Origin of the sequence: Rhodovulum bhavnagarense (genome assembly GCF_004343505.1) — a bacterium.
Lineage (GTDB): Bacteria > Pseudomonadota > Alphaproteobacteria > Rhodobacterales > Rhodobacteraceae > Rhodovulum > Rhodovulum bhavnagarense.
On sequence record NZ_SLXU01000005.1, the window covers coordinates 1 to 110,414 of the forward strand.

Consider the following 110,414-nt stretch of genomic DNA (forward strand, 5'->3'; position numbering starts at 1 on the left):
AAACACTCAGCCCTCGGCTGGAAATCACCCGTGGCCTTCGAACAGAGGGCCGCCTAACATGAGCACCTGACCGGAACAGAACCGGTGCAGGTCCACTGGAGCGCGACCTTGTTGCATTCCTGGCGGGTAACAAACGATTGAGGGCTCTCCACGACCGGCATGAGATTTGAGCACGTGCTCCTCATCGTTCAGCCCGCGAGATGGCCAAGGCGGGGTATCCATGGGCTTTGCGATCTCGACCCCGCCCTGTGCCTGTCCATGGTTGACCAGATCCGACCGCGTCCAATTGTCAACGCATGGTGGCGCCAGTATAGCGGGGGCAAGACGGAAAAGAGTGAGGACCCCCGATGACCGCCACCCGCACCGAGACCGACAGCTTTGGCCCGCTGGAGGTGCCCGCCGACAAGTATTGGGGCGCCCAGACCCAACGCAGCCTGATGAATTTTCCGATCGGATGGGAAAAACAGCCCACAGCCATCGTGCGCGCGCTTGGCGTCGTCAAACAGGCCTGCGCCGAGGCGAACATGAAGCTCGGCACGCTGGACGAGACGCGGGGAAAGGCCATCGTACAGGCGGCCTCCGAGGTGATCGCGGGCCGGTTCGACGAGAATTTCCCGCTGGTCGTCTGGCAGACCGGGTCGGGCACCCAGTCGAACATGAACGCCAACGAGGTGATCGCCAACCGCGCGATCGAGATCCTGGGCGGCACCATCGGGTCAAAAGATCCGGTACACCCGAACGATCATTGTAACATGGGGCAGTCCTCGAACGACACCTTTCCCACCGCGATGCATATCGCCACGGCGATGAGCGTGCGCGACGTGCTGCTGCCGGGGCTAGAAAAGCTGCTCGCAGGGCTGGAGGCGAAGTCCGACGAATTCAAGGACATCATCAAGATCGGCCGCACCCACACCCAGGACGCCACGCCCCTGACGCTGGGGCAGGAATTCTCGGGCTATGCCCAGCAGATCCGGCAGGGGATCACGCGGGTAAACGCGGCAATGCCCGGCATCTACGAACTGGCGCAGGGCGGCACAGCCGTCGGAACCGGGCTGAATACGAAAAAGGGCTGGGGCGAGGCGGTCGCGGCCAACATGGCGCGCATCACCGGCCTGCCCTTCGTCACCGCGCCCAACAAGTTCGAGGCGCTGGCCGCCCATGACGCGATGGTGTTCCTGTCGGGCGCGCTCGCGACGGTGGCGGGGTCGTGCTACAAGATCGCCAACGACATCCGGTTCCTAGGGTCGGGTCCCCGCTCGGGTCTGGGCGAATTGATCCTGCCCGAGAACGAACCGGGCAGTTCCATCATGCCTGGCAAGGTCAATCCCACCCAGGCCGAGGCACTGACCCAGGTCGCCGCCCATGTGATGGGCAATGATGCGGCGATCAAGTTCGCAGGTTCTCAAGGCCATTTCGAGCTGAACGTCTACAACCCGATGATGGCTTACAACCTCTTGCAATCGATCCAGCTTCTAGGGGATGCGGCCGACAGCTTCACCGAACGGATGCTCAACGGCATCAAGGCCAACGAGGCCCGGATCGAGAGGCTGATGACCGAAAGCCTGATGCTGGTCACCGCGCTTGCCCCCGAAATCGGCTATGATAACGCCACCAAGGTCGCCAAGACCGCGCACAAGAACGGCACGACCCTGCGCGAAGAGGCGGTCAACCTGGGCTTCGTGGACGAGGCGACCTTCGACCGTGTGGTCCGCCCCGAGCAGATGATCGGACCCAAGGACTGATGGCCGGCGGCGTCGTCAACCTGCGCGCCGCCCGCAAGGCCCGCGCCCGCGCCGAAAAGCGCGCCAAGGGGGATGAAAACGCCGCCAAGCATGGCCGCACCAAGGCGCAGCGCGCGCGGGAAGAGGCGGATGCCACCCGTGCGCGCAGCCAACTGGATGCGCACAGGCGCGGGAACGAATGAGCGGGCGGCCGGTCAAACGCTCGCTCACCCTGCGCGGGCATCGCACCAGCGTTTCGCTGGAGGATGAGTTCTGGGATGCCTTCCGCGAGATCGCCGAGACGGAAGGCAAGCCGATCAACGCGCTAGCCGCAGAGATCGACGAGGCGCGGGGGATCGAAATGGGGCTGGCCTCGGCGATCCGGCTTTTCGTTTTGCGCCATTTCCGGCGGTAATGCCGCATTAACACGTTTGCGGCAGGATCGGGGCATGACCCGGCTTCCCGATCACATGACGCCCGAGATCTGGATGGGCCAGATCTTTTCATCGAAATCCGCGCGTGAGGGCGGCATCGTCCGCCGCAAGCTGCGCGATGTCGAGCGGCTGATCGGTTGGGAGGCCTTCGAAACCGAACTGCGCCGTCGGGGATATCATGCCATCGAGAATTCCGGGCAGATCGTGATCTTCTGCAACAACGCGCCGGTGCGGGTGGTGTGTTAGGCAGATCTGGGGCGCAAAATTCTTGGGAGAATTTTGCCAAGGCTTTTCGAAAAGTCTTGGCCCAGATCCTAGCGCGGGCGCAGCCTCAGCCAGATCCCGTCTTTAGAACGGACGGTCAGATGCGCCACCGGCACCGGGTCGCACCCCTCCAGCCGTTCGAAGCGGAAGGCCTTGACCAGCATCGCGATGAAAAGCGGCCCCTCGACCATGGCAAAGCCCGCGCCGGAACAAACGCGTGGGCCCTCGGAAAACGGGATGAACGCCTCGCGCAACCCCGACCTGCCGTTTTCAGTCTGGAACCGGTCAGGATCGAACGCATCGGGTCGATCCCAGATCCGTTCATGCCGATGCAAATGCCAAGGGCTTAGAACGATTTGCGCGCCCTTCTCGATGTCGCGGTCACGAAAGCGTTCTTTTTTCGTGGTCTCACGCACCATCATCGGCACAGGTGGGTATAGACGAAGGGCTTCGCGGAATACGTCGCGCACGAATGACAGCTTCTTGAGGTCCGCGAAATCGGGATTGTCAGGAAACTGTGCAACCTCTGCAGCAACCCGATCCTGAATCTCTGGGTAAAGAGCCAAGAGGTATAGTGCCCAGGCCAATGACGAGGCCGAGGTTTCGTGCCCGGCGAGAAAAAAAATCGCCACCTGGTCGACCATCTCTTGCGCGTCAAAGGTCTTGCCCGTCACAGGATCGGCAGTCGTCATGATCTTTGTTGCAAGGTCATCTGGCGCGGTTCCGGCCGCGATTTCTGCCCGGCGCGCCTCGGTCAGTTGCAGGATCAGCCCCCGGATCGCGCGCGCTGTCTTGCGCGTGCGCGCCCGGTGCAGCCTTGGCATCCAGGGTGGCCCCTGAACGAAGGCCGCAAGGTTCAACAAGGGCTGGCTGCGCTGGTAGGCGCGGAACTGGGTAAAGGCGGCGGCGGCAACCTCGTCTTCGATCGGGATGGAAAACAGCGTGCGAAAGATCACGTCGGCGGCGGCATGGCTGGCCTCGGCCTCGATCTCGGTGATACCTTCGTTCAGTCGGTTCACCGCCGCGTGTCCCGCTGCGACCATCGCCGGAAAGGTGTCGCGCAATCGTCCGCCCTCGAATGCCGGGTCGATGATGCGACGCTGGCGCAGCCAGGTCTCGCCATTGGTCAGAAAGACCGAGTCACCCAGAAGCGGGCGCAGACCCGCCCCCACCCGGTCCGACTTTGGAAAATCCATCGGACGTTCGATGAGAACCGTCCTGACCAGGTCAGGCTGGTTGACGAGATAGGACCGAAAGAAAGGCGTGCGAAATTCTGCCATTCTGGCGCGATAAAGCCGGGCCGGCTGTGCCGAGAGGATATCGCGCCGAAACCGGCGGACATAGCCGATCAGCGAAACCTTTTGCGGACGTATCGCGGGCTTGGGCGGCAGGGTCATGGGTACTCCATAGAGGTAAAGCCACTCAGCGGACGGGTGATACGACTTGGCGACGGGGTGCGCCCGGCAAAGCGAGCGGCAAGCGTTTGCGGACCGGCGGTAATGCGGAAATAGTCATAATCCCCGGGAAGGTCGAAGGCGCATAGATACTGGAAATGCAGCCTGAAAAAGCGCCAGCGTAGCGCGCGCCACCGCGTGGGCGACAGCGTCCTGCTAAAGGCCGCCGAAACGATCAGCGGCCATTTCTGGCCTTCGGGCGCGACCCCCGATACCGCCACCGGATCGCATAGCGCAAAGGCACAGCCATCGCCCGGCCCGGTTACATCAACCCAGGCAACCCGGTCCTGCGCGGCCATCAACGCGAGGTCAGCCCTCAGCCGGCGCGCACGCGGCAGGAAACTGATCATCGGCACCACCTGACCTAGCGACAGTAACCCCACCGCCGGACCGTCAGCGGGCAACCGACCTGCGCGGACAAGATCGGCCAGGACGGACACACCCAGATGCGCACCCGAGGAATGCCCCACGATCAGCACCTCGTCGGCCCCACCAGCGGCCGCATCCGCCACCCGCTCGCCGAACTCCCTCAACCGCCGCGCAAGATCTGGGGGATAGGCGCCACCATGGCGCGCCGAATGAGCATAATCATGCATCAGGTAATAGGCAAAGACCTTGTTGTCACGTGACCGGAACCATGTCAGCACGGGCCAGATCGCGACCAGCCCCAGCCAGCCTATGAACGGCACGCCCGTCGCCCCAAGCACCGCGCCAAGACCACGCGCGATCAACAGCGCAAGGCAAAGTTGTGCCAGCAGGAAGACAATCGGATAAAGAGCCGCGATCGTCGGCCCTTTTCGCAGCCGCGCCAGCCTGAAAATGGCGCCGGAACCTATATAGATCGCCGCCGTCCTGAGCAGCTGAAAATAGGTGGCAAGGATAGAACGGCCCATCGAGTCGCGCACCAGATCGGCCCAGATCAGAACCTCGACCTCGGTATCGACCTCCTGCCCTTCTATCCTGGCGTTGACATGCCATCCATAAGGCCCGCCACCGCGCTTGGCACTCAGGGCGATATCATGCCCTGAAACCGCCGATTGCGCGGCGGCCTCCTTGCGATAAAGTTCGCGGTAACGTCGCGGATGAAATGGATCATAACCGGGGATGTAGAACACCCGACGATGCCGCACCCGCTTAGGATCATCTGACATTGCGCCCCCGGTTTCGTCCAGCCGCGGGCAGGTTAGGCCGCTCAGCCAAGCATGGCCAGTGTCGGAAATGTCTCAAGCAGCCAATAGGACAAGACGCTGAACGCCCCGGTGACAAGCGCAAGGCCAACCGCGATCAGCAGGCCGCCCATGACCTTTTCAATCAGGCCCATATGCCGTTTCAGCCGGTTCATGACACCCATCGCGCGCTGGATGAAAATCGCCGCCATCAAGAACGGTATTCCCAGCCCCGCGGCATAGACCGCCAAAAGGATTGTCCCGCGCGCGAGGTTCGCCTCGGATGCGGCAAGTGACAGGATCGCGCCCAGTTGCGGGCCGATGCACGGCGTCCAGCCAAAGGCAAAGGCCAACCCCAGAAGGTAGGCGCCAAGAGCCGACCCCCCCCGGTCGCCCGCGTCAAGCCGCGCCTCTCGATCGAGGATCGGGATACGGAACACCCCAAGAAAATGCAGACCGAACCCGATCACCACCAAACCGGCGATCCGGCCGAAAAGAACCTGGTTCTGCAAGAAGAACGCGCCGAAAGCCGAGGCGGTGAACCCCAGCAACAAGAAGACCGTCGACAACCCCAGCACGAAGAACAGCGCCGAAAACACCGCACGGCGTCTTGCTCCCGAGGCAGAGGTGAGATCGCCCATGGAAATCCCGCCCATATAGGCCAGATAGGGCGGCACGATGGGCAGGACGCAAGGGCTGAGAAAACTCAAGAGCCCCGCAGCCAGCGCCACGAACATACCGGGCAAGAGCCCCGCGTCGATCAACTCGATTCCGAACATCGCCCCTCCTGTCTGGCCCCGGCATAGCCTAGCCGGGACTGTTCGTCACGCGGCCAAGTCTCACAAAACCGTGGACAGGGGGACGCGCCCGCCCTACCCCAGCGCGCATGAACGAGACCATTGAAATCGACGCGCGCGGCCTGCGCTGTCCGCTACCGGTTCTGCGTTTGCAAAAGGCGCTGCGCCAGATAGCGCCCGGCGCAACCGTGCAGCTGATGACGGATGATCCGGTCGCAGTAGTGGATATTCCGCATTTCTGCATCGCGGCCGGGCATATCCTTGTCGAAACACAAGAACACGGTGCGGCGCACGTTTTCATCGTGCGCCGCACCCCCGTGACATTCGCGAAAGACGAGCATCCAGACCGTTAACGGCCCAGCGACCACCAGCCGCGTTTCTTGGGCTTGTCATCGTCCTCATCCGCCGCGGCACTGCCGGCCGGGCTGGGATCGGGTGCAGGCTGTAACCGCGTATCGCTCGCAGGCGCCGGTTCGGGCGCGGGCTGAGGGGCGGCAACAGCTTCGGATGATGCCTCTGGCGCAGGACGAGCTGCCAGGTCGGATTCTGCTTCGGCTTCGGCTATGGGCGCCTCGGCCGGGGCGGAAACGACCTTTTCAGGCTCGTTCTGCAAGTCCGGCGTATCTTGCGCGGAAATTTCAATACCAGGCTCGGCCTCGGCCGGTTCGGCATCGCGAGAAGCAGAATCAGCCTCTTGGACCGTTGCCTCGTCGGTGACTGCCTCCTCACGCGTATCTGCGCCGTTTCCGCTATCGTCGCCCGTGCCCGGTTTCTTTTTCCGACGACTGCGGCGGCGACGTTTCTTTGACTTTGCTCCACCGGATTTATCGGTCTCGCTCTCGGCATCGGCGGCGTCAACGTCTTCTTCCTCGGCAACCGCTTCGGGCAATTCAGACGTGTCGACAGAAATCACCGGCGCGGCCATGTCGGGGACGGGCCGGGTTGCGGTCTTGAAACGCTCGATGTTGAAATCCGGCGGGATCAGGAAGGCATCCGCCTCGATCCGAACCGAGATGCCATAGCGAGCCTCGATCTGCGCGATATGCTCGCGTTTCTGGTTCATCAAGTAATTGGCGATGCTCACTGGCACCTTGACCAACACCTCTTTGGACCGGCCGCGAACGCCCTCTTCCTCGATCTGGCGCAGGATCGACAGTGCCAGACTGTCATCGGAACGGATCAGCCCGGTGCCATGGCAATGTGGACAAGGCTGGGTCGTGGCCTCGATCATGCCGGGGCGCAGGCGCTGGCGCGACATTTCCAAAAGGCCAAAGCCCGAGATGCGCCCGACCTGGATGCGCGCGCGGTCATTTTTCAGCTTTTCTTTGAGGCGCTTCTCGACGGCGGCGTTATTCTTGCGCTCTTCCATGTCGATGAAATCGATGACGATCAGCCCGGCAAGGTCGCGCAGCCGCAACTGGCGCGCCACCTCTTCGGCGGCCTCCAGGTTGGTCTTGAGCGCGGTTTCCTCGATCGAGCCTTCCTTGGTCGCCCGGCCCGAGTTCACGTCGATCGCCACCAGAGCCTCGGTCACGCCGATCACGATGTAGCCGCCCGATTTCAGCTGGACGGTCGGGTTGAACATCGAAGACAGGTAGCTTTCCACCTGGAACCGCGCAAAGAGCGGCATCGCCTCGGTGTAGTGCTTCACGTTCTTGGCATGGGACGGCATGATCATCTTCATGAAGTCCTTGGCCACACGATAACCAGCCTCGCCCTCGACCAGCACCTCGTCGATCTCGCGCGAATAGAGATCGCGGATCGACCGCTTTATCAGGTCGCCTTCCTCGTAGATCGGTGCAGGCGCGATCGATTTCAGCGTCAATTCGCGGATCTGTTCCCAAAGCCGCATCAGGTATTCGTAGTCACGCTTGATCTCGGACTTGGTGCGCTGCGCACCTGCTGTTCGTATGATCAGGCCCGCGCCCTCGGGCACGTCCATCTCTGCCGCGATTTCCTTTAGCTTCTTGCGGTCGGCGGCATTGGTGATCTTGCGCGAAATGCCACCGCCGCGCGCGGTGTTGGGCATCAGGACGCAATAGCGGCCCGCGAGGCTGAGATAGGTGGTCAGCGCAGCGCCCTTGTTGCCGCGCTCTTCCTTGACGACCTGGACCAGCATGATCTGCCGGACCTTGATGACCTCCTGGATCTTGTAGCGACGCGGACGCGGTTTGCGAGGGCGGATTTCCTCGGTCACGTCCTCATCGGCCACCGATTCGATCTGGTCATCGCGTGCTGCCGCGTCTGCGGTGTCCGCGTTTTCGTCCCCGTCCTCATTACCGGACTGGGGCGCTGCATCGGGCCTTTCGCCAACGCCGGCGGGTTCGACCAGTGTCATTCCCTCGGCCTCGTCGACCGTCACGGAATCGTCGCCTGCGCCCAGGTCTACGACATCCATTCCAGCGATACTGACGGATGGATCGCGCGTTTCCACCGGATCGTCACTCTTGGCGGCAGCAGCGATCGTGGTGGGGGGACTATTCTTTGCCGTGTCCTCGTCTTCGGAGATGCCGCCGGTTTCGGTCGGTTCGGAATTATCCGCCTGATCGGCCGCGCCCGCGTCATGGCCAGCGGTGTCCGACGCAATGGCCGCATCCGCGGGCTGCGGCATGTCATCGGTCAAGTCAGGCTGATCCCCCTTGGACGACTCGGGTTTCTTGCGGCTGCGTGAACGCGAGCGAGAGCGTTTCGGCTTTTCCTTTTCCCTCTCGGCCGGCTCCTCTTCTTCAAGCGCTTCGGCATAGGCGCGTTCTTCGGCCAACAGCGCCTCGCGGTCGGCAACCGGGATCTGGTAATAATCGGGATGAATTTCCGAGAACGCCAGGAAACCGTGCCGGTTGCCGCCATACTCGACGAATGCCGCCTGGAGCGAGGGCTCCACGCGGGTGACTTTGGCTAGGTAGATATTGCCGGCGAGCTGGCGTTTGTTGACCGACTCGAAATCGAACTCGTCAACCTTGTTTCCGTCCACCACAACCACGCGGGTCTCTTCCGCATGGGTGGCATCGATAAGCATTTTCTTTGCCATTTCAACTCTTTGCACCACGGCGCGGCGCCCCCTGGCGGGGCGCCGCGCGATCGTGGATGTCTTGCTGGGGCTAGGACGCGCGGGGTAAGGGCGCGGGCGGCGGCCATTGGCCTGCCCCGTCCCTGCCTGTCATGCCTCGCGCTGTCCATCGCGGTTCTTCTCCGATGCCGCGAAAGGTGCGACATCCTCTGGTTTGACCCCGGTAAAGGCCATTACCCACCGGGAATGCGGTTGGCCCTGGGGGCCCGATCGGTCTGTTTCGCAACGGTCCGGACGATCATGCCTCTGGAATGCGCGAAAAACAGCGAATCTCTAATATGCGGGCGCGCCGAATGGCGCGCATGACCACCAGATGACATTAGCGGGGAAGACGCGGCAAATACAATGCTCTTTTTCCTGTTGCAGGAAAATCACAGGTAATCGGATCGCGAGAGCCCGTATTTCGCCATCTTTTCGTTCAGCGTGCGTCGCGGCAGGCACAGCTCTTCCATGACCGCCGCAATTGACCCCTTGTGGCGCCGCATCGTGTTGTCGATCAGCATCCGCTCGAACGCCTCGACATATTCCTTGAGGGGTTTTCCCTCGGTGGTCATCACCGGGCGCGTGGCCTCGTTATCGGCCATCAAAAGGCTGGCGATGGTGCCCGAGCCGCGGCGGTTTTGCAGCACCGCACGTTCGGCGACATTGATAAGCTGGCGCACATTGCCAGGCCAGGGCGCCTGCATCAGCTGCGCGGCCTCTTGCGCGGTTACATCGGGCGCGTCGCAACCGTATTCCTCGGCGAACTGATCCGATAATCGCGTGAACAGCGCCAGTATATCCTCACCCCGGACCCGCAGCGGTGGCAAGGTAATGCGCATCGCCGCCAGGCGATAGAACAGGTCGGGACGCAGCGCATCCTCGACCGTGCGATCCTGTTCTTGCAGATTCGAAACCGCGATGATGCGGGTCTCGGCCGGACTTCCCTGTTCATTGAGAAAGGTCAGCAGGCGGGCCTGAAGCGAGGCCGGCAATGCCTCGATGTCTTCAAGGCAGAGCGTGCCACCGCGGGCTTCCTCGACCGCGGGCAGCGCGCCGCCCTCCTGCGGCGGGCCGAAAAGACGCGCGGCGAGTGCCTCTGGGGCGTGCGCGGCACAGGCGATCTGAACGAACTTGCGCGCCGCACGGGGGCCGACCGCATGCAGCGCATGCGCCACGAGTGTCTTGCCCGTACCGGTTTCCCCGTCAATCAGCACATGGCCATCGGCCTGTCCGAGATCGAGAATATCATCGCGCAACCTCTCCATCATCGGAGAAGACCCGATGAGTTTTTGCACCATTCCCGGACCATTGGCCAACTCGCGGCGCAGCGCGCGATTGTCCAGCGTAAGCCGCCGGGTGCGCGTCGCGCGCTTTGCCAAGTCTGTCATCCGGTCGGGATTGAACGGTTTTTCCAGGAAATCGAAAGCCCCGATACGCATGGCCTCCACCGCCATGGGCACGTCTCCATGGCCGGTGATCATAATCACCGGCAGGCTTGAATCCTGCCCCATCAGACGCTTGAGAAAGGCCATTCCGTCCATACCCGGCATTTTGATGTCGGTCACCACCACGCCGGGGAAATCCGGGCCGATTTCCTTTAGCGCATCCTCGGCACGAGCAAAGGTTGTGGTGTCAAATCCGCTCAGTGCCAGCCACTGGCTGATCGACTGGCGCATGTCCTGCTCGTCATCGACAATCGCGATCTTCATGGATTGTGCCATGTTACGCTGTCTCCGCTTATTGTTATCCCGTGGCTTCCATGTCCTGTTCCAGTATCGGAAGCTGAACCTCGAAGACTGCGCCCCTCTCGCGCGCATTGCGCGCAGTCAGCCTGCCGCCAAGATCGCTTACGATCCCAGAGGAAATCGCCAGGCCTAGCCCCACTCCATCGCCCGGCGCCTTGGTGGTGTAGAACGGCTCGAACAATTGGTCGATATCCTCGATACCCTGGCCATTGTCCCGCACCGTCATGGTCGCGGTCTCGCCCGCCGAAAGGATGATGTCGATCTGCGGGTCGGCAATGTTGCGCGTGGCATCCAGCGCATTGCGCAACAGGTTGATGATGACCTGTTCCAACCGGATGCGGTCGCCCATGACCATGACCGGCTCGCGCGGCAAGGACCGCGTGATCGTGACGCGATGACGTTTTAGCTGAGCCTCCATCATCGACAACGCCCCCGAGACGCAGGCACGCATGTCCATGGGTTCGACCGCATCGCCGCCCTTGCGCGCATAGCTTTTCAATTGTCGCGTGATCGCGCCCATCCGCTCGATCAGGTCGTCGATCCGCTGAAAGGATGACAGCGCCTCTTCGGGACGGCGGCGCTGCACCAATAGCCGCGCCCCGGCCAGGTAGGTCTTCATCGCTGCAAGTGGCTGGTTCAACTCGTGGCTGACAGCGGCCGACATCTCGCCCAAGGCCGCCAGCTTGGAGCTTTGCGCCAGGGTCTGTTCCGCAACCTCGAGATTTTTCTCGGCCCGCTCGCGTTCGGCGATCTCTCGTTGCAATCGAGCGTTGAGTTGACGCAACTCAGCGGTTTCGCGCTGAAACACGACCGAACGCAGCTGGGCCCGGCGCGACAACAGGTAAAAGCTCAACGCGAGAAGGATCGCGAAACCCATGATTTCCAGCGCCAAAACCGCGTTCACCCGGTCGCGGATCGAAACGTAAGAGGTAAACGACGTGATCCGCCAGCCCCGAAAAGGAATGCGCGCGTCGTTACGCATCACCGCTTCGCCCATCAGGTAGGCATCGGGCGGCAGCGTGCCCCAGTCGGTTGTCGCCTGGATCGCGCGGGCAATCGCCGAGGGCGCAGAGCGTGCAACCAGCGCCTCGGCAATGGTCAGACCCCGCCAGCGCGGCTCGGTGGACAGGATGATCTGACCCTCACTGTCGGTCACGAGGATAGCGTCTGAAATGCCGGCCCAGCTTTGTTCGAACTTGGCAAGGTCAACACCTACGACGATGACCCCCAGCTTTTTTCGGTCTGCATTGATCGATCGCGCATAGCTGAACGTGAACCCCCCCGCATCGGTGCGCGAGATCAAGAATACGGTGTCATTTGACCGCTGCGCCTCGACGAACACGCCAGAACTGCGCAGGTTCGCACCGATTTTCGCCCGATCGCTGGCCGCCACCACCCGACCGGCATTATCCAGAAGTTGCAACGAAGCCGCCCCGATCTCGTCGACATAGGAAATCAGACGTTGCGAGCTTTGACTGAAATCGCCCGATCCAAGCGCGCCGATCAGCGTGGGATCGCGTGACAGCAACAAAGGCACCACGGATGCGCGCTGCAACTCGCTGACAACGTTCCCGGAATACAGGGCAAGCCTGACCTGCGCGCGGTTGCGCGTACTTTCGGTGAGCCTTTCGGTCAACCAGTTATTGGTATTCCAGACGGTCGCAACGGCAATCGCGAGCAGCAGGACCAAGGCAAGGCGCGGGGGCCAGCCCCTGCCGGGTGGCCACGCATACCGGACAGGGGATGTACCGCGTCGAACCATGACGCCAAGGTAAGCCCTGGCACTGGCCTGCTCAAGCAGAAGGGCTCAGGCTGGCGTCAAGGCGCCGATCAACGCGCGGAAAAGCGCCGCCCCGTCAGTATTTCCATGTGCCGGTTCCGCGGCGCGTTCCGGGTGGGGCATCAGACCAAGAACACGGCGGTTTTCGCTCAGAATGCCCGCGATATCGGCCACAGAACCGTTGGGGTTGTCGCAATAGCCAAAGGCGATGCGATCCTCGTCCCTGAGTCGTGCAACCAGGTCGTCGGGGGCCACGTAATTGCCGTCATGATGGGCCACGGGAATGGTGATCCGCTGTCCCATCTCATAGCCGCTGGTAAAGATGCTGTTGGTGGTGCTGACCGTCAAGTCAACGGGCTTGCAAACGAATTTCAGGCCCGCGTTGCGCATGAGCGCCCCGGGCAGCAGCCCGGTTTCGGTAAGAACCTGAAAGCCGTTGCATATCCCGAGCGCATAACCGCCGCGATGCACGTGCTCGACCACGGCCCGGCAGATCGGCGAGCGGGCGGCAATCGCCCCGCAGCGCAGGTAATCGCCAAAGGAAAACCCTCCGGGAATGCCAACAACATCCACGCCTTCGGGCAGCGCGCTGTCCTTGTGCCAGACCATGGTGACATCCGCGCCCGCGTTGCGGAAGGCGACGGCAAGATCCCGGTCGCAATTGGAACCGGGAAAAACGAGAACGGCGGCTTTCATCGGGTCACTCCTGCGTCCGGCTCAGCCGATCTCGATGTCGTAGCGTTCGATCACGGTGTTGGCGAGCAGCTTCTCGCACATTTCGCGCACCTTGGCCTCGGCGGCGGCGATGTCGGTCTCGGCAAGATCCAGATCGATCACCTTGCCTTGGCGTACATCGTCCACCCCCTCGAATCCGAGTGCCCCGAGAGCATGGGCCACCGCCTGGCCCTGCGGGTCCAGGACGCCGTCCTTCAGCATGACATGAACGCGGGCTTTCATCGGCGGCGGTCCTTTCAGTTGATCAGCGTGGGCTTGGTGGCATGTGTCACGTTGGAGGGCAAAACCCCCAATCGCCTTGCCACTTCGGTATAGGCATCGGTCAGATTGCCAAGGTCACGGCGAAACACGTCCTTGTCCAGTTTTTGACCTGTCTTGATGTCCCACAGCCGGCAGCTATCGGGCGAAATCTCGTCGGCAACGATCAGGCGCATGAAATCACCCTCCCAGATGCGACCGATCTCGATCTTGAAATCAATCAGCTTGATGCCGACCGCCAGCATCACGCCCGAGAGAAAGTCGTTGACCCGCAGCGCCAGCGCCACGATGTCGTCCAGATCCTGTTGGCTGGCCCAACCAAAGGCGATAACATGTTCCTCGGTGACCAGCGGGTCGCCCAAGGCATCGTCCTTGTAGTAGAACTCGATGATCGGACGCGGCAATTGCGTCCCCTCTTCGATCCCCAGCCTCTTTGACATGCTGCCCGCAGCCACGTTACGCACGACCACCTCTAGAGGGATGATCTCGACCGAGCGGATCAATTGTTCGCGCATGTTGATGCGCTTGATGAAATGGGTCGGAACGCCAATCGTGTTAAGACCGGTCATGAAGAACTCGGACAGGCGGTTGTTCAACACCCCCTTGCCCTCGATCACGTCATGCTTCTCGGCATTGAACGCAGTGGCATCATCCTTGAAATACTGCACCAGCGTGCCGGGCTCCGGCCCCTCATAGAGAATCTTTGCCTTGCCCTCGTAGATCTTCTTGCGCCGTGCCATGGAAACTCCGATCCGGTGCGCGGGGTAGTCCCCGCGCGGTCTGGATGCGCTTTTAGGGCAATGCGCGGGGTGCCGCAAGGCACGTGGGCTGACCCGCTTCCGCGCGCCGGTCCTGCCCTGATCCGAACCGCGCACCATGCCGCGCGCCAAGGATGCATTTAGATGCAACAAGGCTAGGCATGGCGCGCATCTTCCCTTAAATGGCACGGGAAACCGGACTAAAGGAGGGCCAAGGCCGATGACCACCTTCGACGACCGCGAAAACGCGTTCGAAAACAAGTTCGCCCACGACTCTGAACTTCAGTTCAGGGCAGAGGCGCGGCGTAACAAGTTGCTCGGCCTCTGGGCCGCTGACCTGATGGGCATGTCCGAAGAGGCCGCTCTCGATTATGCCAAGCAGGTTGTGAAGGCCGATTTCGAAGAGGTCGGCGACGAGGACGTGTTCCGCAAGGTGGCGGGCGACCTGGGCGACAAGGCCGACGAGACCACGATCCGCAGCAAGATGGCGGAACTGATGGCCCTGGCCAAGGAACAGGTCATGAGCGAATCCTGAGGCGGGCGCCTCGCGACCGGCCTCAAGATCATTATGACGAAAACGCATTTGCGAAGGTGGGTCAGGCATGGCACCCCTTCGCAGTAATGCCGCCCGGCGGTTCGCCGCACCGGGCACTAAAGGAGTTTACAGATGAGCGACGCGCTATCCCGCATGCTGGCCGACCGCGACTGGCTGATGGCCGACGGCGCGACGGGCACCAACCTGTTCAACATGGGACTCAGCTCGGGCGATGCCCCCGAATTGTGGAACGTCGACAAACCCGAAAATATCCGCGCGCTCTATCGCGGCGCGGTAGAGTCGGGCTCTGACATCTTCCTGACCAATTCTTTCGGCGGAAACGCGTCACGTCTGAAACTGCATGACGCTCAAGGCCGGGTGGGCGAACTCAATCGCGTGGCTGCGGAACTTGGCCGAGAGGTCGCCGACAATGCGGGGCGCGAGGTCGTCGTCGCCGGCTCGATGGGACCGACCGGCGAGATCATGGAACCGATGGGCCCCCTATCCTACAGCACCGCGGTCGAGATCTTTCACGAACAGGCCGAGGCCCTCAAAGCGGGCGGCGCGGACGTTCTTTGGGCCGAAACGATCAGCGCCCCGGAGGAATTCAAGGCCGCCGCGGAGGCCGCGAAACTCGCCGGCATGCCCTGGTGCGGCACGATGAGCTTTGACACCGCTGGACGTACCATGATGGGCGTCACCGCAACCGACCTCGCGGAAATGGTCGACAAGTTGCCCTATCCGCCACTGGCATTCGGTGCCAATTGCGGTGTCGGTGCCTCGGACCTGCTCCGTACCGTGCTGGGTTTCGCGGCGGCAGGCACCGAGAGGCCGATCATCGCCAAGGGCAATGCCGGCATTCCCCGGTATGTCGAGGGACATATCCACTACGACGGCACGCCCGAACTGATGGCTGACTATGCCGTTCTGGCTCGCGACTGCGGTGCACGGATCATCGGCGGTTGTTGCGGTACGACGCCTGCCCATCTCAAGGCAATGCGCAGCGCATTGGAAACCCGCCCCGCCGGCCCGCGTCCCAGCCTTGAGGAAATCGCCGACAAGCTGGGCGGCTTTTCCTCGGCCCGGGACGGGACCGGCGACGAGGATGGCGCCCCGGCGCGTCCACGCCGCCGCCGCCGTGGCTGAACGCCAGGTCGCACGCGCAATATGCCATGTCGCACCCGGTAAAGTGACCGGGACGAAAAGGTTCGAAACTTGATCAATCGGGGCGCGAACCACGCGCCCGGTGAAGCGGAGCAAAGCCAAGATGGCCGAGGAAGACGACGACCTGATCCTTGCGGACCTGTCCGATGACGAGCTTGTCCCGCAAATGGGCGACGATTTGTATGACGGCCTCAAGGACGAGGTTGCCGAAGGCGTCAACATCCTGCTGGAACGCGGCTGGACCCCCTACCGTATCCTGACAGAGGCGCTGGTCAGCGGCATGACCGTGGTCGGCAACGATTTCCGTGATGGGATCCTCTTTGTGCCCGAGGTCCTCCAGGCCGCCAACGCGATGAAGGCGGGTATGGCGATCCTGAAACCGCTGCTGGCCGAAACCGGTGCGCCGCGAATGGGCAAGATGGTGATTGGCACCGTCAAGGGCGATATCCACGATATCGGCAAGAACCTCGTCGCCATGATGATGGAGGGCGCCGGTTTTGACGTGATCGACCTGGGTATCAACACGGATGTCGACGAATATCTAGGCGCGCTGGAAAAGGAACAGCCCGATATCCTCGGCATGTCCGCGCTTCTGACCACCACCATGCCCTACATGAAGATCGTGATCGATACGATGGCGGAAAAGGGCATCCGTGATGACTATATCGTTCTGGTGGGCGGCGCGCCCCTGAACGAGGAATTCGGCCGCGCCATCGGTGCGGATGCCTATTGCCGCGATGCCGCGGTCGCCGTGGAAACCGCGAAGGCCTTCGTCGCGCGAAAACATAATCGAATGACGGCAGGCTGATCGCTCTTGGGCGGGGGCCCTACCGGCTCCAGCCCTGGTCGACGAAGGACGAGCCATGCCCTTTCACCGTTTCGCAACGATCGTCACAAGCGTGATTGCGGCGGCTGCGCTGACTGTCATGCTTGCGGCTGCATTGCCCGGTAACGCGGCGGCCCTTCTCCTGCCGCTGAGCCTGGCCGGCGCCGCGCTCCTGCATCTGCTGCCGCGGCGATGATTGTGCCGATTGATGGCCGCCTTGCCCGCAACGGCCTGCCCGCCGCAGGCAATGCTCGTACCCTGGTCATCGCCTGCGGTGCGCTTGCGCATGAAATAACTGCCCTTAAGCGCCTCAACGGCTGGAGCCATCTCGACCTGGCCTGCCTTCCCGCGATCTGGCACAATCACCCCGAGCGGATCGTGCCCGGCGTTGAAGAGGCCGTGAGGCATCATCGTACCGCCTATGACACAGTCCTCGTGGCCTATGGGGATTGCGGCACCGGCGGGAAACTCGCGCAGACCTGCGCAACGCTCGGCGTCGAGATGATCGCGGCCCCCCACTGCTATGCATTTTACGAGGGCGCCGACCGCTTTGCCGCCCATCCCGAAGAAATCGCAGCCTTCTACCTGACCGACTTCCTTGCCCGGCAATTCGACGCCTTCGTCTGGCGCCCGCTCGGGCTCGATCGCTGCCCCGAGCTGGTGCAAAGCTATTTCGGAAATTACGAGAAACTGGTCTACCTCGCCCAAACACGCGATCGCGCGCTTAACGCCCGCGCAAGGGATTGCGCAACGCGCCTTGGATTGACCTACGAACGCCGCCTCACCGGCTACGGCGACCTGCCCGCCTTTCTCGCGCCGCGCGACTGATCTTCTTCTTGGTTCAAATACCCAAAACGAATTTTCGTAGAAAATTCGCACCGATCTGTCATTGCCCGGCCACGCAGGCCGCCGCCTGGTCGCGGATGCGCGCGACCATGGCCCGCACCCCGTTCGACCGCTGCGAGGACAGGTGCTCGTCCAGCCCCAGGCGCGCCAGTTCCTCTCCGGCATCGACCTTCAGCACCTCGGCAACCTCCAGCCCGTCGTAAAGCGCTTGCAAAACCGCGATCAGCCCGCGCACGATCATTGCATCGCTATCGCCCTTGAACCGATAGACCGCCCCGGCCCCCACCCCCTCGATCTCGGGCCTCAGCCAGACCTGGCTCGCGCAGCCCTCCACCTTGGTTGCCGGCACCTTGAAGGCCTCAGTCAGCGGCTCCATGGCGCGACCCAGTTCGATGACATGGCGATAACGGTCTTCCCAATCTTCGAGGAATTCGAAGGTTTCCACGATCTCCTCGAACGCAACACTTGCCATCGGCCAGCCTCCAATCTTGTCCCTTTCCACTTATGCCCCAGCTTGCGAAAGGTCCAGACCGGGCATCAGGCCAGCCTTTTCAAGAGCCTCCGATTGGGCTAGGCCGGTGTGAGACATCCCGGGGAGTCCAAATGCGCGCACCGCTCATCGCCATTCTGACCGCAAGTCTTGCGCTTACTGCCTGTTCGGGCGTGCGCGACTCTCGCCTCAATCCCTTCAACTGGTTCGGACAGGCCCAGGAAACAAGGGCTACAACCGTTACCGCCAGCCCTCAATCCAGCGATCCCCGTCCGCTTGTCGCGCAGGTGAGCGCCGTTGCGGTTGATCGCATCCCCGGCGGCGCGATCCTCAGAGCAACCGGTCTGCCAACGCGGCAGGGCCATTGGGATGCCGGCCTGGTCGCCATTCCCAACGATGAGCCTGGGCTGTCCATCTATGAATTCCGCGCCGCCGCCCCCCTGACGGCAACAGCCGCGGGCACACCACAATCGCGCGAAATCACGGTGGGTCTTTATCTTTCAGACCAGGATCTCGGACCGATCCGCACCATAGTCGTTCGCGGCGCGCAGAATCAGCAGACCGTCCGTCGCTGAGCGGCCCGCCCGCGCAGCGGGCAGGGTCAGAGTGAAACGACCGCCACCGAATTGCCCTTCGCGGCCAGCGCGATCTCGCCCGAACACAACCGCAACGCATCCGCGCCGAAAACCTCGTGGCGCCAGCCCCGCAGGGCGACGACGTCACGTCGTCCTGCGGCAATGGCATCGAGATCCGCCGCATTGGCGATCAGCTTTTGCGCAACGCCTGTCTCTTCGGATTTTGCTTTCAACAACACTCGCAGCAGGTCTGCCAGCGCAGGGTTAACCTGCAACTTGTCAATGTCGCGGTCGGGTTGGGGATAATCCTCGGGCGCGGTATCCTGCGCGGCACCGATCGCGGCGACGATGCCCTCGGCAATCTCGCCTCGCCGCGCCTCGCGCAGCAAAAGCCTTGCGCGCGACAGATCCTCGGGGCCTTGCGGCCTTGTCGAGGCCAGTTCCAGCAATGCGTCATCCTTGAAGACACGGGTCCGCGGAATGTTGCGGGACTGTGCATAAGCCTCGCGAAAGCGGGCCAATTCGCGAACGGCTGCGAGGAACTTGCCCGAATTGGTACGCGTTTTGACCCTTTTCCAGGCCTCAGAGGGGCGCACGATATAGGTTTCGGGATCGGTCAGAACCGCCAGTTCCTCCTCAAGCCATTTCGCACGCCCGGTACGATCCAGCTCGGTGGCAAGATATTCGTAGATGCCGCGCAAATGCGTCACATCGGCCAACGCGTAGGTTTTTTGGGCATCGGTCAGGGGACGGCGCGACCAGTCGGTAAAGCGCGAGGTCTTGTCCAGGTTGGCCTTGACGATCTTTCGCACCAGTGTTTCGTATCCAACCTGTTCGCCGAAGCCGCAGACCATCGCTGCAACCTGCGTGTCGAACAGGGGCTGGGGAAAGACCTTGCCCTCGGTAAAGAAAATCTCCAGGTCCTGCCGCGCGGCGTGGAACACCTTGACGACATTCGCGTTGCGGAAAAGCCGATAAAGCGGCTCCAGCGACAGCTCACCCGCCAGCGGATCAACCAGAACGGCCTCGCCATCCTTCCCCGGAAGCGCCATCTGAACCAGGCAAAGCTTGGCGTAATAGGTCCGTTCGCGCAGGAATTCGGTATCAAGCGTCACATAGGGCGCCTTGGCAGCCATCTCGCAAAAGGCGTCCAGTTCCTCTGTCGTGCTCAGTGTTCTCATGTCTGCCCGTTTCAGTTCCTGCCTGCCGCAAGCCTCCGTGATAAAGAAACGGCATCGCCTTGGAAAGGGGCGTTGACACCGGCGCGACAGCGCGAAAACAGGCCCCGGCGCGGCCGCTTGGGAAGTTCAGACGCCTGGGGAGCGTCGCGCAGACAGGGCCGGGCGCAACCGCGTGCCACAGCCGTTCACGACAGCATGACCGGCGTCCTGTCGCCTGCCGCGTAGCGGCGCAACACCTCGGGATAGAGCCGATGCTCCATGGGCAAGACCCGTTCGGCCAGCGTCCGGGCCGTGTCGCCGGGCAGGATCGGCACCCTCGCCTGTCCCAGCAACGGCCCGCCATCCAGTTCCGCGGTCACCTCGTGCACGCTGCACCCGGCCTGTTCGTCGCCCGCCTCGATCGCGCGGGCATGCGTGTTCAACCCGCGATACTTCGGCAAGAGCGATGGATGGATGTTCAGCATCCGCCCTTGCCACGCCGTCACGAACCCCTCGGTCAGAACACGCATGAAGCCCGCCAGGCAAAGAATATCGGGTTGCGCCCGCTCCAGCTCTTGCTGCAACGCCGCCTCGAAAGCCACGCGATTCTGTCCAAACGGCTTGTGATCGACGACCGCCGTGGGAATCCCCAATGCCGCGGCCCTTTCAAGGCCGCCTGCGCCGGGTACGTTCGAAACCACCAGAACCGGCCTCGCCGGATGATCGCCCACCATGCTTTCGGCCAGCGCCACCATGTTGGAGCCCGACCCCGAGATCAGGATCGCGACGCGCTTCACGACAGGTTCCCGCGATAGCGGATCCCCTGCCCCGGCGCGACCCGGCCGATATCGAACACCGTTTCTCCTTCGGCGCGCAGCAGCCCGGCCAGAGCCTCGGCCCGGTCGGGCGCCACGACCAGCACCATGCCGATGCCGGCATTGAAGGTTTTCAGCATCTCGCCGTGCTCAAGCCCGGCCACTTCCGACATCCAGCCGAACACAAGCGGCAGGTGCCAGGCATCAAGATCGATCTCGGCCCCCAGCCCCTCGGGTAGGACACGGGGCAGGTTCTCGGTCAGCCCTCCGCCGGTGATATGGGCCAGCGCCCGCACCCCGCCAGACCGGATCGCGGCCAAAGCAGGTTTCACGTAAAGCCGCGTGGGCGTCAGCAATGCCGCGCCGAGAGAGCCATCGGCAAAAGGCGCAGGGTTAGACCAGGACAGCCCCGCGCGTTCCACCACCTTGCGCACCAGCGAGTAGCCGTTGGAATGCACCCCATCCGAGGCCAGCCCCAAGAGTACATCGCCCTCGGCCACGCCGGCAGGCAGCTCGGTGCCCCGCTCCATCGCGCCCACGGCGAACCCCGCCAGATCGAAATCGCCATCGCCATACATGCCAGGCATTTCAGCCGTCTCGCCACCGATCAGCGCACAGCCGGCCCGCACACAGCCTTCGGCGATACCCTCGACCACCTGCGCGGCCTCGTCCACGGCCAACTTTCCGGTTGCGAAATAGTCGAGAAAGAACAGCGGCTCTGCCCCCTGGCAAACCAGGTCGTTGACGCACATGGCAACAAGGTCGATTCCCACACCGCCCACCTCGCCCGTATCTATGGCGATGCGCAGCTTCGTGCCGACCCCGTCGGTCGCGGCGACCAGCACCGGATCGGCATAGCCCGCGGCCTTGAGATCGAACAAGGCACCAAACCCTCCGAGACCCGACATCACGCCCGGCCGCGCGGTGCGTTTCGCGGCAGGTTTGATCCGCTCTACCAATGCGTTGCCCGCATCGATATCGACACCCGCTTGCGAATAGGTCAGACCGTTCCTGCGCTCGCTCATCGCCGCCCTCCTGAAATATGGGCCTTGCGTTAGCCGATCCCCCGCCCGCTGTCCACGCCCCCGCTTGACGCCCCGCCCTTCGCGGCCTAGGCAAAGGTCCAGGCGGGCCTGTAGCTCAATGGTTAGAGCAGAGCGCTCATAACGCTTTGGTTGGGGGTTCGAGTCCCTCCGGGCCTACCATATCGAGACACGGCCCTCGGTGGGGTTAGGGTGATTACCAGCCGGGCCGGTCTGGTCGCGCCTGAACATCCGACCACAAAGCGCCGGATCGGCTAACTCCTTTAGAATGATTGGATCGACTTAATTGCCAATCGATTTCGGCGTCCGGTTGTGGTCTGATACTCAAGGTAATTCTTTGGTTTTACGGCACGAATATGTTCGACAGAGATAAGAGCGGGGAAATCCTGAGCACGGCAGAGGCGCGTTCAAGGACGCTCGTGTCGGATCTGCTGGTGATGACCGAGGCGGGCGATCCCGTTCTGAACGACTATTGCGAGGTGATGGCCCGGCTGCGGGGCACGACACATGCCTTCGTTGTACTGATCTATGAATCGCAGTTTTATTTCATCGGCCGTTACGGCTATATCGACGTGCGCTGCTCTATCCCGACAGAATCTCAGCCTGACTGGCGGGGCGAGGCGCAGGTTGAGTACGTGGACCCCGCCGAAGAAATCCCGGGCGGAGAACTCTACCCGGCCGACCTCAGGGCGAACAGCTATGTGCATTTCGCCCCTCTGAAGCTGGATGGCATCCCGGTCGGCATGGTCGGTGTTGCCAACCGCGCGCCGATGACAACGGCGACCCCCGATCAGCGAATCGCATTAGATGTCATGGCGCGGTTGACCGAAACCTATCTGGGCAAGCATCAGACGCTGAAACGCCACACGCAGGAAATTTTCGGCATGTTGCAAGGCGACACCTAGCCGGGCGCGCCGCCTCTGCCTGCGCAATAGGGCCAGCACACCCCCCATTTGAACCACGTTCCATACCGAGTTGACAGGTCTCGGTCCGCTTAAGCGGTATATAAAAGTAATCATTTGTGTGGTTGGTGCGAGGTAAGGACCGTTGGTCGATGATAACAAAAAGATCGTGCGCGAAGTCGACCTGACGTCCGAAAGATCGCTGGCTCTTGTTGCCGACCTGTTGATCATGACCGATACCGGCGAACCGGCGCTCAACATGGCATGTGAACTGATGGCGCGGCTTCGTGGAACGAACCGCGCATTTGTCGTTCTCGTCTATCATTCCGAGGCTTATTTCATCGGGCGCTATGGATATCCCCGTATTTCCTACGCCGTGCCCATAGAGGTGCAACCGAATTGGCGAGGCGATGAGCAGGTCGAGTATCTTGATGTCGACAGGGAAATCGCCGGACGGCAGACATACCCTCAGGACCTTCGTGAAAGCCAATACCTTCATTTCGCCCCGCTCAAGATAGACGGCATTCCGATCGGCATGGTCGGCGTGGCCAATCGTGATCCCCTGCCACCGGCGACGCTCGACCAACGCGTCGCGCTGGATCTTTTATGCAAGCTCGTGGCGGAACGGCTGCATCACCATCGACTGTTGAAACGCCACACTCGCGAACTGTTCGGCCTCCTTCAGGGCGATGCCCCCTGACAGCATGTCCATGCCAAGATTCCGGTCGCTCAAGGCCGAATGAGACGGAAATCGTGCCATAAGCGGTATATTGGACTCTCAAATTCGCCCTCAATACTCCATATAACCACCTGGATGCGGCAGAAAGCACCACTGAAGTCGAACCTGTTCGGGTTAGGTTAGCCGCGTCGCCTACCGAACTTTCCCCGTGGTGTTGGCGGCATCGGGATCGGTTCTTTTTTTACTTTGACACAGTGAAAGCACCCTGAACACCGGTTTCGCGAAACGGCCTGAGGTCAATGGCCTGGCTAACAAAGCGAGCGATACTGTGTCTGAAACGTTTCACCCGGAAATATCGGCGCGGCTACTGGGCGACTCGCAGGCAATGGTCGAGTTGAAGTCAGCCCTGACCCGCCTCGCCACCACGACGGCACCGGTTCTTTTGCGGGGTGAAAGAGGCACCGGCAAACAGAGCGCGGCGCGCGCCCTGCATGCCGCATCCGGTAGAACCGGACCCTTCGTCATCGTCGATTGTTCCGGCATGAGGACCGAGTTTCTCGAACTTGAATTGTTCGGCCAGCATCACTCCAGCCAACGCGGACGTATAGAATGCGCCGCTGGTGGCACCCTGTTTCTGGACGAAATCGGAGCAATGCCTGAAAAGTTGCAAGCGCGCTTATCGCACGTCCTAGAAAAGGGAACCTTCCGTCGCGCCGGCAGCCACCAGGAAATCGCGGTCGATTTCCGCTTCGTCGCCGCGACGCATGAACTTTACGAAACCGCCCTGGCCCACGGTCGTCTCGGGGACGACCTTCTGTTTCGTATGAACCTGCATGAGATCCACATGCCGCGGCTCGTCGAGCGGGCGCATGACATTCGGATGCTCGTACAGTCGATGCTGGAAAACCACGCCCAAAGGCAGTTTGATCAGCCTCGTGGGTCCTTTGACGAGACCGCCCTGGAACTTCTTGCCCGGCAGGAATGGCCGGGCAACCTCGACGACCTCTACAAGGTGGTGTCACGCGCGCTGACGCTTTTTCCCGGCCGCGAGATCGGCGCCGCGCATCTGTTGCAGATCATCGGCCCCGGCAGCCTCGCGCCGGGGGCACAGCCCCGATCCTTGCCCGACGCGCATGTACCGACGCAACATTTCCTGTCGCGCTAGCAACGAGACCGGCAGGTCCGCCAGCGCCGGCTTGCCCCCACGGTTCGTATCGGCCGCATGGGCAGTGTGAACCCCGCCTTGAAAACATTGCAAGAGCTACGTTTTCAAGGTGTTCAGACCCTTTCTTTGGCTGTTGACGGCTGTGACCAAAGGCCGTAGCCTCTGCCGCGTTCATAAGGTCGGCCAGTCCGACAGGGAGAAAAAAACAACGGGAAAAGGGCTGCATTGCGGCCCTTTTTTCGTCGCCCTAAATGGCCTGAATTGCACGCTGACAGCGCTGGCACGCCATGTTAGAGCGGCAGACAGCAATAGCCAGAAAGGGATGGAACCCATGCGCGATCTTCTCAGGCTTGTGACCCTCATGGCCGTGACAGGGTTGGCCTTGCCCGTCGCGGCGCAGGAAACAGCACCCGCGCAAACCGATGAGACCCCGGCCGCCGAGGCGCCCGCCACGCCCGCACAACAGGCCACGCCAGAGGCCCAACCTCCCCAGCCCTATGTCAAGGAAACCTTTCAGGACTGGCGTCTTGTCTGTGTCGCGCTGGCGGAAAACCGCGAAAGCTGCACCATGCAGCAGCTGATGCGCGACGCAGAGGGCAACCCCGTCAGCCAGGTCTCTCTCGCGCCGTTGCCGCCTGCGGCCGCCCCGCGCGCCGCCGCTGTCGAGATCGCAACGCCGCTAGAGACACTGTTGAGCGAGGATCTGCTGATCCGTGTCGATACCAGCGAGGCAAAGCGATATCGCTTTTCCTATTGCACCCCGCAGGCCTGCGTTGCCCGGTTTGCCCTGACTGAGGCCGAAGTCGGCGCCTACAAATCCGGCGGCAAGGCGACGGTGACGATCGTGCCGCTTCTGGCGCCCGATCAGACGGCCTCTGTCACGATGTCGCTGGCAGGCTTTACCGCCGCCTACGAGGCCGTGACGAAAATCCTCGCGCAATAAGCGCCCCAGGCGGGGCCGCGCGACAGCGCGCCCTGCCCTCGCCCCAGATGGTCAGCCTATCCACCGCACAACCGCCCGCCCGCCGCAACGTCGCCGTCCTGGTCATGGCACAGGCCATACTGGGCGCGCAGATGCCGATGATCTTTACGATTGGCGGACTGGCCGGCCAGAGCCTTGCGCCGAATGCCTGCCTCGCGACATTACCGATTTCCATGATCGTATTGGGTTCGATGCTGAGCGCGACCCCGCTTGCGGCCTTCATGCAGAGGTTCGGGCGGCGGGCAGGCTTCTACCTTGGCCTTACGGGGGGGGCTGTCGGTGCCGGGATCGGTGCGCTCGGGCTTTATCTTGGCTCGTTCACGCTTTTCCTTACCGGATCGTTCCTGACCGGCGTCTATCTATCGGCGCAGGGATTCTATCGCTTTGCCGCCGCAGATACCGCCACCGGCGATTTCCAGCCGAAGGCGATTTCCTACGTGATGGCCGGCGGGCTGGCGGCCGCGGTGATCGGTCCGCAACTGGTCAAGGTTACGGCCGAGGCGATGGTGATCCCGTTCCTTGGCACCTATCTCGCGGTGATCGGATTGAACGGGCTGGGCCTTGTTCTCTTTGCCTTTCTCGACATCCCGCGTCCGCCCGCGCGCGACCCGGCCCATCACCAAGGCCGGAGCCGGGGCGAATTGCTGCGCGAACCGACGATCGCCGTGGCGATCATCTGCGCGATGGTGTCCTACGCGCTGATGAACCTCGTGATGACCTCGACACCGTTGGCCGTGGTCGGCTGCGGTTTCGATACCGGAACCGCAGCCGATATCGTCACGGCACATGTTCTGGCCATGTATGTGCCCAGCTTTTTCACCGGGCACCTGATCGCGCGTTTCGGCGACCGGCTTATCGTGGCGACCGGTCTGGGCATCCTGGCACTGGCGGGTGGCGTGGCGCTGATGGGGGTCGAACTGGAACACTTCTTCGTTGCCCTGGTCCTGCTGGGGGTTGGGTGGAATTTCGGTTTCATCGGTGCAACGGCGATGCTGGCGCGCGCCCACTCACCCGAGGAACGCGGACTGGTGCAGGGGGTCAATGACATGATCGTGTTCGGTGGGGTAACTATCGCCTCGCTGGCATCGGGCGGGTTGATGAACTGTTCAGGCGGCACGGCGATCCAGGGCTGGACGGCTGTCAACCTTGCCATGGTCCCGTTTCTCGTTTTGGCAGGCGCTGCGCTGATATGGCTGGCACTGCGCCCCCGCGATATCAGCCAGGCCTAAAACCCAGCCGCTTTGCGTAGCATGTTGCTGGCCACCAGGATGATGAACAGGGCAAACACGCGTTTCAACGGCTTGGGGTCCATCGCATGGGCGAGCCGAACACCCCAGGGCGCCGTGATCAACGTCATCGCAATGATCACCGCAAAGGCCGGAAGGTTCACCGCACCAATGGTATAGGGCGGCTTTCCCTCGGCGGGAATGTCCAAAAGCAGAAAACCGATGACCGAGGGGACGGCGATCAGAACGCCGAACCCCGCCGCGGTCGCCACCGCCCGGTGGATCGGGGTGTTGAAAAGTGTCATTAGCGGCACCCCGAAACTGCCCCCACCAATCCCCATCAGCACAGAAAGAAAGCCCACAACCGGCGAAATCGCCGCGCGGACAATCCCTCCCGGCATCGCGTCGCCCAGCCTCCACCGCGCGCGTCCGAAGGCCAGGTAAAGCCCGACCGTCACGCCCAGCACGCCGAAAATTCCCTGCAACACCACCGAGCGCAGCATGCTCGCCACCAGCACGCCCAGCACCGCGCCGACCGCGATCCCCGGCGCCCAGCCCCGCAGGATCGCCCAATCGACCGCGCCCTTCTTGTTATGCGACAGGACCGACCTCAGCGATGTGACGATGATCGTGGCCAGGGAGGTGGCAAGGCAGATCTGCATCAGCTGCGGGCTGTCATATCCCAGCCCCGAAAAGGCATAGAAAAAGGCAGGAACAAGTATGATGCCACCGCCCACGCCCAATAGTCCAGCGATCACACCCGCCACCGCGCCGATCGACAAAAGCAGCGCCAGCATCATCAGCATCATCGATAGTTCCGGCATTTTGTCTCTCGCCCCCGTTTTGGTCCGTTTAGGACAATTGCCCCTCAAGGACCAGCGGGTTCAGGCGGCGCCGGGCACGGCATCGAGCGCGGCCCCGACAACCTCTAGCCCCGCGCCGGGGCGCGTCGCGCCTTCTGACAGGATACGCCGCCAAGCGCGCGCACCAGGCTGGCCGGCAAAAAGGCCCAGCATATGCCGGGTAACGGAATGCAGCCGCCCGCCCTGGGCCAAATGCCGGGCAATATAGGGGGTCATTTCATCCACAACCTGCCGGGCGCTCTTGACGCCGGGCAAGCCGAAAATCTCTTTATCCGCCTGCAAAAGGATCGCGCCGGGATCGTGATAAGCCGCGCGTCCGATCATCACACCGTCAAGGCCCGCATCCAGATGCGCGCGGGCTTGGGCAAGGGTCTCGATCCCGCCATTCAGGCTGATATGCAGGTCGGGAAAGCTGTTTTTCATCTCGTGTACCAGCGCGTAGTCGAGCGGGGGGATATCGCGGTTTTCCTTGGGACTGAGCCCTTGCAGCCATGCCTTGCGCGCATGAAGGGTAAAGCGGTTGACACCCCCAGCCCGCACCGTTTCGAGAAAGGCGGGCAGAACAGAGCGTGGATCCTGGTCATCGACGCCTATCCGGCATTTCACGGTAACCTCGACACGGCTGGACGCGCGCATTGCCGCGACGCATTCGGCCACAAGCTCGGGGGTTTTCATCAACACCGCGCCAAAGGTGCCCGATTGCACCCGGTCGGAGGGGCAGCCGACGTTCAGATTCACCTCGTCATAGCCCTCGTCGCAACAGATGCGCGTAGCTTCGGCAAGTTCCACCGGGTCTGATCCGCCAAGCTGAACCGCCACCGGATGCTCGGCTGGATCAAAGGCCAAAAGATGCCGAGCCCCCCCCCGCACCAGCGCCGGTGCAGTCACCATCTCGGTATAAAGCAGCGCGCGCGCACTCATGAGCCGGTGAAAATATCGGCAATGCCGGTCGGTCCAGTCCATCATCGGTGCGACGGACAATCTAGCACTTTGCTTTACTTGCATTTTTATTTATCTTCAAAATGTTGACGGCGGATGTTGCTGTGCTGGACTACGCCCCGATATCACCGAATTTATTCTTCTACGAGGGCTCATTGCGCGCATGATAACGGCTTTCACCACCAAGCCCCCGGTGCTTACCGGATTCAGATCACACTAAAGGACCGCTACGCGAGCAAAACGTTCCTGCCCCGTGATGACGCCTATGGTTGGGTCGACCAGAGCTTTGGCAAACGCATCGACGGTCGTATAGCCGATATGTGCGAGGTCGGGAAACCGAAGCGTCGCGGCAATGCTGTCACTCGCATCATGCCAAGGCCGCGCATAGGGAATGGTCTTGCCGATGTTCATCGTACACGATTATTCCGATTACCCCAGGCAGGCGCCACGCTCGTTTCGTTTCGGGCGTTGCTTTCGCCGTCAGCGGAATTTGACTCGAAGCCGGGCATGCCGCCTCTGGACGCGGAGTTCATTTTGCGCTGGACTGCGCCCGACACCAAGGAGAGAGCCGATGGCCACCGTCAAGATCTGGACTGACGAAGACGTAGTCACCAATCCTCGCGTAAGTGCCGTTTTCGATGATATACGCGCGACCCGAGGCACCGATTTCGTCAATAATGTCTGGCGTGCCCTGGCCAATCAACCCGATGTCCTCGAGGCCACCTGGGCGCAGGTCAAGGCGGTGATGGCACAACCGGGGGCCTTGGACCCTCTTGTCAGGGAAATGCTCTACATGGCTGTTTCCATTGCGAATGGCTGTGAGTATTGCGTGCATTCCCATACTGCCTCGGCGCGCGCAAAAGGGATGACAGAGGCAATGTATTCCGATTTGCTGGCTGTGGTTGGGCTGGCTTCACAAACCAATGCCCTGGTGACCGCCTTGCAGGTACCCGTCGATTCAGAGTTCGAGGTCTAGGCCATGGAACACGCGATCATCGCCCGCACGCCGGGCACCGCCGATGTTCTGGAATGGTCTGAAATCGACATACTCCCCCCCGGCCCCGGCGAGGTTCTCGTGCGCCACACCGCCGTGGGGTTGAACTTCATCGATACCTATTTCCGGTCGGGACTCTATCCCTGGCCCAGCCATACGCTGATCCCCGGCGGCGAGGCGGCGGGCGTGATCGAGGCTGTCGGCGCGGGAGTCACAGGGCTGAACCCCGGCGATCGCGTGGCCTATACCACGCCCAACGGCGCCTGTTCGACCGCGCGCGTTCTGCCTGCCGACCGGCTGGTCGCCCTTCCCGGCACGATCCCCGACGAGATCGCCGCCAGCGTGATGCTGAAAGGGCTGACCGCGCATTACCTGATCCATTCAAGCCACGCGGTTCAGCCTGGTCAAACCGTTTTGGTCCACGCCGCGGCAGGGGGTGTCGGGCTGCTGCTCGGACAATGGCTGGCCGCCAAGGGCGTGCGGGCAATCGGCACTGCGGGCGGGCCTGACAAGGTCGCTCTGGCCCTCGCGCATGGCTACGAAACAGTGATCGACTACCGCGCGGACGAGTTCGCGACGCAGGTCTTGCATGCGACCGGGGGCCAGGGCGTCGATTGCGTCTATGACAGCGTCGGGCGCGATACCTGGCGCGGATCGTTGAAATGCCTGCGCAAGCGGGGAATGCTGGTCAGTTTCGGCCAGTCTTCGGGGACGCTGGACGATTTCCGGATGAGTGATCTCGCCACGGGAAGCTTTTCCGCCAACAGGCCGGTACTATTCGATTATATCTCGGATAGCCAAGAGCTTCGCAGCCGTGCAGACGCCCTGTTCAGCGCAATTTCCGAGGGCGTCCTGACGCCCCGGATCGGCCAGAGCTATGCGTTATGCGATACGGCCAAGGCGCACCGCGCGCTAGAGGCCCGCCAGACCACCGGCGCAACCGTCCTGATCCCCTAGAGGGGTATTTTCAATTTCAAATCATCGCGTTGCCAGGGCATCCTCAAGTGTTGCGCGAAGCAGATCCGCAGGGACATCATCGGTGACGAATGCCTCACCGATCCCGCGGGCAAGGATGAAACGCAAGCGTCCGTCCTGTACCTTCTTGTCCTGTGCCATGAGCGCGACAAGCCCCTCGGCATCGGGCAGTTCGCCGGGGATATCGGAAAGGTCGCGCTTCATTCCCATGCCGGCGAGGTGGGCGCGCACGCGACTTGGATCTTCTTGCGCGCACAATCCCATTCGCGCTGACAGGTCAAAGGCAAGGGCACAGCCGATCGCCACACCCTCTCCATGCAGCAGGCGCTCGCCATAACCGGTAGCGGCCTCAAGCGCATGACCGAAGGTATGGCCAAGGTTCAATAGCGCACGATCGCCCTGTTCGGTCTCGTCACGTGTCACGATCGCGGCCTTCATCTCGCAGGACCAGCGCACCGCGCGGGCGCGTGCATCCCGATCACCGCGGGCCAGCGCCGGGCCCTCGCGTTCCAGCCATTCGAAAAACGTCGCATCCCCCAGCAACCCGTATTTCACCACCTCGCCGTATCCGGCCAGGAAATCGCGCGCTGTCAGGGTCTCGAGAACCGCGATATCGACCAGCACCAGGCTGGGCTGGTGAAACGCACCGATCAGGTTCTTGCCCTGCGCCGAATTTATACCGGTCTTGCCCCCGACAGAGCTGTCGACCTGCGCCAACAGCGTCGTGGGCACCTGAACGAAGCGCACGCCCCGGCGCAGGACAGCGGCAGCAAAACCTGCCAGGTCGCCGATCACCCCGCCGCCCAGGGCGACCACGATGTCGCGCCTTTCGATCTTTTGCTCGATCAACCACTCCACCGCGCGGGAAAACTGTGCCCAGCCCTTGGTGGCCTCACCTGCGGGCAGGGCAAGCGCGGGCGCCTCTATCCCTTGCGCCGAAAGGGCCCCGCGAAACCGATCGAGGTGAAGCCCCGCCACCGTTTCATCGGTCAGGATCGCCACGCGCGGCCGGGCAAGCAGGGGGGCGATCTGGGCGCCGGCGTGCTCGATCAGGCCGGCGCCGATGCGGATGTCGTATTCCCGGCCCGGCAGGCCGACATGAACGGTGTCCAGGGGATGTGTCACATGGCCTCCACAACATCGGGGCGGGTCTTTAGAATGGCAAGCACCGCGCCGGCCATCTCGTCGACGGAATAGCGCGGATCGGCTTTCACCGTCAGGTCGGCCAAGGCGTAGAAAGGGCGGCGCTGGTTGTACAGGTTGCGCAACGTCGCGTAGGGATCGGCGGTGTGCAGCAGGGGGCGACTGTCCTTGTGGCGGACCCGCGCCCACAAGAGATCGAGATCGGCATCAAGCCAGATCGCCACCCCGTTGCGCGAAATCTCGCGGCGGTTGGTTTCCGACATGAACGCGCCGCCACCGGTGGAAAGAACCGCCGGCCGCCCCTGCAAAAGTCGGGCGATCACTTGCGATTCCTTCTGTCGAAAGAACGACTCGCCGTCGCGTTCAAAGATTTCGGCGATCGACATGTTGGCTGCCTTGACGATCTCTTCGTCCGAGTCGAGGAAAGGCGCGTTCAGCTTGCGGGCAAGCGCCGTGCCCACCGCCGTCTTTCCCGCCCCCATCAGGCCGACCAACGCTATCGTCTTTTTAAGCCGCAAGCCCAATTGGGCGACCTCCTGCCAGTCTCGATCCTGTGACACACATAGGCGTGAACTCCGACCGAATGCCAGTTATAATACCGGGTAACAAGCCTGGGGCAGACAGCAAGGGCCGAGCAGAATGATACGACTTATCAAGATCCTGTTTTTTTTCGTGCTCCTGGGGTTCCTGGGGCTGGTGGGCTATGCCTATCTGGGTGATCTCGATCCGAACCAGTCCGAACGGACCCAGACCATGACCCTTGATGTCAACTAGCCTGCGGCCCTCGCGCATCGGGGCATGCATCCGGGGTATTGCCCTTTTTCTGGCAGCCGCGCCCGGCGCGGCGAGGGCCGAGGCACCGCTTTCCGCAATAGACTGGCTTTCGGAATCGGTTGCCGCGCCCGGCGTGGTGACGCCGGGCCCGGCCCTGATCCCGCCGGGCACGCTTGCGCCCATCACGGTCATCCCGCTGGGCCGGACCAGCCCCGATGCGGTGGGTATCCTGCCGGCCAGGCTGACCGGGCTGGCAAGCAACCTATGGGGGCCGGGGGACCCCTCCACCATTGCAGGCGCCATCAGGGCAGAGCGGGTGGACACCCTGCCCGCCATCCAGGCGCTGATGCTCAAGATCCTGCTGGCGGAACTTGACCCGCCCACCGGGTCCGGTGGCGAGGGACAGATTCTTTTGGCGCGGCTTGACAAGCTGTTGGACCTCGGAGCGCTCGATCAGGCGCAGGCGTTGGTCGAACGGGCCGGTCCGACCGATCCCGCGCTTTTCCGCCGCTGGTTCGACATCGCGCTTCTGACTGGGCAGGAAGACCGCGCTTGCGCCGCGATGCGCGCGACGCCCGGCATCGCACCGACCTTTCCCGCCAGGATTTTCTGCCTTGCGCGGGGGGGCGATTGGAATGCCGCCGCCTTGACGCTTGAAACCGCCCGCGCGCTTGGTTTCGTAAGCGATGAAGAGGACGCGCTGTTGGCCCGTTTCCTTGATCCCGACCTTGCCGAAGGGGCAGAGCCATTGCCAGCCCCGACCCGCCCCAGCCCGCTGATCTACCGCATGCGCGAGGCAATCGGCGAACCCTTGCCCAGCGCGACGCTGCCGCTGGCCTTCGCGCGCGCCGACCTGCGCCGCACCGCCGGATGGAAGGCGCGTATCGCAGCGGCCGAGCGGCTGGCACGAACCGGGGTGTTGACGCCAAACCAGCTTTTGGGGGTGTGGACCGAGCGCAAACCGGCTGCCTCGGGCGGCCTTTGGGAGCGTGTGGCCGCCCTTCAGGCGTTCGACGTGGCCATGTTGTCGGGCAAGCCGGGATCGGTGGCGCGCGCCCTGCCCCGAGCCTGGGCCGAAATGCAGAAAGCCAGGCTGGAAGTCCCTTTTGCAGAGCTTTACGGCCCGCGCCTGTCACAACTCGCTCTCGATGGCGAGGCCGGTGCGCTGGCGTTCCGGGTCGGACTCTTGAGCAGCGACTACGAGGCCGTCGCCCGCGCGCATGCCCCCGCAAATGCGCAAGAGGCGTTCCTGGTCGGGCTTGCCCTGGACGCGATAGGCGCGGCCTCGACCGACGACGCGCTGGCCGCGGCTCTCAGGGACGGGTTTGCAGATCGCCCCCTGCCCCGCGCGCAGGAAAGACTCATCCGCGAGGGACGGCAAGGCGAGGCAGTGTTGGCTGCCATAGACCTGATCACCGACGGGGCGCGGGGCGATATCGCGGATATCAGCCGGGCATTGGCCGTTCTGCGGCATCTGGGGTTGAAGGACAGTGCCCGCCAAAGCGCTTTGCAACTCATGCTGCTGGAGCGACGGGGGTGACGGACGCCGATCGCTGGATCTCGGTTTTTCTTGACGCGCAAGCCGCCGAACGGAACGCGGCCAGGAATACAAGCCTGGCCTATGCCCGGGACCTCGCGGATTTCGCGGGCTGGCTGACTGCGCGCGGGGGCACGATGGATCAGGTCGAAGAGGCCGCGATAATCGACTACCTCGTCGCCTGCGAAACGGACGGGCTGGCCCAGAGCACCCGTGCCCGCAGGCTGTCGGCCATCAAACAGCTTTTCCGTTTCGCCTACGAGGAAGGATGGCGCACAGATAACCCCGCGCTGCGGATCAAGGGACCGGGCCGGACGAGGCGCCTGCCCGGAACGCTGAGCCATGACGAGGTCGACCGCCTATTGGCCGCTGCCGAGGCATGCCCGCGTGATCGGCTCCGCAATACCTGCCTGATGCAACTGCTTTACGCGACCGGAATGCGGGTCAGCGAACTGGTCACGCTGCCCGCCGCCGCCGCGCGGGGCGATCCGCGGATGTTGCTGATCCGTGGCAAGGGCGGCAAGGAACGGTTTGTGCCGCTGTCGCCGCCCGCGCGCGCCGCGCTTGGCGCCTGGTTGGCGCGGCGCGATGAGGCCGAGGATCTCGCCCGTGCCCAAGGCAGGCCGGCCAGCCGGTTCCTCTTTCCATCGCGTGGCAAGGGGGGGCACCTGACGCGCCACCGCTTTTACGGCCTGATAAAGGAGTTGGCCATCGCGGGCGGCGTGGACCCGGCGCGGGTGACCCCACACACGCTGCGCCACGCCTTTGCGACGCACCTGCTGGCCGGGGGCGCGGATTTGCGCGCGATCCAGACGATGCTTGGCCATGCGGACCTGTCGACAACCGAGATCTATACCCACGTCCTGGACGAGCGCCTGCGAAAACTGGTTCAAGAACACCACCCCCTGGCCCGACGTCCTGCAACGGGTTGAACCGGGGCCGCGCTGTCCCCATAACCTTTGGGTATCACCACCATAGGGATGAACATGGACAGCCCCGCCCCCCTGATCGACGCCTCTTTCTGGATCACCTCTGGCGCGATCATCGCCCTCTTGCTCATGTCGGCATTCTTTTCCGGGTCCGAAACGGCGTTGACCGCCGCCTCACGCGGCAAGCTGCGTTCACGCGCGGACAAGGGCGATAGCGGGGCAGAGACAGCCCTCAGGATTACCGAAGACAATGAACGCCTGATAGGATCGGTCCTTCTGGGCAACAACATGGTCAACATCCTGGCCGCCTCTCTTGCGACGGCGCTGTTCACGCGGCTGTTCGGGGAATCGGGCGTGGCGCTGGCAACGCTGGTGATGACGCTGCTGGTGCTGATTTTCGCCGAGGTGTTGCCCAAGACCTACGCGATCACCAATGCCGAGCTTGCCGCCGCGCGCGTCTCGCCCGCCATCCGGCTGGTCATCATGGTCTTTTCGCCAATCGTCGCCGCGGTGCGCCGCCTGGTTAGGCTGATACTGGCGTTGTTCGGGGTCAAGACCGATCCCGATCGCAACGTTCTTGCGGTGCGCGAGGAAATCGCCGGCGCGCTGCAACTGGGTCATTCCGAAGGTGTGGTCGAAAAAGAGGACCGGGACCGCATCCTGGGCGCGCTTGACCTGGGCGAACGCACCGTCGAAGAGATCATGTTGCACCGTTCCAAGATCGAGATGGTCGACGCGGATGCCTCACCGGAAACGATCCTGTCGCACAGCCTGGAAAGCCCGCATACGAGGCTGCCGATCTTCAAGGACGACCCCGAAAACATCGTCGGCGTGATCCATGCAAAGGACCTGTTGCGCGCGATGGACAAGTTGATGCGCGGACCCGACGCTTGCCCGGAGAAGTTGAAGGAATTCCGCGTCCTGGACGTGGCGATGAAACCTTATTTCGTGCCCGAGACAACGACGCTGGACGACCAGATGCGCGAGTTTCTGCGCCGCCACACCCATTTCGCGCTGGTGGTGGATGAATACGGCGCACTGAGGGGGTTGATCACGCTGGAGGACATCCTTGAGGAAATCGTCGGCGAGATCACCGACGAGTTTGACGTCGATGCCGAGCATCCCCTACGGCGGACCGAGGAAGGCGCGGTTCTGGTCGACGGGGCGATGACGATCCGCGACCTCAACCGCGCGATGGATTGGTCTCTGCCCGACGAAGAGGCAAACACCATAGCGGGCCTTGTTATCCACGAGGCGCAGTCGATCCCGACACAAGGCCAGGTGTTTTCCTTCCACGGTTTCCGGTTCGAAGTGTTGCAACGGCAAGCCAACCGGATCACGCGGCTCAAGATCCGCCCATTGTAGTCCCCCTCGTATGACCGTCCCGCCCTATAGATCGCGCGGGACGGCAGGCCAAATGGTCCCTTGATCCGGGGGCGCCATGAACAAGGCAATATCTGGCAAGCTTGGCGCCAAGGATCAAAATGCGCCTGCCCTGTGTTTTTCACCTCCCAGATCGCTGAATTGGCATGCTACCTGCACAGCCTTTCATGCCGTGTCTGTGTCTGCGCGGACATGAAACGGACCGCACTGTACGCACCGCGCCCGCTTGCCCGTATGGAAAGCCAACGGCACCGTGAATATGTGCAAGCGGAGATCGCCATGTCGGCACTTGCAAGAACCTTCACCTTTGTCGCGGGGCCGTGGATTTGCGCGGCGGCGTCGGGGGCACACGTCCTGGCCGCTCCTCCTGCCTCGGGTGGCGCGACGACTGGCGCGCTTCATATCGGGACGGACGTTCCCTTGGTATGCAATGCAGAAATTCTTGATCACGATGATCATCTTTCCCTGAAGGTCCGGTGCAATACCGCCCACCAGTTGCGCCTTGATCACCAAGGGGATCACGGCAGCGTAGCGCTGACCTGTGACGGGGTGCAACAAACCGTGCATGGCACCTCGGATTCCGCGCTATGGCAGGTGTCGAAACCTGTAGTCGGCACCTTTCCTCTGGACAGATCGGGGACGGACATCGACGCGCCCCTTGTCACGATCAGCATCGCGCAGGCGAGGTAGCAACCGGCAAGCGCGCGCTGTTCCGTCCAAGTGGCGCACGCTCGCCCTCATCCCCGAAAGCGTGACCCTGGACTGGATGGCAATAGTGGTCTGGGTGCTGGCCCTTCGTTTATGCATCGCGATGGCGTGAGCCTTTGCGCAGAGCCGGGCCATTGCACAAAGGATCGGTCGATTGTAACCATGACCGTGAGGGGTCGCCATTCGCGCGGCCCGGTGCGGACAAGGATTTGTCGGATGTGGCTGTTTCTGAGCACTTATTTCCTCGCATCGCTCGCCCTGTTGCTGGGCGCGACCGAGCTTGAGCGGCGCGCCATCGTGGCGCGCAAAATGTGGCCTAACGGCAAGGCGTTTCTCTTTGCCATCGCGTTCTCGGCGATCGTTTCGTTGTTTGTCACCGTAGCGGCGGCCTATGCCAGTGGCTGGGTCAGCCTGTTGCACGTGCTGGGCCTGTCGATCCTCTATCACGGGTTCATGGGCATCTTCCTGGTACATGGTCTGCAACGGGTTTCTGCCCGTGTAGCCTGTCAGGCCATGGCCTGAGAACGGGACGGCCCGCGCAGGCTCGCCCCCGCCCCGCCGGGTCGGCCGCGCGGTCAGGCCGGTCGTGATACCGCCTTGATTTCGCAGAAATCCTCGATCCCGCAAGCACCGCCCTCGCGACCATTCCCCGATAGCTTGTAACCGCCGAAAGGCGAGCCGAACGCGATGTCCGAGCCATTCACATGCACCATGCCCGCGCGGATGCGCCGGGCCACGCACAGGGCGCGGTCAACGTCGCCCGACTGGATATAGGCGGCCAACCCATAGGGCGTGTCATTGGCGATGCGGACCGCCTCTTCCTCGTCCGTGTAAGGGATCATCGCCAGAACGGGGCCGAAGATTTCCTCGCGTGCGATGGTCATGTCGTTGCTGACATCGCCGAACACCGTGGGGCGCACGAAATAGCCGCGATTCATGCCCTCGGGCCGGCCGGGGCCGCCGGCCAGCAGGGTGGCGCCCTCGGCGATCCCCGTCTCGATCAGCGCCTGCACCTTGTCATATTGCATCTGCGAGACCAGCGGCCCGATATGACGTCCTTCGGCGGCCGGGTCACCGACCTGCGTGGCCTTGGCCACCTCTGCGGCGAGTTCCATCGCACGGTCGTACTGCGATGCGGCGACCAGCATCCGGGTGGGGGCGTTGCAGCTTTGCCCGGTGTTCTGGAAGCAGTGGCGCACGCCGCGTTTCACCGCGTCCTCCAGGTCGGCATCGTCGAGGATGATGTTGGGCGACTTGCCGCCCAGTTCCAGCGTGACGCGCTTGATGGTGGCCGCCGAATCCTGCGTGATCGCCGTGCCCGCGCGGGTCGAGCCGGTGAAAGAGATCATCGCAAGGTCCGGGTGACGCGACATCGCCGCACCAACGTTCAGGCCATCGCCGTTGACGAGGTTGAAAACGCCCGGCGGCACCCCTGCCTCGTGCAGAATCTCGGTATAGAGCAGCGCGTTCAGCGGCGTCAGTTCCGAGGGTTTCAGCACCATCGTGCAGCCCGCTGCCAGCGCGGGCAGCACCTTCAGCGCGATCTGGTTGATCGGCCAGTTCCACGGCGTGATCAACCCGCAGGGCCCGATGGGTTCGCGCAGGATCAGGTCGCCCTCGGCGTTGATCTCTTCGAACGCCATCGCCTCCAGCGCGCGGACGAAGCCGTCCAGATGCCCGATGCCCACGGCGGCCTGCGCGCGCTGGCACAGCGAGGCCGGTGCGCCCAGTTCCTGGCGGATCACGTCGGCCATCTCGTCATAGCGGCGTTCATATACCGCCCGGATCGCGGCCAGCAGGTCCAACCGCTCGGCCTTGGTGGTGGCGGCGAAGCTGTCGAAGGCACGGTTTGCGGCCGCAACGGCGGCGTCCACGTCCACCGCGCTGCCCATGGCGATCTGGGCAATCGGTTCCTCGGTGGCGGGGTTCAGCACCGGCAGCATCTGGGGCGATACCGGGTCCACCCATGTGCCGTCGATATAGAACTGTCCGGTTTTCAGCGTCATGGTTTTCCTCCCTCAGGCCGCTTCCATCAGCCCGTCGCGGTTCACGATATCAAGGGCCTCGTCCAGCGACAGCCGGGCGCGTTCGATCAGCAGGTCGATTTCGGCCTCGGAAATCGTCAGGGGCGGCGAGATGATCATGCGGTCGCCCACATGGCGCATCACCAGGTTGTTGGCAAAGCACCGCTCGCGACAGATCAGCCCGACCGTGCCCTTGTCGGCAGCAAAGGGCGCGCGGCGGGCCTTGTCCGGGGTCAGCGCGATGGAGCCCATCAGCCCGCAAATCCTGGCCTCACCCACCAGCGGGTGATCGGTCAGGCTGTTCCACTTTGCGCCTAGGTAGGGCGCGGTGACCGATCCGGCACGTTCTACGATACCCTCTTCATCCAGGATGCGGAGGTTTTCCAGCGCAACGGCCGCCGCGACCGGGTGACCGGAATAGGTGTAGCCATGGGCAAACTCGCCCTTTCCGATGACGCCTGCCACCTTGTCACTGACAACCGAGGCACCGATGGGTGCATAGCCCGAGGACAGGCCCTTGGCGATCGTCATGATGTCAGGCACCAGGTCATAGGTTTGCGAACCAAACCAGTTGCCGGTGCGGCCAAACCCGCAGATCACCTCGTCCGCGACGAAGAGGATGTCGTATTTCGCAAGGATACGCTTGATCTCGGGCCAGTAGGTTTCGGGCGGAACGATCACGCCGCCCGCGCCCTGCACGGGTTCGGCGATGAAGGCGGCAACCCTGTCGGCACCGATTTCCAGAATTCTTTCCTCCAGCGCACGAGCTCGCGCGATACCGAACGCCTCGGGCGTCATGTCGCCGCCCTCTGACCACCAGTCCGGCTGGTCGATATGTTCAATGCCGGGGATCGGCATTCCGCCCTGTTCATGCATGAATTTCATGCCGCCCAGAGAGCCCGACCCGACCGAAGATCCGTGATAACCGTTCCAGCGCGAAATCACGACCTGCCGGTCGGGCTGACCCATCATGGCCCAGTATTGGCGCACCATCCGCAGGTTGGTGTCGTTGGCCTCGGACCCCGAACCAGCAAAGAAGACGTGGTTCAGATCGCCCGGGGCCAGTTCCGCGATCCGCGCGGCCAGTTCGATGGCCGGGACATGCGAAGTCTGAAAGAAGGTGTTGTAATAGGGCAGTTGCAGCATCTGCCGATAGGCGGCCTCGGCCAGTTCCTTGCGGCCATAGCCGATATTTACACACCACAGCCCCGCCATCGCGTCGAGGATCTCGTTGCCCTCGCTATCGGTCAGGAACACGCCGTCAGCCTTGGTTATGATCCGCGCCCCCTTTTCGGCCAGCGCATCGCCATGGGTAAAGGGATGCATGTGATGCGCGGCATCCAGGCGCTGAAGCTCGGCCGTGGGAAGGTGATTCTCGATCATGGCAATGGTCCTTGGTGGCTGGTCGCGGGCGTTCGGCGGCTGCCCGGTCCTGCGGCAGGCCGGGACGCGCGCGGTCAGGATATGGGCAAATGCCCGGCGGTCAACCTTGTTTGATCAAATTATCCTGGCCGGTCACACCCGCCCTCGCGAACAGCGCAAGGCGCACGTTTTCCATACCCTGCCGAATATCTGCCTCCAGCGCGCGCGCGACCGCCTCTGCATCGCCCCTGCGCAACGCCTCCAGCGCCATTTGGTGCATGTCAGGAAGGTTGCGGGTGCCAAACAAACCACACATGACGCGCAAGCTTGGCGCTGCGCGCAGCCATAGCGTGCGCACCAGCGGCAACAGGACCTCAGCACCCGATGCCTCGTATAACGTCATATGAAAGCGATAGTTATGATGGAGATAGCCCTGTGCGTCGCCGCGTTCGATCGCGGCATCAAGCGCCGCATCCGTGGTCGTCAATGCACACAACTCCTCTACCGTGACGCGGGTCGCGGCAATTCGGGCGAGTTCCGGCTCTAGAATTGTCCTCGCAAAGAGAATTTCGTCGATCTGCGCCTCGGTCAGTTCAGGCACCGAGACCCGACGGTTCCCCTGGAATTGCAAGGCGCCCTCGGATGTCAACCGCCGGATTGCCTCGCGCACTGGGGTCATGCCCGCGCCCAGCAATTCGGCGAGCCCCTGGATCGTGACCGGCTGACCTGGGGCGAAATCCCCGCGCAGGATCATGTCGCGGATCGTGCGATAAACATTTTCATGCGCGGGGGTCTTCTGGCTATCGTGTTGCATGGTGGGCGATTCCTTGCGGCGAAGGCCTGGGTCTGAACGGTGAGGACAGCATCATGCCCTCCGGCAAATAGCACATTGCACCAAGAGGTGCATTTTGATCAAATGCGAAGATACCGCCCGCAACGCACCAACAGGGGATACCGAAAAATGAAATCAATCTGGCTCTCTGCCACCGCCCTGGTCCTCTCCGGCACGGCCGCGCTGTCCGAGGAAGTCCGGGTCTACAACTGGTCCGATTACATCGAGGAGTCGCTGCTCGACAAATTCGAGCAAGAGACCGGGATCGATCTGATATATGACGTATTCGACAGCAACGAAGTGCTGGAAACAAAGCTTCTGGCCGGCTCGTCGGGCTATGATGTCGTCGTGCCTACCGGCAGCTTCATGGAGCGCCAGATCCAGGCCGGCGTGTTCCAGAAACTGGACTACGACAAGCTGCCGAACGCGCAGTACCTGTGGGACCTGATCAAGGATCGCACCGCGAAATACGATCCCGACAACGCCTATTCGGTCAACTACATGTGGGGCACCACCGGGCTTGGCGTGAACCTGCCCAAGGTCAAGGAAGTGCTGGGCGAGGATGCGCCCATCAATTCGCTGGACTTGGTCTTTGACCCGGCGAACATGGAGAAACTCGCCTCTTGCGGGGTGATGTTCCTGGACGCGCCGGACGAGGTCGTACCGGCCGCGCTGACCTATCTGGGCGAGGACCCCAACACGCAGGACACCGATACCATCGCCAGGATCGAGGAGGTGATCGCGCCGGTGCGCCCCTACATTTCCAAGTTTCACAGCTCTGAATATATCAATGCGCTGGCCAACGGTGAAATCTGCGTTGCACTGGGATGGTCGGGCGACATCCTCCAGGCGCGCGACCGCGCGGCCGAGGCCGATAACGGCGTCGAGATCATCTATACCGCCCCGAAAGAAGGCGCCTTGATGTGGTTCGACCAGATGGCGATCCCGGCGGATGCCCCCAACCCCGAGGCAGCGCACAAATTTCTCAACTTCATGATGGACCCCGAAAATATCGCGGCGGCCTCGAACTACATCTATTATGCCAACGGCAACCTTGCCTCGCAGGAACTGCTTGCCGAAGACGTGATCGGGGATAGCGCGATCTATCCCGATGCCGAGTCGCTGAACAACCTTTATACGAAATCGGCCTATGAACCGAAAACCCAGCGCTTCGTCACCCGTCTCTGGACCAAGCTGAAATCGGGCGTCTGACCCACTGACCCGCTGGCGCGGCCGGGACTCTCCCGGCCGCGCCTTCCCCGCCCGTTTCCAATGCCTGACACGAGGTCTTGATGGCGCAACCACAGCCGCAGAACGTTTTTGCCCCGTGGGCCGATCCCGCGGAAAAGCCCTTGATCCGGTTCGAGGGGGTCACCAAGCGTTTTGGCGACTTCGTCGCCGTCGACGATCTCAATCTCGATATATATGAACGCGAATTCTTCGCGCTGCTGGGGCCGTCGGGCTGTGGCAAGACCACGTTGATGCGGATGCTTGCGGGGTTCGAAAACCCCAGTGAGGGCAATATCTGGATCGGCGGCCAGAACATGAAGGGCATTCCACCCAACCGGCGTCCCGTGAACATGATGTTCCAGTCCTACGCGTTGTTCCCGCATCTGACTGTCTGGGACAACATCGCCTTTGGCCTCAGGCGCGAGGGGATGGACAAGGACAGAATGCGGGTGCGCGTGGATGAAATGCTGCGCCTGTCGCGGCTGGAAAAATTCGCCGGGCGCAAACCGCACCAGATCTCGGGGGGACAGCGCCAGCGCGTCGCGCTTGCGCGCAGCCTGGCAAAGGCGCCCAAGCTTCTCTTGCTGGACGAACCGCTGGGCGCGCTCGACAAGAAACTGCGCCAGGACACCCAGTTCGAGCTGATGGACATCCAGGAAAAGACCGGCACCACTTTCGTGATCGTTACCCACGACCAGGAAGAGGCGATGACGGTTGCAAGCCGCGTCGCGGTCATGGACCATGGCAAGCTGGTTCAGGTCGCAACGCCCGCCCATATCTACGAGGCGCCCGAAACCGTCTACGTGGCCGATTTCATTGGCGACGTGAACATCATCGAGGGCACCGTGATCCCGGCACAGGGCAACCGCGTGGATATCACCTATGCCGAGGGCAAGCCGCCGATCCGCGCGGCCACCGACAAGACCCTTGTGCCGGGCCAGAGGGTTTCTTTCGCGGTGCGCCCCGAGAAAATCCTTGTCTCTCGCGAAATGGCCACCGAACGGACCAATGCCGTAAAGGGCCGGATCGAGGATATTGCCTACCTGGGCAATATCTCGACCTATCACGTGCGGCTGGATAGCGGGCACTTGGTCTCGGCGCAGATGACCAACCGCAATCGCCTTGAACGACGGGAATTCACCTGGGAGGACGAGGTATGGCTAAGCTGGACCGAAACCGCCGGCATTGTCCTGACCGAGTGAGGGCCGCAGGATGAACCCACGCCGCCTGACCCTGATCCTGGTGCCTTACCTGTGGCTTCTGGCCCTGTTCCTGGTGCCCTTCCTGATCGTGTTGAAGATCTCGTTATCGGACACCGCGATCGCCATTCCCCCCTACATTCCCAAGCTGGACCTTTCGACGGGCTGGCACGGGATAACGGCGTTTTTCGCCGATCTGGATTTCGAGAATTTCGTTTTCCTGGCCGAGGACGACCTTTACTGGAAATCCTACCTTTCAAGCCTGCGCATCGCGTCGATCTCGACTTTGCTGACGCTGTTGGTCGGGTATCCCATCGCCTATGGCATAGCGCAGGCCCCCGAAGAATGGCGCCCGACGCTGCTGATGCTGGTGATCCTGCCATTCTGGACGTCTTTCCTGATCCGTGTCTATTCCTGGATCGGCATCATCTCGAACGAAGGGCTTTTGAACCAGGCACTGATCTCTAGCGGCCTGATCGCCGAGCCGATTCAAATCATGAACACAACCCAGGCGGTCTATCTGGGCATCGTCTACACTTACCTGCCCTTCATGATTCTGCCGATCTACTCAGCCCTTGACAAGATGGACGTCTCGCTGACAGAGGCGGCGATCGACCTGGGCTGTTCGCGCCGACAGGCATTCTGGCTGGTGATCCTGCCGCTGTCGCGGCCTGGGGTAATCGCGGGCTGTTTCCTGGTCTTCATCCCCGCGCTGGGTGAGTTCGTGATCCCATCGCTTCTGGGCGGATCGGACACGCTGATGATCGGCAAGGTGCTTTGGGAAGAGTTCTTTTCAAACCGCGACTGGCCGGTGGCCTCGGCAGTGGCCGTGATCCTGCTGGGCATCCTTGTGCTGCCGATCATGCTGTTCCAGCGCAACCAGGAGCGCCAACAGGAGACCGACCGATGAACGGGCGGCTGACATGGTTCAACGTGACCTCGCTCACGCTGGGATTTGCCTTCCTCTACCTGCCGATGCTGATCCTTATCCTCTACAGCTTCAATGAATCCAAGCTGGTTACGGTATGGGGCGGCTTTTCCGCGAAATGGTATGGCGAACTCTTGCGCAACGAACAATTCCTGGATGCCTTCTGGGTGACACTGCGGGTCGGGCTGATCTCGTCGACCCTGGCGACGGTGCTTGGTACGATGGCCGCCTATGTCATGGTGCGCGGCGGTCGGTTTTTCGGCCGCACGCTGTTTACCGGCATGATCTACGCGCCGCTGGTGATGCCCGAGGTGATTACCGGCCTGTCGCTGCTTTTGCTGTTCATCGCGATCGGACTGGACCGTGGAATCTTTACCATCGTCTTGGCGCACACGACCTTTTCGATGTGCTTTGTCTCGGTCGTGGTATCCTCGCGACTTGTCACCTTTGACCGCTCTCTGGAAGAGGCCGCGCTCGATCTGGGGGCGACGCCGCTCGATACGTTCCGGCTGGTCACGTTGCCGATCATAACCCCTGCGGTCATCTCGGGCTGGCTTCTGGCCTTTACCCTGTCCCTGGATGACCTGGTGATCGCCTCGTTCACCTCGGGGCCGTCTTCGACCACGCTGCCGATCAAGATTTTCTCGGCCGTGCGTCTGGGCGTCAGCCCCGAGATAAACGCGCTATCGACCCTTATGATCGCGGTTGTCGCGCTGGGGGTGATCACGGCCTCCCTGGTATCAAAGAACGCGCTGCGCCGGCAGCGCCGCGAAAAGCAGGAGGCCTTCGCCGCATGAGTTTCCTCGACGAATACGACGCCTATTGTGCCGAGCATGGCACACCGGAACGGTTGGAACTGCTGTTGCCCGACATAAACGCGGTTTTGCGCGGCAAGTGGTTACCCGGCGACCAGGCGCGCAAACTACCCGATGGGGTGGTGCGTCTTCCGCTATCGACCTATGCACCAAACATCATGGGGCACGAGGTCTGCGCCTCGGGCTATGGCAGCAAGGTCGGCGACCCGGATGGGTACCTGACGCCAATCCCCGGCACGTTGCGCCGGATGCCTTGGGTCGGCGGCAATATTGCCCAGGTGCTGTGCGACATGGAGGAGGAAACCGGCCAGATCACTATCCTTTCGCCGCGGCTGCACCTTCAGCGCGTTCTTGACAGGTTTGCGGCCCATGGCTGGACACCTGTCATCGCACCCGAGCTTGAATTCTACATCCTGCGCCAGAGGGCGCGCTCTGAGGATGCGCCGCTGCCCCCGACCCGCACCCCGAAGGCGCAGAACTACGACATGGAACTGTTGCACCGGGCCGAACCCATGCTCAACGACATATTGTCGGCCTGCGAGGTGCAGGGCATTCCCACCGGCGCATTGATCGCCGAATACGGGCCGGGCCAGTTCGAGGTGAATTTCAAGCATACCGATAACGCGTTGCGGGCGGCCGACAACGTGCTGATGTTCCGCCGACTGGTCCGGGCGGTGGTCGACAGCCACGGGATGGAAGCCACTTTCATGGCCAAACCCTATGCCGAACATCCCGGAAACGGCATGCATGTTCACGTGTCGCTGGTCGACACCGAGGGGCACAACATCTTTGACACCGGCCGCGAAGAGATGTCGGACCTGCTGCGCCACGCCGTCGGCGGAACGCTGACCACGATGCGCGACATGCAGACGATCTTTGCCCCGCACCTGAATTCGATCCGGCGCTTCGGGCCGGGCAGTTTTGCCCCCTCGGCGCCGGAATGGGGCTCTGACCACCGGGGGGCGGCGGTGCGCATCCCAGAGGAATACGGAACAGCCGCGCGGCTGGAACACCGCATTTGCGGCGCGGATGTGAACCCCTATCTCGCACTGGCCGCGATCCTGGGCGGCGTGCTTTACGGCATCGAAAATGCAATCGATCCGGGTCCGCCGCTCGAAGGCGAAGAACCCTCCGGTGTTGAACCCCTTGAGGCAGACTGGGCCGGGACGGTGGACCGCTTCACGCGCTCGGCCTTTGCGCGCGATCTCTTTGGCGAAGAATATTGCCATGTCTACACGGCCGTCCGCCGTGACGAGATCGCGGAATTGACCACCATCATTTCACCCATCGAGTATCGCTATTACCTGTCGAGGCTCTAGGTGCTGCGCCGCATCTACGAGGATGCCGCCTATGCGGCCGGCGCGCTGGATGGATGTTACTGGACACAAACCGCGCCGGCGCCGGCTTGTCCCAGCCTGCATGGCACGGCCAGCACCGAATTCGCGGTCATCGGGGCGGGGGACACCGGCCTCTCAGCGGCCCTGGCACTTGCCGAGGCGGGCGCCGATGTTGCCCTGCTTGACCTGCACGCTCCGGGCTGGGGGGCCTCGGGGCGCAATGGTGGCTTCGTCTGTCTTGGGGGCGCATGGCTGGGCCGCTCGGGTCTCGTCCGGCGCTACGGCGAGGCGGGGCTTGCCGCCTATCGCATGGCCGAGCGCCGCGCCATCGAGGCAGTGGCCGCGCTGATCGAAAACCACGGCATGGCGGTGGACCGCCATTCAGACGGCGAAGTGGTTCTTTTGCACAAAAAGGGCGCGATCAAGGTGCTGGAGAAAGCCGCACGGGAAATCCGGCACGATCACGGTATCGCCGCGCGCGTGCTGGCGCCCGAGGAACTGGTGGTCGAGGGACTGTCCGGCCCCCGCTTCCACGGCGGTCTGCATGTCGAACTGGGCTTTGCCGTCAATCCACGCAAACTGGTACTGGGACTGGCTGAAGCGGCTGGACGAGCCGGTGCGCGCCTTTATGCCAACAGCCCCGTTCAACGGATCACGCATGAAAACGGTCGTCATGTGCTGGAAACACCCGGCGGCCGGCTCAGCGCGCGAAACGTGATCCTGGCCACCAACGGATATTCGGCAGAGAACCTGCCAGGCTGGATGCGCGCACGCTATCTGCCGGTGCAATCCAGCGTCCTTGTGACCCGCCCGCTCGGTGCGGACGAGATCGCCGAACAGGGCTGGTTTTCAGAATTGATGGCCTATGACACGCGCAGTCTTCTGCATTATTTCCGTCTCTTGCCCGAAAGGCGATTTCTGTTTGGCATGCGCGGAGGTATTGGCTGGACGCCAGCGACCCATGCCCGGATAAGGCGACAGATGCGTGCGGATTTCGAGGCGATGTTCCCCGCCTGGAAAAGCATCGAAACGCCTTTTTTCTGGTCAGGGCTGGTCAACCTCAACCGCAGCCTGATCCCCTTTGCAGGCCCCATCGCGGGCGACAACACTTTCTTTGCCGCCTTTGGCTATCACGGCAACGGGATTGCCCATGGCATCTGGGCGGGGGCACAGGTGGCGCGACTGGCCATGGGCCAACCTGCGCCCGACCTGCCCGACTTCTATCGCCAGCCTCCGCCCCGGTTCGAACTTGGCGCCTATCGACGGGCGGCGCTGCGCGGGGCCTATCCGCTTTTGACAGTACTCGACCGGCTATAGCTGCGCGCGCCGATATCCGAGGGACGCTTCCAGCAGGCTTTGGCTGTAGGGATGGGTCACGCGCATGGCACGCATGTCGGACACGCTCATTTCCTCGACGATGCGACCCTGCTGCATCACGACGATATGCTCGCACATATGGGCCACCACGACGAGGTCGTGCGAGACCATCAGGAATGTCAGACCGTGCTCGGCACGCAAATCACAAAGGAGGTTCAGGATCTCGGCCTGTACCGACACGTCCAGCGCCGAGGTCGGTTCATCCAGCAACAAGATCGAGGGTTCGGGGGCCAGCGCGCGGGCGATGGCCACCCTCTGACGCTGTCCGCCCGACAACTGGTGCGGATAGCGAAAACGAAAGGCAGAACCAAGCCCAACATCGTCCAGAAGCCGTTCTATCCGCGCCTCGATATCGCGAAATCCGTGCAGGTAAAGAACCTCGCTCAGAACCTGGTCAACGGACTGGCGCGGGTGCAGCGATGCGTAGGGGTCCTGGAACACCATTTGCACGCTCTTGTAAAAGGCACGATCCCGGCCCTTTCCCCGGTCCAACTCACGGTCCATGACCCTTATCTTGCCAGACCAGTGCGGTGCGAGCCCCGTCAATGCCCGCAGAATTGTCGATTTACCTGACCCGCTCTCGCCCACCAGGCCAAAGCTTTCGCCGCTTGCGACCTTGAAACTGGCCCCCTGTACCGCGTTCACCCGGTCGCGCCCCTCGCCGAACCATACGTTCAGCCCCTCGAAATCCAGCGCGCTCATGCGACAGGTCCTTTGACGGGCGCCGCGGCCCAGGCAGGGTCCCGGCGCAAAACCTCAAGCCGATTCTGCGGCGCATCGAAACGCGGCAGCGAATTGAGCAATCCGCGCGTGTAGGGGTGTTGCGCCTCGTGAAGCTTGTGCGCCTCGCAGGTCTCTACCACCCGGCCGGCATACATGATCATGACGCGGTCACAGAACTGGGCGACGAGGTTCAGGTCGTGGCTGATAAAGATAAGACCCATGCCGCGATCCTGCACCAGCCGGTCCATGATCTGAAGCACCTGCCCCCGCACCGAAACATCCAGCGCCGAGGTAGGTTCATCCGCGATCAGCAACTCGGGGTCCGGGATCAACATCATCGCGATCATGATCCGCTGCCCCATGCCGCCCGACATCTCGTGGGGATAGGCACGCATCACGCGCTCGGGATCGCGGATTGCCACGGCCTCCAGCATCTCAACTGCGCGGCGGCGTGCCTCGGCGCGGCCGCCGCGCGCATGCAGTCGGTACGCCTCTGTCAACTGCTCGCCTATGCTCATCACCGGGTTGAGCGAGAATTTGGGGTCTTGCATCACCATCGAGATGCGTTGCCCGCGCACCTGGCGCATTTCGGCCTCGGTCTTGTCCAGCAGGTTCTCGCCGTCCAGCCGGATATGGGACGCCTCGACCTGCCCAGGTGACCGGATCAGGCGCAGGATGGCCCGGCCCGTCATCGATTTGCCCGACCCGCTTTCCCCCACGATGCCCAGCCGCTCTCGCCCAAGGCGGAACGATACGCCACGCACCGCATCAAAACGGCCTTTTCGAGTGGGAAATCGCACCCAAAGGTCTTTCACATCCAGAAGGTCGGTCATTTCTCGCTCTTGGGATCGAGGACGTCGCGCAACCCGTCGCCCAGCAGGTTGAAGGCCAGCGAGACGGTAAAGATCGCCAGGCCGGGCATGGTGGCAACCCACCAGTGATCGAGGATAAATCGCCGCCCCTCGGAAATCATTGCGCCCCATTCCGGCGAAGGCGGCTGCGCGCCAAGGCCAAGAAAGCCCAGCCCGGCGGCGGCCAGGATGATACCCGCCATGTCCAGCGTCACCCGAACGATCAGCGACGAGATGCAAAGCGGCCAGATCTGCCGGGTGATGATCCGCAGTGGCCCGGCACCTTGCAGCCTTATTGCGCTGATATAGTCTGATTTGCGGATGGTCAGGGTCTCGGCCCGCGCGATGCGCGCATAGGGGGGCCAGGCGGTCAGAGATATCGCCAGGATCGCGTTCTCGATCCCGGCGCCAAGGGCCGCGACAAAGGCCAGTGCCAGCACCAGCCGCGGAAAGGCGAGGAAAATATCGGTGATACGCATCAGGATCATGTCGATCCAGCCACCGGCATAGCCTGACACCGTCCCCACCAACAGCCCCGCCAACGGCGCGATCAACGCGACGAGCCCCACGATGTAAAGCGTGATGCGCGCACCGTGGATCAGCCGCGAAAGGATATCCCGGCCAAGCGAGTCGGTGCCCAGCAGATGGCCCTCTGTACCAATGGGTTGCAGGCGGTTGGCAAGATCCTGCGCAAACGGGTCATGCGGCGCAAGCCACGGGGCAAAAACCGCGACAGCGAACAGCAGAACCAGGATCGCAAGCCCCAGCATCGCAAGCGGATTGGCCCGGAAGGCCAGCCATCCAAGGTAAAGTGCCGCTGCCCGCGCCTGAAGACGCGACTGCGGCGCGTCGCTCAGAAGCCAGCCTCGCAAACCATGATGTGCCTCGTTCATTTCGCCCTCGGGTCGAAAACCTTGTAAAGAAGATCGGACAAAACGTTCAAAAGAACGAAGACAAGGCCGACGACCACCGTACCGCCCAGAACAGCGTTCATGTCCGCCGACAAGAGAGCCGTGGTGATGTAGGATCCGATCCCCGGCCATGAAAAGATGATCTCGGTCAGCACCGACCCCTCCAGCAGCCCCGCATAGCTGAGCGCGATCACGGTGATAAGCTGGACCCGGATATTGCGGAAGGCGTGACCCCAGATCACCTGTCGTTCCGACATGCCCTTCACCCGCGCGGTGGTGACGTATTCAGCCGAAAGCTGTTCCAGCATGAAAGAGCGCGTCATGCGACTGATATAGGCAAGAGAGTAATAGCCCAACAGCGATGCAGGTAGCACGATATGGCTGAACGCATCGCGCAGCACCGTCCAGTTGCGCGCGATCATGCTGTCGAGCAGGATCATGCCCGTCACGCTGGGCACCATCCCGTCATAAAAGATCGATACGCGCCCCGGCCCGCCGACCCATCCGAGTATCCCGTAAAATACCAGCAGCCCCATCAGGCCCAGCCAGAAGATCGGCATCGAATAGCCCACTAGTGCGACCACGCGCGCGACCTGGTCGATCCAGCTTCCGCGGCGCACTGCGGCGATCACCCCAAGCGGCACGCCCAGAACCACCCCGATCAGCGTGCCCAGCGTTGCCAGTTCCAGCGTCGCGGGAAAGACGCGGGCGATATCCTCGGCCACCGGCCGCGCGGTCAGGATCGAGGTGCCGAAATCCCCCTGCATCACGTCGCGCAGGTAAAGGCCGAACTGCACCAGCAAAGGCCGGTCAAGCCCGAGATCTTGATAGACCTGCTGATAGATTTCTTGCGAAGCGCGGTCGCCGACAATGGCAAGCACCGGGTCGACCGGCATCACGCGGCCGATCATGAAGGTGACGAACAACAGGCCAAGCATGGTGACCGCGATGGATCCCAGCGTCAGCCCGGTCTTTGTCGCCCAGCGGGGAAAGGGCGCCACAAGGCGCCCTTTCCTGTGTATGTCAGGGCTCGGCACTTACTTGGTCACATTCCAGTAGGCGGCATTGGTGATCGCAGCGCCGGTCGTAAAGCCCTCGATATCGGCGGCCATGGCCGATTGCTCGATGTTCTGGAACATCACCGCGAAGGGCGAGGTCTCGCGGAACTCGGCCTGGATGTCGCGATACATCTGGGCGCGGGCTTCGCGGTTGTTCTCGACCACCGCGGCCTCGACCTTTTCGGTCAGCCCCCCTGCATCCCAGCTATTTCGCCAGGCAAGAACGCCGGTCAACTGCGCCTCGTCCGAATTGTCGGGATTCCAGGCAAAGGTCGAGGCGTTGGTCTGCGGGTCAGGATAATCGGGGCCCCAGATGCCGAGGTAAACATCAAGATCGCGCGCACGGTAACGGCCAAGGATCTGCGCACCCGTGCCCACGGTGATGTTCAGCTTGACCCCGGCCTGGGCAAAGGTGTTTTGCAACGACTGGGCGATCTCCATCCGGTCCTGTACCTCGCGCACGCCGATTTCCAGTTCCAGCCCGTCCACCCCGGCCTCGGCCAGCAGCGCCTTGGCCTTTTCGATGTCCAGCGAGAACGGGTTCTCGTCGACCGAGCCCAGGTAGGACCGCGGCAGGAAGTTTTGCTGAACGGTATACTGCCCCTTGAGGAAGCTGTTCGCCATGCCCTCGTAGTCGACCATGTACTTGAAGGCCTGCCGCACCTCGGGGATCGCCAGTTCAGGAACTGCCTGGTTCAGAGAGAAATACATCAGGTAGCCTTTCAGCTCTTCCCCGATCTTGACACCCTCCATGTCCGCAATCCCCGCGATGTCCTCGGGGTTGAGGTTGCGCGCAATGTCGATGTCGCCCCGTTCCAGCAACAGGCGCTGCGTGGCGCTTTCGGCGATATGGCGCACGATCACCCGCTCCATTGCGGGCGCGCCCTGGTAGAAATCGGGATTGGCCTCGAAGGTCACGCTTTCGTTGGGTTTCCAGGCCACCAGCCTGTAGGGGCCGGACCCAGCCGAGTTGGTCGAAAGCCATTTGTTGCCCATGTCGCCATCGGCCTCGTGCTCCATCACCGTTTTCATGTCGACGATGGCGCCGATATTGGCAGTCAGGCAGTTCAGCACGAAAGAGGTGGCATAAGCCTTGTCGGTGGTCAGCTTCAGCTTGCCGTCCTCAACCCGGACCATGTCATCCACGTTCTCGACGGTCAGGCCAAACTGGGTCAGGATGAAGGACGGGTTGAGGTTCAGCTTGACCGCCCGGCGCAACGAGAACGCCGCATCCTCGGCCGTGACGGGATTGCCGGACTGGAAGGTCACGCCCTGCCGCATGGTAAAGGTGATGGTTCGCCCATCCTCGCTGACCTCCCAGCTTTCGGCCAGGTCAGGCTGATAGCCCGCCTCAAGGTCCAGGGGGTCGAAGTTCACCAGCTTGCCATACAGGTTGCCGACCACATCGCCACCCGAGAATTCAAAATTCTGCGCCGGGTCCAGCGAGGTGATGTCGTCGATCCGGTTCGCGATCACCAGCATGTTGTCCGGGGTGGCCGCCCCCGCAGGCAGGCTTGTGACCGCCAAGGCCAGGCCCAGGGCCGAGCCAGACAGGAATTTCGAGAATGCAGTCATGGGTTTGTCCTCTCCTGTTGTTTCTTTTTAACTATCGTTTTGGCCACGCGCACCTTGCCGGGCGTTACGCTCCCCAGGTCTTTTCCAGAACCCGCAGCCAGTTGCCGTGACAGATCCCCTCGATCAGTTCATCGCCATAGCCATGCCTCGTCATCGCCCGCCTCAGCGCCGGTAGCCCGGCCGCCGTTCCGATATCGGAAGGAATGGTCGCGCCATCGAAATCCGACCCGAGCCCAACCCGAGTCTCGCCAAGCCGGTCCAGCAGATGGTCGAGATGTCGTAACATCGCGTCAAGCCCGGTATCCAGCATGCGTCCGTCTTCGCGCAGGAAGGCCACCGCGAAATTCAGCCCTACCAGCCCGTCACTGTCACGAATTGCCTCAAGCTGGGCGTCGGTCAGGTTGCGCGCATGAGGGCAAAGCGCATGGGCGTTGGAATGGCTGGCGACCAGCGGCGCAGTCGAAATTCGCGCCACGTCCCAGAACCCGGCCATGGTCATGTGCGACAGGTCCACCAGAATGCCGAGCGCATTGCAGCGCCGGACCAGCCCCTTCCCCGCATCGGTCAGCCCGCCCCCGGTATCGCCATCGCCCGGAAAGCGGAACGGCACACCCTCGCCGAACGCGGTCGGGCGGCTCCAGACCGGTCCGAGCGATCGCAGGCCGGCGCGGTAAAGGGTTTCGAGCGCGGCGAGATCGAGCCCGATCGCCTCGGCGCCCTCCATGTGAAACACGGCCGCCAGAACGCCAGTGGCGATGCAGTCGCGGATCTCGGCCACGCTACGACAGATTTTCAGCGCACCCAGTTCCTCCAACCGGTAGAGAATCGCGGCCTGTTCCAGCGCCACCTTCAGCGCCTCGCCCTGATCGAGCGTGACAGGCAGCGGCAGGTCATAGGCGGGTTGGCGCATCTCGGCATCCATATCCCGGCCATCCTCGGCCGATGGCACGAACACCGCGAAAAAGCCCCCCGCCAGCCCGCCGCCACGGGCCTTGGGCAGATCGACATGACCGGCGCAACCAGAAACGAAAGTCTCTGCCGAGCCGACACCACCGGCGCGGTAAAGTTTCAACAAGACGTCGTTATGCCCGTCAAACACGACTGGCGCGATATTCGCGGTCACATCCCCTCCTGCCCCGTGCCAATCCGGGTCCGACTTTCACCGCAGGCTATCGCTCGCGCCAGGAAATGAAAACGCGAAATCAGGCGCAGAGCTTTCAGTCGAACTACAACGGGCCGGCCATATCCTCGCGGATCGCACGCAGGCGGTCCCAATGCGCTTGCAGCCGCGGCGAAAGATCGTCACGTCCCAGGGGCGCACCGGCCCCTGCACGCCCCGGCATCACCGGCGGGGACAGCGCTGGCAGGTCTATCGCGTCGGATTGCCCGTCCCGCGGACCAAGACCGGACACCAGCGGCCCGCGTCCCGGAGACGACATTGCGCCGCGCGCCACGGCGGGGGCCGGATCGGCCGCTTGCACCGCCATGCGCCGCGGGCTTGTATCGTCCATCGCGCGCCTGACACGGGCCAGGTAACGCCGTCCGCGTTCGGGATCGGCGGAATGATAACGGGCGGCCGCCTCGTCCCAACTGCCATGACGCGCCTTCAGCCGGGACAGGAACCGCGCGGCATAGGCCGTATTATGCACCGGGTCCAACATCTCTTGCAGGGAACCGAACCGCTCGTGGTGCCATCGGTAATTGATCTGCATGCAGCCGACATCAATGTTGCGCACGCCGCGCGCGACCGCATTTCGCAGATAGTCCAGCGCCTCGTCACGGGTCTTGAAATAAAGTCCCCGGCCACCCTCGTTCAGCGTCCAGGGCCAGGCCGCGACCGCCCCCTTGCCCGAACGATAGGCCGATTCCACCCGCGCGATGGCCGGCAACAAGGTTTCAGGCAGCCCGGCAACCCGGCCCGCCTGCGCGGCCAAAGCCTCGCAATCCGCGCCGGCTGCGGCCCTTGCCGGACCGGCATCGGCACCGGAAAGAAACAACGCCAGGACGATTGTGCCCAAGACCACCCGCACCGAGACAACCTAGCGCAGATAATCGAACAGCGATTGCTGAGCGATCTTGATAAAGCTCTGCTGAGAGGCCTGCTGTGTCAGAAGCCGCTGTTGCAGCTCGGTGATCGCGGCGGCGATATCAAGATCTTCCAGCCCCGAAACCGCCGTCTTCAACATCACCTGCTGCGCCTCCACCGCGCGGGATTGGATATCCGCCACCTGCCCCAACGCGCCGATCCGGGCGCGCATGTCGGCAAAATGATCCGCGATGGCCGCCATCGCATCGACCTGTGCCGATTGTCTCAGCCGTTCGGGGATCAGCGCGGTTTCAGGCCCTGCGGGCTGAGCGCTGTCATCCAGGGCCACGGCGCGTGCCACGATCTCGTCCGTGGGCAATTCTTGCGGTCCGTTCACTTCAGACACAACGATGACACCTGCTGCCGAAAGATCGAACGATTGCCCATCCGGCGACAACACCGCGCTTATCCCCGTATCGGCCATGCGTGCATTGATTGCATCGACCATTGCGCCGGGTGTGTCGGCGCTCAGTTCCGCGGAAATCGTCGCGCTTCCCCCCGGTCCGGCCAGCGCAATTGACCACTGTGCCGGGATGCGCCCGGGCGACAGCGACAGGCGCATCGCGCCTTCGGCCGAAAACAGGTCGGGCAGATTGGCGGTTCCGTCCTTGAGCGAAACCGCCAGATCGTCGATCAGGGAAAAAACGTCCCGCCCCGAACCGGTGCCGGGGTCCACGCCCATGAACACCTCGGCCCCGCTCAGCCCTGTCGCCATCTGGCGCGAGGCTGACACCCGCAGCGTGCCCACCATGCCATCGCCGTGGTATTCGACCCGCCCCGCGGCATCCTCGGCGAATGGGGTCGCGACCCCGCGCAAACCGGAAAACAGCGCAGAGCCGGTGCCATCCCTGGCATTGGCCAGATCGATCAATCCCTCGCGCAGTTCCAGAACCTCTAGCCGTAAGGCTTCGCGCGCGTCGGGCGACACGGTATCGTTGGCTGCGTTCAGCGCGATTTCATACAGGCGCTGGCTGATCGTATTGGCCCCCGACAGCACTGTATCGGCATGGTCCAGACGGTTTGAGACCTGTTCGAGATTGCCCTCATAGCGGTCAAGTTCGTCTTGGCGTTCACGCGCAACCGACAGGCGGGCGGCGCGCATCGGATCGGCCGAGGCGCGCGGATCGTTCACCCCTGCGGAAATCCGGTCCTGCAAATCCGAAATGCCCGACTGCTGGCGTGAAAAGGACGCGATATTCAATTCTGAGAACAACGCATTACCGATGGTCATGTCAGCCTCATCAGATCGATTGCAGCAGGGTGTCGAACAACTCACCCGCGATTTTGAGAACTTGCGCATTCGCCTGGTAAGCCTGTTGATAGCTCATCAGCCGCGCCGCCTCGGTGTCCAGATCGACGGCCGAAGCCTCGGCCATGGCCCGTTCGGCGCGTTCTTTCACGGCCGTCAGGCTGGTGGCGCGCGTTTGCTCGGCCGCAACCTTTGCGCCGATCCCGGTCAGGATCTCGGTATAAAGCGCGCCGAACCCGCCCTGGCCACTTTCGGGGGAAGAGGTGGCAAGATCGCCCAGGGCACCAAAGGTCCGTCCATCGCCGGGCCCGGCCGCACCGGAATTCAGGACAAAGCTGTCGCCAGTGGCGGGATTGCCCGAGATCACGAAATCGAAACCGCCAAACGCGATCCGTCCATCAGCATCGAGAAAACGCTCGCCAATCTGGATGCCGGCTTGCGAATCGAACAGCCCCACGCGCCCGGCTGCGCCGTCCAGAACCCGTAATTCCAGCGCGTTAGGGGGATAGGCAGTGGCCGGCGCGATCGCCCCGGCCAGCCGCAAAGCCCCCTCCCCCGTCATCACGACCAACAGGTCCTCGGGCGGCAGATTTTCCAGCGTTACGCGCTGGCTGGCGAGGCTGGTCGCGCTCACGCTGACCTCGGGAAGGGTGCCGTTGGCCGTGCGGATCACCAGCGTCGCCCCCTCGACCGCGATGGTCATGTCTGCCGGCACGCCGGGCTCCAGCGCGGAGGCCAGCGCGCGCGCCACATCCTCTGCCGAGTTCAGATCATCGACAAGGCTGTCCACCGTTGCCGTCAGGTTCAGCCCGCCGGGATCGATGGTCACGCCATAGCGGGCGGCACCGGCCGAGCTTGCCCCGTCGCCTGAATCGATACCGGGCTCGTAGGCAAAGTCGAACCGCAAGAGACTGCCGGCCGCATCAAGGCTTCGCGAAACCAGTGAACCGGCAAAAGGATCGATCGCGATATCGCTGGCAACACCGTCAAGACTGGCCTCGAAATCGCCCGCCGACCGAAGCGTGACCGTACCCATGATGCGTGCGCTGTCATAGTCGGCACCCAGGGTTATGGCCTCGGCGTCAAGCGCCTGCCCCGCCGCATCCTGCCGCGTCACATCCAGCGGCCCTCCGGTCAGCCCGCTTATGCCGATGCTTTCGCCGCCCTCATGAACCAGAACCATGCCCAGGCCATCCGCTGTCGCCTCGGCACGGATGCCGGTCTGTCCCGATAGCGCGTTCACCTTGTCGGCCAGGCCGAAAAGCTGCCCCGCGGTCACGGCTGCTGAAACTGCCAGCGGCGCAAGGTTGTCACCGGTCAACTGAAAACCCACCGTGCCATCCGCGGATGCGCTCACATAGGCGCGTGTTTCAGCCTCAGTGGCGATGCCGAAAGCTTCGGAAATGCCAGACGCGGCACTGGCCGCGCTGCTGCCTCCCGGCAAGGACAACGTACCGAGTGACTGACCGTCACGGAAAACCTCGATTTCCTGCGCTGCGGCGGCGATCGGCGCAGGCGAACCCGACCAGGCCAAGGTCGCGCCACCGATATCGAGACGGCCTGAATAGAGCCCCTGAACCGACGCCTCGGCAATGGTCATGCCGCGATAACTGGCGCTGGCCAGCGCCGCGTCGGCATAGCGCGCATCGGGGAAAAACCCGTTCGACTCTGTCAAAAGAGCCGCGGCCGAGGCCGCATCAAGCGGTGGGCCGGCAAGCTGCTGGCCATCGCGGGTAAACACCATCAACCCGCTGGCCGGGGCGATGCTGCTTTCGGGCGTACCGGGCGTGTCGTCCAGCGCCGCAGCACTCAGCATACCCGTGGCCGCCGTCAGGATCAGCGCACCGTTCTCGGCACCGGCTTGAAGGCCGAGTTCGGCCAGGCCATGCCCCGCCGCCGTAAAGGTCGCCGCATTGAGCCGCGCGGCAAGATCGGCCGCATCCGCGAGTTCCGGGCTTGCCCCCGACAGATCGATTGTACGTGCCACGCCATCAAGCGTGAAAGTCAGGCTGCCCGCCCCGGACACCCCACCAGGCGGCGAGATCCGAATGGCCGACTGGGTGGCGAGCGTCAAAAGAGTAGCACTCTGTGCGTTCGCAGGCAAAAGCGCCACCGAGCCGTCCGACAGGAACTCGACCGCCGACAGGGTCTCGGCGGTGGTGCCGAACAGCCCGTCCAGTTCGACAAGCCCCGCATCGGTCGTCACGGAGGGTTGCGCGGTGATCGTGGCGCCCCCGGCATTGGTCGCGGCCGGCGCCACCGAATAGGCACCGCCCGCGGCCAGGTCATCGTTATCCTCGACCAGCCAGCGCATGTTGACTGCCGAGCCGTGAGTCGGGGTCAAAAACAGCCGGTCGCCTTCGCTGGCGGTTCCTGTGAATTGAACCCCTAGACCGGGAAGGTCGATCCGATCCGTTCCGCTTGCCAGAAGGGTGCCTTCGGCGTCACGGGCCTGCCATTGCCCCGAGGCATAGACAAAGCTCAACTCGCCCGCGGGGGCCAGCGCGGCATCGGCGCCCTCGACCGTCGCAAAGGCAGAGCCTGCATTATTGACGGCCGCGCGCACCGACCAGCCATCAAGCGAAAAGAGCGGCCCGCCCGGTTCGCCCGAGGTGGTCCGCCCCCCGGCATGCACCGCGTTCATATCGGCGGCAAGGTTGCGTGCCCATGCGTCGATCTCGGACAAAACGCCGTCGATCGCCCCGATCGCGGTGGCAAGCCCCCCTGAAAGCCCGGTTTCGGGCCATCGCGTATAGGAAGGGGCGCCCGGTGTGACCGCGCGCACGCTCAGCCTGCCGGCATCATCGACCGTCACCGCCGAGGGCGTGCCCCGATCGAGCAAAAGCGGCCCGCCCGGGCTGCTGCCCAGCGTGATGCGCACGAGATTATCCGCTTCGGGCAGCACGGTTATGCCAAAGGTCCGGGCAAGTTCGTTGACCAGAAGGTCGCGCTGATCCAGAAGCGGGTTCAGCGCCGGGCCGCTGCCGGCCTCCTGGATCCTGACCTGCACCTCGGCGAGACCTTGCAGCAGGTCGTTGGCGATGCCGACGGCCTGCACTGCCTGGTCGGCCAGCCCTTCGGACATCGCGACGATGTCGCGCGCGATATCGGCGATCGCCCCCGCCATGCCCTCGCCCGCTGTGCGGATCGCGGCACGCAGGGCGGATGCATCGGGCGCTGCCGCGGCATCGCTGAAACTGTCCATGAAATGATCCAGCATTTCGGTCAGCCCGCCCATGCCGTCGGTCAATCGGCCCTCCAGCCCCGAAAGCGCGCCCAGCATCGTTTCCGATGCCGCAACGTCTGAATCCGCTGATCGGACCTGTGCCGCCGCCAGTGCATCCAGCGCGCGACGGATGTCGACGCTTTGCACGCCGGTACCGGACTGGGCAACGCTGGTCAGCGACCCGCGTGCCGCGCCTGCCTCCTGCGGCAGGGCCTGCCGCCGCACATAGCCGTCGGTCTCGACATTGGCGATGTTCTCACCGGTCACGCCCAGCGCGGCCCGATAGCTTTGCAGGCCGTTCAGCGCGATATTGGCGATCGTAGTCATGGCTTGTCCTCGCCGAGTCCGGCGGCGGGGGCAAACTGGCGAAAGACCGCGTCGGCAATGCCCAGCCTGGCCGAGCCCGCCATGCCGCGCGCCAGCGCGCTGTCCAGCATCGCCCGCGTGTTCTCGACCGCCGCCCCGCCCATGAGATCCTCGCCCAAAGACCCGGCTCGCCCGGCCTTGAGAATCTGTTGAAGGAACATCTCCTCGAAGCCGTCGGCGGCCTTGCGCAGGCGCTCCGACTCGCGCGCGTGGTCCTGCGCGGCGTTGCCCGAGGGGCCAAAGGCTCTGATCCCGGCAAGGTCCATGGCGTGCCCGGAACTCATATCACGATCAATTCGGCGCGAAGCGCCCCGGCGCGATGCAGCGCCTCGAGGATGGCCACGAGATCGGCAGGGCTGGCACCCACCGCGTTGATCGCATCGACAAGCGAGGCAAGCGAAATGCCCGGATCGAACACGAAGGCACGCGCGGGATCCTGCTGTACGTCGATCCGGGTGTCGGGGGTGACGACCGGATCGCCCGGCGCAACCACGGTGCCACCCGGCCCGTTGACGACGGTGGCGCCCTGATCGACGTTGAAATCCTCGTTGACACGCACGGTAAGCGAACCATGGGTGACGGCGGCGGGGGTAACCTTGACATTGCCCCCGATGACGATGGTGCCGCTGCGGGCATTGACGATGACCTGCGCTGGCGGCTCGGCCGGGGCGACCTCGATATTTTCAAGCAGCCCCATGAAGGCAACGCGCTGTGCCGGGTCCGAGGGCACCCTGACCCTGACCGACGTGCCGTCTATCGCGACCGCAACATCGCCCCCGAAAGTGGCGTTGACGCCATCTGCCACCGCCGCAGCGGTAGAGAAATCATTACGGCGCAGGTTCAACACAAGGTATTCGGCATCGAGAAAGCTGGAGGAAACCGCGCGCTCGACCGTGCCGCCGCCCGGAACACGGCCCACGGTGGGCACGTTCACCGTAAGCGACGAGCCGTCTCCGCCCCGGACCCCGAAACCGCCGACCACCAGGTTACCCTGGGCGATCGCGTAAACCTCGCCATCGGCCCCCATCAGCGGCGTCATCAACAGCGTCCCGCCCTGGAGCGACTTGGCCTTTCCCACGGTCGAGACGGTGATATCCATCTGCTGGCCCGGCTTGATGAACGGGGACAGTTCGGCGGTTACCATCACTGCGGCGGCGTTGCGTGCATCAAGCTCGCCCGGTTCGGTTTCAAGTCCCAGCCGCGAGATGATCGAGCGCATGGATTGCCGCGTGAGGCTCGAATTGCCGTCGCCGGTGCCTGACAGGCCCACGACCAGCCCATACCCGACCAGCGGGTTGGAGCGCACGCCGGCCACTTCGGCCAGGTCCTTGATCCGGTCGGCCCGTGCCACGCCCGCGCCCCCCAACAACAGGACAAGAAACGCGATTGCAATCTTGCGCGCCATCGTCAGACCCTTTTTCAGAACGGAGAAACCGTGTTCATGATCTCGCGCAGCCAGCCCTGTTGACCCGCATCCGCGATCTGGCCCGCGCCGATATACTTGATCTCGGCATTGGCGATCCGGTCCGAGGGGATGACATTGTCGGCGCCGATATCGGCCTCGCGCACGAGACCCGACAACCGGATATATTCGTCGCCGTTGTTCAGGGTCAGTTTCTTCTGACCCATGATCGCGAGTATGCCGCCGGGATATTTCCGCACCACGTTTACCGATACCCGCCCCCTGAGCGAGTTCGACTGCGAGGCAGAACCGCTTCCGGCGAAGTTCTGGTCGGTGCCTGATTGCAGGCTGGCCGCATCGTCGAAGGGACCGGGCAGGTCTATGCTGAAACTGTCGGTCTTGGCCGTGCTTGCATCCTGTGACTTCCGCGCGGCGAAATCCTCGGTCAGTTCCACCGTCAGAACGTCGCCCACCTCTGCCGCGCGGCGGTCGGTGGCGAAAAGTCCGCCCTTTCCGCCGCGAAAGATCGCCCCGGTCGACAGGCCCTCGGGCGTGGCCGCGGGAGCTGCGGGAAAGACCGGCGCATAGGTATCCGAAGCACGGTCCTGGACCTGTTGCGAACAGGCGCAAAGCAGCACCGAGGACAGAAGGAAGGCATATCGCATTGAAACTGGCCTTTAACGCCTAGAGGTTGTTGGACAGGAAGCGCATCATCTCGTCCGAGGCCGAGATCGACTTGGAGTTCACCTCATAGGCGCGCTGTGCCTCGATCATGTCGACGAGTTCCTGCACCACGTTGACGTTCGATGATTCCAACATGCCTTGCGTCAGCTTGCCCGCCGCATCGGCCATCGGCGCGCTGATCGCGGGCGCGCCGCTTGCAACCGTTTCCACCGCCAGTGTCTCGCCCACCGGTTGCAGACCGCGGGGATTGGCAAAGGTCGCCAGCGTCAACTGGCCGACCTCCTGGGCATCGACCTCGCCGGGCAGCATCACGCTGACGATGCCGTCGCCGGAAATGGTGATCGACTGCGCATCGGCCGGGATCTGTATCTCGGGCTGAACGACATAGCCCGAGGCGGTGGTCAGCGTGCCCTCGGCATTCATCGACAGCGCCCCGTTGCGGGTATAGCCGATGCGCCCATCCGGCATCAGGACCTGGAAAAAGCCCTTTCCATCGACAGCGAGATCCAGCGCGTTGCCGGTATTGCTGAGTCCGCCCTGGGTATAGAGCTTGTCAGTCGACACCATCCGCACGCCCGTACCGATAGCCGAAGGCGTGGTCAGACGCGTCGCCTCGGAGGTCTGCGCGCCCGCCGGACGATGAACCTGGTACAGCAAGGATTCAAAATTCGCCCGGTCACGCTTGAACCCCGTGGTGTTCACGTTTGCCAGGTTGTTCGAAATGACCTGGATGCGGGATTGCTGTGCGTTCAACCCGGTCTTTGCGACATGCATCGCGTTTGCAGACATCGGTCGACCCTCCTGATCGTTAGCTTGCAGGTATCACTGCAACTGCCGTGCCATGCCGACGCGGCAGCGCGATATCGCCACCTCAACCCTGCGGAACCTGCAACAACCGCGCGCCGCCCTCGTCAATCTCGCGCGCGGCAGAGACCAGTTTGAAATTCAACTCGAAGCGGCGCTGCATCTCGATCGAGTCGATCAGTTCCTCGACCGCGTTGACATTGCTGCCCTCCAGCACGCCCTGGCTGATCCGCGCGCCCTGGTCGGGCGGCGGCAGGTCATCACCGGGAACGCGGATATTACCGTCCAGGGATTTTTGCAGCCTGACATCCGGGCCCGGAATCACCGTGCCCAGAGTCGCGGCCAGAATACGCTCGTCTTCTTGGCCATTCATGGGCTGAACCCAGATTTCGCCCAACTCGTTGACGACGATATCGCGATGCGGCGGCAAGGTGATCTGCTGTCCATCCATGTCCAGCATCGCATCGCCTGCACCGTTGCGCAGCACCCCCTCAGCATCCAGCCGCAGGTCGCCGCGACGGCTGAGGGCCGGCTCGCCATTATCGGGCAGGATGAAGAAATACCCCTCGTCCGCGATCGCGATATCCATCGCATCGCCCGTCGCCGTCAACGGTCCGGGTTCTTGCGAAAAACCGCGACTGGTGCGTTCCTGCTGAAAGGCCCGGGTCGAAAACGACCCGACCAGTTCGGCAAAGACCGTTGCCCCCTCGTCGGGCAGGTCGCGCCGATACCCCGGAACGCTCTGGTTTGCCAGGTTCTGGGCCTGGCTGACCTGGTTGTCGCGCATTCCGCCGATGGCGTTCAGCGCGGTAAAGATCATCCGGTCCATGGCCTCTTACCCCTAGCCGCGCATGTTGATGATGGTCTGCGCAAGGCTCGACGAAGTCTCCAGCGCCTTGGCCGAAGCCTGGTAGTTGCGTTGCGAGGTGATGAGATCAACCATCTGCTGTGTCAGGTCGATATTCGAACTTTCCAGGGCCGCCGAGCGCAGGCTGCCCATACCCTTGCTGTTTGCCCCGCCAAACAGCGCGGCCCCCGAATCCGAGGTGGCCGAAAAGGCCGCACTGCCGATCGGGCGCAAGCCTTCGGGGTTGTTGAAATTGGCCATCGCCACCATGCCAAGCGCCTTGGCCTGTTGATCGCCATAGCTGGCCCAGATAACGCCGTCGGCATCGACCTCCAGCCCGGTCAGCATCTCGCTGGTCTCACCGTCATGGGCATAGCGCGTGACCGCGAAACCGCCCGCGCCAAGCGTCGAACCGCCCAGGTCGAGTGTGAATGCCGCGCCATCGGGCAAGGTCAGGTTCAGCGGCGCCGACGGTGTCAACTGTGCGCCATCGGCATCAAACCCGAGGGTCTGGCCCGCGGGATCAACCAGCGTGGTGCCATCGACCACCACGTACGGCGTATAGAGGGTTTCAGGCGCGGTGGCGCCGGGAACCTGGGTCAGCGCGAAATAGACCGTGGCATCCATCGGCTGGCCGTCGCCATCGAACATTTCGATCGGCGTACTGGACGCATAGCTAGCCGGATCGGAAGGGCTGAAGGGTGTGGCCGACAGCGCATCGCCGCTGGCCAGGTTGACGGCCATTTCCACCGAGGCGGTCGCTTCGGACGTGCCTGAATACATCGGAACCTGAAGTGCAGAAAGCTGCGGCGCCGCCCCGCCCAGACCTGCACCGTTCTGGGCAACCGGAAGCGTCATCAGCATGTCGCCCGAGGAATTGACGATATGGCCCCCGGCATCTAGGCCGAACGCGCCGGCCCGCGTGTAGCTCATGTCACCCTCGCCGTTTTGCAGCGTGAAAAAGCCGCTGCCCTGGATCGCAAGATCGAGCGTGTTTCCCGTGCTGCTAAGGGCGCCTTGCTGGAAACTGCGTCGCACGCCCAGCAACTCTGTACCATTGCCAGATTGCGTATTGGTCGGCGCGTAGGGCGAACTGGTAAAGATATCGCCGAACTCGGTGCGTCCCCCGCGATAGCCGATCGTCCCGGCATTGGCGATATTGTTCGAGGTATTGTTGATCGCGGCCTGCGCCGCGTTGAGGCCCATCAGGGCGATGCTCATCGACATTGCATTCTCCGTGTTGCTGTTCGCGGTAAAGGTGCCGTGGCCCTAGCGAACCGCGGTGACTTCAAGACTGTTGAGCGGGCCATAATCCTGGATCTGCAAAAGCATCTCTCCGCCGCCTGCCGACATTTCGACGGCGGTGACATCAGCATAGACCGAGGGCGTCAAAACGGCCGTTCCCTCTGCGGTTTCGGCGCTGACCGTCACACGAACCAGGCTGTTGTCGCGCATCGTCTCGTCCGGCAACTCGTCCCAGGAAAACCCGATCAGGCCGGGCGGCTGACTGCCAAGCTCTTGCACGTTCAGCACCTCGCCGGTTTCGGCGTCTGAATAGGTGATGCTCAGGCCATTGACCGCCGTGGCAAGATCGACCACGCCGGCAATCTCTCCGGCCTCGCCGGGGCGCGCGCGGGTACCAGGCACGAGCACCTGTTGCCCGAGAAAACTGGTGGCCGTTGCCACCCGGAACTGTCCCAGCCCGGCATCGAGCCCGACAAGCGTGCCGTTCATCTGTTCGATCCCCGACAGGGTCGAGAATTGTGCCATCTGCCCAAGGAACTCGGTGTTTTCCATCGGCGCGAACGGATCCTGGTTCTGAAGCTGCGCGGTCAATAGCGCCAGGAAATCCTGTTGTCCCAGCACCGTGTCGCCCCCGACGCCGGTTGCGGCCTGCGTATCCGCGTAAGTGGTCAGCGATAACGGTGCGGGTGTCCCTATCGTGCTCATTTCCCAACTCTCCCAAAGGCGATCAGCGGCCCATCGAAACGGTTCGCGCCATCAATTCGCGCACGGTCGAAACCACTTCGAGGTTGTTCTGGTACTGGCGGCTGGCCTCCAGCATCTCGACCATCTCCTCGTCGGGATTGACCGTGGACTGATAGACAAAACCCTCCTGGTCGGCCGATGGGTGGTCGGGGCGGTAAACCCTTGCGGGCGTGCGCGGCAGCGCGGCGATCTCGGTTACATCGACACCCGCGAGGCCCGGATCGTCGATCCGGTCGGCATAGACGGCGGCAAAAACCGGGCGCATCGGGCGATAGGCGCCCTCGGCGTTTGTGCTGACGGAATCGGCATTCGCGAGGTTGCTGGCGACGGTATTCAACCGCGTCATCTGCGCCGACATCGCCCGGCCGGCCACGTCGAAAAGGTTCTGGATATCTGACATTTTTATTCCCCTATTCGCCCTTGATCGCCTTTGTCAGACCCGAGATCTTGCGGTTAAGCAGGGTCAGGCTGACCTGGTAACGAAGGGTATTCTCGGCAAATTCCATCTGTTCGACGGCCAGTTCGACGGTATTGCCGTCAAGCGAGGGATTAACCGGAACGCGATACCCCATCTCGCCCGACGCAAGCCCGCCAGAGCCGGAAAGGTGCCTGGAATGGGTGCGCATCGTCGCCTCGGGCTCGCCGCGCGCCTCGTCCAGCGCGCGGGTGAAATCGAAATCTCTTGCCTTGAAATTCGGCGTGGCGGCGTTGGCTATGTTCGAGCCAAGCACCCTCGTGCGCGCTTCGCGCAGGATCAGGGCGTCGGCATGGATACCCAGGTGATCGCGGATCGCAGTCATCTTGGCTTTTCCCGGTCTCGTCCATTTTTTCAAAGGCGCAGCGCGCCGACTGGACCGGTATTTGCAAGGAAGATGCCAACCTTGTTCCATCGCCATGGAGAAATCCGAGACATGACCAACCCCCAAGGCCTGCCCGGCGCCGGATGCTGGGCGCCCGACGTGAGCCGGATGATGAAACGGCTGCGAAAACACGACCCTCTTGACCTGAGCAGGACGCTGGGTGCGACGGCTGCGGCAGAACAGAATTCAGGGCGCCGCCGGCTGCTGATGGCAACCCGGCTGCACGTGATTGCAACCGCGTTGGACAGCGGGCTTTCGACGCAGGAAAAGCCCGAGGAAAGACCGAGGCGCAAAACGGCGCGAAAGCCCCGCAAGAGCACACCGGACATCCCGGCAGAGAACGCGCCACACGCCCAGCCGGAAAGTGAAACATCCCCGAACCCGACCCGCAAACCGCGCAAGAAACCCACGATGTCCACACTCGCCCTTGAAGACGCCGCCGCGTTTCTGGGTTCGGGGATAATGGATGCCGATACCGACCCGGATCAGTCCGACGACATGCCGCCGCGCGCAATGGACGCGTCAGCCGATCGCGACGCACTTTCCCGGCCCGACAGGCCCTCCTCGACCATCGACCAGATGAACATCGAAAGCCGGACAGAGCAGGCACCCAGGACGCCCGGCCCCCAGGCCGGAATGGCAAGGGACCGCTCCGACCAGGCCGATCCCGGCAGTGGATTTGTCACCGTGCCGCAAGAACCCGTCGAATCCGCGCAGGCACTACCCGAAGCGGTCGCGCACGGCAACGCCTTTGCCGCCGCAGGCTCTAGACGGCGAAAAGGACAGGTCGCGACAATCGATCTGGGCGCCGCGGCGGCGCTGCTGGCCAGCGACGCGATCGGCGGGCGGCAGGGCGATGACGACCAGGACGAGGATTGAATGCAAGGCACCGGCCCGATCGCGCTACACTAGGGGCGCTGCGTGCCCGGTGCCATCGCCGCGCGAACGCCACGCGAAGGTTCAGCCCTCCAGATCCATACCGTCGCGCATCAGGTCGCGCAGCCGGGTGATCGCGGCCTTCTTGATCTGCGACACCCGCCCCGTTGTCACCCCCAGGATCGACGCGACCTCGTAGATATTCAGCTCTTCGACGTAATAAAGTTGAAGAACCAGCGCCTCGCGCTCGGGCAGTCGGGTCAGGGCCTGTCGCAACAGAGCACGCACCTGACGGTTCTGGGTATGATCCTCGGGTGTGGGCTCGTTGCCCTGGAACAGGATCGAATGATCCGAATAGACCTCGTCCAACGACGCCATACGGTTGACCTGGAAACGGGCCGTCCAACTGTCGTATTCCTCAAGCGACAGCCCCAGCTCGGCGGCGATCTCAGCCGGCTCGGGGTCGCGCTGCAACTTGCGTGAAAGCCGCGCCTCGGCCTGTTTGGCCCGCGACTGCATCGCGATCGTGTTCCGGCATAGATTGGAGTTCAACCGCAGGAAATCGATGATTGCTCCACGCACCCGTATCGCGGCATAGGCCGAAAACGCCACGCCCTCTTGCTCGGCATAGCGCTGCGCAGCATCGACGAGACCGAGGTGCCCTGCCTGAAGGATATCGTCGATCTCGATGAAACGGCCGACGCGACCATGGAAATGCCAGGCTAGGCGGCGCACCATTTCCATGTTTTCCTCGATGCGCCTTCCCACGGGCGTGGCCTGTTGTTCGCGATATGCTTTCAACGCGATCATGTCCGCTCCTCCCAGGGCGAGCGCATGCGCGGGGGTGCGGGCGGATCGCAGGGGGCGCCAAAGGCTGCCCGGCGAAAGACCCTTGTCGTGGCATTGCGCGGCTTGCCGTCGTGGGCGGGTTCGGCCACGCTCGCGCGCGCAGGAGCATCGGCAAGGTCGTCCCCCTGCCCCGTGGCAGCAGGCAAGGCCATTGCGCGCAGCCAGTCGCGTGCCCATCTCTGGAAGGTTGCCCGATCGATACGGCCCGCCCCCGGCGCGCCTACAAGCTGCAAGCCGCGCGCCGCGATCGCGGCAAGTTCCTCTGGACCGGGTGCCATATGCGCAGGTCCGGTCAGGAAGATAACCGGACGAAACCGCGCCCAGGCCGACAGATGGCGGGCCAACACGCGCGGATGCAACCCGGCGGGCAGCACCAGGACCGGCTGTACGGACGCGGCTTCGGCCATCCGCGAAAGAACCTGTTGCGGCTCGGAAAGTTCCGCCGACAGGACGGTGATACGTCCCGGTCCGCGCGGGCCAGACTGCGCGTCGAGCGCAGCGGCGAGTTCATCCTCTTCGTCACTGAGCGTGACCGGCCAGCCCTGTGCCCCTGCGCCCGCGATCAGCCAGGCGGCATCGGCCGCGGTCGTGCCGCAAACCGCAAGCGAGGGCAAGGCGGCGGGTGCGCGTGCCTCGGCCAGGTACAGGGCCAGGCGGGCCTTGCCCGCCCCTGCCGGCCCGCATAGCGCAAGCCGGGGCGCCGCGAGGGCCAGGGCGCCGTCCCGTCCGGTCAGGCTGCCCTCAAGCACCGCCAGGAATCCTCCTACCCCACCCGACAGTTCGTCCTCCAGCGCGCGGGCAAAGGCGGGCGAGAGGCCGGGCCACCCCCCCATCCGGGCAAAGGGATCCGGCACGATGCCCGCGGCGCTCTCGGCCCGGACGGGGCGCGAGATCTCTGCTGCAAAGACGGCCCCGAACCCGGTCATCGACGTTGGGGCACGGTCGGAATTGGCATGGTCTGCGCGCGCCAGGGCCGTGTCTGCATCCAGCGGCCGCTCGGCCACGATCTCGAAGATCTCGCCGATGCTGCGCGTGGACAGGATCAGCGCATCTTCGCCAAGCGTTTCGGCCACGCGGCGCATTGCGATGCGCATGTTAGGGCCATGCACGGTCACGGGTGCCATCAGCTATCTCCCATTTTGTCGTTAAGGGCGGCGCGGCCATCGCCCAGGCTGCCCACCACCTCGATCCGGCGGTTGTCGGGCAATTCGTTGACCCCCAGCACGATGGCGTCGTTGCCATGGGCACGCAGGAAGGCCGAAAGCGGCGCACGCAACGGCGGCGAGACCACCACGAAACCCTGCCGTCCCTTGCCGGCCAGGTCCTCTGACAGGCGGGTCAGCGCCGACAATAGCCGCTCTGTCAGGCTGGGTTCGACGATCAGAACGCCCTCGCCCCCTTGCGCCCGGCTGCGCGAAAGAAGTTGCTCCAATTCCGGGTCCAGCGTGATCAGGGCAAGAGACTGGGTCATCGGCACCATTTGCTGGATCAGCATCGGCACAAGGTCAGGGCGCAGTTCCTCGGCAAGCTGGCGAGGGCTTGCGTCGCGGCCCCCGCGTTCGGCCAGCCCCTCCAGGATGCGGCGCAGATCGGATACCGGAACACGCTCTGCCAAGAGCGCACGCAACACGCCGGTCAGCACATGCAGCGGCACCAGCTTGGGGACAACCGCCTCGACCAGGGCGGGACTGACCTGGTGCAAGCGGTCAAGCAGAACCTGAACGTCGTCGGTGCCGATCAGTTGGCCCGCGTATTTGTAAAGCATCTGGCTGAGATGCGTGGCGATGACCGAATCCGGCTCGATCACGACATGATCATCTGCCTCGGCCTCGGCGACCTGGTGCGGTTGCACCCAGACCGCGTCGATCCCGAAGGACGGGTCCTTGACGTCGATCCCCTTCAGCTTGCGCCGTGACAAGCCGCCCGGCAGCGCCAGCTTGCGATCGGGATAGGCCATATCCTCGGCCACGATGGTCTGGCCGATGCGGATGCGATACTGGTTTGCCGGCATCGCCAGATCGTCGCGCACCCTAACGCCGGGCACCACGAAACCCATCGCGCGGCTGACCTCTTTTCGGATCGAGGTGATACGCGAGATCAGCGGCCCGCCATTGCCCTCCTCGATCATGCCGATCAGGGCATAGCCGATCTGGATCGACACCTGGCTGTAATCCGTCACATCCTCCGCGGTGAGGACGCCGGGGCGTTGCGCGGCGGCCAGATCCTCAGCGGATGGGCGGGCGGCGGTCTCAGCGGAAACATTGCCCCGGGCCTTGTCGGTGCGGGCCGCCGACCACGCCAGCGCCCCGGCCGCACCGGCCGCCACGAGAAACAGCAAGTTCGGCATCCCCGGAACCAGCCCGAGGATTGCCATGACGGCGGCCACAGGCACCCAGGCGCGCGAGATGTTGACCTGCGCACCGATCTGGTCTGCCATGTCAGCAGAGGACGAAACACGTGTCACGATGATCGCCGTGGCGATCGACAGCAACAGCGAGGGTATCTGGGCCACAAGCCCATCACCGATGGACAGCAGGACATAGGTCTCTGCCGCCTGGCCGACCGCCATGCCATGCTGGGCGACACCGATCACGATGCCCCCCAGAATGTTGATGACCAGGATCAGGATACCGGCAACCGCATCGCCCTTGACGAACTTGGAGGCCCCGTCCATCGCACCGTAGAAATCGGCCTCTTCGCCGATTTCCTTTCGCCGCGCGCGTGCCTCGTCCTGTGTCAGGACACCGGCGTTCAGATCGGCGTCGATCGCCATCTGCTTGCCGGGCATGGCATCCAGCGTAAAGCGCGCCGACACCTCGGACACACGGCCAGCGCCCTTGGTGATCACCACGAGGTTGATGATGACGAGGATGGCGAAAACGAAGATGCCGACAACGAAATTGCCCGCGATCACGAACTCGCCAAAGGCCTGGATCACCTGACCGGCCGCGTCGCCACCGGTATGCCCATTACTCAGAACAATCCGTGTCGAGGCTACGTTCAGCGCCAGCCGCAGCACGGCGGCAATCAGCAAAAGACTCGGAAAACTGGAAAAATCGAGCGGGCGATAGCTGTGCATCGCCACCATAAGGATCAAGAGCGACAGCAGGATATTGAAGACGAAGAAAACATCCAGCAGTGCCACCGGCAGGGGCAGCACCATCATTGCAACCATGGCCAGTATGCCGAACGGCAGCGCCAAACCGCCCAGCCGATTGACCGGCGCGGTCGGCTTCAGGATGGCGGCATCGCTCATTTCCATACCCTCCGGGGGGCTATCGCAGATCTGGGCGGGGTCATGCGGGGCGGTCTCCGTTCTGTCACCTGCCCCGGTGATGCAAACCGCGTGCCAGTCCGCCCGGTTGACGGGCCTGTCGATGGGGCCGGATTGGCATGGCACTTGCAGGCTGTCGCGCAAATCCATCCGCACCCCGCCAAGGAGATCACATGCCCCGTTTTCATAACTTGCTGACGGCCCTGCTATTGCCCGCGCTGGCCGGGTGCATGGCCATGCCCAAATCGGCCAGCGATGCGCTGCCCGCCGATGCCGGCCCCGGCGCGACCCAGCTTGCGCAGGTCAAGGACGATCTTGATGGATTGTCGGTCCAGACCGGCACGCGGCTGCTCAAGACCGACGAGGCCGCCCCCGCGATCCGGGGGCTGGGGTTTTCACAGGTGTCCACGCAACCCGGAAAATCCACGAACGAAAAACGACTGATGGCAATCCGCGCCGCGCGACTGGACGCGATGCGTGACCTGGCCGAGCAGGTCCATGGCATCCGGCTGAGCGGCGAATCCACGCTGCGCGACACGGCGATGCGCAACGATCTACTGTTTGCGCAAGTGCAGGGCGAGATCCGCGGCGCGCGCACGGTGCGCATAACCCCAAAGGATGGCGACACCTTCGAGGTGGTGCTGGAACTCGACGCCGACACGGTTGCCTATATCGTGCGCGCCGCCAAGGGACAGGCGTAATCCCATGTGCCGCCACGTCCGGGGCATCCTGCTGTTCTGTCTTATCGCCTGCGCGACACCCGCCGCACTGGCCTCTTCGGCGGGGCGAGATGGCGCAATCTGGGTCGAGGCGGAGGGATTTGGCACGATCGCTGGCGGCGCGGATAGTGACAGCGCGCGCCGAAACGCGCTGGCCGAGGCGCTGATCGCGGCCGGTCTATCGGGCGGGGTCAAGATGTCCGGCTATACCGCTATTGACAAGGCTGCCGTCACCGCCGACCTGGCAATCCTGCGCGCCTCGGCCGAGATCGTCGAACATCGCGTGATCGCGGCCGAGCGAAGCCATGACACCTGGCGCGTGAAGGTCCGCGCACGCGTTGCCCCACGCCCGCTGGGTGCCTGCCCGGCCCGGCGCCGGCTGGATATCCTGGCCTATGCGCCGGAATTCGTGGTCGCCCCGACCGCGCCGGCCTGGTCGGTTCCGCTGGCGCAAGACATCTGGACAGACCTGCAAACCACGTTGGAGGCACATCCCCGCGCGCGCCTGACGCGCGTCACCGACCGGCCCTATTCCGCCCAGCTTTCGTCGGCACGCGCCGGTTTCGATTACGACACGCTGACACGGGGGGCGGTGCCACGCGGCGGTGGCGAACATGCGCTGCTGACGCGGATAGAGGTTCAGCCCCTGCCACGACGCGAACTCGCACTGTCGATCAGCATGACGCTGCGCGACGCCCGCCGCGACGAGGCCAGCGTCACGATCACCCGTCGCGTGCGTCAGCCGATGCGGGGCGATCTGGGCGCAGCAATCGGGCCCCGCCGCGCAAGCATGGTGCAGGATCTGACGCAGGGGATTGACGCGGCCGCGGCGGGTTTGCTTGACCGAATGGCCTGCCGCGCGCCCGCGGCGCGACTGGAAATTGCGGGCGAGGCGCTGATCGTTCCCTTGGGCAGCGCGAACGGCATCACGAGATCCAGCCTTGGTTTCGTCGAGGGGAATGACCGGTTCGGGGTTCTGGAAATCGTTCGGCTGGACCGCGAACGCACGGTGTTGCGCCCGCTGGACCGCAGCCGCCCCCTTGGTGCGTTTGCCGAGCGGGACGTGACATTTCTCGAAACCGGGGGCTGAGAAATGATGCGCGCCGCCTTGATCGCCGTTCTGCCCCTGATCGTCGCGCCACCCGCCCATGGCGAGGCCACGTTCAGGAACGGGATCGACGGCAAAAGGATGCAAAGTCTGATCGCGGCCGAACTGGAGCTGGCAGGGCTTGCGGGCATCCCCCAGATCGCCGCCTCTCGCCGCTATCCCGGCTGCGACCATGTCCCCCGGATAGCTCCGCGCGATGGCAGTTGGGCAACAGCCGAGATACGATGTAGCGCACCACAATGGACGCGTGCCGTGCGAACCGGCATCCCCCCGGGCGCGCAGCCGCGCGAGGGCGGTGCCCCGGACGCCCCCGCAGGTGGACCCGTCATCGTGATGCGCAAGAGCCTGGGCCGGGGCAGCGTCCTGACAGCCGAAGATATCGCACTGGCCCCAGCCCCCGCCGCCACCCCCCCCACGGCCATCGGCAGCCTCGAAAATGCGATCGGACGACGCCTTTCACAGGCCGTCGGGATCGGTCAGCCGCTTTTGGCACGCCATCTCGACCCCGACTGGCTGGTGGTCGAGGGCGCGCCCGTGGTCATTGCATTGGAACTCGATGGGATCAGCGTCGCCATGTCGGGCACCGCGCTTGAGCCGGGCCAGCGCCACCAGTTGATCAAGGTGCGCAACCTGTCGAGCGGCCGAACCGTTCGGGGCCACGTGACTGATCGGAATAAAATCAGCGTCACAGCTAAAATACGCTGAGAAAGTACCGTTCGAGTCAGCGGAAGAAGGAGAGCGACATGGTCGACAGCCTGGGCCCGATGTCGGGCCGTCCCAAGACTCAGAGGATCGCGAACGATCCAGCCGAAACACCCGGCACCCAAGTGCAACGCGGCCCGGCCGCGTCGCGCGCTGTGCCCGTGACAGCGGGTGATCAGGTCAGCCTCAGCCAGGAGGCGCGTCAACTGCCTGCCGGGCTTGAGGCCGGCCCGCCATTGGACCTGCCCCTGGTCAAGAAGATCAAGGATGCGATAACCGAAGGACGTTATCCGATCAACTATGACCGGATCGCCGATAGCCTGTTCGAAAGCTACCAGGAAATGATGCGATGATCTCGACATCGATCATGCTCGCCGCTGGTGCCGGGGCCTGCGCCTCGGGCCTTGCCGCGGCGCTTGGAGTGCGCCTTTGGCTGCTGCGGTTCGAACAGCGCTTTGGACAGATCGAAAAACGGATGGTCATTGTCAGTTCACAGATGGACGAGCTGACCGAACTGTCGCGCGACCTTGGCCGGATGCGCCCCGATATCGAATGGCTGGCAAACGAATACGTCGTCGATCGCGCCATAGCGATGGTGCAAAACGATTTCGACGAGGACGCGCCCGGCCCGATAACCGATCCCGGCCCCTGCCTGCGGCGCCACTAGGCGCCTGGGCGGCCGGCCTCAGTGTCCACAGCTTTCCGCGCCCGGCCCGGCACACCAGTCAGCGAACAATTCCTGTGCTCGGGCCTGGGCCGCAAGCCGATCCTGGTCGGACAGTTCCAGACCCAGCGCGTCGCGCAGCGCGCGCGCTCCAGCGACGTCAAAGGCCGAGGCGAGCGTCGCCCAGGCCAACGCCTCGACGCGATCGGGCGCCGGTGACAAAGTGATCTGCACGCGCGCAACGCCCAGCATCGCGTCGGCCTTGCCCCCCGCGACATCGGCCTTGAGATCCTCGAAAAGCTGGCCCGCGACATCTGCCACGACTTCTGCCGGCAGGATACGCCCGATCATGTCGGAGAGTGCCACGGCCTCTGGCACGGTGTTCAGACGCGCCCGCCAGGCCCAGTAGAACGCCGCACGATCATTTCGCGGCAGGCCAGCGCCCTTGAGAAAAAGCAGGGCAAGATTGAATTGCGCCGCTCCGTCGCCCTGCTCTGCAAGCGTGCGAAAGCCCATGACCGCGCGCGCTGCATCGCCATCCTGGTAGGCCTCGAGCGCCTCGCGGAATTCCGGCGTGGACTGCGCAGGCGCCGCGCCAGACACAAGCGAGCCGACCACCGCCAAAGACAGGATATGCGGCGCCAGTCTTCTCATTGATCAGCCGTCATGATCAGCTTGAGGCTCAGAAGACGCCGCTTGCGGCCCACGCGGTCGCGTTCGTAAACGATGACGCGCGGACGTAGCGTGTCAGTCAGGCCGACTTCGATCGAGATCGTATCGGGCAACTGGACGCGGTAATCGGCCAGTGTACCCACCGGGTCGAGCGTGAAGCGACCGCGGAAATCCTGGTCAATCCAGCTTCGCGCGAGTGCGCGGCCAAGAATATCGGGCAATAGCCGCTCGACATCGCCGCGGTTGTCCATCTGAACCGGGCCATGGGCCAGGCGCATACGATCCTGGCCTGGCGCGCCCTCATCGACACGCCCAGCCTGGCCGGCGCTGAGTTCTGCCCATGCACGCCCGAGACTGTGCCAGAGATTCATCCGTTCCACGTTCTGCCCTTGCCTGAACCAGCTTCCCTTACGCATAAACGGCAGCTCGCGGCATCATCTTAGCCGCGTGGCACAGCTCTTGCAGGGAACCTGCGGGGAGACTCGATCCCCTCGCAACAGAACCCTAAAGCCACAGGACCACCATCATGTTTACCCTTGTCCGCCGCCTGCGCGCGCGCCACGCCCTGCGCCGGTCCCGCCCGCGGGTCGCGATCGAAATCGTGCATTATCACCCCGACGGCGGCGTTTCGCACAGCCGGCGCGAGATGCTAGACAGGTTCCTGACGCGCCCTATCGCACCGCGTTCCCAGATCTGAGCGCATGGCGGTACGCCGCAAGGCGCCATGCAAACCCCAGCACACAGGCCAGCGCGATTCCGCCACCGATCCAGCCGGACGAGGGCATCAGCCCCGCGATATTCTCTGCCCCCGAGGGCCGCAGGCCGATCAGGGCAATCAGCGTCAACGCCGTCAAGAGATAGGCGCGAAGCCCGCGGCAAGACCGGCAAGGCCCCGATGCCATGACGCTCACTCCGCCTCGGCGCGGCTGTAGACCAGCCGCAGCCTGCGTTCGCGCGCCCGGCCTGCCTCAAGGGCCTGACGGTCCTTTTCCAGGTCTTCGGCAATGCCCCGCAGCATCGCGATCGCATGGCCCAGCACGCGGATATCGGCCTCGGCGGCCTCTTCACTCCAGGTCATCGCACCGACCATTGCAAGCGCATGAGCGCGTAGCGCATGGTCGAGTTCTGCCACCCTGCGCACATCATGCGCGCGGGATGCCTGGCACAACTCGCCTGCCAGGTGGATCAACCTTTCACCGTTGGGACTGATATCTTCGGGAACGATGATGTCGGTCATCATCCGCCGCCTCCGGCACCCGGCGCGATCCCGCGCCAGGCGGCAAGAATTCCCGCGACCGCCTGCGCGGCATTGTCAAGTTCCGTGGTCTGCGCCTTTCGCATCGCAGCCAGAACCTGTTGGCGACAATATTCATACACCCGGAACAGGTCGACCGCCAGTTCGCCACCGACCTCGAAATCGAGGCTGGATTGCAAGATATAAATCGCGGTCAGCGCACGCGTGGTCTGCGCCTCTGGCAAGGGGCTGCCGCCCGAATGCGCCGCAGAGATCACGCGCAATGCCCGTTCCAGTTCGGAAAGGGTCGTGGAAACGATCCGGTGAGGATCATCCACCGGCGGCGCGCTGGCGCTTTCGGTGCGGCGATAGAAACTGCGCGCTGCTGCAATGTGCATTCCAGTCTCCCGGTCGGTAAAGTGGTGCGTTGTCATTGGTAACGGCCCGGTTCGCGAAACTGTTAGCCGTTGCGGGCCGCCGCGACTCCAATCCGCGACAAAAGAAAGGCAGGAACCTGGTCAAGCGGCAAAACCGCCTGTGCCGCGCCGATCGTCACGGCTGCGCCCGGCATCCCGAAGACCACGCTGCTTGCCTCGTCCTGGGCACATGTCCGTCCCCCGGCCTGCCGGATCGCCAGCAATCCCTCGGCCCCGTCCTTGCCCATCCCGGTGAGTAGGGCCGCACGAAGCCCAAGCGAAGGCAGTCGTGCCGCCGAGTGGAACAGCACATCGACGGCGGGACGGGAGTATTTCACCGGCGCCCCCTCGACCAGCCGGACCTTGGGACGCGTTCGCGTCTTTTCCAATGCCATATGGCGCAAACCGCCCGGCGCGATCAGTGCAATACCCGGCACAAGGTCATCACCATCGACCGCCTCGCGCACACCTATCTGACACAGCGAATCCAGCCGTCGCGCGAAAGGCGCGGTAAATCCGGCGGGCATGTGCTGAACCACCAGGATCGGCGGGCAGCCGGCCGGAAACATCGGCAGGATGCGGCTCAGGGCCTCGACGCCACCGGTCGAGCAACCGATGCAGATCAACCCACTTGCCCCGTCATCTGGTGCCGTCAGCGGCTGCGGCTGCGGCCTTGGTGGCGCGGGTATGCCCGGCCTGGCGCACTGGCGCAGCCGGGTCCGGCCCGCGGCGTGGACCCGGTCGCAGATTTCCTGCATCTGCAACGGCCAGCCGTCGGCCAGACCGATCGTGGGCTTGCCGATCACATCGACCGCCCCCGCAGCCAGCGCATCGAGGCTGAGTTGGGTGCCTTGCTGGGTAAGGGACGAGATCATGACCGTCGGCGTTGGCGCCACGGGCATGAAACGACGCAGGAATTCGACCCCATTCATACGCGGCATCTCTACGTCCAACGTGATCACGTCCGGCTCGAGTTCAACCAGCAGATCGCGCGCCTGGTAAGGGTTGGAGGCCTGGCCAACCACCTTGATCCGCCGGTCTTGCGACAGGCCGCGCACAAGTATGTGGCGAACAAGCGCGGAATCATCCACGACGAGCACCCGGACCGGATCAATCGATGTCTTTTCCATGTGGTGTCCCGCCCTGCCCCGCCGTCAAGCCGCCGCCGCGCGCTCGGCCTCGAAAAGGCTCGGCACCGCAAGCGCAAGCCCGACATCGCCGTTGCCCAGCAGAGCACAGCCCGTCATCCCGCGAATACCCGCCAGCGCACCGCGCAGCGGACGGACCAGAACCACCTGTTGCCCCACGAGATCCTCGACCATGATCGCCACGCGGCGCCCGGCGTGACCAACGATCAGGAAAAGCATCTTTTCCGCCCCGGCGCGACGGTCGGCGCCAATGACCGCGAGGGCGCGTTGACGTCGGCTGTCTTGCAGGAATCCGATATCGACGATTTCCTCGTTCCCGAGCTTGAGGATACAGCGATCGCCCTCGGCCGAGATGCGGCTGATCTGGTCAGGATCACAATGCACGATCCGGTGGATCGCATCGGTAGGCACGATATAGCTGACCTCGCCATCGCGCACGACCATGCCTTCCATCACCACCATCGCTACTGGCAGCGTTATCGTCAGCCGCGTACCCGAGCCCGGCAGCAGGCTCTGGCGAATGTCACCGGCCATTGCACCGATGGCCCGGCCAGCCGTCTCCAGCGCCTCGACTGCATGACCTGCGGCCATGTCGTCCTCTATCCCGACACCGATGCTGTCATCCTTGCGATGCACCCATACATGAAGCCGGTGCGGCCCGTCCCCATCCTGGGTCAGGCGCTTTTCAAGCAACGCGCAAAGTGCAGGGTAAAGCCGCGAAAGCACCCGATCATCGACCCGCGTATCCTGCCCGGTCAACGTGACCGCCACCCGCCGCCCAGAGGATCGCGCCACCTTGGCAATATGCTCGGCCAGCGCCTGCAACAGTGCCTCGGCCTCGGCCTGGCCAAGCTCGATCATGTCTTCCTGCAACTGGACCAGTCGACTTTGCAATTGCGATCCGGTCTGCTGCGCCTGGCGCAGCCGATCCATGATGTCGTCCCCGGCTCGCTCAAGCGCACCGCGGATCAGCCGCCAGCTATCGCTTGCGACGATCTCAGCGGGAAGGTTCGCAGCCACCATATCGCCCAGATCCCCTTGCAAGAGGTCCAGCAACACGTTGTGGACACGAGAATGACCGGCGACGATCTCGCCCAGCTCCTCGCGCAGGTTCGAGCCCAGCCCACCCCCCAGGACAAGCCCAGCGCCAGCGGATGCACCCTGTCGCACCCGGCTGCCGCGGTCATAGGGCAGCTCGGTATCGACATGGACAAGCTTGCCCGTCGGGTCGATCCCGCTCAGCGCCTCGCGCAGGGCGGGGTCGCTCATCCGGCTGCATAGCAAGAAATCGAACAACACCTTTTCGCCGACAAAGACCGTGACCGACGTAATCAGCCGGGCCTGTCCGCTTTCAAGCCATTGCAGGAAAGCCTGCGCGACATCCTCGCGATCGTTGAAATCGGTTCGGACGATAAAGAAATTCTGTCCCAGGTCCATTGCCCGGCTGGCTGCCTTGACGCTTTCGGGCGAGAGCACCCGATGGAACGAGTCCGGCAGGCCTAGGCGTTCCTCCACCGCCGCCGCGGTCGGTGCGTTCGTGATCACGAAGGTCGCGCGCGAGGCCTCGTCGAACAACCTTTCCAGCCCCTCGGTATCGGGCGTCTCGCCCGCGTCGATGGCATCGAACACAACCTCAAGCAGATCAACGAAACTGCGCGCGATGTGCAATAGCACCGTGTCAGGGCCGATCTGGCCGGTCGGTGCCCGGTCGAACAGGTCGAACAAAGACATCGCGAGATAGGCGGCGGTCTCTATCTGGTAATGGCGACAGGCATGGTTGATGCGCCGCAACAGACGCGTCAGCCTGGCAATGTTGGCCTCTATATCGCGACGCGCGCGCAGATCATCGATCAGTTCCGAGGTTTCCATCAAGGTGGCATAGGCGTTTTCCGCACACCAAGTCCGCAGGAAAGAGAGCGGTTGCAGCGCGAGGCCGTCCAACGCCTCGCCAAAGGCATTTTCAAGCGTCACGAGCTGTTCGTAGAGATCAAGCTCTGCATCGCGGAAATCGCGCTGGGTCTGCACGATGCCAAAACGCGTCGCGACATCGGCCACACCGCCAAACCCGGCGGCGCGCGCGTCCTGAACGATCCGTTCGGCGGCAATCGCGATCTCTTCGGGCGAAACCATCGCTGCCTCGCCCAACCGCTCGCCAAGAGCGGCGAGCTCTGCAAGCGGCCCTTCCAGCCCCTCTAGAAAATCGCGCGCCTCTCGCGCACGGCCACAGATCGCAGAACCGTCAGCTTCATCACTCTGGGCGTGAGATGCAACGGCGAAACTTTCCGCCGGGGCCGAGGTTTCGCAGGGTCCGGCCCCTGCCGCGCATGCGTCTGGCGCGGCGGGCGCCTGACCCTCTATATCCTCGGCGAACCGCTGCGACAGCCGATCCAGCATAAGGTCAAGATCGGCACCTTCGGGCTTGTCCATCCCGGCAAAGTCGTCCACGGCCTCGGTCCAGGCCGACAGCCCCATCTGTCCAGCGGCATTGCGCAGGCGTCCCGCCCGCTGTTTCACGCGCATGACATGAGCAGCAGGCTCGTTCGTGAACTCGTCGCGGGTCTGTCGCAACTCGTCGAGTGTTTCGCGCGCGATCTTGATAAAGATCCGGCGATAGGTTGGATCGTCCAGCGACGCGCCCAGCGTCCTCGCGCCCTCGGCGGGTGCGACACCGGGCCGGGTTTCGGCCCCTGGTTCGGGCGCGGGGGCCGGTCCGACGGGGACGGGTTGCAAGGCGGGTGCGGATGGCGTGGCATCGCCATCCAGGTCTATGGCGCGGCAACGTTCCAGCGCGGCGATCATGTGCTCGGCGCCGGCCGTGTCGTGTTCCGGGGCATCGAGATAGCCATCGATGGCTGAAATCCAGTCCGTCAACCCGACCTTGGCCGCACCATTGCGCAGCTTGGCCGCATCCTCGCGCAACAGTTCAAGGGCCTGATCGGCGTCGGAATGCAACAGCGCGCGGTGAGCGGTCATCGCGTCAAGCGTCTTGCGTGCCATCTTTTCGAAAACCCGCCTGAAGGTCGGATCATCGAACAGCCGGGCGGTGCGCTCTTGATCGGGAACGGGGGGCTCGGCCGTGACGGCCGGGCATGTCGGTTCCGGGCTCGTGGGATCTTCCTGCCCGGAATGTTGCATGGCGTTGTCCTCGTCATGCGATGCGCGCGTTTGCGGTGCGCGTTCGTCTGCGTCGGGCTGCGGGGTCATGCAGTCGGCGATCTTGGCCTTGAGCCGGGCAAGCAGATCCTCGGTTTCCGCCGGATCGGCATCGCGACGTTCTTCGGCAGCGAATTCCAGCATCAGGCGCAGTTCGTCCGAGACCTCGATCAACAGGTCGAGGATTTCCTCGTCCAACGCCACACCGTCGTCGCGCACCAGCCCGATGAGGTCTTCGGCGACATGGGCGCGGCTTTCGATCGTGGCCAGTCCCAGAACGCGCGCATTACCCTTGAACGTATGGATTCCACGGAACAGCGCCGAGATCGTTTCGCCCCCGGCAGATTCCGCATCCTGCCGCAACGCCATCAGCGCGGCCTCGACCGCGTCAAGCGCCTGTCCCCCGTCATCTGCGAACAGGGCCCAGATTTCATCCATCTCGTCGGACATTGCTGCGTCTCCCTTGCGCGGCGAACCGCTTTGCCAGGCGTGGCCCGATCAGGCCGCGCCAACCAGCTTGCGCATCGTTTCGGCCAGTTCCACGCCGGCCTTTTCCTCAAGATCGTGCGACACCGTCCCCGAAGGTTTGGCCACGACCGCATCGGCCCCAAGTTCACGCACCTTGGCTGCATGCTTTGAGCCGCTGACCGCAACCGAGGACAGCACGCAGATTTTGGCGCTGGTATTCGGGCGGGCATGGCGGAGGAATTCCAGCCCGTCCATTACGGGCATCTCGATATCGAGAAGCACCAGATCGATGTCGGGATTTTCCAGAAGTTTTTCCAGCGCTTCCTCGCCGTTCGCGGCCTGGGCGGCCACCTTGAACCCCTTCTGGGAGTTGATGAAACTCGAGATGTAAAGACGCATCATCGCCGCGTCATCAACGATCATCACCTTGTAAGCCATGGGTTTTCTCCTTGGATGAAACCTGCGTTGTGATGCCGGGCCGCCACGGGGCAACGGCCCGGCCTGACGGATCAGAACCCGCCGTAGCCGCGTTCGTCATGATCGAGCGGGATACGATCCTGTGGCCGCTGCGCGCCGTTGACCTGGACCTTTGCCCGAGGTGCGGCATTGCCGTTCACCGGTGCGGCGCGCAAATCGGGACGGGCCTCTGCCAGAACCCGGATCGACGCACCAGTGCCCACGGCAGATGCACCCGCGGCCTCGTTGGCGGTCTCTGCCAACATGTTTGCCCGCTCGCCGCTCAGGCGGAAACTGCGCACCTGATCGAGCATCGAATCGGTCGATTTCGACAATTCCTCGGCGGTCGCGGCCAGTTCCTCGGATTGCTGGCTGGTTTCCTGCGCGGTCTTCGACACCTCGCCGATCGCGGTATTGATTTGCGAGACGCCACGGGCCTGCTCCTCGCTGGCCGCCGCGATCTCGGCGACAAGGTCTTTCATGCGCGCAACGTCATCAGCGACGCTCTGGAAGGACCGAGAGGCCAGCGCGGCGATCTCGACACCGTTATTCACACGCTGGGCCGATCCTTCGATCAGGTCAGAGGTTTCCTTGGCCGCCTTGGCAGAACGCCCGGCAAGGTTGCGCACTTCCTGCGCGACCACCGCGAAGCCGCGCCCATGCTGACCGGCACGGGCTGCCTCGACTGCGGCGTTCAGCGCCAAAAGGTTGGTCTGGAAGGCAATATCGTCGATCACCTTGATGATCTTTGCGATATCCTGTGACGCGGATGAAATCTGGTCCATCGCCACAACCATTTCCTCGATCTTCTTCTTGCCTTCGGTTGCCACCTCTGTGGTGTTGTTGACCAGGCTGTTGGCCTCGCGCGCGGATTCGGCATTGGCCTTGACCTGGCTGTCGGTTTCCTCGACCGACGAGGATACTTCCTCGACCGAGGACGACTGGATCTCGGAGTTCGAGGCCGTTGCCTGGGCCGCGTCGCTGAGTTGCCCGGCCACCTCGCCGGCCTGTTCTGCCGAGGCGCGGATGTTGCGCAGCGCGTCCTCGATAAAGTTCAGGATGTCATCGACCGATTGCGTAGACTGGCCGATCTCGTCGCGCGTGCCGATCCCCACGCGCACGCTCAGATCGCGCGTCTCGCTGATTCGGGCCAGACCGGCCTGCATCGCCTTGAGCGGCTTCACGATGCCGCGGGCAAACAACAGCCCGATCAACGCCACGATCAGGGAAATTGCCGTCACGATGGCAAGGATGACATTGCGCATGGCGACCGCGGGCGCATGTATCTCGGCCATGTCCATCTCGGCGATCACCGCCCAGTTGTAACCGAATACATCAAGCGGCCGATAGGCGGCCAGCGTTTCGTGATCGCGGTAGTTCACCGTCCGCATGACACCGGTCCGACCCTCGACGGCGTTGCGCACGGCTTCGGTCTCGACCCTGCGTTTCAGGGCTGTTTCTTCCCAGGACTGCCCGCCATGGCGCAGGTTGGTGCGCATCAGGTAGTCGCCACCGACAAGATAGATGTCGCCGGTTTCGCCCAGCCCATCATTGGAGTCGGTCATGTCCTCGAACACGGCTAGAGAGATCTGAAAGATCAGCGTTCCAACGGGCTTGCCGGCGGCATCGTACACCGCGCGCCCGACAAAGGCCGAGGGCAATCCGCCGCTGGGCGCGTATTCGGCGAAATAGTCAAAGATCGGATCGGCATCGGGCTTGGCCGACATCGCGGCCCGGAACGTCCGTCCAAGCCCCGTATCGGCCCATTCGCCGGTTTTCACGTTGGTCGCGAAATCCCGTTCCTTGGTGACCGTGTAGACAACATTGCCATCGGCATCGATCAGGAACATGTCATGGAATCCGCGACGTTCGATGATCTCGCGGAAACGCATATGCGAACGGGCGTGGACGCTTGCATAGGCACTGTCCTCGGCGGGGTTCACCAGCTTTGCGCGATCTTCTGCCGCATAGGGGTTTTCATCGACGAAGACACGGCGAAGTTCACGCTTGGAAATTTCCGGGTCGGCACCGCCAAAGGTAGTAGTATCCATGCCCAGGGCCTTGAACCCGGCAGAAAAGTCCCGGATGGCAGCATTCATGCCAGTATCAAGGGACAGGATCACCACCTCGTCCTGCAATGATTTGAAATAGCGGGCGAATTCATCCGCCGGTGCGCCAGAGATCGCGATCAGAGCCTGGCTTTCCTTATGGAACATGGCGCTCTGGATTCGGTTATAGGCGATCCAGCCCGTCGCGGTTGCCGCGGCAAAGCTGAGACCCGCGATGACAAGCGGCAATTTTCTTGCGATTGGGATGTTACGGAAGGTCGAAACGATCATGTTGGGGGTCCTTTCGGTCGCGGCGACACGTCACCGCCGGTTTGGGAAAAGCTCAGGCAATCGCCGCCAGCCCGGTTTCACGGGCCGCATCCCCGGTCGGAGGGACGGCGTCGGCACCGGCCAGGGCGGTTGCGGCCCGTTTCACCGGGTCTGCGTTGCTTTGCATCAGGTTCTGAACGTCGATCAGGATCGCCACCTGATCGCCATGCCGGCCCAGTCCGCGGGTGATCGGCAGCGCCGTGCTGTCGCGCCCCTTGGGGGCAGGATCGACGCAATCCTCGGGAATTTCACGCACGTCGCGCACCCCGTCGACCACCAGCCCGATGGGCGCGTCGCCCACCTCGAGCACGACGATCACCGTGCGCGAGTCATGCGCGCGCTCTGCCATGCCGAACCTCAGCCGCACATCCATCACCGGAATGACGTTGCCGCGCAGGTTGATCACGCCCTTGATGAAATCGGGCACGTCGGGCACGGACATGATCCGTTGAAGGCCGACGATCTCGGTCACGTATTCGATGCCGACCCCGTATTCCTCATCCTCGACGATAAAGATCAGGTACATGTCACGGATCGAATTCTCGTCGCTTGCGAGGTCGGATGCGGCCGGTTCAGGGTCAAGTTCTGTGAAATCGGTCATTGGCGGGCTCCTTTCATGGATACGGACAAGAACGCACGCCTAGCCCGGCTTGCGGTAAACGCCGGTGCTGACGGGTTGCCAGTCTGTCTTGAGGTCACGAACGGACTCGGTGACGCTGGTCAGCAGCCAGCCCCCGGGAACCGTCACCTGGTAAAGCGCCATCAGGATCTGGCGCTGCGTGTCGCGATCGAAATAATAGAGAATGTTACGGCAAAAGATCGTGTGGAACTGTTTCTGAAACGGGTAGGGCAGCGCCTTGAGGTTCATCCGCCGAAACGTGCAGATCCTGCGCAACCCCTGGGCCACCTGGTATTGCTGCATCCCCACCGGCGAAAAATAACGCGCCCGCAGGTCGGCTGGCAGCTTGCCAAGATGGCTGGGGCCATAGACGCCGGTCTCTGACTGCGCGACAACGGGCGCCGAGATATCGGTGCCCAGGATGGCCAGCTTTTTCTGCGCCGCCGTCATCCCCATGGCCTCGGCCGCGATGATTGCAAGCGTGTAGGCCTCGTCACCCGTGGAAGAGGCCGCGCTCCAGATGCGGATGTCGTCGTGCACAGCCAGCGAGGGCAGGATTTCGTCGCGAAACACGTCGAGGATTTGCTGTTCCCGGAAAAAGAACGTGTGGTTGGTCGAGGCGGCATGGGTCGTTGCAAGACGCACACCGTTATCGGCCTTTTCGACCAGGCGCCGGGCAAGCTCGTCGTAATCGGAAATCTCGCACTGGCGCAGGACGCGGTCCATACGCTGGCGGAACAGGTCGAACTTGCGGTCCGGATAATGGATGCCGCAGCTTTCGCGCAACCAGTCGCGCACGGTTCGAAGGGAGTCGACATCAGCCACCCCGGTCATCGCTGTTCTCCTTCGTGCAGCCGCTCGGGATCAAGGATCATCGCGATATCGCCCGTTCCCAGAAGCGCGCAGCCCAGCGTGCCGCGCATCGACCGGAGCGGCCCGGTCAGCGGTTTCATCACCACCTGTTGCTGGTCCAGCAATTCGTCGACCGGCAAGCCCACGGGACCGCGCGCAGTGCCCAGCACCACCACCACCGAACGCTCCAGCGCCCCAACCGGTCCTGCCTCGTCGAACAGCGTTTCCAACCGTCGGACCGGGATCAGCTTGTCGCGTACCGTCAAAACCTCGGCGCCGTCGGCGGCAGATATATGTTGAACCGCCTCGTTGCGCGGGCGAAACACCTCTTGGATCGTGTCGATGGGCGCGGCGTAAAGGCGGGCGCCCAGGCGCATGATCATGCAATCCAGAAACGCCAGGCTGACCGGGATCGACAGCACCACGTCGGCGCCCCTGCCCGGCCGGCTGGTCACGCTGATCCGACCGCGCAATTCCCGCATGGTCGCGTTCAGCACATCCATACCGACGCCGCGGCCCGAAACCTCGGTCACCGCCTCGGCAGTGGAAAAGCCCGGCTCGAAAATCACTTTCCAGAGTTGGTCGTCGGAGGGGGTCTCGCCCTCGGGGATCAGGCCACGCTGACGCGCGCGTGCAAGGATCTTGTCGCGGTTCAGCCCCCGTCCATCGTCGCGCACACGGATCTGGACATCCTGCCCGACCTGGCGCGCGGACAGCTCGATGCGGCCGGTTTCGGGCTTGCCCGCTGCCTTGCGCTCGTCGGGACGTTCCAGCCCGTGATCGGCGGCATTGCGCAGCACGTGTACCAGCGGTTCGTACAACCGGTCCGCCACCACCTTGTCGATGGCGGTCTGCTCGCCATCAAGCGCAAGCTCGATCTTCTTGCCGGTGGCCCTTTCCAGTTCGCGCACCATCCGGCGCAGCCGCCGAAAGGTTTCCGCGACTTCGACCAGCCGCAATTCCAATGCCGAATCCTGCACCTCGCGCAAGATCTTGCGCAGCCGGTGCATCGCCATCTCGACGCCTTCGATCTCTTCCAGGCGCGGACCGGCGGCATGTTCAAGTTCGGCAAGTCCCAGCGACAGCTCGGCGACCTGGGCCATGACCCGGTTCACCTTGTCGGAAGATACGCGCAGCATCGCCGCGCCTTGGCGCGTCTCGGGCAGAGGCGCGGAAGCTGTTTCGCTGACCGACATCTGTCAACCTCGTTCGGGCCGGGGCATGGCCCGCGGGGAGTGCAGTTGAATGTTCAAGGCAGGTGATCCGGAATGACGAGGCTCGGACCACGTTCTGCAAGGAACGCGCCAAGCGCGTTCAGGCCGCGTCCTCATCGTCGGTGCCGTCGAAATTAAAGATGCAAACGCCGTCAAACCCGGTGGACTTGAACAGGAAGGTCCGCTTCATCGTGTCCACGAAGTCACCGTATTTCTTTTCGAACATCTTCATCTCGTTCAGGCCCGAAAAGAATATGTTGACCGATATGTCGCCTTCCTTGCCGATGAGGATCGTCAGGCCGGACAACTTGCATTCGGGGATCGCCGCCCCAAGCGTGTCGGTCATGAAGGGCGCTGCGATCTGGGCAGCATCAAGGTCTGGAAATCTCAAGTGATAGGTTTTCGACAGCATGACGCCTCCCAATCTTACGCACAAATACGACCCAAAGGGTATCGAAGGTGACAGACGACCCGGCCCGGCGAAATGTTAGAAAATCCTGGGTGTTTTTTCGTCTGACGCGGGCCATTTTCATCAAACCGGTCCGCTATCGGCCAAAACGTCAAATTTCCGACGCCCAAAGCGCCGGAAAACCGTCACCTGTCTGCTTTTACGACACCTGAACCGGACGAATGCGCCAATGCGAAACACGGTGCCGGGATTGGCGGAAAAACCCGACATGTCGGTGGAAAACCCGACCACAGTTAAAAACCCGCGGTTCGGATGCGGACCTGTCCACATGGGCAAATAAATCGGGCCAGGCGAACGGAATTGGCACGCTTCCTGCCTTCTTGGGGCTGATACGTGAATCCCGCCAAGGAGCCGACCATGTCCGATATCCTGCTGCTGTCGCCGAATTTCGTGCGTGCCGATGGCCTTGCCGATCTACTGACCCGGCGCCGCTGTGCCTGCACCGTCGTGGACCGCATCGAGGACCGAAAAGCGGCCATCCTGGTCTGCGCGCAAGCCCAAGAGGCGGCGCTGGGCGCACGCGAACTTGTCGAGGCGGCGCGCAGCACTGGGGCACGGCAATTGGTCATCGTCGGCGACAGCCCTCTGGATGCCGGACCGGCACCGCGGATCACCACCGAACTTGGCGGGCGCCTCGTGCGCGTGGGGCTGCCGGCTCCGGCATTGGTCCCGCACATGCTGCGCGATGGTGGGCTGATGATGCTTGCTGACATGCTGGCTGCACAGATCCAGCCCATGGTGGCCGCCGCCGCCCAAACCGGTCGGCTGATCGACATGGCAAGCCGGGTGGCAAGAACCGATGTCACCGTGTTCATCAACGGACCGACAGGCACCGGCAAGGAAGTGCTGGGCCGGCTGATCCACGCCCACTCGCCCCGCGCAGAGGCGCCGTTTATCGCGATCAATTGCGCCGCCATCCCCGGCAACATGCTGGAGGCAATGCTGTTCGGGCATGAAAAGGGCGCCTTTACCGGGGCCTCGGCCGCCAACAAGGGCCTGATCCGCGCGGCGGAGGGCGGCACGCTGATGCTGGACGAGGTAACGGAAATGTCGCTGGAATTGCAGGCCAAACTGTTGCGGGTACTTCAAGAGAAAACGGTTACGCCGCTGGGGGCACAGAAGGAACAGAAGGTCGATATCCGCGTCGTCGCCACCTCGAACCGCGACATGATGGAGGCCGTGCGCGAGGGCAGCTTCCGCGAGGACCTTTATTATCGGCTCAACGTTTTCCCGCTTTCCACCCAGGCGCTGAGACAACGGCGCGAGGACATCCCGGCCCTTGCTGCCGCCATGGTACGCCGTCATTGCCCCGAAGGTGTCCCCCTGCCCGCGCTGATGCCCGACGCGATCGACACGCTGGTCAGCCATGACTGGCCGGGAAACGTGCGCGAACTGGAAAACGTCATCCAGCGCGCGCTTGTGTTGCACGATAATGGCCAGATCCGTGCCGATGACATCATGATCGTGGGCTATGACGGGCTTGAGATGCATCCCGGCGCAGCCCTTGGCGCGCTGAACGCGCAGGCCGCCTGAGCCGGAGCCCCGCATGAGCATTTCCGGACCCACCGGCGGCGCGGGCCTCTCTCTGGCCGCGCTTCAGGCCCAGAACGACACGCGCGCCGCGGCTCCCAGGGCCGCCGATGCGGCCACCGAGGCGCCCAGTTTCGCGCAACGGCTGGGCCAGGCGGTCGACCAGGTCGCACAGGCACAGCAGACGGCGTCGCAATCGGCCAGCGACTTCGAGGCCGGCCGCACCGACGACCTTGCCCGCGTAATGGTGGATCAACAGGTCGCCTCGCTGGGGTTCGAACTGACCTTGCAGGTCCGAAACAAGGCGCTGACCGCCTATCGCGACATCATGAACATGCCGGTCTGACCCGGCCCAGACACACAGACCGACAGGGCATCAAAGAATGAGCAGCACCCCCAATACCCCGGTTCCCAGAGGATCCTCGGCATTGATGGCCCGTGGCACCAGCCTCGTGGCGCAACTGCGTGGGTTGAGCGCGCAGCCGGGCCTGCGCCGGGCAATGCCCGCGATCGCACTGGTTTTGTCGGCGGCGGCCGCGCTGGGCCTGTACCTGATGCTGGCCCAACCCGCACAGATGACGCTTGCCCCGAACCTGCCCGAGGCCGAGAAGGGCCGCGCGCTCGACCTGCTGACGGCGGGCGGGATCGCGGCGAGCCTCGACCCGGCCACCGGCGCGCTGAGGGTCGCCACCACCGATTACCACCGCGCGCGCATGATGCTGGCAAGCGAGGGTCTACCCCAGGCGCTGGGCGCCGCCGGCCCCTCGCCGCTTGCAGATATGCCGCTGGGTGCCAGCCGATCCGTCGAAAGCGCAAGACTGCGCCAGTTGCACGAACACGACCTCGCGCGGTCGATCATGGAAATCGAGGCGATCCATGCCGCGCGTGTTCACCTCGCCCTGCCCGAGCGCACGGCCTTCATCCGCGAACAGGTGCCCCCGCGCGCCTCGGTATTTGTCCAGCTTGCGCCGGGGCGGGCGCTGGACGAGGCGCAGGTGCGCGCCATCGTCAGCCTCGTCAGCGCCTCCGTCACCGGGCTGACGCAGGGAAATGTCTCTGTCGTCGACCAGAGCGGACGGCTGTTGTCGATGTCGGGTGATGATCCAGTTGCCTTCATGACCGACCAGCAGACGCGCCACAGGATGCGCATGGAGGGTCTTTACCGCAACCGTATCGAGGCGCTGTTGACCCCGATCGTAGGGCTGGGAAACGCCGCGGTCGAGGTTACGCTCGACATGGATTTCACACGCTCCGAGATCACCCGCGAACAGTATGATCCAGACAGCGGCGTATTGCGCAGCGAGCGCGCGGAAAGCGACGAAAACACCCGCACAGAGGCACGGGGTATACCCGGCGCCGTCGCCAACACGCCCCCCGCACAGCCACAACTGGCCCCGGCAGAGACGGACGAGGAGGGCGCGGCCAGTCCGCCTCCGGCGGAGTCCAATCCGAACCAGGGCAGACGCAGCAGCTCTTTCACCCGAAATTACGAACTGAACCGGCAAGTCGAGACGATCCGTCCCTCGGGGGCACAGCTACGTAAGATCCACGCAGCCATCGTGCTGAGTGCCCCCGTAGGCGCAAATGGCGCCGAGACGCTATCGGCCGAGACACTGGCCGATGTCGAACGGCTGATCCGTACCGCCATCGGCTTTGATGCCGAACGCGGCGACACGGTAACGGTCACGAGTCATCCGTTCCGTGACCTGTTTCCCGATGTCGCGCAGCCCTGGCATACCCAGCCCTGGCTGCAAGCGGTGGCAAGACAGGCAGCGCAGATCGCCATCGTCGCCATCGTGATCCTCGGGATCATGCGTCCGATCCTGTCGCGCGTTCTGCCGCCCGCCCCAGGCCAGGCGCTGTCAAGCCCCGCCCTGGCTGGCCTCGGCACGGGGGGCGCGGTCGAGGTTGCCGAGGGCGATAGCCTGGCCGAGTTGCGCCGCCGTCTCAGTCGCCCGCTCGATCCCGACGATTTCGACGGGGCCTTCACCTACGAAGAGAAAGTCATGCTGGCGCGCCGCCTGGCGCAAAACGACACGGACCGCATCGCAAGCGCCTTTCGCACGATGATTTCCTCTGAACGAGAAATGGTGCGCTGATGCCGCTTCCTGCCCGGACCACGCCGACCGCCCCCGCCGCACCTCTGCCCGGCAGCCTGACCTTCGAACGGCTGACCGGCCCACAGAAGGTGGGTATCCTGATGACACTGTTCGGCGAGGAATGTGCCGCCGAAGTGCTTAAACGCATCTCGCCGCGGGAGGTGCAGGAACTGGGCACCGCGATGTATTCGGTTGCCGGCGTTGATCACGAAACCGTGGACAAGGTACTGGACGAGTTCCTTGACCTGATGCGCCGCCAGACCGCCGTCGGGGTCGGCACCGCGGCCTATCTTGGCAACATGATGTCGCGCGCGCTGGGCGAGGACCGGGCGCAATCGGTTCTTGGCCGGATCACGCGGCAGGGCGCGGAGCGTCCGATCGAGATCCTCGACTGGATGGACCCGCCATCGTTGCTCAAGCTGATCGAGGACGAACATCCCCAGATCATCGCGACAGTGATCGCGGCAATGGATTGCGACCAGGCCGCGAAAGTCCTGTTGCTGCTGCCCCCCGAACAGCAGCCCGATATCGTCTTTAGAATCTCGCGGCTGAATGATGTCGAGCCAAGCGCCCTTGAAGAGTTAGAACGCGTCCTGCACGGCAAGTTCAAGCAGAACACTACCCTGCGCTCGTCGCAGATCGGTGGCATCAAGGCAGCCGCCCGGATCATCAACCACACCAAGCAGGCCGACGAACAACGCATCCTCAAGGAGGTGCGCAGGCTGGACCGCGATCTGACCCAGGATATCCTCGAAAACATGTTCGTTTTCGAAAACCTGGTGAAATCGGACGACCGGGCCTTGCAAACCCTGCTGCGCGAGGTCGCCCAGGACCGCCTGGTGCTGGCGCTGAAGGGTGCGGATGAAACGCTTTGCAACCGGCTTCTCAGCTGCGTGTCGTCGCGCGCCGCGGCCAATATCCGTGACGAGATGGAGGCGCTGGGCCCGGTCAAGCTGAGCGAGGTGCAGACCGCACAGCGTGAAATCACGAATGTCGCCCGGCGTCTTGCCGATGAGGGCAAGATCGTCCTGGCCGGGCGCGGAGGGGAGGAACTGATATGAATCCGCAAGACCTTCACGGCCAAGAGCCTGCAACTCGCCGACTGAGCCATGACGATATCATCGCGCTGGTGCGCGAGGCGCAAAAACGTGGTTTCTCGCCCGAAACGCCCATCCGCGCCCAGCCCGATGGGGTTGAGTTTCACCGGGCCGACCCGCTGGCCCGCGCCGATCAGGACACAGCCGCGCATCCTGTTTCCCCCGCGCCGCCGCCCGAGCCCGAACCGGCGATCGGTTCGGCCGAGATCGATGCCGCGCGCGAGGCCGCCTACCTTGAGGGGCTGGCGGCAGGTCGCGCCGAGGCACAGCAGGCCGCCCGTGCAGAAGGCGAACGGATCGGCCATGCCGCCGCGCGTGCCGAAATCGAGGCCGAACTGGCCGACGCAAGGCAGGTCTTTGCCGCCGCGCTGGCGCGACTGACCCATGCCGATTGCCATGTGATCGAGGGTCTGACCACTCAGATTGCAGAGGCCGTCTGTCGCCTTGCAAGCGCGCGCGCGGGCCATGTAATCGACGATCTGCCCGAGGGCCTCTATCGCCGCGTCATCGATCTAGCCGATCAGATCACGCAAGGGCTACGCGGTGCAACGATCCGACTCAACCCCGCCGACCGGGCGGCCCTGATGCGGTATCTCGATGGCGCGGGTGATATCGCGCCCGAACAGTTATGCGCCGACGATACACTGGCACGCGGCGATATCGAAATCCGCGCAGATAGCGTCCGCCTGCGTGACACCGTGCTGCGGGAGGCCGCGGAATGAATGCCGTACTCCAGTCGCTCGGCGACAGCCTCGGCGCGATGTCGGACCGTGGGCACCTGGCCATCGAGGGACGCGCGCTGCGCTATGACGGGTTGGTGCTGGAAGGGTCGGGTTTTCCCGCCAGCCCCGGCGCGATCTGCGAGGTTGCGACCGAAAGCGGCCCGCCTGCGCGGGCAGAGGTTGTCGGCTTTTCGGATGGGCGTACATTGCTGTTCCTGGATCATCCGGGGGCGGAAATCCGGGCCGGAGCCCGAATCCGCGTCATTGCCCGTGGCCACCATGCCGAAACCGGCGATGCCCTTCTGGGCCGGGTAATCGACGCCGACGGCCGGCCTCTGGACGAGGGGGCAGCAATCGGGGCGACGGGCCGCTGGCCGCTGGCCGGGCAACAGACCAACCCGCTGATCCGTCAGCCGGTCGATCATCCGCTTGACGTAGGCGTGCGCGCGATCAACGCCGCGCTCACCGTGGGCCGGGGCCAGCGGATCGGCATCATCGCCGGCTCCGGGGTCGGCAAGTCGGTGCTGATCGAGATGATGACGCACAACACCGATGCAGACGTGATCGTCGTTGGCCTGATCGGCGAACGGGCACGCGAGGTCGGCGCCTTCGTGCGCGCCGTAATGGCCGACGACAATGCGCGCCGTGTTTGCACCGTGGCCACCCCCGCGGACCGCTCGCCGCTGCAACGGCTGCGCGCCGCGCACCGTGCCACGGCAATTGCCGAAGCATTTCGCGCCGAAGGACGGCAGGTTCTCTTGATACTCGATTCATTGACCCGCGTGGCCCATGCACGGCGCGAAGTGGGCCTTGCCCTGGGCGAACAGCCAACCGCAAAAGGCTATACCCCTTCGGTGATCTCGCTGATCCCCGCCCTGATCGAACGAGCAGGGCCGGGCCTGCCCGGCGAGGGGTCAATCACCGCCTTTTATACCATCCTGGCCGATGGCGACGATACCAACGACCCGGTCGTCGATTCAGCCCGTGCGATCCTTGACGGGCACCTCGTGCTGTCGCGCAAACTGGCACAGATGGGGATGTATCCCGCCATCGACATCCCGCAATCGGTCAGTCGGGTGATGAACGACATCGTTTCGTCCGAACACAAGGCCGCCGCGCGTCAATTGCGGCGGATGATTTCGATTTATATGGATAACCGTGACCTGATGCTGATGGGAGGCTACACGCCCGGTCAGGACGCCGAACTGGACCGCGCCGTGCGGCTTTGGCCCAGGATCACCGAATTCCTGGGCCAGGACATGGCCGAACCATCCAGCCTGGATAACAGCATCGCCGCCCTTCTGGCCCTCGAAAACGAGGAAAGCGCGTGAAACGAAGGGCAGAATTGCTTGCGCTGCTGGCCCGGCGCGAACAGGTCCGCCTGTCGCATGCTGCGCTGCGCCTTCGCGCTGCCGAACAGGCAGAACAAGAAGCGGCAGAGCGTATCGCCCATGTCGAGAGACTTCTTGGCGAAAAGCGCAGCGCGATCGGCGATACGACCTGTCCAGCGCAATTGCGCGCGCTGCTGATCTTTGGCACGGCGCTGGTCGCACATGAAACCGACTGCCGCATCCGCGGCCAGTCGCTCGCCGCCGCCACCCAGGCCGCTCAGCTTGACCTGGGTTCGGCCGATGCACGTAGCCGCATCGTGGACGACCGCCGCGCAACCACCGCCAGGCAGGTCCGGGCCGAAATCGACGAGTCGACCCATCTCGTGCCATCGCGCCCGACCGCCCGTCGCGTCTGAAGACCGCTTGGCATCGAACTTGCACCCCAGAGCGCAACAGCCCCGCGAGGGCAAGGGACGATCAGAGGACCGGGATGCTCAGGATTTCCATTTGCGATCTGCCGTGTGCCGGACAAGCGCCCGATGCCATGCGGCGTTCGAATGGCGCCGAGCGGGAAATGCGCGTGGGCTTTGCCGCGCTCATGGTTCCCCCCGGTGACATGACGATGGCCCCGCGCATCGGGGAGGCAATCGGCAATGCCCCCCTGCCCGGCATCACCCCTGCCGATCCTGCACCGGCAGGGGCCGTTATCGTGCAAAAGGCCGGGCCGGAACCACAGGGTCAGGCCACCATTCCCGACCGCATCGAACAGGGGCGGCTTCGGGCCTTGGCGTTGGCCTTGCCCTTAGACCAGCCCACGCGCCCCGCGCATGTATCGCCCCGCGCAGACGAACGTGACAAGGCCCCGGCCGAAACCGGCCCCGAGCTGCCGCCGGTCGCGGGCGATATTCTCGTGCCGCTGGTGGTGCCACCGACAGCCCCCCCCGACAGCCCGCTACCCGCACCGAACGGCATCACCCCATCCCCCCCGGGCGCGGGCACGCGCCCCCTGCCCGCGGCAAGCGATCAGTCTGAGGATGCGCCACTCAGCGAAAGGCAAGGCGACACGCGCCCAATTACGGGCGAGCCCCATGCCGCGGCGCCACGGGGCATGGCCGACACCGTGCTGACCGCCCCGTCGCGCCCCGAGGCAATACCGGCAGCAGTCGGCGCAGTGGCGCCTACACCCCAATCAACCGCGCCACAAACGTTCCCGGCCGCGCCACCGACGCTGGACACCTCGAGACCGGACTGGCCCGCGACGCTTGTCGAGGAAATCCGCCAGCGCCGCGACGGCCAGATGCGCCAGGTCGACCTCGTGCTGATGCCGGACCGACTGGGTCGCGTCGAGGTCCAGATCGGCCTGTCCGAGGGAACCGCAACTATTCGCATCGTGACAGAAACGCCCGAGGCTGCGCGGCTGTTCACGGATGCGCAACACCGCCTTTCAGAGATGATGACCCGCGCGGGACTGGACCTTGCGGGGCACCAGGCCGGCACCAGCACCGGCGGCGGGCATGGCCATGAGCGCGGCACGACGCGCGGCCTGCCACAGACGTCACCCGATGGCGGCACCGACCCCGACGCAGCGGTGCCGACTTACCTGTTCCGTCCCGAGGGGCGGATCGACCTGATTGCCTGACGAGGCCGCTAAATGACTGACAAAACGGACGGAAAGACCAAGAAATCCCCCCTCAAGCTGATCCTTCTGGCGCTGGGTGCGCTGGCCTTTTCGGGCGGCGGGTTCGCGGCCGGGCAGTTCATGTCCGGCCCCAAGCTCAGTCCTTCCGAAGAAGTTTTGCGACTGATCGAGTCCTCTTCGCTGGCCGGTGCCGCCGTCACGGGCGGCAGCCTTGCAAGCGGGGAGGCCCGCCCGAACGGCTTGCCGACGCTTTACCATGAATTCCCCGAACCTTTGCTCAGCAATCTGGCCGGATCGCGGCGGTTCTTGCAGGTCGGTGTCGGCATCGCGACCCGGCAGGACGAGCAGGTGATCGCCCATCTCGTGACCCACGAGATGGCGCTGCGCTCGGACATGCTGGGCGTGATCAGCGGCTTTTCCGAAGAGGACATCGCCGGCACCGAGGGCAGAACGCGCCTGGCCGACGCGATCAAGACCGCTATCAACACCCGCCTTGAACAGCTCACCGGACGAGCCGGGATCGAGGATGTGTTCTTCAAAAGTTTCGTTCTGCAATAGGTCGCCCCGATGAAAAGCACGCGCAAACTTAGCAGCCGCGAGGTCGCGGCCCTGTTCAGCGGGCTGGAGGACGCCGACAGCGGCAGCGCCCAGTTCAGCGCCAGCGGCGCCAAGGTGCGCCCCTACAAGTTGGGCGAAAACGATCTCGGCATCATGGGCGAGTTCCATGGACTGCGCATGATAAACGAGCGGTTCTGCCGCCTTGCGCGCACGGTCTTTTTGCCGATGCTGCGCATCCAGCCTCGGATTTCGGCCTTTCCGCCGACCTTCAAGAGTTTCGAGAGCTATGCCGACGAGCTTGAGAATTTCGTCTCGCTCACGACTTCCAGTGTCGAGGCGCTGCGCGGCACCTCGCTGCTGGTGATGACGCCGGGTTTCGTTTCGATGCTGACGGAGTCCTATTACGGCGGCACGATTCGGAACCTTTCGCACCAGCGCAAGGAATTCACCGCCACCGAGTTGCGGGTGATCAGGATCGTCTGCGAAGGGCTGAACGCGGCCCTGTCGTCGGCATGGGAAGAACTTCTTCCCGCCAAGTTCGAGATCCAGGCCCACGAGGATAACCTGCAATTCGCAGGTTTCGTGGACTCCAGCGAGATGGTGGTGGTCTGTTCGTTCCTGGTACAGATCCCGGGCGCGAGCCCGGCGGAACTGGACATTCTCTACCCGCTCCAGACCCTCAAGCCCCTGGGGGCGCGGCTGCGTGCGCGCACCCAGACCGACCGGGTCCAAAGCGACAGGACATGGCGCGAAAGGCTGGAACAGGCTGTGCTTGGCGTGCCGCTGACACTGAGTGCGCAACTGGCAGAGCCCGAGGTGACGCTTCGCGCGCTAAAATGCGCCGGGGCGGGCGATTGCCTGCCCGTTGCGCTGGCACCACGGCCCATCCTGCTGGTCGAAGGCCGGCCCATCTTCCGTGTCGATATCGGCCGCTCGGGCACGCAATCGGCCGTTCATGTAACCCGCCCGATCACGGGCTTACATCGCCTTGGCGAAAGGAAATGCCATGACCGACGCGCCTTCGGAATCCTCCCATGACCTGGCCCCTCTTTCCGGTCTGGGTCCGCTGGAAAACATCAAGGTCAAGCTGGCCGTCGAGGTCGGCCGAACCGAGATGACGATCCGCGACATCCTTAACCTCAAGGAAGGATCAGTGGTCGAACTCGAACAGCTCGCGGGCGACCCCCTGGATATCCTGGTCAACGGCACCCCGATCGCCCGTGGCGAAGTCGTGGTTGCCGGCGAACGTTATGGTATCCGCTTTTCCAGCATCGTCGATCCGGCCGATCGCGTCGCCACGGGCTAAGACGCGCGCAATTTGGCACGATCCCTGCACGCGAACCTGCATGTGCCGATCAAAGGAGAATGCGCGTGCAGATCGTGGGGATGGAACAATGGACAACCGCCGCGGCCTTTCTGGCCGCGCTGGGAGCTGTCTGGCTGTTGGTTCAGGTCAACCGCAGGGCATTGGCGGGCCGCGTCGCCAAGGGCCGGCGCATGCAGGTCCAAGAGGTTCACAGCCTGCCGGGCGATGCCCGCGCGGTGCTGATGCGCATCGACGGGCATGATCACCTTGTGATCTGCCCGCGCCGGGGCAGCCCCGTCGTGACCGCCCTGACTGTCCTCGACAACGCGCAGGCCCCGGCATGAACCGGCTCGTCCTGTTTGCCGTTGGTGCCTTTTTTCTGCCGGCTGGCATGGCCGCGGCACAGGGGATTCCAGCGCTGATCCTCGAAGGCGGCGAGGGCGGCACCTCTTACTCGCTGTCATTGCAAATCCTGTTCCTGATGACGGCACTGACGGTGCTGCCCTCCATCGTTTTGGGGATGAGTGCCTTTACCCGGATCATCATAGTGCTGTCGATCCTGCGCCAGGCGCTGGGCACGCAACAGACACCGCCCAACCAGGTCCTGATCGCGGTGGCCTTGTTCCTGAGCTTTTTCGTGATGCAGCCGGTCCTCGACGAGATCCACGATACCGCGCTGTCGCCCTTTCTTGAGGGTCAGATGGAACCACAGGCGGCGCTGGAACAGGCGCGTGGACTGATCTCGGGTTTCATGCTGGAAAACACCCGGCAGAACGACCTGCTGATGTTCACCGACCTGGCGGGCAATGGCGGGTATGAAAACCCAACTGACGTGCCGCTCTCGGTGCTGCTGCCCGCGTTCATCACCTCCGAGCTCAAGACCGCGTTCCAGATCGGGTTCCTGCTGTTCCTGCCATTCCTGGTGATCGACATGGTGATCGCCTCGATCCTGATGGCGCTTGGGATGATGATGCTCTCGCCGATGCTGGTTTCGCTTCCGTTCAAGCTTTTGCTGTTCGTACTTGTCGACGGCTGGGCCTTGACGATGGGATCGCTTGCCAGCGGCTTTGGCACGGGGGTCTGAACAATGGATTTCGACGCCAATATCGAGAATCTGCGCCTCGCGTTCTGGAACATCCTGCTGACCGCCGGGCCGGTCCTGGCGGTGGCGCTGGCGGTGGGCCTGCTGATCGGCATCCTCCAGGCGGCGACCTCAATCAACGAGGCAACGCTGAGTTTCGTGCCGAAGCTGGCGGTGGTGCTGATGACCATGGCGCTGGCCTCGGGGTTCATGCTGACGGTGATGACCGACTATTTCCTCACGATCTTCGAAACCATCGCATTGATCCGTTAATCTGATGGGCAACGCGGCAGATATCGCATCGGGCATTCCGGGGTTGGACTTGCCGGCGCTGTTCGCGCAAGCCTTGCAATTGCTGTTTTCGATGCTGCGGATCGGGGCATTCCTGATCGCGTCGCCCCTGTTCGGGGCGCGTTACGTCCCGTTGCAGGTGCGCATCATTGCATCGGTAATCCTGGCCTTGCCCGCGATGTCGCTCTACACACCGCCCCCGGTCGGGGTGCTGGCCAGCCTGGAGGTTGTGCCGCTGGTCGTGGTCGAAATATGCATCGGCGCGGCGGCCGGGACGCTATTGTCGGTGATCTTTGGCGCGGCGGCGATCGCGGGGGACCGGATCGCCAACACAGCCGGGCTCGGCTTTGCCTCGCAGATCGACCCGGCCGCGGGCACGAATACACCGGTGGTCAGCCAGATCTTTACCATTTTCCTGCTGGTCGTGTTCATGTCCGAGGACGGCCACCTGGCCGCACTCCAAAGCGTCCTGGAAAGCTACCGCACACTGCCGCCCGGACAGGCGACGGACCTGGCCACGGGCGCGGCCAAGGGGCTAGAGGCGGCTGGGCTGATGTTCTTGGCCGGGGCGCAGTTGATGATGCCGGCGGTGGCGGTACTGTTGCTGGTCAACGTGGTGGTGGGCGTGGTCACTCGCTCGGCACCCCAACTCAACATTTTCTCGGTCGGCTTCCCGCTGACGCTGTTGGTTTCGGTGGGTTTGCTTTACATTGGCGCGCCAACCATGGGCCGCGCGTTCTCGGCGCTGTCAGAGGAGAGCCTGTCGCGTCTGGTCGACCTTCTGGGGGGGCTTGCGGGTGGCTGAGGAAGGCGGCGACGGCCAGGAAAAGACCGAAGAGCCGACACCGAAACGGCGCCAGCAGGCGCGCGAGGACGGCCAGATCATCACCTCGAAAGAGACTTTCGTCTTTGTGTCGATGGCCGGCGCGGTGGGCCTTCTGGCGCTGGCCTTTGCGCTGATGCCGCGCGCGGCCTCGGCCTGGGCGGGATATTTCCGCTTTGACGGGATCGCCCATCTCGACAGCCTGATCGCGGGCAGAACCGTGGACGCACTGGTGGCCGTGGTGATGGTCACGCTTGCCGCGGGGCTGCCGCTGGCCGCGCTGACGCTTTTTGCGCAGGCGGCGACGGGTGGTCTGAACTTTGCGCCCAAGGCTCTCGGTCTCAAGATGAACAAGCTCGACCCGCTCAAGGGGATGCAGCGCATGATCTCGATGCGCTCGCTGGTCGAACTGGTCAAGGCCGTCCTCAAGGTCACGCTTTTGATCGGGGCGGCGGCGGCGATCATGATCCCGCAATTGCCCATACTGGACAGGCTTGTCTTTTCCGCCCCTGGCGACGCGTTGGACGGCTTTGGGGTGGTGCTTCTCAAGGTTCTGGGCGCACAATGTGCGGGGCTGTTGCTGATCGGTGGCATAGACCTAGCCTACCAGGTCCACAGCCACGGGAAAAAGCTGCGGATGTCCCGCCAGGAAATCAAGGATGAGGCCAAGCAGACCGAAGGCTCGCCAGAGGTCAAGGGACAGATCCGCCGCCGCCAGATCGAAGCCTCGCGCAAGGGGGCGCGGCGGCGCAAGGCACTGGAAGATGTGCCCAACGCCACAAGCATCGTGACCAACCCCACCCATTTCGCGGTGGCGCTGCGTTATGAACCCGGAAAAACCGACGCACCGGTGATCGTGGCGATGGGCGACGGGGCAATGGCGCACCGGATCATGGCCATCGGGCAAGAGGCGGGCGTGCATGTCCTGCGCGTGCCGCTATTGGCGAGGGCGCTTTATTTCACCGGCGAGATCGGCCGGGAAATCACGCCCGAGCTATACGTCGCCGTTGCCGCGATAGAGGCGCATGTCTATCGACTCAACCAGGGCCTGGATGTCAGCCTGCCCGATATCGAGGTACCAAGCGACCTGCGCTTTGACGAAACCGGACATCCCCTGAAAGGAACCAGAACATGACCCCGAAGGAAACCCGCGGGCCGGGCGACATGATCTCTACGCTGGTGTTTGCCGGTACCGGTCTTTGGCTGGCCTCGGCCGCTCTGGAGGGGCTACGCCCCTTGTCCCTGACCCTGCTCTTGTGGCTAAGCGCGCTGATGTGTCTTGCCGCCGCCGCGCGCCACTTGATCGCCCGAGTGGTCGCACGCTGGCGGGCGCGTTAGACTGTCACCAGACCGGTTCGATCCGCAATCCCGCGGACAGGCGCAGCGCCCAGGCCTCTACATCCTCTGCAAACAAGAGCGCGATCTCGGGATAGCCTCGTAACAGCGCGTCGATTGCACGCTCTCGTCCTGTCAGGGGCGGTTCCTGCTCGGGCAGGTTCAACGCGACCCAATCTTGGTCGGGCAACCGCAGTTCGATCCCGGCCGGCGTAATGTCGCGGTAGGCGAAGACAAAACCGAAGAGGTCGTATTCAAAGGGGCCGTTCGTGTCGGGATCGCCCGAAATGCGGATCAGGTGCATCCGCACGAAATCCAGAAGCGCATCGCTGGAACGCTGCATGATCTCGGACGCGATCTGATGCCAGCCATCCTCGCGCGTGGCATCCAGCGCCTCCCAGGACTCTTCGCCCGAGGCGCGGAACGACACCTTGCCCGGTGCGATCTCTGCAATCTCATAGGCCCTTGCGCAAACGGTCAGGCGTGCAAAGGGGCGGATCTGCTCGGCAGGGTTGGCAATCGCCGTGGCGGCTTGCATGTGGTCATTCCTTTTCGATGAAAATCGGGGCCGCGCGTTTCGGGCTTTGATCGTGAACGGCGCAAGAACGCGGCGTTTTAGGGGGTCGTCGTCGGACCCGGCCTGGGGAAATGGCACGAAACCTGCAAGCAACTTGCCCAAACGCCCGCAGGAGCCCGCGATGACCCGAAGGAAACCGACCGTCGAAGACAGCATCAAGCTGGCGCTTGAGGCCGCCGAGGCCGCCAATGCCGTGGCCGCGGATGGCGAACGCGGCGCCGCAGAGATCGCCGAGGCCAGCGCGCGGGTCGAGCGCATCGCGCGGCGGGCAACCCTTGCATCTGGCGGAGTTGCCGCGCTGGGGCTGATCGCGGTGGCCCTGGGCGGGCTGATGCACCTGCGTTCGCAGGCCGACCTGCGCCATGCCAGCGAAACCATGGTCGAGGCGCTGGATGTCTTCGCCGGGACGGTAAGCGATCTCAGGACCGCGGTGCAGGAAAGCCAGGCAATCCTGAAGGCGGTCGAAACCGATCCCGATGCCGAAACCCGCAGCGCCATCCTTGCGCGGCTGGACGAGATGCAGGTCGCATTGGGTGCGCATGTCTCGACCGAACTGGCCGGGTTCGAGGGCGATGCTGCATTGTTGCAACCCCAGATCGCAAGCGCCCTGACGCGCCACATGGACGAGATCGAAGAGCGCCTCCAGGATGGGCTGCTGCAAAATTCAGAGGACATGAAGGCAGAGGTAACAGCGCTTTTCGCCGCGCAGACCGACATGTTGATAAATCGGCGCGCGGCCGCTGCGCCAGCGCCCAAAACAGCGCGAGAGACAGCCGCGCCCGCCACCCCTGCCCCCACACCGCGCCCGGCCAGAACAACGCCGCCCGTCCGCTCGGTCAATCCTTTCGTCTATCCATAAGCGGCCGCACGCTGATGACATCCGCCATCGACCCCACCGCGCCCGGAGCGCCCCCCACCTGCCTTGTGCTGAACAGCGTCGGACCCGCCGGGCGGGCGCTTGGCCTCAGGCCGGGCGACCGGTTGATCGCGTTAAACGGGCTGCCCCTGACCGGCACCGCGCGCGATCTTGATGCGCGCCTGGGACCGGACCGGCCCGCACAATTGCTGGTATTCCGGCGTGACGAGATCACCCTGCCGGTTCTCAGCGATACCGCACGTCTGGGCCGGTGGGACGAGATCATGCCGCCAGACCCTGCGCCCGAGGCCCGGCACATCCCGCCCGAGACGATGCGCAACTGGGAACTGTTCCGCGATGGCGGGACACGATACGATCTGCAACCGCTTGACCGGCCCATTCTGGCGCTTGTCGCCACGCCCTTATGGCTGGCCCATCATCGGCTGTGGCAGCCGCTGGCCGCGCATGTCGCCGCATCGGCCTGTGCCTTGCCGGGGGGGGCGTGGCTATCTATCTTGGTCTACCTTCTGGGAGCGGTCTATGTGTGGCGCGCGGCGCGCACTTTGTTCCGGGTCAACCGGATGGCGCGGGGCTTTGTCCCGTTTGCGGTGGTTGCCGCGCCCGATGGTCCTGGCGCACAGACGCTATGCGATGTTCTGGCACCCGGATGCCGGCATGCATATGCCGCCCCGCCAAAAGCGCAATCGGCGTCGGTCCTTCCTCTGACAGAGCTAGCCGGGTAAGATGGGCCGTCGCGCGCAGCCCCGAAACAGCCCGCGTCGGCGGGGCTCAGCCTGCCGCCAGCCGGGCCGCGCGACGGCGCTGGAACGAGGACGGAATACCGAGCCCCTCGCGATACTTGGCCACGGTGCGACGGGCCAGCCGGATACCATCGCCAGATACGATGCGCGCGATCTCGTCATCGGATAACGGCGCACCGGGCCGTTCCTCGCGGATCAGGTTCTGGATGCGGTGGCGCACGGCGGCGGCCGATTGGGCCTCGTCGCCCTCTTCGGCCCCCGCCAACGCGGCAGAGAAAAAGGTCTTTAGCGGGAATGTCCCCTGCGGTGTGGCGATCATCAACCCGGTGGTCACCCGCGAGACCGTGCTTTCATGGACCCCCACCGCCGCGGCGACATCGCGCAGGATCATCGGCCGGATACGCGCGGGGCCATATTCCAGGAACTCGGCCTGGCGGCGCACGATTTCGGCCCCCACCTTCAAGGTGGTCTGGTTGCGGTGCTCGACCGCCCGGCGGAACCAGCGCGCGCTCGACAGCCTCTCGGCCACATAGGGGGCCGCGGCGCGGTCGGCACCGAACATCTCGGCGGCCCGTTCGTCGACGATCACGGTGGGCAGGGTAGAGTTGTTCAACTCGACCCCCCAGGCCCCCGGACGACCGGTCACGATCAGGTCGGGCGCGCGTTCGGCAGGCTCTTCCGCGTCAAAGCCCGCGCCCGGCTTGGGGTCGAGGCATCGCAGCAGGCGAAGCTGCGGACGCAAGGCCTCCATGTCGCATTCGCAGGCCCGGCACAGCGCCTTGAGATCGGCCCGCGCCAAAAGGGATAGATTTTCCAGAAGCCTCTCGAAAAGCGGCGTCAGAAAGCCCCGGTCTGCCGCCTGAAGTTCAAGACACTCGGCCAGTGAACGGGCAAACAGCCCGGCCGGTTCGACGCGCTGGACGCGGTTCAGCATTTCTTCGGCGGCATAGATATCCAGCCCCGCGCGCGCGGCGATCACCTCAAGCCGATCGCCCAGCCAGCCCGACGGCTCAAGCGCCTCTAGAAACACCTCTGCGGCGATACGCTCGGCGGGGAGATCGAACATCATGTCGAACTGCGCCGAGACATGCGCATAAAGCGATTTCTGCCTCTCTTCGGCGCGCATCTGGATAAAGTCGAAATCACCCTCTGCACCGCCGCGTGACATCGGCAAGGCGGGCGCGACCTCCTGGCGTTTGCGTTCCTGCACCTGCGCGGCCAGCTCTGCCTCGAAAAAGGGATTCTCGGCGGCCTCGGTTTCGAGAAACGACCGCAGGTCGGCATTGCTCATCTGCAACATGCAGATCGCCTGCTGAAGCTGCGCAGTCACGACAAGCGACTGGCGCTGGCTGACGGACTGGATGGTTTGCAGTTGCATGGTCAGGCTCCTTTCACGGGCAAACCTGCGCCCATGTTAGCCTCGTTTCAAATTTTCTATTTGACGCTTGGGGCGTCGGTTTTTTGACACCCCTTCCTTCCCGCACAAGCCCCTGCCGAACAAGAAAAAGGCCCCGGCGCACAAGCGCCGGGGCCGATTTCACAGTGTCGGTTTTACGTCAGCCGCGAAGCAGGCTGAGCACGTTCTGTTGCGAGGTATTGGCCTGCGCCAGCATCGCCGTGGCCGCCTGCGAGAGAATCTTGCCCCGCGCCAGTTCGGTCGATTCCTTGGCAAAATCGGCATCCATGATGCCCGACTTGGCCGCCTCGACGTTGACCGTGATATTGGTCAGGTTCGAGATCGTGCTGTCCAGGCGGTTCGACACGGCACCGAGATCAGAGCGCGACTGCGAGATCTTGGCGATGGCCGCATCGATGACCTTGATCGCGTCCGAGGCGGATGTTGCCGTCGTCAGGTCGATCGAGGCCACGTCTTCCAGTTTCGACGAGTTCGCCGCAGTTTCCCCGAAAGTCGCACCGGCGGTCGTATCGCCCGAGGTCACGGTAAAGGCCTTGGTCGAGGTCATCTCGATCTGGCCGGTCACGTAGGTGTTGGTGTCCGTGTCGGTGAGCGTGGCGGTGCCATCAGCGGTTTCGTCCGCTTTCAGCGCGGTAACGGTCAGGTTCTTGTCGCTGCCCTGCGATTTGAAGTTCTCGATGCCGATATCGTCGCCATTGGCGTCGGTCAGGATGACCTCGGCATTGGTGTCGCCCATCTTTGCGGTGATGCCGGTCCGACCCGACACCGCGTTCACCGCGTCGCGCACGGCACGCAGGTCATTGACATCGGTGATCGTGACGTTGCCCACCGAAACCTGGCCGTCTCCGGTTTTGTTGCCCAGCGAAAAGGAAATCGTGTCGGCCGCGTCCAGCGTCAGCTTGGCCTTGGTCACGGCAGAGGCCTCGACCCCGGTGGCCGCGGACACGTCGTTGATCGCCCTTGCCATGTCACTGGCAGATGCGCCGGCGGCGGGCGTCAGGGTTTGGCTGCCGGCAAAGCCCGAAACAGTGAGCGTCGCGGCGGCGGCGATGCCCGAATCGGTGACCGCGGCGCCAGCGGCGGCAATCTGCACGTCCGACTCGAAGGTATGGGCACCGATCGCGGTCGCCGATGCACTGTCGACGTCGACGTTCAGAACCTGGCCGGTATCGGCACCGATCTGGAACTGCTTGCCGGTAAACGAGCCGTCGAGGATGTTCATGCCGTTGAACGTCGTGTTCTCGGCCACGCGATTGATCTCGGTGATCAACTGGTTGGCTTCCGACATCAGGTTGTTACGGTCAGCGGCGGTGTTGGTGTCGTTCGAGGATTGCACGGCCAGTTCGCGCATACGCTGAAGCATGTTGGACACTTCGACATGCGCGCCTTCGGTGGTGTCAACCAGGCTTTTTGCGTCGGTGGCGTTGCGCACGGCCTGGTTCAGGCCCTTGATCTGGGCGGTCATCTTTTCGCCGATGGCCATGCCTGCCGCGTCGTCCTTGGCCGCGTTGATCCGCTGGCCCGAGGACAGGCGGGTCATCGCCAGGTTGGATTCCTCGTTCACGCGCGCCATGTTCGCCTGAGCGTTGATCGCGCCGATATTGGTGTTGATCGTGGTCATTGCACTTTCTCCTTGCATCCTGCGCCGCTCGGCGCCTGTGAAGGGAAACGGCGGGCTGAAGAAATGTTTAGAAAATTTCTGCCCCGGAATCCGACCTCTCTTGGAAAGCTTGGTATGTTTCTTGCCGTACCTCTCGCGAACGTAATGTCGGGAAAGGGTCTCGCAAGATGGATATCGCCTCGATCATCGGAATGCTTGGCGCGGTCGGAATGGTCGTTGGGGGGATGGCCATGGCCGGGGGGATTGGCCCCTATATCGATCCACCTTCGATCCTGATCGTGTTCGGCGGCACCTTTTTTGCCGTCATGTACAAGGTGCCGATGGCCAATTTCCTCGGCAGCTTCAAGGCGATGGCCAAGGCGTTCTCGCCCAAGCCCCCCAGCCACGAAAGCCTGATCGAGACCATGGTCGAGATGTCGGACCGCGCCCGCAAGGAGGGCATCATGGCGCTGGACGGCGCCGACGGGCCCGATCCCTTTTTCAAGAAGGGCCTGCAAATGCTGGTCGACGGCGCCGATGAAACCAAGCTTGTCAAACAGATGAAGGACGAGATCCGGGCCATGAAGCGCCGGCATGGGGAATACCAGGCCGTCCTGAAAGGCTGGATAGACATCGCGCCAGCCATGGGCATGATCGGCACGCTGATCGGCCTGGTGCAGATGCTGGGCAACATGGAAGACCCCAAGGCCATCGGTCCGGCAATGGCGGTGGCACTCTTGACGACGCTTTACGGTGCCTTCATCGCCAACATCGTGTTCTTGCCGCTGCTGTCCAAGCTGGAACACTATTCCGCCCAGGAAAGCGTCTATCGCGATCTCGTGGTCGAGGGCCTGCGCCACATCGCCCGCGGCGGATCAGGCCGCCACGTGCAAGAACAGATGGTGGCCAGCCTGCCGCCCAAGCTTCAGACCAAGCTGATGGCCGCCTGACAGGGACCCCCGCATCATGGCCAAGACCCCGATCCCCCTACCCGTCCCAGACCCCACGATCGAGCAAGAGCCCGAGGAGGAGCGCAAATGCCCCGATCCGGGCGCGCCAGCCTGGATGGCGACCTTTGCCGATATCGCAACTCTGCTGATGGCGTTTTTCGTGCTGATCCTGTCCTTCGCCGATTTCAACCAGCCGAAATTCAAACAGATCGCGGGATCTTTGCGTAACTCCTTCGGGGTTCAGCGCGACGTGCCGGTTTTGGAACAGCCGCTCGGCACGACCTCGCTTGAGCTGACATTCAGTCCATCTCCCACGATCAGCATTACCGAACAGCTTCGTCAGCAGACGACAGAAGTCGAACGACAGCAGATCGAAACCCGCGAACGCGATGGCGAAACCGATAGCCAGGACATTGCCCAGCTCGCCCAGGAACTGACCGAGGCGATGATGGACGCGCTTCAATCCGGGGCGGTGACCCCCGAACAGGTCGAAAACGCGATCACGTTGCGGGTGGATGCAGGGCTCGAAACTGGTCGCGAGAGCGCCCCGGAACAGGACGCAACCGATCCGGCCGAGGCATCCGAACCGGATGAGGCCGACGCGCTGCGCGAAAAACTCGCCCAAGCGATAAAGACCGCGCGCGAGGCCCCCCTGCCCTCTGCACAAAGCGGAAAAGAGGGCGCCGATCCGGCAGCGACCCGGCCAACAGATCCCGGCACGGAGGCGCGCGAGGCGGGCAAGATCGCGGATTCGGGCGGATTACTGTCCGGCGAGCGGGCCGCGCGTCGCAACGCCCAGATGACCGAGTTGCAGTTGCGCATCGCCCTGCGCGAAGAGATCGACAAGGGCCTCGTGACCGTGGAAAATGTCAAGGACAAGGTGCGCGTGACCGTGGGTGCGGGAGGGGCGTTTGAATCTGGCTCGGCGGATCTGACCGTCGAGGCCCAGGACATCCTTGGCCGCGTTGCCTATGCCAACCTCGACAAGGCCAGCCGGATCGAGGTGACCGGCCACACGGATGACCGCCCGCTGGGCGCTGGCGCGGTCTTTGGTGACAACTGGGGCCTGGCGGCCGCACGCGCCTCTGCCGTGGTCCGCGTGATAGAGGCAAGCGGCGCGGTCGGTTCCGACCGGTTGCGTGCCGTTTCAATGGGACAGAGCCAGCCCGTTGCCGAAAATACCACACCCGAGGGACGCGCGGAAAACCGCCGGATCGAGATTGAAATCGAATATCCAAAGTAAACCCTGCCGGCGCCGCGCCGTTCCAGACGCAAAGCCGCGAAAGGACTTACCATGGTTCAGGACATCCTGAGCAGCCTCAACACATCGGGATCAGGGATCAATCTGGCCGAGATGGCAACCGATCTCGTCGAGGCAGAGATCGCGCCGCGCCGCGCCATTATCGACGCCCGTATCGAGACATCCGAGGCCACGATTTCAGAGCTGGGCGAACTGCGCGCCCAACTGGGCGCGCTTGGCACGGCGCTGGACGGGCTTTCGGGGCTCAGCGCGCTGACCTTCACCGGAAGCATAGAGGGAATTTCGGCCGAGGTCTCCGATCTGTCGCGAGCCAGGGCCGGGGCGCACACACTTGAGGTCCAGGCCCTGGCCAAGGCGCAGGTTCTGGATATCGCGGGCTTCATGTCAGCCGACGAGAACATCGCCGAGGGCACCCTGACTCTGGATTTCGGAGCATGGGACGACACCTCGTTTACCGCCGATCCGGCACGCGCGTCGGTGGTGATCGCCGTGACCGCGGGCACGACGCTGGCGCAACTGGCAGAGCAGATTGACGCTGTGCCCGGCGTGAATGCGGGTCTGGTAGACGTGGGCAACGGCACGCTGTCGTTGAGCATCGTCAGCCAAACCGGCGCGGGCAACGCCCTGCGCCTGAGCGCGTCCCCCGACCCGGCGGGCACCGGCACAGACCTGGCCCGGTTCGATACCTCGGCCGACAACGCCCAGCAGGTTCAGGCGGCAAGCGATGCGCTTGTGACCTATAACGGGATCGCCGTATCGCGACCTTCCAATGAAATAGACAACCTCATTTCCGGCGTCACGCTGTTCCTGGACGCGGTCACACCGGGACCGCAGACTCTGGAACTGGATCACGATATCGAGGCGGCCTTTTTCACGCTTGAGGGCTTTATCGATCAGGTCAACACGCTGAAGAGTTATCTGTCAGACGTCACCGCGCGCGGGATCGCCGATACGGATGTCGGTGCGCTGGCCGCAGAACAATCCGCCGACCAGGTAAAGACCTTTCTCGACGGGCTGACCTCGCGCGCGCTGGCCGGATTCGCATCGGGCGAAATCCGGCTGTCGGAAATGGGCGTGGCCACGGGGCGGGACGGGATGCTGACGCTGAACCGCGATGCCTTTGACGCCGCATTCGCGCGCGATCCCTCGCGTTTCGATGCGTTGCTGGGCGACCGGCTTGCCAGTTCTGCCCCGGACATAAGCCTTGCACTGTCGGCCACTGCCGACGCGGTTCCCGGCCTGTACCGGTTCGAACGCGATCCTGCGACGGGTGTGGCAACGCTGGACGGGATCGCGCTGGCGGGCAGCCCTAGCGGCGATGGCGGAACGCGCTATACCGTCACTTCGGGACCGATGCAGG

117 protein-coding genes and 1 tRNA gene (1 of these 118 running past the window's edge) are annotated in these 110,414 nt (G+C 63.6%); 60 read left to right on the forward strand and 58 right to left on the reverse strand.

Annotation, left to right across the window (positions count from 1 at the left end; all coding sequences use genetic code 11):
• Window positions 1-347: 347 nt before the first annotated feature.
• From fumC to EV663_RS06975, 4 genes are read left to right on the forward strand one after another with little or no spacing between them, the layout of a single operon-like run.
• Complete coding sequence (gene fumC, locus EV663_RS06960; RefSeq protein WP_132951075.1) at window positions 348-1,742, forward strand: class II fumarate hydratase; 1,395 nt, start codon at window positions 348-350, stop codon at window positions 1,740-1,742.
• Window positions 1,742-1,924 (forward strand): DUF4169 family protein, encoded by a 183-nt coding sequence (locus EV663_RS06965; RefSeq protein ID WP_132951076.1) that lies wholly within the window; start codon window positions 1,742-1,744, stop codon window positions 1,922-1,924. Before fumC ends, EV663_RS06965 begins: the two co-directional genes overlap by 1 nt.
• Window positions 1,921-2,136 carry a ribbon-helix-helix domain-containing protein gene (locus EV663_RS06970; RefSeq protein WP_132951077.1) on the forward strand — a complete coding sequence of 72 codons (216 nt, stop codon included), beginning with the start codon at window positions 1,921-1,923 and terminating at the stop codon, window positions 2,134-2,136. The genes EV663_RS06965 and EV663_RS06970 overlap by 4 nt, the downstream gene beginning before the upstream one ends.
• Before the next feature lie 34 nt (window positions 2,137-2,170).
• A complete protein-coding gene (locus EV663_RS06975; RefSeq protein ID WP_132951078.1) occupies window positions 2,171-2,401 on the forward strand; it encodes an N-(5'-phosphoribosyl)anthranilate isomerase in 231 nt (76 codons plus the stop codon).
• Window positions 2,402-2,469: 68 nt separating this feature from the next.
• Here the strand turns inward: EV663_RS06975 and EV663_RS06980 are convergent, their stop codons facing one another.
• Genes EV663_RS06980 through EV663_RS06990 form a run of 3 tightly spaced genes read right to left on the reverse strand, consistent with a single transcriptional unit; the run spans window position 2,470 to window position 5,818 of the window.
• A complete protein-coding gene (locus EV663_RS06980) occupies window positions 2,470-3,816 on the reverse strand; it encodes a cytochrome P450 (RefSeq protein WP_132951079.1) in 1,347 nt (448 codons plus the stop codon).
• Complete coding sequence (locus tag EV663_RS06985; protein WP_132951080.1) at window positions 3,813-5,024, reverse strand: hypothetical protein; 1,212 nt, start codon at window positions 5,022-5,024, stop codon at window positions 3,813-3,815. Before EV663_RS06985 ends, EV663_RS06980 begins: the two co-directional genes overlap by 4 nt.
• Window positions 5,025-5,065: 41 nt before the next feature.
• Window positions 5,066-5,818 carry a cytochrome c biogenesis CcdA family protein gene (locus EV663_RS06990; RefSeq protein WP_132951081.1) on the reverse strand — a complete coding sequence of 251 codons (753 nt, stop codon included), beginning with the start codon at window positions 5,816-5,818 and terminating at the stop codon, window positions 5,066-5,068.
• A 107-nt stretch (window positions 5,819-5,925) separates the two neighbouring features.
• On the opposite strand from EV663_RS06990, the gene EV663_RS06995 reads away from it, so the two are divergent.
• Complete coding sequence (locus EV663_RS06995; protein ID WP_132951082.1) at window positions 5,926-6,189, forward strand: sulfurtransferase TusA family protein; 264 nt, start codon at window positions 5,926-5,928, stop codon at window positions 6,187-6,189.
• On the opposite strand, the gene EV663_RS07000 is transcribed toward EV663_RS06995, so the two are convergent.
• The 6 genes from EV663_RS07000 to purC all read right to left on the reverse strand — a co-directional run bounded on the left by EV663_RS07000 (window position 6,186) and on the right by purC (window position 14,143).
• Entirely contained in the window at window positions 6,186-8,864 is a 2,679-nt protein-coding gene (locus tag EV663_RS07000) for an Rne/Rng family ribonuclease (protein WP_132951083.1), read from the reverse strand. The genes EV663_RS06995 and EV663_RS07000 overlap by 4 nt on opposite strands.
• Before the next feature lie 410 nt (window positions 8,865-9,274).
• The gene (locus EV663_RS07005; RefSeq protein WP_132951084.1) at window positions 9,275-10,606 is read right to left on the reverse strand and encodes a sigma-54-dependent transcriptional regulator; all 1,332 of its coding nucleotides are present in this window, start codon (window positions 10,604-10,606) and stop codon (window positions 9,275-9,277) included.
• A 22-nt stretch (window positions 10,607-10,628) separates the two neighbouring features.
• On the reverse strand, window positions 10,629-12,392 hold the full coding sequence (locus tag EV663_RS07010; RefSeq protein ID WP_132951085.1) for a sensor histidine kinase: 1,764 nt from the start codon (window positions 12,390-12,392) through the stop codon (window positions 10,629-10,631).
• A gap of 45 nt (window positions 12,393-12,437) precedes the next feature.
• Window positions 12,438-13,106, reverse strand: a complete 669-nt coding sequence (gene purQ, locus EV663_RS07015; protein ID WP_132951086.1) for a phosphoribosylformylglycinamidine synthase subunit PurQ — start codon at window positions 13,104-13,106, stop codon at window positions 12,438-12,440.
• Between the two features lie 21 nt (window positions 13,107-13,127).
• The gene (purS, locus tag EV663_RS07020; protein ID WP_132951087.1) at window positions 13,128-13,367 is read right to left on the reverse strand and encodes a phosphoribosylformylglycinamidine synthase subunit PurS; all 240 of its coding nucleotides are present in this window, start codon (window positions 13,365-13,367) and stop codon (window positions 13,128-13,130) included.
• Window positions 13,368-13,381: 14 nt separating this feature from the next.
• Entirely contained in the window at window positions 13,382-14,143 is a 762-nt protein-coding gene (purC, locus tag EV663_RS07025; protein ID WP_132951088.1) for a phosphoribosylaminoimidazolesuccinocarboxamide synthase, read from the reverse strand.
• A 238-nt stretch (window positions 14,144-14,381) separates the two neighbouring features.
• Here purC and EV663_RS07030 point away from each other — a divergent pair, with 238 nt between their 5' ends.
• The 5 genes from EV663_RS07030 to EV663_RS07045 all read left to right on the forward strand — a co-directional run bounded on the left by EV663_RS07030 (window position 14,382) and on the right by EV663_RS07045 (window position 17,514).
• A complete protein-coding gene (locus EV663_RS07030; protein WP_132951089.1) occupies window positions 14,382-14,696 on the forward strand; it encodes a DUF1476 domain-containing protein in 315 nt (104 codons plus the stop codon).
• Between the two features lie 132 nt (window positions 14,697-14,828).
• Window positions 14,829-15,842, forward strand: a complete 1,014-nt coding sequence (gene bmt, locus EV663_RS07035; protein WP_132951090.1) for a betaine--homocysteine S-methyltransferase — start codon at window positions 14,829-14,831, stop codon at window positions 15,840-15,842.
• 121 nt (window positions 15,843-15,963) lie between these two features.
• Window positions 15,964-16,668, forward strand: coding sequence for a corrinoid protein (locus EV663_RS07040; protein WP_132951091.1), 705 nt, complete (start codon window positions 15,964-15,966; stop codon window positions 16,666-16,668).
• Between the two features lie 55 nt (window positions 16,669-16,723).
• Entirely contained in the window at window positions 16,724-16,882 is a 159-nt protein-coding gene (locus EV663_RS15590; protein ID WP_165910150.1) for a hypothetical protein, read from the forward strand.
• Window positions 16,879-17,514, forward strand: coding sequence for a DUF1638 domain-containing protein (locus EV663_RS07045; protein ID WP_132951092.1), 636 nt, complete (start codon window positions 16,879-16,881; stop codon window positions 17,512-17,514). The genes EV663_RS15590 and EV663_RS07045 overlap by 4 nt, the downstream gene beginning before the upstream one ends.
• 58 nt (window positions 17,515-17,572) lie before the next feature.
• Here EV663_RS07045 and EV663_RS07050 read toward each other — a convergent pair whose 3' ends face one another.
• Complete coding sequence (locus EV663_RS07050) at window positions 17,573-18,004, reverse strand: SufE family protein (protein WP_132951093.1); 432 nt, start codon at window positions 18,002-18,004, stop codon at window positions 17,573-17,575.
• Between the two features lie 131 nt (window positions 18,005-18,135).
• On the opposite strand from EV663_RS07050, the gene EV663_RS07055 reads away from it, so the two are divergent.
• On the forward strand, window positions 18,136-18,597 hold the full coding sequence (locus EV663_RS07055) for a hypothetical protein (RefSeq protein ID WP_132951094.1): 462 nt from the start codon (window positions 18,136-18,138) through the stop codon (window positions 18,595-18,597).
• 26 nt (window positions 18,598-18,623) lie between these two features.
• Here EV663_RS07055 and rnd read toward each other — a convergent pair whose 3' ends face one another.
• The 3 genes from rnd to purM all read right to left on the reverse strand — a co-directional run bounded on the left by rnd (window position 18,624) and on the right by purM (window position 21,597).
• The gene (gene rnd / locus EV663_RS07060; RefSeq protein WP_132951095.1) at window positions 18,624-19,778 is read right to left on the reverse strand and encodes a ribonuclease D; all 1,155 of its coding nucleotides are present in this window, start codon (window positions 19,776-19,778) and stop codon (window positions 18,624-18,626) included.
• Between the two features lie 185 nt (window positions 19,779-19,963).
• The gene (purN, locus tag EV663_RS07065; RefSeq protein ID WP_132951096.1) at window positions 19,964-20,554 is read right to left on the reverse strand and encodes a phosphoribosylglycinamide formyltransferase; all 591 of its coding nucleotides are present in this window, start codon (window positions 20,552-20,554) and stop codon (window positions 19,964-19,966) included.
• Window positions 20,551-21,597, reverse strand: a complete 1,047-nt coding sequence (gene purM / locus EV663_RS07070; RefSeq protein WP_132951097.1) for a phosphoribosylformylglycinamidine cyclo-ligase — start codon at window positions 21,595-21,597, stop codon at window positions 20,551-20,553. Before purM ends, purN begins: the two co-directional genes overlap by 4 nt.
• A 104-nt stretch (window positions 21,598-21,701) precedes the next feature.
• On the opposite strand from purM, the gene EV663_RS07075 reads away from it, so the two are divergent.
• The 6 genes from EV663_RS07075 (at window position 21,702) to EV663_RS07100 (ending at window position 26,572) form a co-directional block, all read left to right on the forward strand.
• Window positions 21,702-21,777 (forward strand) — tRNA-Ile (locus tag EV663_RS07075).
• 194 nt (window positions 21,778-21,971) lie between these two features.
• Entirely contained in the window at window positions 21,972-22,520 is a 549-nt protein-coding gene (locus EV663_RS07080) for a hypothetical protein (protein WP_132951098.1), read from the forward strand.
• Window positions 22,521-22,662: 142 nt separating this feature from the next.
• A complete protein-coding gene (locus EV663_RS07085) occupies window positions 22,663-23,217 on the forward strand; it encodes a GAF domain-containing protein (protein ID WP_132951099.1) in 555 nt (184 codons plus the stop codon).
• Window positions 23,218-23,524: 307 nt separating this feature from the next.
• Window positions 23,525-24,361 carry a sigma-54-dependent transcriptional regulator gene (locus EV663_RS07090; RefSeq protein ID WP_132951100.1) on the forward strand — a complete coding sequence of 279 codons (837 nt, stop codon included), beginning with the start codon at window positions 23,525-23,527 and terminating at the stop codon, window positions 24,359-24,361.
• Between the two features lie 331 nt (window positions 24,362-24,692).
• Window positions 24,693-25,304, forward strand: a complete 612-nt coding sequence (locus tag EV663_RS07095) for an invasion associated locus B family protein (protein ID WP_132951101.1) — start codon at window positions 24,693-24,695, stop codon at window positions 25,302-25,304.
• A 47-nt stretch (window positions 25,305-25,351) separates the two neighbouring features.
• Entirely contained in the window at window positions 25,352-26,572 is a 1,221-nt protein-coding gene (locus tag EV663_RS07100) for an MFS transporter (protein WP_132951102.1), read from the forward strand.
• Here the strand turns inward: EV663_RS07100 and EV663_RS07105 are convergent.
• The 3 genes from EV663_RS07105 to EV663_RS15595 all read right to left on the reverse strand — a co-directional run bounded on the left by EV663_RS07105 (window position 26,569) and on the right by EV663_RS15595 (window position 28,782).
• Window positions 26,569-27,393 carry a sulfite exporter TauE/SafE family protein gene (locus EV663_RS07105; RefSeq protein WP_132951103.1) on the reverse strand — a complete coding sequence of 275 codons (825 nt, stop codon included), beginning with the start codon at window positions 27,391-27,393 and terminating at the stop codon, window positions 26,569-26,571. The genes EV663_RS07100 and EV663_RS07105 overlap by 4 nt on opposite strands.
• 60 nt (window positions 27,394-27,453) lie before the next feature.
• Window positions 27,454-28,437 (reverse strand): tRNA dihydrouridine(20/20a) synthase DusA, encoded by a 984-nt coding sequence (gene dusA, locus EV663_RS07110; RefSeq protein WP_132951104.1) that lies wholly within the window; start codon window positions 28,435-28,437, stop codon window positions 27,454-27,456.
• Window positions 28,438-28,587: 150 nt separating this feature from the next.
• On the reverse strand, window positions 28,588-28,782 hold the full coding sequence (locus EV663_RS15595; RefSeq protein WP_165910151.1) for a hypothetical protein: 195 nt from the start codon (window positions 28,780-28,782) through the stop codon (window positions 28,588-28,590).
• A gap of 160 nt (window positions 28,783-28,942) precedes the next feature.
• Here EV663_RS15595 and EV663_RS07120 point away from each other — a divergent pair, with 160 nt between their 5' ends.
• Both EV663_RS07120 and EV663_RS07125 read left to right on the forward strand, forming a co-directional pair.
• Window positions 28,943-29,347 (forward strand): carboxymuconolactone decarboxylase family protein, encoded by a 405-nt coding sequence (locus tag EV663_RS07120; RefSeq protein ID WP_132951105.1) that lies wholly within the window; start codon window positions 28,943-28,945, stop codon window positions 29,345-29,347.
• Between the two features lie 3 nt (window positions 29,348-29,350).
• Window positions 29,351-30,322: a quinone oxidoreductase family protein gene (locus tag EV663_RS07125; protein ID WP_132951106.1), complete on the forward strand. Its 972-nt coding sequence runs from the start codon at window positions 29,351-29,353 to the stop codon at window positions 30,320-30,322.
• 21 nt (window positions 30,323-30,343) lie between these two features.
• Here the strand turns inward: EV663_RS07125 and aroB are convergent, their stop codons facing one another.
• A complete protein-coding gene (gene aroB, locus EV663_RS07130; protein ID WP_132951107.1) occupies window positions 30,344-31,465 on the reverse strand; it encodes a 3-dehydroquinate synthase in 1,122 nt (373 codons plus the stop codon).
• A complete protein-coding gene (locus EV663_RS07135) occupies window positions 31,462-32,043 on the reverse strand; it encodes a shikimate kinase (protein WP_279432536.1) in 582 nt (193 codons plus the stop codon). The genes aroB and EV663_RS07135 overlap by 4 nt, the downstream gene beginning before the upstream one ends.
• A 79-nt stretch (window positions 32,044-32,122) precedes the next feature.
• On the opposite strand from EV663_RS07135, the gene EV663_RS15955 reads away from it, so the two are divergent.
• The 6 genes from EV663_RS15955 to EV663_RS07160 all read left to right on the forward strand — a co-directional run bounded on the left by EV663_RS15955 (window position 32,123) and on the right by EV663_RS07160 (window position 37,336).
• Window positions 32,123-32,257: a hypothetical protein gene (locus EV663_RS15955; protein ID WP_279432537.1), complete on the forward strand. Its 135-nt coding sequence runs from the start codon at window positions 32,123-32,125 to the stop codon at window positions 32,255-32,257.
• A complete protein-coding gene (locus tag EV663_RS07140) occupies window positions 32,247-33,797 on the forward strand; it encodes a hypothetical protein (protein WP_132951109.1) in 1,551 nt (516 codons plus the stop codon). Before EV663_RS15955 ends, EV663_RS07140 begins: the two co-directional genes overlap by 11 nt.
• Window positions 33,794-34,726: a site-specific tyrosine recombinase XerD gene (locus EV663_RS07145; RefSeq protein WP_132951110.1), complete on the forward strand. Its 933-nt coding sequence runs from the start codon at window positions 33,794-33,796 to the stop codon at window positions 34,724-34,726. Before EV663_RS07140 ends, EV663_RS07145 begins: the two co-directional genes overlap by 4 nt.
• A gap of 54 nt (window positions 34,727-34,780) precedes the next feature.
• Window positions 34,781-36,088, forward strand: a complete 1,308-nt coding sequence (locus EV663_RS07150; protein ID WP_132951111.1) for an HlyC/CorC family transporter — start codon at window positions 34,781-34,783, stop codon at window positions 36,086-36,088.
• 210 nt (window positions 36,089-36,298) lie between these two features.
• Window positions 36,299-36,796 carry a hypothetical protein gene (locus EV663_RS07155; protein ID WP_132951112.1) on the forward strand — a complete coding sequence of 166 codons (498 nt, stop codon included), beginning with the start codon at window positions 36,299-36,301 and terminating at the stop codon, window positions 36,794-36,796.
• Between the two features lie 234 nt (window positions 36,797-37,030).
• Window positions 37,031-37,336, forward strand: coding sequence for a hypothetical protein (locus EV663_RS07160; RefSeq protein WP_132951113.1), 306 nt, complete (start codon window positions 37,031-37,033; stop codon window positions 37,334-37,336).
• Between the two features lie 53 nt (window positions 37,337-37,389).
• Here the strand turns inward: EV663_RS07160 and EV663_RS07165 are convergent, their stop codons facing one another.
• The 3 genes from EV663_RS07165 to EV663_RS07175 form a co-directional block, all read right to left on the reverse strand.
• Window positions 37,390-38,820 (reverse strand): aldehyde dehydrogenase family protein, encoded by a 1,431-nt coding sequence (locus EV663_RS07165; RefSeq protein WP_132951114.1) that lies wholly within the window; start codon window positions 38,818-38,820, stop codon window positions 37,390-37,392.
• Window positions 38,821-38,832: 12 nt separating this feature from the next.
• The gene (locus tag EV663_RS07170) at window positions 38,833-40,227 is read right to left on the reverse strand and encodes an aspartate aminotransferase family protein (RefSeq protein WP_132951115.1); all 1,395 of its coding nucleotides are present in this window, start codon (window positions 40,225-40,227) and stop codon (window positions 38,833-38,835) included.
• Between the two features lie 94 nt (window positions 40,228-40,321).
• Entirely contained in the window at window positions 40,322-41,014 is a 693-nt protein-coding gene (locus tag EV663_RS07175; RefSeq protein ID WP_132951116.1) for a GntR family transcriptional regulator, read from the reverse strand.
• Between the two features lie 147 nt (window positions 41,015-41,161).
• Between EV663_RS07175 and EV663_RS07180 the strand changes: the two genes are divergently transcribed.
• The 6 genes from EV663_RS07180 (at window position 41,162) to EV663_RS07205 (ending at window position 47,858) form a co-directional block, all read left to right on the forward strand.
• Complete coding sequence (locus EV663_RS07180) at window positions 41,162-42,244, forward strand: polyamine ABC transporter substrate-binding protein (protein WP_132951117.1); 1,083 nt, start codon at window positions 41,162-41,164, stop codon at window positions 42,242-42,244.
• A gap of 80 nt (window positions 42,245-42,324) precedes the next feature.
• Complete coding sequence (locus EV663_RS07185) at window positions 42,325-43,464, forward strand: ABC transporter ATP-binding protein (protein WP_132951118.1); 1,140 nt, start codon at window positions 42,325-42,327, stop codon at window positions 43,462-43,464.
• Window positions 43,465-43,474: 10 nt separating this feature from the next.
• Window positions 43,475-44,371, forward strand: a complete 897-nt coding sequence (locus EV663_RS07190; protein WP_132951119.1) for an ABC transporter permease subunit — start codon at window positions 43,475-43,477, stop codon at window positions 44,369-44,371.
• Window positions 44,368-45,186 carry an ABC transporter permease gene (locus tag EV663_RS07195; protein WP_132951120.1) on the forward strand — a complete coding sequence of 273 codons (819 nt, stop codon included), beginning with the start codon at window positions 44,368-44,370 and terminating at the stop codon, window positions 45,184-45,186. The genes EV663_RS07190 and EV663_RS07195 overlap by 4 nt, the downstream gene beginning before the upstream one ends.
• Window positions 45,183-46,523 carry a glutamine synthetase family protein gene (locus EV663_RS07200; RefSeq protein ID WP_132951121.1) on the forward strand — a complete coding sequence of 447 codons (1,341 nt, stop codon included), beginning with the start codon at window positions 45,183-45,185 and terminating at the stop codon, window positions 46,521-46,523. Before EV663_RS07195 ends, EV663_RS07200 begins: the two co-directional genes overlap by 4 nt.
• On the forward strand, window positions 46,524-47,858 hold the full coding sequence (locus EV663_RS07205) for an NAD(P)/FAD-dependent oxidoreductase (RefSeq protein ID WP_243697898.1): 1,335 nt from the start codon (window positions 46,524-46,526) through the stop codon (window positions 47,856-47,858).
• Here the strand turns inward: EV663_RS07205 and EV663_RS07210 are convergent.
• The 18 genes from EV663_RS07210 to flgB all read right to left on the reverse strand — a co-directional run bounded on the left by EV663_RS07210 (window position 47,853) and on the right by flgB (window position 66,489).
• Window positions 47,853-48,620 (reverse strand): ABC transporter ATP-binding protein, encoded by a 768-nt coding sequence (locus EV663_RS07210; RefSeq protein WP_132951122.1) that lies wholly within the window; start codon window positions 48,618-48,620, stop codon window positions 47,853-47,855. The two genes, EV663_RS07205 and EV663_RS07210, sit on opposite strands and share 6 nt — an antisense overlap.
• On the reverse strand, window positions 48,617-49,474 hold the full coding sequence (locus EV663_RS07215) for an ABC transporter ATP-binding protein (protein ID WP_132951123.1): 858 nt from the start codon (window positions 49,472-49,474) through the stop codon (window positions 48,617-48,619). The genes EV663_RS07210 and EV663_RS07215 overlap by 4 nt, the downstream gene beginning before the upstream one ends.
• Entirely contained in the window at window positions 49,471-50,385 is a 915-nt protein-coding gene (locus tag EV663_RS07220; protein ID WP_132951124.1) for an ABC transporter permease, read from the reverse strand. Before EV663_RS07220 ends, EV663_RS07215 begins: the two co-directional genes overlap by 4 nt.
• Window positions 50,382-51,341 (reverse strand): ABC transporter permease, encoded by a 960-nt coding sequence (locus tag EV663_RS07225; protein WP_132951237.1) that lies wholly within the window; start codon window positions 51,339-51,341, stop codon window positions 50,382-50,384. Before EV663_RS07225 ends, EV663_RS07220 begins: the two co-directional genes overlap by 4 nt.
• Before the next feature lie 99 nt (window positions 51,342-51,440).
• A complete protein-coding gene (locus EV663_RS07230; RefSeq protein ID WP_132951125.1) occupies window positions 51,441-53,036 on the reverse strand; it encodes an ABC transporter substrate-binding protein in 1,596 nt (531 codons plus the stop codon).
• A gap of 64 nt (window positions 53,037-53,100) precedes the next feature.
• On the reverse strand, window positions 53,101-54,159 hold the full coding sequence (locus EV663_RS07235; RefSeq protein WP_132951126.1) for a dipeptidase: 1,059 nt from the start codon (window positions 54,157-54,159) through the stop codon (window positions 53,101-53,103).
• 103 nt (window positions 54,160-54,262) lie between these two features.
• A complete protein-coding gene (locus EV663_RS07240) occupies window positions 54,263-55,060 on the reverse strand; it encodes a lytic transglycosylase domain-containing protein (RefSeq protein WP_425057130.1) in 798 nt (265 codons plus the stop codon).
• A 15-nt stretch (window positions 55,061-55,075) separates the two neighbouring features.
• On the reverse strand, window positions 55,076-56,353 hold the full coding sequence (gene flgL, locus EV663_RS07245) for a flagellar hook-associated protein FlgL (protein WP_165910153.1): 1,278 nt from the start codon (window positions 56,351-56,353) through the stop codon (window positions 55,076-55,078).
• Between the two features lie 10 nt (window positions 56,354-56,363).
• Window positions 56,364-59,924 (reverse strand): FlgK family flagellar hook-associated protein, encoded by a 3,561-nt coding sequence (locus tag EV663_RS07250; protein WP_132951129.1) that lies wholly within the window; start codon window positions 59,922-59,924, stop codon window positions 56,364-56,366.
• Window positions 59,921-60,247: a rod-binding protein gene (locus EV663_RS07255; protein WP_243697899.1), complete on the reverse strand. Its 327-nt coding sequence runs from the start codon at window positions 60,245-60,247 to the stop codon at window positions 59,921-59,923. The genes EV663_RS07250 and EV663_RS07255 overlap by 4 nt, the downstream gene beginning before the upstream one ends.
• Window positions 60,244-61,368 carry a flagellar basal body P-ring protein FlgI gene (locus tag EV663_RS07260; protein ID WP_132951130.1) on the reverse strand — a complete coding sequence of 375 codons (1,125 nt, stop codon included), beginning with the start codon at window positions 61,366-61,368 and terminating at the stop codon, window positions 60,244-60,246. The genes EV663_RS07255 and EV663_RS07260 overlap by 4 nt, the downstream gene beginning before the upstream one ends.
• Window positions 61,369-61,382: 14 nt before the next feature.
• Window positions 61,383-62,030, reverse strand: coding sequence for a flagellar basal body L-ring protein FlgH (locus EV663_RS07265; RefSeq protein WP_132951131.1), 648 nt, complete (start codon window positions 62,028-62,030; stop codon window positions 61,383-61,385).
• Between the two features lie 19 nt (window positions 62,031-62,049).
• Window positions 62,050-62,838 carry a flagellar basal-body rod protein FlgG gene (gene flgG / locus EV663_RS07270; protein WP_132951132.1) on the reverse strand — a complete coding sequence of 263 codons (789 nt, stop codon included), beginning with the start codon at window positions 62,836-62,838 and terminating at the stop codon, window positions 62,050-62,052.
• A gap of 82 nt (window positions 62,839-62,920) precedes the next feature.
• Window positions 62,921-63,682 carry a flagellar hook-basal body complex protein gene (locus EV663_RS07275; RefSeq protein WP_132951133.1) on the reverse strand — a complete coding sequence of 254 codons (762 nt, stop codon included), beginning with the start codon at window positions 63,680-63,682 and terminating at the stop codon, window positions 62,921-62,923.
• Between the two features lie 12 nt (window positions 63,683-63,694).
• Window positions 63,695-64,927 (reverse strand): flagellar hook protein FlgE, encoded by a 1,233-nt coding sequence (locus EV663_RS07280; protein ID WP_132951134.1) that lies wholly within the window; start codon window positions 64,925-64,927, stop codon window positions 63,695-63,697.
• A 42-nt stretch (window positions 64,928-64,969) separates the two neighbouring features.
• Window positions 64,970-65,650: a flagellar hook assembly protein FlgD gene (locus tag EV663_RS07285; protein ID WP_132951135.1), complete on the reverse strand. Its 681-nt coding sequence runs from the start codon at window positions 65,648-65,650 to the stop codon at window positions 64,970-64,972.
• Between the two features lie 22 nt (window positions 65,651-65,672).
• Window positions 65,673-66,089 (reverse strand): flagellar basal body rod protein FlgC, encoded by a 417-nt coding sequence (flgC, locus tag EV663_RS07290; RefSeq protein ID WP_132951136.1) that lies wholly within the window; start codon window positions 66,087-66,089, stop codon window positions 65,673-65,675.
• A 10-nt stretch (window positions 66,090-66,099) separates the two neighbouring features.
• Entirely contained in the window at window positions 66,100-66,489 is a 390-nt protein-coding gene (gene flgB / locus EV663_RS07295) for a flagellar basal body rod protein FlgB (protein ID WP_132951137.1), read from the reverse strand.
• A gap of 111 nt (window positions 66,490-66,600) precedes the next feature.
• Here flgB and EV663_RS07300 point away from each other — a divergent pair, with 111 nt between their 5' ends.
• Window positions 66,601-67,428 (forward strand): hypothetical protein, encoded by an 828-nt coding sequence (locus EV663_RS07300; protein WP_132951138.1) that lies wholly within the window; start codon window positions 66,601-66,603, stop codon window positions 67,426-67,428.
• An 81-nt stretch (window positions 67,429-67,509) separates the two neighbouring features.
• Here the strand turns inward: EV663_RS07300 and EV663_RS07305 are convergent, their stop codons facing one another.
• From EV663_RS07305 to flhA, 3 genes are read right to left on the reverse strand one after another with little or no spacing between them, the layout of a single operon-like run.
• Window positions 67,510-68,235 (reverse strand): sigma-70 family RNA polymerase sigma factor, encoded by a 726-nt coding sequence (locus tag EV663_RS07305; protein ID WP_132951139.1) that lies wholly within the window; start codon window positions 68,233-68,235, stop codon window positions 67,510-67,512.
• Window positions 68,232-69,398, reverse strand: a complete 1,167-nt coding sequence (locus EV663_RS07310; protein ID WP_132951140.1) for a hypothetical protein — start codon at window positions 69,396-69,398, stop codon at window positions 68,232-68,234. Before EV663_RS07310 ends, EV663_RS07305 begins: the two co-directional genes overlap by 4 nt.
• Entirely contained in the window at window positions 69,398-71,536 is a 2,139-nt protein-coding gene (gene flhA / locus EV663_RS07315; protein WP_132951239.1) for a flagellar biosynthesis protein FlhA, read from the reverse strand. The genes EV663_RS07310 and flhA overlap by 1 nt, the downstream gene beginning before the upstream one ends.
• A gap of 185 nt (window positions 71,537-71,721) precedes the next feature.
• On the opposite strand from flhA, the gene EV663_RS07320 reads away from it, so the two are divergent.
• The 5 genes from EV663_RS07320 to EV663_RS07340 are packed head-to-tail and all read left to right on the forward strand — an operon-like array spanning window position 71,722 to window position 74,744.
• Complete coding sequence (locus EV663_RS07320; RefSeq protein ID WP_132951141.1) at window positions 71,722-72,249, forward strand: LPP20 family lipoprotein; 528 nt, start codon at window positions 71,722-71,724, stop codon at window positions 72,247-72,249.
• A gap of 4 nt (window positions 72,250-72,253) precedes the next feature.
• Window positions 72,254-73,357, forward strand: coding sequence for a hypothetical protein (locus EV663_RS07325; RefSeq protein ID WP_132951142.1), 1,104 nt, complete (start codon window positions 72,254-72,256; stop codon window positions 73,355-73,357).
• Window positions 73,358-73,360: 3 nt separating this feature from the next.
• Window positions 73,361-74,080 (forward strand): flagellar basal body P-ring formation chaperone FlgA, encoded by a 720-nt coding sequence (gene flgA / locus EV663_RS07330; RefSeq protein WP_132951143.1) that lies wholly within the window; start codon window positions 73,361-73,363, stop codon window positions 74,078-74,080.
• Between the two features lie 38 nt (window positions 74,081-74,118).
• Window positions 74,119-74,430, forward strand: a complete 312-nt coding sequence (gene flgM, locus EV663_RS07335) for a flagellar biosynthesis anti-sigma factor FlgM (protein ID WP_132951144.1) — start codon at window positions 74,119-74,121, stop codon at window positions 74,428-74,430.
• Window positions 74,427-74,744 carry a hypothetical protein gene (locus EV663_RS07340; protein ID WP_132951145.1) on the forward strand — a complete coding sequence of 106 codons (318 nt, stop codon included), beginning with the start codon at window positions 74,427-74,429 and terminating at the stop codon, window positions 74,742-74,744. The genes flgM and EV663_RS07340 overlap by 4 nt, the downstream gene beginning before the upstream one ends.
• A gap of 18 nt (window positions 74,745-74,762) precedes the next feature.
• On the opposite strand, the gene EV663_RS07345 is transcribed toward EV663_RS07340, so the two are convergent.
• Together EV663_RS07345 and EV663_RS07350 are read right to left on the reverse strand one after the other, a co-directional pair.
• Window positions 74,763-75,395, reverse strand: a complete 633-nt coding sequence (locus EV663_RS07345; RefSeq protein WP_132951146.1) for a sel1 repeat family protein — start codon at window positions 75,393-75,395, stop codon at window positions 74,763-74,765.
• Window positions 75,392-75,793, reverse strand: a complete 402-nt coding sequence (locus EV663_RS07350; RefSeq protein ID WP_132951147.1) for a hypothetical protein — start codon at window positions 75,791-75,793, stop codon at window positions 75,392-75,394. Before EV663_RS07350 ends, EV663_RS07345 begins: the two co-directional genes overlap by 4 nt.
• A 146-nt stretch (window positions 75,794-75,939) precedes the next feature.
• Here EV663_RS07350 and EV663_RS15600 point away from each other — a divergent pair, with 146 nt between their 5' ends.
• The gene (locus tag EV663_RS15600; RefSeq protein WP_165910154.1) at window positions 75,940-76,110 is read left to right on the forward strand and encodes a hypothetical protein; all 171 of its coding nucleotides are present in this window, start codon (window positions 75,940-75,942) and stop codon (window positions 76,108-76,110) included.
• Here the strand turns inward: EV663_RS15600 and EV663_RS07355 are convergent.
• From EV663_RS07355 to EV663_RS07405, 11 genes are all read right to left on the reverse strand, one after another.
• Window positions 76,085-76,315, reverse strand: coding sequence for a hypothetical protein (locus tag EV663_RS07355; RefSeq protein ID WP_132951148.1), 231 nt, complete (start codon window positions 76,313-76,315; stop codon window positions 76,085-76,087). The two genes, EV663_RS15600 and EV663_RS07355, sit on opposite strands and share 26 nt — an antisense overlap.
• Window positions 76,316-76,320: 5 nt before the next feature.
• Window positions 76,321-76,650: a hypothetical protein gene (locus EV663_RS07360; protein WP_132951149.1), complete on the reverse strand. Its 330-nt coding sequence runs from the start codon at window positions 76,648-76,650 to the stop codon at window positions 76,321-76,323.
• Window positions 76,650-77,045, reverse strand: a complete 396-nt coding sequence (locus EV663_RS07365; RefSeq protein WP_132951150.1) for a flagellar export chaperone FliS — start codon at window positions 77,043-77,045, stop codon at window positions 76,650-76,652. The genes EV663_RS07360 and EV663_RS07365 overlap by 1 nt, the downstream gene beginning before the upstream one ends.
• A 62-nt stretch (window positions 77,046-77,107) precedes the next feature.
• Window positions 77,108-78,193 (reverse strand): protein-glutamate methylesterase/protein-glutamine glutaminase, encoded by a 1,086-nt coding sequence (locus tag EV663_RS07370; protein ID WP_132951151.1) that lies wholly within the window; start codon window positions 78,191-78,193, stop codon window positions 77,108-77,110.
• Window positions 78,194-78,217: 24 nt separating this feature from the next.
• Complete coding sequence (locus tag EV663_RS07375) at window positions 78,218-81,814, reverse strand: Hpt domain-containing protein (RefSeq protein WP_132951152.1); 3,597 nt, start codon at window positions 81,812-81,814, stop codon at window positions 78,218-78,220.
• 48 nt (window positions 81,815-81,862) lie between these two features.
• Window positions 81,863-82,270, reverse strand: coding sequence for a response regulator (locus EV663_RS07380; RefSeq protein ID WP_132951153.1), 408 nt, complete (start codon window positions 82,268-82,270; stop codon window positions 81,863-81,865).
• A 71-nt stretch (window positions 82,271-82,341) separates the two neighbouring features.
• The gene (locus EV663_RS07385; protein WP_132951154.1) at window positions 82,342-84,627 is read right to left on the reverse strand and encodes a methyl-accepting chemotaxis protein; all 2,286 of its coding nucleotides are present in this window, start codon (window positions 84,625-84,627) and stop codon (window positions 82,342-82,344) included.
• 52 nt (window positions 84,628-84,679) lie between these two features.
• A complete protein-coding gene (locus EV663_RS07390; protein ID WP_132951155.1) occupies window positions 84,680-85,267 on the reverse strand; it encodes a chemotaxis protein CheW in 588 nt (195 codons plus the stop codon).
• A gap of 39 nt (window positions 85,268-85,306) precedes the next feature.
• Window positions 85,307-86,119 (reverse strand): CheR family methyltransferase, encoded by an 813-nt coding sequence (locus EV663_RS07395; RefSeq protein ID WP_132951156.1) that lies wholly within the window; start codon window positions 86,117-86,119, stop codon window positions 85,307-85,309.
• Window positions 86,116-87,333 (reverse strand): chemotaxis protein CheA, encoded by a 1,218-nt coding sequence (locus tag EV663_RS07400; RefSeq protein ID WP_132951157.1) that lies wholly within the window; start codon window positions 87,331-87,333, stop codon window positions 86,116-86,118. Before EV663_RS07400 ends, EV663_RS07395 begins: the two co-directional genes overlap by 4 nt.
• A 118-nt stretch (window positions 87,334-87,451) precedes the next feature.
• Window positions 87,452-87,763 carry a hypothetical protein gene (locus tag EV663_RS07405; protein WP_132951158.1) on the reverse strand — a complete coding sequence of 104 codons (312 nt, stop codon included), beginning with the start codon at window positions 87,761-87,763 and terminating at the stop codon, window positions 87,452-87,454.
• 414 nt (window positions 87,764-88,177) lie between these two features.
• On the opposite strand from EV663_RS07405, the gene EV663_RS07410 reads away from it, so the two are divergent.
• The 17 genes from EV663_RS07410 (at window position 88,178) to EV663_RS07490 (ending at window position 101,635) form a co-directional block, all read left to right on the forward strand.
• On the forward strand, window positions 88,178-89,353 hold the full coding sequence (locus tag EV663_RS07410) for a sigma-54 interaction domain-containing protein (protein WP_132951159.1): 1,176 nt from the start codon (window positions 88,178-88,180) through the stop codon (window positions 89,351-89,353).
• Window positions 89,354-89,366: 13 nt separating this feature from the next.
• Complete coding sequence (gene fliE, locus EV663_RS07415) at window positions 89,367-89,696, forward strand: flagellar hook-basal body complex protein FliE (protein WP_132951160.1); 330 nt, start codon at window positions 89,367-89,369, stop codon at window positions 89,694-89,696.
• A gap of 37 nt (window positions 89,697-89,733) precedes the next feature.
• The gene (gene fliF, locus EV663_RS07420) at window positions 89,734-91,449 is read left to right on the forward strand and encodes a flagellar basal-body MS-ring/collar protein FliF (RefSeq protein WP_132951161.1); all 1,716 of its coding nucleotides are present in this window, start codon (window positions 89,734-89,736) and stop codon (window positions 91,447-91,449) included.
• On the forward strand, window positions 91,449-92,510 hold the full coding sequence (gene fliG, locus EV663_RS07425; RefSeq protein ID WP_132951162.1) for a flagellar motor switch protein FliG: 1,062 nt from the start codon (window positions 91,449-91,451) through the stop codon (window positions 92,508-92,510). The genes fliF and fliG overlap by 1 nt, the downstream gene beginning before the upstream one ends.
• Entirely contained in the window at window positions 92,507-93,268 is a 762-nt protein-coding gene (locus EV663_RS07430; RefSeq protein ID WP_132951163.1) for a FliH/SctL family protein, read from the forward strand. The genes fliG and EV663_RS07430 overlap by 4 nt, the downstream gene beginning before the upstream one ends.
• On the forward strand, window positions 93,265-94,599 hold the full coding sequence (locus EV663_RS07435) for a FliI/YscN family ATPase (protein ID WP_132951164.1): 1,335 nt from the start codon (window positions 93,265-93,267) through the stop codon (window positions 94,597-94,599). Before EV663_RS07430 ends, EV663_RS07435 begins: the two co-directional genes overlap by 4 nt.
• A complete protein-coding gene (locus EV663_RS07440) occupies window positions 94,596-95,015 on the forward strand; it encodes a hypothetical protein (RefSeq protein ID WP_132951165.1) in 420 nt (139 codons plus the stop codon). The genes EV663_RS07435 and EV663_RS07440 overlap by 4 nt, the downstream gene beginning before the upstream one ends.
• Window positions 95,016-95,143: 128 nt before the next feature.
• Window positions 95,144-96,238: a flagellar hook-length control protein FliK gene (locus EV663_RS07445; protein WP_165910155.1), complete on the forward strand. Its 1,095-nt coding sequence runs from the start codon at window positions 95,144-95,146 to the stop codon at window positions 96,236-96,238.
• A 12-nt stretch (window positions 96,239-96,250) separates the two neighbouring features.
• Window positions 96,251-96,796, forward strand: a complete 546-nt coding sequence (locus tag EV663_RS07450) for a flagellar basal body-associated FliL family protein (protein ID WP_132951167.1) — start codon at window positions 96,251-96,253, stop codon at window positions 96,794-96,796.
• Between the two features lie 9 nt (window positions 96,797-96,805).
• Entirely contained in the window at window positions 96,806-97,834 is a 1,029-nt protein-coding gene (fliM, locus tag EV663_RS07455) for a flagellar motor switch protein FliM (protein ID WP_132951168.1), read from the forward strand.
• The gene (gene fliN / locus EV663_RS07460; RefSeq protein WP_132951169.1) at window positions 97,803-98,102 is read left to right on the forward strand and encodes a flagellar motor switch protein FliN; all 300 of its coding nucleotides are present in this window, start codon (window positions 97,803-97,805) and stop codon (window positions 98,100-98,102) included. Before fliM ends, fliN begins: the two co-directional genes overlap by 32 nt.
• Before the next feature lie 65 nt (window positions 98,103-98,167).
• A complete protein-coding gene (locus tag EV663_RS07465) occupies window positions 98,168-98,446 on the forward strand; it encodes a hypothetical protein (protein WP_165910156.1) in 279 nt (92 codons plus the stop codon).
• Window positions 98,443-99,186, forward strand: a complete 744-nt coding sequence (fliP, locus tag EV663_RS07470; protein WP_132951171.1) for a flagellar type III secretion system pore protein FliP — start codon at window positions 98,443-98,445, stop codon at window positions 99,184-99,186. Before EV663_RS07465 ends, fliP begins: the two co-directional genes overlap by 4 nt.
• 3 nt (window positions 99,187-99,189) lie before the next feature.
• On the forward strand, window positions 99,190-99,456 hold the full coding sequence (gene fliQ / locus EV663_RS07475; protein ID WP_132951172.1) for a flagellar biosynthesis protein FliQ: 267 nt from the start codon (window positions 99,190-99,192) through the stop codon (window positions 99,454-99,456).
• Window positions 99,457-99,460: 4 nt separating this feature from the next.
• On the forward strand, window positions 99,461-100,279 hold the full coding sequence (gene fliR / locus EV663_RS07480) for a flagellar biosynthetic protein FliR (protein WP_132951173.1): 819 nt from the start codon (window positions 99,461-99,463) through the stop codon (window positions 100,277-100,279).
• Window positions 100,272-101,432 carry an EscU/YscU/HrcU family type III secretion system export apparatus switch protein gene (locus tag EV663_RS07485; protein WP_132951174.1) on the forward strand — a complete coding sequence of 387 codons (1,161 nt, stop codon included), beginning with the start codon at window positions 100,272-100,274 and terminating at the stop codon, window positions 101,430-101,432. The genes fliR and EV663_RS07485 overlap by 8 nt, the downstream gene beginning before the upstream one ends.
• Window positions 101,429-101,635 carry a hypothetical protein gene (locus EV663_RS07490; RefSeq protein ID WP_132951175.1) on the forward strand — a complete coding sequence of 69 codons (207 nt, stop codon included), beginning with the start codon at window positions 101,429-101,431 and terminating at the stop codon, window positions 101,633-101,635. Before EV663_RS07485 ends, EV663_RS07490 begins: the two co-directional genes overlap by 4 nt.
• Window positions 101,636-101,639: 4 nt before the next feature.
• On the opposite strand, the gene EV663_RS07495 is transcribed toward EV663_RS07490, so the two are convergent.
• A complete protein-coding gene (locus tag EV663_RS07495; RefSeq protein ID WP_132951176.1) occupies window positions 101,640-102,170 on the reverse strand; it encodes a hypothetical protein in 531 nt (176 codons plus the stop codon).
• Between the two features lie 160 nt (window positions 102,171-102,330).
• Here EV663_RS07495 and EV663_RS07500 point away from each other — a divergent pair, with 160 nt between their 5' ends.
• Together EV663_RS07500 and EV663_RS07505 are read left to right on the forward strand one after the other, a co-directional pair.
• Window positions 102,331-103,068, forward strand: coding sequence for a hypothetical protein (locus tag EV663_RS07500; RefSeq protein ID WP_132951177.1), 738 nt, complete (start codon window positions 102,331-102,333; stop codon window positions 103,066-103,068).
• A 14-nt stretch (window positions 103,069-103,082) separates the two neighbouring features.
• Complete coding sequence (locus EV663_RS07505) at window positions 103,083-103,808, forward strand: hypothetical protein (protein ID WP_132951178.1); 726 nt, start codon at window positions 103,083-103,085, stop codon at window positions 103,806-103,808.
• A 46-nt stretch (window positions 103,809-103,854) separates the two neighbouring features.
• Here the strand turns inward: EV663_RS07505 and rpoN are convergent, their stop codons facing one another.
• Window positions 103,855-105,204 (reverse strand): RNA polymerase factor sigma-54, encoded by a 1,350-nt coding sequence (rpoN, locus tag EV663_RS07510; RefSeq protein WP_132951179.1) that lies wholly within the window; start codon window positions 105,202-105,204, stop codon window positions 103,855-103,857.
• A 178-nt stretch (window positions 105,205-105,382) separates the two neighbouring features.
• Entirely contained in the window at window positions 105,383-106,864 is a 1,482-nt protein-coding gene (locus EV663_RS07515; protein ID WP_132951180.1) for a flagellin N-terminal helical domain-containing protein, read from the reverse strand.
• A gap of 167 nt (window positions 106,865-107,031) precedes the next feature.
• On the opposite strand from EV663_RS07515, the gene EV663_RS07520 reads away from it, so the two are divergent.
• The 3 genes in view from EV663_RS07520 to fliD are tightly spaced (at most 51 nt apart) and all read left to right on the forward strand, a layout consistent with a single transcriptional unit that may run on beyond the window.
• A complete protein-coding gene (locus tag EV663_RS07520; RefSeq protein ID WP_132951181.1) occupies window positions 107,032-107,793 on the forward strand; it encodes a motility protein A in 762 nt (253 codons plus the stop codon).
• Window positions 107,794-107,809: 16 nt separating this feature from the next.
• Window positions 107,810-109,036: an OmpA family protein gene (locus tag EV663_RS07525; RefSeq protein ID WP_132951182.1), complete on the forward strand. Its 1,227-nt coding sequence runs from the start codon at window positions 107,810-107,812 to the stop codon at window positions 109,034-109,036.
• Between the two features lie 51 nt (window positions 109,037-109,087).
• Window positions 109,088-110,414, forward strand: the 5' portion of a protein-coding gene (gene fliD, locus EV663_RS07530; RefSeq protein WP_132951183.1) for a flagellar filament capping protein FliD. The gene runs 311 nt beyond the window's last position; 1,327 of the gene's 1,638 nt are visible here — the first part of the coding sequence; it begins with the start codon at window positions 109,088-109,090; its stop codon lies off the right edge, out of view.

What these genes read in the sequence shown, in the direction of transcription:
- fumC (WP_132951075.1), top strand. Translation starts at nt 348, where the DNA reads ATGACCGCCACCCGCACCGAGACCGACAGCTTTGGCCCGCTGGAGGTG.
- EV663_RS06965 (WP_132951076.1), top strand. Translation starts at nt 1,742, where the DNA reads ATGGCCGGCGGCGTCGTCAACCTGCGCGCCGCCCGCAAGGCCCGCGCC.
- EV663_RS06970 (WP_132951077.1), top strand. Translation starts at nt 1,921, where the DNA reads ATGAGCGGGCGGCCGGTCAAACGCTCGCTCACCCTGCGCGGGCATCGC.
- EV663_RS06975 (WP_132951078.1), top strand. Translation starts at nt 2,171, where the DNA reads ATGACCCGGCTTCCCGATCACATGACGCCCGAGATCTGGATGGGCCAG.
- EV663_RS06980 (WP_132951079.1), bottom strand. Translation starts at nt 3,816, where the DNA reads ATGACCCTGCCGCCCAAGCCCGCGATACGTCCGCAAAAGGTTTCGCTG.
- EV663_RS06985 (WP_132951080.1), bottom strand. Translation starts at nt 5,024, where the DNA reads ATGTCAGATGATCCTAAGCGGGTGCGGCATCGTCGGGTGTTCTACATC.
- EV663_RS06990 (WP_132951081.1), bottom strand. Translation starts at nt 5,818, where the DNA reads ATGTTCGGAATCGAGTTGATCGACGCGGGGCTCTTGCCCGGTATGTTC.
- EV663_RS06995 (WP_132951082.1), top strand. Translation starts at nt 5,926, where the DNA reads ATGAACGAGACCATTGAAATCGACGCGCGCGGCCTGCGCTGTCCGCTA.
- EV663_RS07000 (WP_132951083.1), bottom strand. Translation starts at nt 8,864, where the DNA reads ATGGCAAAGAAAATGCTTATCGATGCCACCCATGCGGAAGAGACCCGC.
- EV663_RS07005 (WP_132951084.1), bottom strand. Translation starts at nt 10,606, where the DNA reads ATGGCACAATCCATGAAGATCGCGATTGTCGATGACGAGCAGGACATG.
- EV663_RS07010 (WP_132951085.1), bottom strand. Translation starts at nt 12,392, where the DNA reads ATGGTTCGACGCGGTACATCCCCTGTCCGGTATGCGTGGCCACCCGGC.
- purQ (WP_132951086.1), bottom strand. Translation starts at nt 13,106, where the DNA reads ATGAAAGCCGCCGTTCTCGTTTTTCCCGGTTCCAATTGCGACCGGGAT.
- purS (WP_132951087.1), bottom strand. Translation starts at nt 13,367, where the DNA reads ATGAAAGCCCGCGTTCATGTCATGCTGAAGGACGGCGTCCTGGACCCG.
- purC (WP_132951088.1), bottom strand. Translation starts at nt 14,143, where the DNA reads ATGGCACGGCGCAAGAAGATCTACGAGGGCAAGGCAAAGATTCTCTAT.
- EV663_RS07030 (WP_132951089.1), top strand. Translation starts at nt 14,382, where the DNA reads ATGACCACCTTCGACGACCGCGAAAACGCGTTCGAAAACAAGTTCGCC.
- bmt (WP_132951090.1), top strand. Translation starts at nt 14,829, where the DNA reads ATGAGCGACGCGCTATCCCGCATGCTGGCCGACCGCGACTGGCTGATG.
- EV663_RS07040 (WP_132951091.1), top strand. Translation starts at nt 15,964, where the DNA reads ATGGCCGAGGAAGACGACGACCTGATCCTTGCGGACCTGTCCGATGAC.
- EV663_RS15590 (WP_165910150.1), top strand. Translation starts at nt 16,724, where the DNA reads ATGCCCTTTCACCGTTTCGCAACGATCGTCACAAGCGTGATTGCGGCG.
- EV663_RS07045 (WP_132951092.1), top strand. Translation starts at nt 16,879, where the DNA reads ATGATTGTGCCGATTGATGGCCGCCTTGCCCGCAACGGCCTGCCCGCC.
- EV663_RS07050 (WP_132951093.1), bottom strand. Translation starts at nt 18,004, where the DNA reads ATGGCAAGTGTTGCGTTCGAGGAGATCGTGGAAACCTTCGAATTCCTC.
- EV663_RS07055 (WP_132951094.1), top strand. Translation starts at nt 18,136, where the DNA reads ATGCGCGCACCGCTCATCGCCATTCTGACCGCAAGTCTTGCGCTTACT.
- rnd (WP_132951095.1), bottom strand. Translation starts at nt 19,778, where the DNA reads ATGAGAACACTGAGCACGACAGAGGAACTGGACGCCTTTTGCGAGATG.
- purM (WP_132951097.1), bottom strand. Translation starts at nt 21,597, where the DNA reads ATGAGCGAGCGCAGGAACGGTCTGACCTATTCGCAAGCGGGTGTCGAT.
- EV663_RS07080 (WP_132951098.1), top strand. Translation starts at nt 21,972, where the DNA reads ATGTTCGACAGAGATAAGAGCGGGGAAATCCTGAGCACGGCAGAGGCG.
- EV663_RS07095 (WP_132951101.1), top strand. Translation starts at nt 24,693, where the DNA reads ATGCGCGATCTTCTCAGGCTTGTGACCCTCATGGCCGTGACAGGGTTG.
- EV663_RS07100 (WP_132951102.1), top strand. Translation starts at nt 25,352, where the DNA reads ATGGTCAGCCTATCCACCGCACAACCGCCCGCCCGCCGCAACGTCGCC.
- EV663_RS07105 (WP_132951103.1), bottom strand. Translation starts at nt 27,393, where the DNA reads ATGCCGGAACTATCGATGATGCTGATGATGCTGGCGCTGCTTTTGTCG.
- dusA (WP_132951104.1), bottom strand. Translation starts at nt 28,437, where the DNA reads ATGCAAGTAAAGCAAAGTGCTAGATTGTCCGTCGCACCGATGATGGAC.
- EV663_RS15595 (WP_165910151.1), bottom strand. Translation starts at nt 28,782, where the DNA reads ATGAACATCGGCAAGACCATTCCCTATGCGCGGCCTTGGCATGATGCG.
- EV663_RS07120 (WP_132951105.1), top strand. Translation starts at nt 28,943, where the DNA reads ATGGCCACCGTCAAGATCTGGACTGACGAAGACGTAGTCACCAATCCT.
- EV663_RS07125 (WP_132951106.1), top strand. Translation starts at nt 29,351, where the DNA reads ATGGAACACGCGATCATCGCCCGCACGCCGGGCACCGCCGATGTTCTG.
- EV663_RS15955 (WP_279432537.1), top strand. Translation starts at nt 32,123, where the DNA reads ATGATACGACTTATCAAGATCCTGTTTTTTTTCGTGCTCCTGGGGTTC.
- EV663_RS07140 (WP_132951109.1), top strand. Translation starts at nt 32,247, where the DNA reads ATGTCAACTAGCCTGCGGCCCTCGCGCATCGGGGCATGCATCCGGGGT.
- EV663_RS07150 (WP_132951111.1), top strand. Translation starts at nt 34,781, where the DNA reads ATGGACAGCCCCGCCCCCCTGATCGACGCCTCTTTCTGGATCACCTCT.
- EV663_RS07155 (WP_132951112.1), top strand. Translation starts at nt 36,299, where the DNA reads ATGAAACGGACCGCACTGTACGCACCGCGCCCGCTTGCCCGTATGGAA.
- EV663_RS07160 (WP_132951113.1), top strand. Translation starts at nt 37,031, where the DNA reads ATGTGGCTGTTTCTGAGCACTTATTTCCTCGCATCGCTCGCCCTGTTG.
- EV663_RS07165 (WP_132951114.1), bottom strand. Translation starts at nt 38,820, where the DNA reads ATGACGCTGAAAACCGGACAGTTCTATATCGACGGCACATGGGTGGAC.
- EV663_RS07175 (WP_132951116.1), bottom strand. Translation starts at nt 41,014, where the DNA reads ATGCAACACGATAGCCAGAAGACCCCCGCGCATGAAAATGTTTATCGC.
- EV663_RS07180 (WP_132951117.1), top strand. Translation starts at nt 41,162, where the DNA reads ATGAAATCAATCTGGCTCTCTGCCACCGCCCTGGTCCTCTCCGGCACG.
- EV663_RS07185 (WP_132951118.1), top strand. Translation starts at nt 42,325, where the DNA reads ATGGCGCAACCACAGCCGCAGAACGTTTTTGCCCCGTGGGCCGATCCC.
- EV663_RS07190 (WP_132951119.1), top strand. Translation starts at nt 43,475, where the DNA reads ATGAACCCACGCCGCCTGACCCTGATCCTGGTGCCTTACCTGTGGCTT.
- EV663_RS07195 (WP_132951120.1), top strand. Translation starts at nt 44,368, where the DNA reads ATGAACGGGCGGCTGACATGGTTCAACGTGACCTCGCTCACGCTGGGA.
- EV663_RS07200 (WP_132951121.1), top strand. Translation starts at nt 45,183, where the DNA reads ATGAGTTTCCTCGACGAATACGACGCCTATTGTGCCGAGCATGGCACA.
- EV663_RS07210 (WP_132951122.1), bottom strand. Translation starts at nt 48,620, where the DNA reads ATGAGCGCGCTGGATTTCGAGGGGCTGAACGTATGGTTCGGCGAGGGG.
- EV663_RS07215 (WP_132951123.1), bottom strand. Translation starts at nt 49,474, where the DNA reads ATGACCGACCTTCTGGATGTGAAAGACCTTTGGGTGCGATTTCCCACT.
- EV663_RS07220 (WP_132951124.1), bottom strand. Translation starts at nt 50,385, where the DNA reads ATGAACGAGGCACATCATGGTTTGCGAGGCTGGCTTCTGAGCGACGCG.
- EV663_RS07225 (WP_132951237.1), bottom strand. Translation starts at nt 51,341, where the DNA reads ATGCTTGGCCTGTTGTTCGTCACCTTCATGATCGGCCGCGTGATGCCG.
- EV663_RS07230 (WP_132951125.1), bottom strand. Translation starts at nt 53,036, where the DNA reads ATGACTGCATTCTCGAAATTCCTGTCTGGCTCGGCCCTGGGCCTGGCC.
- flgL (WP_165910153.1), bottom strand. Translation starts at nt 56,353, where the DNA reads ATGACCATCGGTAATGCGTTGTTCTCAGAATTGAATATCGCGTCCTTT.
- EV663_RS07250 (WP_132951129.1), bottom strand. Translation starts at nt 59,924, where the DNA reads ATGACTACGATCGCCAATATCGCGCTGAACGGCCTGCAAAGCTATCGG.
- EV663_RS07255 (WP_243697899.1), bottom strand. Translation starts at nt 60,247, where the DNA reads ATGAGTTCCGGGCACGCCATGGACCTTGCCGGGATCAGAGCCTTTGGC.
- EV663_RS07260 (WP_132951130.1), bottom strand. Translation starts at nt 61,368, where the DNA reads ATGGCGCGCAAGATTGCAATCGCGTTTCTTGTCCTGTTGTTGGGGGGC.
- EV663_RS07265 (WP_132951131.1), bottom strand. Translation starts at nt 62,030, where the DNA reads ATGCGATATGCCTTCCTTCTGTCCTCGGTGCTGCTTTGCGCCTGTTCG.
- flgG (WP_132951132.1), bottom strand. Translation starts at nt 62,838, where the DNA reads ATGTCTGCAAACGCGATGCATGTCGCAAAGACCGGGTTGAACGCACAG.
- EV663_RS07275 (WP_132951133.1), bottom strand. Translation starts at nt 63,682, where the DNA reads ATGGACCGGATGATCTTTACCGCGCTGAACGCCATCGGCGGAATGCGC.
- EV663_RS07280 (WP_132951134.1), bottom strand. Translation starts at nt 64,927, where the DNA reads ATGTCGATGAGCATCGCCCTGATGGGCCTCAACGCGGCGCAGGCCGCG.
- EV663_RS07285 (WP_132951135.1), bottom strand. Translation starts at nt 65,650, where the DNA reads ATGAGCACGATAGGGACACCCGCACCGTTATCGCTGACCACTTACGCG.
- flgC (WP_132951136.1), bottom strand. Translation starts at nt 66,089, where the DNA reads ATGTCAGATATCCAGAACCTTTTCGACGTGGCCGGCCGGGCGATGTCG.
- flgB (WP_132951137.1), bottom strand. Translation starts at nt 66,489, where the DNA reads ATGACTGCGATCCGCGATCACCTGGGTATCCATGCCGACGCCCTGATC.
- EV663_RS07300 (WP_132951138.1), top strand. Translation starts at nt 66,601, where the DNA reads ATGACCAACCCCCAAGGCCTGCCCGGCGCCGGATGCTGGGCGCCCGAC.
- EV663_RS07305 (WP_132951139.1), bottom strand. Translation starts at nt 68,235, where the DNA reads ATGATCGCGTTGAAAGCATATCGCGAACAACAGGCCACGCCCGTGGGA.
- EV663_RS07310 (WP_132951140.1), bottom strand. Translation starts at nt 69,398, where the DNA reads ATGGCACCCGTGACCGTGCATGGCCCTAACATGCGCATCGCAATGCGC.
- flhA (WP_132951239.1), bottom strand. Translation starts at nt 71,536, where the DNA reads ATGGAAATGAGCGATGCCGCCATCCTGAAGCCGACCGCGCCGGTCAAT.
- EV663_RS07320 (WP_132951141.1), top strand. Translation starts at nt 71,722, where the DNA reads ATGCCCCGTTTTCATAACTTGCTGACGGCCCTGCTATTGCCCGCGCTG.
- EV663_RS07325 (WP_132951142.1), top strand. Translation starts at nt 72,254, where the DNA reads ATGTGCCGCCACGTCCGGGGCATCCTGCTGTTCTGTCTTATCGCCTGC.
- flgA (WP_132951143.1), top strand. Translation starts at nt 73,361, where the DNA reads ATGATGCGCGCCGCCTTGATCGCCGTTCTGCCCCTGATCGTCGCGCCA.
- flgM (WP_132951144.1), top strand. Translation starts at nt 74,119, where the DNA reads ATGGTCGACAGCCTGGGCCCGATGTCGGGCCGTCCCAAGACTCAGAGG.
- EV663_RS07340 (WP_132951145.1), top strand. Translation starts at nt 74,427, where the DNA reads ATGATCTCGACATCGATCATGCTCGCCGCTGGTGCCGGGGCCTGCGCC.
- EV663_RS07345 (WP_132951146.1), bottom strand. Translation starts at nt 75,395, where the DNA reads ATGAGAAGACTGGCGCCGCATATCCTGTCTTTGGCGGTGGTCGGCTCG.
- EV663_RS15600 (WP_165910154.1), top strand. Translation starts at nt 75,940, where the DNA reads ATGTTTACCCTTGTCCGCCGCCTGCGCGCGCGCCACGCCCTGCGCCGG.
- EV663_RS07355 (WP_132951148.1), bottom strand. Translation starts at nt 76,315, where the DNA reads ATGGCATCGGGGCCTTGCCGGTCTTGCCGCGGGCTTCGCGCCTATCTC.
- EV663_RS07360 (WP_132951149.1), bottom strand. Translation starts at nt 76,650, where the DNA reads ATGACCGACATCATCGTTCCCGAAGATATCAGTCCCAACGGTGAAAGG.
- EV663_RS07365 (WP_132951150.1), bottom strand. Translation starts at nt 77,045, where the DNA reads ATGCACATTGCAGCAGCGCGCAGTTTCTATCGCCGCACCGAAAGCGCC.
- EV663_RS07370 (WP_132951151.1), bottom strand. Translation starts at nt 78,193, where the DNA reads ATGGAAAAGACATCGATTGATCCGGTCCGGGTGCTCGTCGTGGATGAT.
- EV663_RS07375 (WP_132951152.1), bottom strand. Translation starts at nt 81,814, where the DNA reads ATGTCCGACGAGATGGATGAAATCTGGGCCCTGTTCGCAGATGACGGG.
- EV663_RS07380 (WP_132951153.1), bottom strand. Translation starts at nt 82,270, where the DNA reads ATGGCTTACAAGGTGATGATCGTTGATGACGCGGCGATGATGCGTCTT.
- EV663_RS07385 (WP_132951154.1), bottom strand. Translation starts at nt 84,627, where the DNA reads ATGATCGTTTCGACCTTCCGTAACATCCCAATCGCAAGAAAATTGCCG.
- EV663_RS07390 (WP_132951155.1), bottom strand. Translation starts at nt 85,267, where the DNA reads ATGACCGATTTCACAGAACTTGACCCTGAACCGGCCGCATCCGACCTC.
- EV663_RS07395 (WP_132951156.1), bottom strand. Translation starts at nt 86,119, where the DNA reads ATGACCGGGGTGGCTGATGTCGACTCCCTTCGAACCGTGCGCGACTGG.
- EV663_RS07400 (WP_132951157.1), bottom strand. Translation starts at nt 87,333, where the DNA reads ATGTCGGTCAGCGAAACAGCTTCCGCGCCTCTGCCCGAGACGCGCCAA.
- EV663_RS07405 (WP_132951158.1), bottom strand. Translation starts at nt 87,763, where the DNA reads ATGCTGTCGAAAACCTATCACTTGAGATTTCCAGACCTTGATGCTGCC.
- EV663_RS07410 (WP_132951159.1), top strand. Translation starts at nt 88,178, where the DNA reads ATGTCCGATATCCTGCTGCTGTCGCCGAATTTCGTGCGTGCCGATGGC.
- fliE (WP_132951160.1), top strand. Translation starts at nt 89,367, where the DNA reads ATGAGCATTTCCGGACCCACCGGCGGCGCGGGCCTCTCTCTGGCCGCG.
- fliF (WP_132951161.1), top strand. Translation starts at nt 89,734, where the DNA reads ATGAGCAGCACCCCCAATACCCCGGTTCCCAGAGGATCCTCGGCATTG.
- fliG (WP_132951162.1), top strand. Translation starts at nt 91,449, where the DNA reads ATGCCGCTTCCTGCCCGGACCACGCCGACCGCCCCCGCCGCACCTCTG.
- EV663_RS07430 (WP_132951163.1), top strand. Translation starts at nt 92,507, where the DNA reads ATGAATCCGCAAGACCTTCACGGCCAAGAGCCTGCAACTCGCCGACTG.
- EV663_RS07435 (WP_132951164.1), top strand. Translation starts at nt 93,265, where the DNA reads ATGAATGCCGTACTCCAGTCGCTCGGCGACAGCCTCGGCGCGATGTCG.
- EV663_RS07445 (WP_165910155.1), top strand. Translation starts at nt 95,144, where the DNA reads ATGCGGCGTTCGAATGGCGCCGAGCGGGAAATGCGCGTGGGCTTTGCC.
- EV663_RS07450 (WP_132951167.1), top strand. Translation starts at nt 96,251, where the DNA reads ATGACTGACAAAACGGACGGAAAGACCAAGAAATCCCCCCTCAAGCTG.
- fliM (WP_132951168.1), top strand. Translation starts at nt 96,806, where the DNA reads ATGAAAAGCACGCGCAAACTTAGCAGCCGCGAGGTCGCGGCCCTGTTC.
- fliN (WP_132951169.1), top strand. Translation starts at nt 97,803, where the DNA reads ATGACCGACGCGCCTTCGGAATCCTCCCATGACCTGGCCCCTCTTTCC.
- fliP (WP_132951171.1), top strand. Translation starts at nt 98,443, where the DNA reads ATGAACCGGCTCGTCCTGTTTGCCGTTGGTGCCTTTTTTCTGCCGGCT.
- fliQ (WP_132951172.1), top strand. Translation starts at nt 99,190, where the DNA reads ATGGATTTCGACGCCAATATCGAGAATCTGCGCCTCGCGTTCTGGAAC.
- fliR (WP_132951173.1), top strand. Translation starts at nt 99,461, where the DNA reads ATGGGCAACGCGGCAGATATCGCATCGGGCATTCCGGGGTTGGACTTG.
- EV663_RS07490 (WP_132951175.1), top strand. Translation starts at nt 101,429, where the DNA reads ATGACCCCGAAGGAAACCCGCGGGCCGGGCGACATGATCTCTACGCTG.
- EV663_RS07495 (WP_132951176.1), bottom strand. Translation starts at nt 102,170, where the DNA reads ATGCAAGCCGCCACGGCGATTGCCAACCCTGCCGAGCAGATCCGCCCC.
- EV663_RS07500 (WP_132951177.1), top strand. Translation starts at nt 102,331, where the DNA reads ATGACCCGAAGGAAACCGACCGTCGAAGACAGCATCAAGCTGGCGCTT.
- EV663_RS07505 (WP_132951178.1), top strand. Translation starts at nt 103,083, where the DNA reads ATGACATCCGCCATCGACCCCACCGCGCCCGGAGCGCCCCCCACCTGC.
- rpoN (WP_132951179.1), bottom strand. Translation starts at nt 105,204, where the DNA reads ATGCAACTGCAAACCATCCAGTCCGTCAGCCAGCGCCAGTCGCTTGTC.
- EV663_RS07515 (WP_132951180.1), bottom strand. Translation starts at nt 106,864, where the DNA reads ATGACCACGATCAACACCAATATCGGCGCGATCAACGCTCAGGCGAAC.
- EV663_RS07520 (WP_132951181.1), top strand. Translation starts at nt 107,032, where the DNA reads ATGGATATCGCCTCGATCATCGGAATGCTTGGCGCGGTCGGAATGGTC.
- EV663_RS07525 (WP_132951182.1), top strand. Translation starts at nt 107,810, where the DNA reads ATGGCCAAGACCCCGATCCCCCTACCCGTCCCAGACCCCACGATCGAG.